The sequence below is a fragment of the Streptomyces asiaticus genome, assembly GCF_018138715.1.
Lineage (GTDB): Bacteria > Actinomycetota > Actinomycetes > Streptomycetales > Streptomycetaceae > Streptomyces > Streptomyces asiaticus.
Genome location: NZ_JAGSHX010000006.1, coordinates 9830823 through 9946165 on the forward strand (window position 1 = coordinate 9830823; position 115343 = coordinate 9946165).

General features: G+C 71.4%; 61 protein-coding genes and 11 pseudogenes (2 of these 72 cut by a window edge). 42 read left to right on the forward strand and 30 right to left on the reverse strand.

Translation table 11 applies throughout. The features are described from left to right. Positions 1-700, reverse strand: partial view of an SAM-dependent methyltransferase gene (locus tag KHP12_RS49200; RefSeq protein WP_211834756.1) — the 5' portion only. Its footprint begins 200 nt before the window's first position; 700 of the gene's 900 nt are visible here — the first part of the coding sequence; its start codon is at positions 698-700; its stop codon lies off the left edge, out of view. 432 nt (positions 701-1132) lie between these two features. Here KHP12_RS49200 and KHP12_RS49205 point away from each other — a divergent pair, with 432 nt between their 5' ends. The 7 genes from KHP12_RS49205 (at position 1133) to KHP12_RS52135 (ending at position 5849) form a co-directional block, all read left to right on the forward strand. Beyond that, a complete protein-coding gene (locus tag KHP12_RS49205; protein WP_211834757.1) occupies positions 1133-1438 on the forward strand; it encodes a hypothetical protein in 306 nt (101 codons plus the stop codon). Between the two features lies 1 nt (position 1439). Further along, positions 1440-2138 carry an alpha/beta fold hydrolase gene (locus KHP12_RS49210; RefSeq protein WP_211834758.1) on the forward strand — a complete coding sequence of 233 codons (699 nt, stop codon included), beginning with the start codon at positions 1440-1442 and terminating at the stop codon, positions 2136-2138. A gap of 2 nt (positions 2139-2140) precedes the next feature. Then, a complete protein-coding gene (locus KHP12_RS49215) occupies positions 2141-2758 on the forward strand; it encodes a hypothetical protein (RefSeq protein ID WP_211834759.1) in 618 nt (205 codons plus the stop codon). After that, positions 2722-3516: an SDR family NAD(P)-dependent oxidoreductase gene (locus KHP12_RS49220; RefSeq protein WP_086882157.1), complete on the forward strand. Its 795-nt coding sequence runs from the start codon at positions 2722-2724 to the stop codon at positions 3514-3516. Before KHP12_RS49215 ends, KHP12_RS49220 begins: the two co-directional genes overlap by 37 nt. A 181-nt stretch (positions 3517-3697) precedes the next feature. Further along, positions 3698-4393: an alpha/beta fold hydrolase gene (locus KHP12_RS49225; protein WP_086882156.1), complete on the forward strand. Its 696-nt coding sequence runs from the start codon at positions 3698-3700 to the stop codon at positions 4391-4393. A gap of 668 nt (positions 4394-5061) precedes the next feature. Continuing rightward, entirely contained in the window at positions 5062-5517 is a 456-nt protein-coding gene (locus KHP12_RS49230; RefSeq protein ID WP_086882154.1) for a MarR family winged helix-turn-helix transcriptional regulator, read from the forward strand. A 65-nt stretch (positions 5518-5582) separates the two neighbouring features. After that, on the forward strand, positions 5583-5849 hold the full coding sequence (locus tag KHP12_RS52135) for a hypothetical protein (RefSeq protein WP_246643308.1): 267 nt from the start codon (positions 5583-5585) through the stop codon (positions 5847-5849). Positions 5850-5873: 24 nt separating this feature from the next. Here the strand turns inward: KHP12_RS52135 and KHP12_RS52140 are convergent. From KHP12_RS52140 to KHP12_RS49245, 4 genes and pseudogenes are all read right to left on the reverse strand, one after another. Continuing rightward, positions 5874-5990: pseudogene (locus KHP12_RS52140) on the reverse strand (hypothetical protein); the annotation flags it as partial. Beyond that, positions 5954-6478, reverse strand: coding sequence for a DUF7134 domain-containing protein (locus tag KHP12_RS52145; RefSeq protein WP_244202837.1), 525 nt, complete (start codon positions 6476-6478; stop codon positions 5954-5956). The pseudogene KHP12_RS52140 and the gene KHP12_RS52145, both read right to left, overlap by 37 nt. Before the next feature lie 199 nt (positions 6479-6677). Then, positions 6678-7514 (reverse strand): ABC transporter permease, encoded by an 837-nt coding sequence (locus tag KHP12_RS49240; RefSeq protein WP_211834760.1) that lies wholly within the window; start codon positions 7512-7514, stop codon positions 6678-6680. After that, positions 7511-7837: pseudogene (locus KHP12_RS49245) on the reverse strand (DUF8746 domain-containing protein); the annotation flags it as partial. The pseudogene KHP12_RS49245 and the gene KHP12_RS49240, both read right to left, overlap by 4 nt. A gap of 444 nt (positions 7838-8281) precedes the next feature. Between KHP12_RS49245 and KHP12_RS49250 the strand changes: the two are divergent. Together KHP12_RS49250 and KHP12_RS52670 are read left to right on the forward strand one after the other, a co-directional pair. After that, positions 8282-10685 (forward strand): annotated as a pseudogene (locus tag KHP12_RS49250) (MMPL family transporter). A gap of 219 nt (positions 10686-10904) precedes the next feature. After that, complete coding sequence (locus tag KHP12_RS52670) at positions 10905-11036, forward strand: hypothetical protein (protein WP_276328641.1); 132 nt, start codon at positions 10905-10907, stop codon at positions 11034-11036. Positions 11037-11308: 272 nt separating this feature from the next. On the opposite strand, the pseudogene KHP12_RS52150 reads toward KHP12_RS52670, so the two are convergent. The 3 genes and pseudogenes from KHP12_RS52150 to KHP12_RS49260 form a co-directional block, all read right to left on the reverse strand. After that, positions 11309-11824: pseudogene (locus KHP12_RS52150) on the reverse strand (DNA glycosylase AlkZ-like family protein); the annotation flags it as partial. Positions 11825-11831: 7 nt separating this feature from the next. Then, positions 11832-12863 (reverse strand): aldo/keto reductase, encoded by a 1032-nt coding sequence (locus KHP12_RS49255; RefSeq protein ID WP_167442523.1) that lies wholly within the window; start codon positions 12861-12863, stop codon positions 11832-11834. A 95-nt stretch (positions 12864-12958) separates the two neighbouring features. Continuing rightward, positions 12959-13381 (reverse strand): VOC family protein, encoded by a 423-nt coding sequence (locus tag KHP12_RS49260; protein ID WP_086882151.1) that lies wholly within the window; start codon positions 13379-13381, stop codon positions 12959-12961. A 179-nt stretch (positions 13382-13560) separates the two neighbouring features. On the opposite strand from KHP12_RS49260, the pseudogene KHP12_RS49265 reads away from it, so the two are divergent. Continuing rightward, a pseudogene (locus KHP12_RS49265) lies at positions 13561-13677 on the forward strand (HTH domain-containing protein); the annotation flags it as partial. A gap of 101 nt (positions 13678-13778) precedes the next feature. Here KHP12_RS49265 and KHP12_RS49270 read toward each other — a convergent pair. The 5 genes from KHP12_RS49270 to KHP12_RS49290 all read right to left on the reverse strand — a co-directional run bounded on the left by KHP12_RS49270 (position 13779) and on the right by KHP12_RS49290 (position 17750). Continuing rightward, the gene (locus tag KHP12_RS49270; protein ID WP_208652907.1) at positions 13779-14561 is read right to left on the reverse strand and encodes an IS630 family transposase; all 783 of its coding nucleotides are present in this window, start codon (positions 14559-14561) and stop codon (positions 13779-13781) included. Continuing rightward, positions 14450-14896 (reverse strand): helix-turn-helix domain-containing protein, encoded by a 447-nt coding sequence (locus tag KHP12_RS49275; RefSeq protein WP_208652908.1) that lies wholly within the window; start codon positions 14894-14896, stop codon positions 14450-14452. Before KHP12_RS49275 ends, KHP12_RS49270 begins: the two co-directional genes overlap by 112 nt. Positions 14897-15689: 793 nt before the next feature. Beyond that, entirely contained in the window at positions 15690-16589 is a 900-nt protein-coding gene (locus KHP12_RS49280; RefSeq protein ID WP_211834761.1) for an amidohydrolase family protein, read from the reverse strand. A gap of 60 nt (positions 16590-16649) precedes the next feature. Further along, positions 16650-16817: a hypothetical protein gene (locus KHP12_RS49285; protein ID WP_167442723.1), complete on the reverse strand. Its 168-nt coding sequence runs from the start codon at positions 16815-16817 to the stop codon at positions 16650-16652. A gap of 36 nt (positions 16818-16853) precedes the next feature. Continuing rightward, positions 16854-17750, reverse strand: coding sequence for an SDR family oxidoreductase (locus KHP12_RS49290; protein ID WP_086885096.1), 897 nt, complete (start codon positions 17748-17750; stop codon positions 16854-16856). Positions 17751-17935: 185 nt separating this feature from the next. On the opposite strand from KHP12_RS49290, the gene KHP12_RS49295 reads away from it, so the two are divergent. Then, complete coding sequence (locus tag KHP12_RS49295; RefSeq protein ID WP_086885095.1) at positions 17936-18853, forward strand: LysR family transcriptional regulator; 918 nt, start codon at positions 17936-17938, stop codon at positions 18851-18853. A 96-nt stretch (positions 18854-18949) separates the two neighbouring features. Beyond that, positions 18950-19201 (forward strand): annotated as a pseudogene (locus KHP12_RS52155) (MazG C-terminal domain-containing protein); the annotation flags it as partial. A 3-nt stretch (positions 19202-19204) separates the two neighbouring features. On the opposite strand, the gene KHP12_RS49305 reads toward KHP12_RS52155, so the two are convergent. From KHP12_RS49305 to KHP12_RS49315, 4 genes and pseudogenes are all read right to left on the reverse strand, one after another. Next, positions 19205-19366 (reverse strand): hypothetical protein, encoded by a 162-nt coding sequence (locus KHP12_RS49305; protein ID WP_244203295.1) that lies wholly within the window; start codon positions 19364-19366, stop codon positions 19205-19207. 194 nt (positions 19367-19560) lie between these two features. Next, a pseudogene (locus KHP12_RS53890) lies at positions 19561-19917 on the reverse strand (IS630 family transposase); the annotation flags it as partial. Between the two features lie 479 nt (positions 19918-20396). Further along, the gene (locus tag KHP12_RS49310) at positions 20397-21623 is read right to left on the reverse strand and encodes a cytochrome P450 (protein WP_086885093.1); all 1227 of its coding nucleotides are present in this window, start codon (positions 21621-21623) and stop codon (positions 20397-20399) included. A 177-nt stretch (positions 21624-21800) separates the two neighbouring features. Further along, the gene (locus KHP12_RS49315; RefSeq protein ID WP_086885092.1) at positions 21801-22445 is read right to left on the reverse strand and encodes an SDR family oxidoreductase; all 645 of its coding nucleotides are present in this window, start codon (positions 22443-22445) and stop codon (positions 21801-21803) included. A 178-nt stretch (positions 22446-22623) separates the two neighbouring features. On the opposite strand from KHP12_RS49315, the gene KHP12_RS49320 reads away from it, so the two are divergent. The 12 genes and pseudogenes from KHP12_RS49320 (at position 22624) to KHP12_RS49395 (ending at position 74420) form a co-directional block, all read left to right on the forward strand. Beyond that, the gene (locus tag KHP12_RS49320) at positions 22624-23052 is read left to right on the forward strand and encodes a MarR family winged helix-turn-helix transcriptional regulator (protein WP_086885091.1); all 429 of its coding nucleotides are present in this window, start codon (positions 22624-22626) and stop codon (positions 23050-23052) included. Positions 23053-23439: 387 nt separating this feature from the next. Further along, the gene (locus KHP12_RS49325; protein WP_086885090.1) at positions 23440-25086 is read left to right on the forward strand and encodes a GMC family oxidoreductase; all 1647 of its coding nucleotides are present in this window, start codon (positions 23440-23442) and stop codon (positions 25084-25086) included. A 29-nt stretch (positions 25087-25115) separates the two neighbouring features. Beyond that, positions 25116-27071, forward strand: coding sequence for an oxidoreductase (locus tag KHP12_RS49330; RefSeq protein WP_086885089.1), 1956 nt, complete (start codon positions 25116-25118; stop codon positions 27069-27071). Positions 27072-27177: 106 nt separating this feature from the next. Beyond that, the gene (locus KHP12_RS49335; RefSeq protein WP_211834762.1) at positions 27178-28206 is read left to right on the forward strand and encodes an NADP-dependent oxidoreductase; all 1029 of its coding nucleotides are present in this window, start codon (positions 27178-27180) and stop codon (positions 28204-28206) included. Positions 28207-28545: 339 nt separating this feature from the next. Further along, positions 28546-30651: an FAD-dependent monooxygenase gene (locus tag KHP12_RS49340; protein WP_086885087.1), complete on the forward strand. Its 2106-nt coding sequence runs from the start codon at positions 28546-28548 to the stop codon at positions 30649-30651. Positions 30652-30953: 302 nt separating this feature from the next. Beyond that, a complete protein-coding gene (locus KHP12_RS49345) occupies positions 30954-39074 on the forward strand; it encodes a type I polyketide synthase (protein WP_211834763.1) in 8121 nt (2706 codons plus the stop codon). Between the two features lie 21 nt (positions 39075-39095). Beyond that, positions 39096-47273 (forward strand): annotated as a pseudogene (locus tag KHP12_RS52160) (SDR family NAD(P)-dependent oxidoreductase); the annotation flags it as partial. Positions 47274-47652: 379 nt separating this feature from the next. Next, positions 47653-53898 carry a type I polyketide synthase gene (locus tag KHP12_RS49375; protein WP_372455337.1) on the forward strand — a complete coding sequence of 2082 codons (6246 nt, stop codon included), beginning with the start codon at positions 47653-47655 and terminating at the stop codon, positions 53896-53898. Further along, on the forward strand, positions 53895-61259 hold the full coding sequence (locus tag KHP12_RS49380) for a type I polyketide synthase (protein ID WP_211834765.1): 7365 nt from the start codon (positions 53895-53897) through the stop codon (positions 61257-61259). Before KHP12_RS49375 ends, KHP12_RS49380 begins: the two co-directional genes overlap by 4 nt. Positions 61260-61485: 226 nt before the next feature. Then, on the forward strand, positions 61486-62688 hold the full coding sequence (locus KHP12_RS49385; RefSeq protein ID WP_037966346.1) for a cytochrome P450: 1203 nt from the start codon (positions 61486-61488) through the stop codon (positions 62686-62688). A 90-nt stretch (positions 62689-62778) separates the two neighbouring features. Beyond that, positions 62779-67923, forward strand: a pseudogene (locus tag KHP12_RS49390) (type I polyketide synthase); the annotation flags it as partial. Between the two features lie 47 nt (positions 67924-67970). Next, positions 67971-74420: a type I polyketide synthase gene (locus KHP12_RS49395; RefSeq protein ID WP_211834767.1), complete on the forward strand. Its 6450-nt coding sequence runs from the start codon at positions 67971-67973 to the stop codon at positions 74418-74420. 203 nt (positions 74421-74623) lie between these two features. Here the strand turns inward: KHP12_RS49395 and KHP12_RS49400 are convergent. Beyond that, positions 74624-75520: pseudogene (locus KHP12_RS49400) on the reverse strand (RNA-guided endonuclease InsQ/TnpB family protein); the annotation flags it as partial. A gap of 155 nt (positions 75521-75675) precedes the next feature. On the opposite strand from KHP12_RS49400, the gene KHP12_RS49405 reads away from it, so the two are divergent. Further along, complete coding sequence (locus tag KHP12_RS49405; protein ID WP_211834769.1) at positions 75676-86784, forward strand: type I polyketide synthase; 11109 nt, start codon at positions 75676-75678, stop codon at positions 86782-86784. A gap of 236 nt (positions 86785-87020) precedes the next feature. Continuing rightward, entirely contained in the window at positions 87021-87935 is a 915-nt protein-coding gene (locus KHP12_RS49410; protein ID WP_246644176.1) for a LysR family transcriptional regulator, read from the forward strand. Here KHP12_RS49410 and KHP12_RS49415 read toward each other — a convergent pair. The 5 genes from KHP12_RS49415 to KHP12_RS49435 form a co-directional block, all read right to left on the reverse strand. Continuing rightward, positions 87925-88599 (reverse strand): O-methyltransferase, encoded by a 675-nt coding sequence (locus tag KHP12_RS49415; RefSeq protein ID WP_037951834.1) that lies wholly within the window; start codon positions 88597-88599, stop codon positions 87925-87927. The genes KHP12_RS49410 and KHP12_RS49415 overlap by 11 nt on opposite strands. Before the next feature lie 66 nt (positions 88600-88665). Next, entirely contained in the window at positions 88666-89736 is a 1071-nt protein-coding gene (locus KHP12_RS49420; protein ID WP_086883806.1) for an HAD-IIIC family phosphatase, read from the reverse strand. Between the two features lie 14 nt (positions 89737-89750). Continuing rightward, positions 89751-90860, reverse strand: a complete 1110-nt coding sequence (locus KHP12_RS49425) for an acyl-CoA dehydrogenase family protein (protein ID WP_086883807.1) — start codon at positions 90858-90860, stop codon at positions 89751-89753. Next, a complete protein-coding gene (locus KHP12_RS49430; RefSeq protein ID WP_086883808.1) occupies positions 90853-91131 on the reverse strand; it encodes an acyl carrier protein in 279 nt (92 codons plus the stop codon). The genes KHP12_RS49425 and KHP12_RS49430 overlap by 8 nt, the downstream gene beginning before the upstream one ends. Then, a complete protein-coding gene (locus KHP12_RS49435) occupies positions 91128-91994 on the reverse strand; it encodes a 3-hydroxyacyl-CoA dehydrogenase family protein (RefSeq protein ID WP_276328656.1) in 867 nt (288 codons plus the stop codon). Before KHP12_RS49435 ends, KHP12_RS49430 begins: the two co-directional genes overlap by 4 nt. 188 nt (positions 91995-92182) lie before the next feature. Here KHP12_RS49435 and KHP12_RS49440 point away from each other — a divergent pair, with 188 nt between their 5' ends. From KHP12_RS49440 to KHP12_RS49450, 3 genes are read left to right on the forward strand one after another with little or no spacing between them, the layout of a single operon-like run. After that, complete coding sequence (locus KHP12_RS49440; RefSeq protein ID WP_086883810.1) at positions 92183-92830, forward strand: hypothetical protein; 648 nt, start codon at positions 92183-92185, stop codon at positions 92828-92830. Positions 92831-92835: 5 nt separating this feature from the next. Then, complete coding sequence (locus KHP12_RS49445) at positions 92836-93702, forward strand: helix-turn-helix transcriptional regulator (protein ID WP_211834772.1); 867 nt, start codon at positions 92836-92838, stop codon at positions 93700-93702. A gap of 44 nt (positions 93703-93746) precedes the next feature. Next, the gene (locus KHP12_RS49450) at positions 93747-94730 is read left to right on the forward strand and encodes a quinone oxidoreductase family protein (protein ID WP_086883812.1); all 984 of its coding nucleotides are present in this window, start codon (positions 93747-93749) and stop codon (positions 94728-94730) included. A gap of 156 nt (positions 94731-94886) precedes the next feature. Here KHP12_RS49450 and KHP12_RS49455 read toward each other — a convergent pair whose 3' ends face one another. Beyond that, positions 94887-95567: a TetR/AcrR family transcriptional regulator gene (locus KHP12_RS49455; protein ID WP_086883813.1), complete on the reverse strand. Its 681-nt coding sequence runs from the start codon at positions 95565-95567 to the stop codon at positions 94887-94889. 102 nt (positions 95568-95669) lie between these two features. Between KHP12_RS49455 and KHP12_RS49460 the strand changes: the two genes are divergently transcribed. The 8 genes from KHP12_RS49460 (at position 95670) to KHP12_RS49495 (ending at position 107581) form a co-directional block, all read left to right on the forward strand. Beyond that, positions 95670-97292, forward strand: coding sequence for an acyl-CoA carboxylase subunit beta (locus tag KHP12_RS49460; RefSeq protein ID WP_086883814.1), 1623 nt, complete (start codon positions 95670-95672; stop codon positions 97290-97292). A gap of 167 nt (positions 97293-97459) precedes the next feature. Beyond that, a complete protein-coding gene (locus KHP12_RS49465; RefSeq protein ID WP_086883817.1) occupies positions 97460-99214 on the forward strand; it encodes an acetyl/propionyl/methylcrotonyl-CoA carboxylase subunit alpha in 1755 nt (584 codons plus the stop codon). Positions 99215-99344: 130 nt separating this feature from the next. After that, positions 99345-99779: a Zn-ribbon domain-containing OB-fold protein gene (locus tag KHP12_RS49470; RefSeq protein WP_086883815.1), complete on the forward strand. Its 435-nt coding sequence runs from the start codon at positions 99345-99347 to the stop codon at positions 99777-99779. 77 nt (positions 99780-99856) lie between these two features. After that, positions 99857-100828, forward strand: coding sequence for a cyclase family protein (locus KHP12_RS49475; protein ID WP_086883816.1), 972 nt, complete (start codon positions 99857-99859; stop codon positions 100826-100828). A 67-nt stretch (positions 100829-100895) separates the two neighbouring features. Further along, on the forward strand, positions 100896-103664 hold the full coding sequence (locus KHP12_RS49480) for a SpoIIE family protein phosphatase (protein WP_210608862.1): 2769 nt from the start codon (positions 100896-100898) through the stop codon (positions 103662-103664). 186 nt (positions 103665-103850) lie between these two features. Beyond that, positions 103851-105386: a sugar ABC transporter ATP-binding protein gene (locus KHP12_RS49485; protein WP_086885009.1), complete on the forward strand. Its 1536-nt coding sequence runs from the start codon at positions 103851-103853 to the stop codon at positions 105384-105386. A 7-nt stretch (positions 105387-105393) separates the two neighbouring features. Then, on the forward strand, positions 105394-106440 hold the full coding sequence (locus KHP12_RS49490; protein WP_211834774.1) for an ABC transporter permease: 1047 nt from the start codon (positions 105394-105396) through the stop codon (positions 106438-106440). A 1-nt stretch (position 106441) separates the two neighbouring features. Next, complete coding sequence (locus KHP12_RS49495) at positions 106442-107581, forward strand: substrate-binding domain-containing protein (RefSeq protein WP_167442526.1); 1140 nt, start codon at positions 106442-106444, stop codon at positions 107579-107581. A gap of 58 nt (positions 107582-107639) precedes the next feature. Here KHP12_RS49495 and KHP12_RS49500 read toward each other — a convergent pair whose 3' ends face one another. From KHP12_RS49500 to KHP12_RS49515, 4 genes are all read right to left on the reverse strand, one after another. Further along, positions 107640-108638, reverse strand: a complete 999-nt coding sequence (locus tag KHP12_RS49500) for a sugar phosphate isomerase/epimerase family protein (protein WP_086884534.1) — start codon at positions 108636-108638, stop codon at positions 107640-107642. A gap of 23 nt (positions 108639-108661) precedes the next feature. Next, complete coding sequence (locus KHP12_RS49505; protein ID WP_086884533.1) at positions 108662-109858, reverse strand: Gfo/Idh/MocA family protein; 1197 nt, start codon at positions 109856-109858, stop codon at positions 108662-108664. 51 nt (positions 109859-109909) lie between these two features. After that, positions 109910-110767, reverse strand: a complete 858-nt coding sequence (locus tag KHP12_RS49510; RefSeq protein WP_086884532.1) for a sugar phosphate isomerase/epimerase family protein — start codon at positions 110765-110767, stop codon at positions 109910-109912. A 73-nt stretch (positions 110768-110840) separates the two neighbouring features. Beyond that, entirely contained in the window at positions 110841-111869 is a 1029-nt protein-coding gene (locus KHP12_RS49515; protein WP_211834776.1) for a sugar ABC transporter substrate-binding protein, read from the reverse strand. Positions 111870-112082: 213 nt separating this feature from the next. Here KHP12_RS49515 and KHP12_RS49520 point away from each other — a divergent pair, with 213 nt between their 5' ends. Then, complete coding sequence (locus KHP12_RS49520) at positions 112083-113114, forward strand: LacI family DNA-binding transcriptional regulator (protein WP_086884531.1); 1032 nt, start codon at positions 112083-112085, stop codon at positions 113112-113114. A 48-nt stretch (positions 113115-113162) separates the two neighbouring features. Here the strand turns inward: KHP12_RS49520 and KHP12_RS53110 are convergent, their stop codons facing one another. Beyond that, positions 113163-113438, reverse strand: coding sequence for a DapH/DapD/GlmU-related protein (locus KHP12_RS53110; protein ID WP_308036231.1), 276 nt, complete (start codon positions 113436-113438; stop codon positions 113163-113165). Here KHP12_RS53110 and KHP12_RS52175 point away from each other — a divergent pair. The 4 genes and pseudogenes from KHP12_RS52175 to KHP12_RS53745 all read left to right on the forward strand — a co-directional run. After that, positions 113385-113528 (forward strand): annotated as a pseudogene (locus tag KHP12_RS52175) (LysR family transcriptional regulator); the annotation flags it as partial. The gene KHP12_RS53110 and the pseudogene KHP12_RS52175 sit on opposite strands and share 54 nt — an antisense overlap. Continuing rightward, complete coding sequence (locus tag KHP12_RS53925) at positions 113479-113790, forward strand: zinc finger domain-containing protein (RefSeq protein ID WP_472911733.1); 312 nt, start codon at positions 113479-113481, stop codon at positions 113788-113790. The pseudogene KHP12_RS52175 and the gene KHP12_RS53925, both read left to right, overlap by 50 nt. A 473-nt stretch (positions 113791-114263) precedes the next feature. Then, positions 114264-114644, forward strand: a complete 381-nt coding sequence (locus tag KHP12_RS49530) for a BlaI/MecI/CopY family transcriptional regulator (protein WP_086884862.1) — start codon at positions 114264-114266, stop codon at positions 114642-114644. A gap of 10 nt (positions 114645-114654) precedes the next feature. Further along, positions 114655-115182 (forward strand): M48 family metalloprotease, encoded by a 528-nt coding sequence (locus tag KHP12_RS53745; protein WP_143678354.1) that lies wholly within the window; start codon positions 114655-114657, stop codon positions 115180-115182. On the opposite strand, the gene KHP12_RS49540 is transcribed toward KHP12_RS53745, so the two are convergent. Further along, on the reverse strand, positions 115141-115343 hold the 3' portion of the coding sequence (locus KHP12_RS49540; protein WP_143678353.1) for a sensor histidine kinase. Its footprint extends 1201 nt past the window's final position; only the last 203 of its 1404 coding nucleotides appear in the window; its start codon lies beyond the right edge, outside the window — the gene reads right to left on this strand; the stop codon is at positions 115141-115143. The two genes, KHP12_RS53745 and KHP12_RS49540, sit on opposite strands and share 42 nt — an antisense overlap.

The following is a 115343-nucleotide window of genomic DNA, read 5'->3' on the forward strand; positions in this document are numbered from 1 at the left end:
CCAGACCGGTGAAGAAGTCCGCCACGGCGGCCTTGTCGCGGAACCGCACCGGCGTTCCGGCCCGGTGGTAGATGTCGGTGACCTTCTGCCAGGTCTGGGGATCGAAGTCCGGTGTGCAGTGGCTGAGCGCGAGGGCGCTGCCCGAGGGCAGCGCGCCCATCAGGCGGCGGACGATCCCGTGCGCGTCCTGGGCGTCGGTGACGAAGTGCATGAGCGCGTTGAGGCTGAGGGCCACGGGCTTGGTCAGGTCCAGCGTCTCGATGAGCCCGGGGGACCGGAGGATGATGTCAGGTTCGTTGACATCCGCCCTGATGTAGGCGGTGCGACCTTCCGCGGAGCTGTTGAGCAGGGTCTGCGCGTGGACGAGGACGATCGGGTCGTTGTCCGCGTAGACGATCCGGGCGTCGGGTGCCACGGACTGCGCCACCTCATGCAGATTGGGCTTGGTCGGGATGCCGGTACCGATGTCGAGCCACTGCCGGATGCCGTGGTCCCGGGCGAGTACGCGCGTGGCGCGGTGCATGAACGCACGGTTCTCCCTGGCGCAGACGAAGATGCCGGGGTACGAGGCCGCGACCCTGCCGGCTGCCTCCCGGTCTGCCTCGTAGTTGTCCTTCCCGCCGAGGTAGAAGTCGTACATGCGGGCGGAGTGCGCTTGGTCCGTGCGCAGGTTGAAGGCATTGGGCAGTTCGTGAGTCATACGGGCTCCGGGGTGGGGGGTGTGTGCCCTTGACCGCCAAGCGGCCCGGTCAGGTTAGGCGCTTCCCGGAGGCATATGCGCGAGAGTCGGCCAACCGCGGGCAGGATCAGCTCGGTTGTGGCCTCGGGGACGCCGCGGCCGGTCGTGAGGTGACGCCCTGTCGGCCGCCCCGCCTGAGAAGATCGACAGAATTTCCGCGATGTTCCCCGAGCCAGCTCATCGGCGACAACGCGTTCATGCGCGGCGAGACCTGGGTGGGCGACCGCCGCATCGCCACCCTCGGCTCGGTCCTCGCCGTCGTACGCGAAGGGCTCGCCGCCGCCACCGGCTCATGACCCTCCGCACGCTCCCCCCAGGCTTTTGCCAGCCGCCCCCGTCCCGTCCCCGCCAGATCCGGGCGAGGATCTCGATCGCCCGCAGCGAGTCCGCCTCGTGGGGAACGTACGCCGCCACACCCGGCCGGACGACATCGCCGACGACCTCGCGCCGCCCGCCGCGCTCCGGCTCACCGCTCCCGGGGCCCCGGGAGCCGGTGGCGGCATCGACCTCACCCCGCATCTGGGGGAGGTCTGCGGAGCGCTCGGCGTGGTCCAACTGGCCGTGGCAGCGGCCTGGTTGGGCTCCCGACAGCGGTCCGGGCCGGGCGGGGCGCTGATCACCTGCGGCGACGGCGAGGACGGCTACGCCTCGGTGCGGCTCGACCCGTCGGACGTCCCCGCCCTCGCGGGAGGAGGCTGACATGGCGCAGCCGAACGGGGCGCGCCCGGGGCCCTCGCCCGACTGGTGGACAGCGGTGGCCGAGGTCCGTGGGGCGCGGGAGCGGCTGGCCGTGCTGGGGACGCCGTCCCCGGCACCGCACCCCGGCACTCTCGTGGTGGCCCTGGTGCACGGTCTCGAAGGCGGCTGGGCCGGATGGCGGCCGCTGGCCGGAGAGCTGGCGGGCCGCTGCCGGACCTACGTCCTCGACCTGCCGTGGCGCGCCGGCAACCGCTACCGCTGGCGGCACCACGGCACCCCCGCGCACTGGCTGCGCGAGGCGCTCGCCCTGGTGCCCGAGCCCGTCGACATCCTGATCGGCCACTCCTTCGGCGCCAATGCCGTCCTGGAACACCTGGCCGACCGGGACGGCGCGGCCCAGCCGCGCGCCGCGGTGCTCCTCGCCCCGTTCTTCCGCCCCGACACCCTCCGGGTGGACTGGCCCCTGCACGACGCGGCGCTGGCCGGGTTCCGGCAGATCATCGCCGACGGCGTACGCGTCGGACTGGGCAGCCGGGCCGGGGACCTGGACCCCGAGGTGCTCGCCGCCATGGCCGACGCCACGGTGGAGCGGATCGGCCCGGTCGGATTCCTCAGCCTGTTCCTCCAGCTCACCGGACGACCTCACCGCCCTCCCGGCGACCACCCCCTCGCCACGACCCTTCTCACCACAAAGGAATGACCATGACGGAGCTGCTGGACGGCACCCTCACCACCCCCGTGGACAGGCCCCGCTACGAGGGCGCCAACATCCGCACCTGGATCGGCTTCAAGCACTTCATGTATCTGACGGAGGAGGCGATCCTCCAGTACTTCCGCGAGCGCGGGGTGGGCGCGGAGACGCTCTACCACACCCACACCCACACCCACACCCACACCCACACCCACACCCCCGGCCTCGGCCACACCCCCGGCCTCGGCCTGGAGATCGTCGACCACTCGGTCAGCCTGCCCGCCACGCCCGGCATCGACGACGAGGTGACCGCCATCGTGGAGCCGGGCAAGCCCAAGCCCGGCCACGGCGCCCCGTTCAAGGTCCGGCTGGAGGCTGTCGTCCGCGGCGAAGGAGCACTTCAGTGCGCCGGTGCAGGACGAGCACCGGGATCCGTTGGAGTTCTGGGTGCCGTCCGGGAGTTCCCCGAATCCTCGCTCCTGGCCGAGAAGTCATCGGCGTCGAAGGAAGGAGAGGAGGTGGACCGTGCCCGAGAGACGGAGGGATGGGCGGCGAGCCGCCGCTGTCACAGGTGTGGTCTAGCGTGCGGAACATGGACCTGGAGCTTGCGGGACGACGGGCGATGGTGACGGGGAGCAGCGGGGGGATCGGCGCCGCGGTGGCCCGGCGGCTGGTCGACGAAGGGTGCGCCGTGCTGGTGCACGGTCGCGACCCCGCGCGTGTCGGTGAGGTCGCGGAGCGGCTTCGTGCCGTCGGCGGGGCGGTGGACATCGTGCTGGGGGACCTTGCCGATGAGGCCGCCGCCGAGACGGTGGCCGAGCGGGCCCGGGAGTGGGGCGTGCAGATATTGGTCAACAACGCCGGCCCATTCGCCGAGCACGACTGGGAAACCGCGGAGCCGGCGCTGTGGCTGGACGCGGTGAACGGGAACGTCGTGTCCGCGGTGCGGATGATCCGGGCCCTGGTGCCTCGGATGCGCGAGCGAGGATGGGGAAGGGTGGTCAATGTGGGCAGCCGGGCCGCGACGACTCCGTTGCCGAATATGGTCGAGTATTCGGCGGCGAAGGCGGCGGTGGTCAACATGACGACCAGCCTGGCCCGGCATCTGGCCGGATCCGGCATCACCGCGAACACGGTGAGCCCCGGTGTCATCGTCACGGACGGCATGCGGCAGATGTTCGAGGACGGAGCGGCCGCGCGAGGCTGGCCGGAGCAATGGACGGAGCTGGAACCGCTGGTGGTGGCGGAGTACGCCCCGAACCCGACGGGCAGGCTCGGCACCGCGGCGGATATCTCGGCAGCGGTCGCGTTTCTCGCCAGCCCGTCGGCCGGCTACATCAACGGAATCGATCTGCGCGTCGACGGGGGCATCGCGTTGGTGCCGTAAGGCCGACCGCCCAACGCATGATGCTCGTCCGCACACGTCAGCCGGCTCCACGGACCGACACTGCCCGTCCGGCAGCCAGGAATTTCTTCGCGGCGTTCACGTCACGGGGCCGGCCATCAGAACCCCTAGGAGGCCGATCTGAATTCAGTTAAAGTTGCCGTTATGATCTGGGAGGTCGCGTATGTCTTTCGCTCTCATTCACGGTGCCGGTTTCGGCGCGAACTGCTGGGACGAGTTGATTCCTTACTTGAGTGCGGAAGCGCTGGCAGTCGACCTTCCGGGTCGCGGGGCGAGGGCTGACGTCGCACTCGGCACGGTCACTCTCGCGGACTGCGCCGACGCCGTCCGCGAGGACATCGAGGCGAAGGACTTGCGGGACGTGGTGCTGGTCGGCCACTCCTTCGCGGGAGTCACCGTGCCGCTCGTCCTCGACCGCATACCCGAACGAATCCGTCAGGTCGTCCTCGTGTCGGCCGTCGTACCTCCCGACGGGTCCCGGGTGCTCGACCAGATTGATCCCGGCGTGCGTGAGCTGGTCGAGCAGTCCATCACCGCTGGGGTCTACCACCAGACCCGCGTGGGTGCTGTCGCGATGCTGTGCAACGACATGGACGAGGCGACCGCCGCGTCCGCTCTGAGCCGACTGGCCGACGATTCGGCCGCTCTGCTGAGCGAGCCCGTGAACCTGAGAGGCTACCGACGGGACATCCCGCGGACGTATGTGCACCTCACCCGGGACCAGTGTTACGTCGAGGAATTCCAGCAGCGATCCATCGCGCTGCTCCGGGCGGAGGTCATCGATCTCGACACTGGCCACATGGCGATGATCAGCGCTCCAGGGAAGCTCGCCGCCGTCCTCAACGCCGTTCACGGCTGAGTGAGCACCAGCCTGTTCGCCGCCTTCAACATCGCCGACGGCACTGCCATCGGTGAGCTGCACCGCCGCCACCGGGCCGCATCACACTGGCCTGCCGCGTCGGCGGGAAGTGGTTCGCGGTGGTCGGGGCGCAGGCCGTCGGTGGTCACGCCGGGGTGCAGCGGGTCCGTGGTGCGGGCGCACAGTTCATCGATGACGAGACGAAGCTGTTGGATGCCCTCCAGGTCGGGGGACGACCATACCCACTTATGCGGAGCACGCGCTCCACTTCATCGTGCTGGAGCGTCTCCATGGACAGGCCCCCGACTTGCCCGTCCCCGCGACATGACCCCGCGGCCCTGAGCCGGCACTCCACGGTGGTCGGCCGCGGGAGTCTGTTCCCGCGGCCGTCACTCGCACCACGCCACGCCCCGTCGCGGGGGTAGCCCCCGGTCATGGCACCAGCACGGCCTTGCTGAGACGAACGCGAACGCGTCATCCGCGGGCGGGGATCCGCAACCGACCCCCGCACGACGACGGCTCCGCCGAGCACACACACGAGACGGGCAACCTGGCAAGCTCGTCTCCACCTCGCGCAGGGCGTGGAGCAGGTGAGTCTGATTCCGCGACGAGGATGGCGCTCGCCTGGGAGCCCAGGGTACGGGCCGGGGTGTGTCAAACTTGTTGATATGCGTGAGTATGAAGATCAGCCGCTGGGCTTCCTGCTTTACCAGGTGATGGCTGCACTGCGTCCGCTCACGGCCGCGGAGCTCCAGCCGCTTGGCATCGGGTTGCCGGAGTTCGTGTGCATGCGGAACTTGTCCATGTTCCCCTCTCAGTCCAACGCTGAGCTGGCCCGCCATGCCGGTGTGTCGCCGCAGGCGATGAACAAGGTTGTGCGGGATCTCCAGGAGATGGGCGCGATCAAGCGGCCGGCTGCGGTGTCGTCGGGCAGGAGTCTGCCCGCCCGGCTGACGCCCAAGGGCAGGGCCCTGTTCAAGCGGGCCGAGGCAGCGGTGCGGGTCGCCGACGACCGTCTGATGACCCACCTCGCGTCCGGTGAGCGGGATGAGCTCAAGAAGCTGCTCCACGCGATCGATGCGCGCAACATCGGGGATGGGGCATCGACGGTCCGGCCGGACTGAAGCGTGGCGAAGCAGCGGCCAGGCGTCGCGAGTGCGGCGAGGCGCCGGCCTCCGGGTGCGGATGGGTGGAGTACGACGTCGACGGTCCAGCCGGGCCGGTCGTCGCGTGGGCCGATGAGGGTGTTCGTCAGGGCTTCTTGGACGATGCGGTAGATGGTCAGTTGCACGCTGCTGCTGAGTGTGGCGAGGTTGCCCATGGTGCGGTAGGTGACGTCCAGTCCCGCGGTGCGGACGCGGGCCAGGAGGGAGTGCAGGTCGCGGGTGCCGGGCTGCGGGCTGAGCGGCTGTTGGCCGTGCTGTTTCTCGCGCAGGACGCCCAGGACGCGCCGTAGTTCGTTCATGGCCTGGCGGCCGGTGTCGCCGAGGATGCGCAGGGCTTGTTGGGACTGCTCGCCTCTGTTGGCGGCGAGGGTGGCGGCGCCGTCGGCGACACTGATCATGACGGAGAGGTTGTGGCCGACGATGTCGTGCATCTCGCGGGCGACGCGGGAACGTATCGCGGCGACGGTGAGCTGTTCGTCTGGCGGGTGCGCAGCGTCAGCCCGACGGCGGCGGCCGCGGTGTCCGTCCCCAGGAGGATGAACAGGCCCTGCGGCCAGCTTTCATCCGGCAGGATGACGAAAACGGGAAGCATGACCTGCGCGATGGCCATGACGGTGGCCCGGCCCAGCAGCCGCAGGGAGTCGTGGCGGGCCATGGTGTACAGGGCGATGAGCGCGGTGAGGTCGGCCGACAGCCACAGGCCCAGCGCCCCCTGGGCGAGGGTGACCAGGGGGATCACGAAGTACACGGGGGCCGGGGCGCGGCCACGCCACCACAGCGGCACGATGAGCGCGGTGGAGACCACGTACGGGACGGCGGCCGGCGCCTGCAGGTGGCCACGGCCTTCGGTCTGCCCGAAGGGGGCGTCGTTGCTGCCGGAGAGGAAGTCGGTCAGGCCGATCATCGCGACGATCAGCACGACCGCGGTGTCGAGCAGCCAGGGATGCCGCTGGTTCAGTTGCCGCAGGCGGTGCTGGCGACGCAGCAGCCAGTCCAGCAGGGGATGTCCCCAGGCGGCCTCGGGCCCGGGGGCGGCGAGGGTGCCGCCCCCTGGGACCGGTCCGCGGTGATGGCCGCGCGGTGTGGACTCATGGGCCCGATTGGCCCCTTCCCCCTGCTCAGGCGTCGGTCCGTTTCAGCCGGACGGCGGCCGCGGCCAGGGCGAGGGTCACCCAGCCGGTGAAGACGGTGAGCCCGGCACCGGGTGAGAGGGCGTCGGGCGGTTGGTGCAGGGAGGACGCGGCCTCTCCGGCGTTGCTGGGGAAGTACGGGTTGAGCGTGTCGGCCAGCGAGCCGGGCAGCAGTGAGGCCAGGTTGGGCAGGATCAGCAGGACGCCGACCAGGGTGGCGATGCCCCCGGCGGGGGAGCGGAGCAGCGCCCCCAGGGCCACACCGAACACCGCCACGAGGGCCAGGTAGACCCCGGCACCGAGCAGGCTGCGCAGCACACCGTCATCCCCCAGCGACAGGGCGATCTTCTCGCCGTCCAGGCCGGCCGCGCCCAGCTGGAACGCCGCCAGCGCGCCGAGCGTGGGGAGGGCCAGTACCAGCGGCGCCACCACGGCGCTCTTGGCGAACAGCACCGGCAGCCGTTTGGGGACTGCGGTGAGCGTGGAGCGGATCATGCCCGTGCTGTACTCGCCCGCGAAGAGCAGCACTCCCAGCGAGCCCACGATCAGCGAGGCGAACGACGAGCCCATCAGGGTCAGGCTGACCGCGTCACTGGACTCTCCGGACGACATCGGGCCGTCGTCCGTCGGCGCGTCAGGGCTGTAGGTGGAGGCGGCGACTGTCCCGAAGACGAGCAGCACGACCACGGAGACGGTCAGGGTGATCCAGCTGGAGCGCAGCGACCAGAACTTGGCCCACTCCGAGCGCCGTACCCCACGGGAGGTCACTTTGCGCACCGTCGTCGCGGGGGCAGGCGCCACGGTAGGAGAGGCGGTAGTCATCATGCGGCCTTTCGGTCAGTGTCCGCATGGTCCGCGGGCGCGCTGTGGTACTCCACGGCGTCGCGGGTGAGGTCCATGAAGGCCGTCTCCAGGGAGGCGGACTGCGGGGTCAGCTCATACAGCGGCACCCCGTGAGCAGCGGCAATCATTCCGACCCCGTCGGCCGTCCGCGTGAAGTCGTCCAGCGTGGTGTCCGCGAGCAGCCGCCCCCGGCCGACGACGATCAAGTGGTCGGCGATCAGCGCCATCTCCTCGTCCACCCGGCGGCGCGTAATACCGTGCGTGTGCGCCAGCGCCATCAGATGGCTGCGCGCGCTGCGCCCCGGGTCGCCGTACCGCTTGGTCAGCTCCCGTGCTTCGATCATCAAGGTCGCCCCCTCCTCACTTCGATACCGGCCACGGAAAGGGCCGTAACCGCTGCTTTCGAAGCTACGGGCGGGGAAAACCGCGGGACGCGTCCCGTCTTTGAACCAGATTCGTTTCCGGTTGCCTCGTGGTGTCCGCGCTGATGCCGTGCCGGCCGGCGGCGTGTTCGTGTTGGTGGTGGTCGCTGAAGGTGGAGCAGCTGGGTAGCGGTGGGGAGTCGGGATACCGACGCCCCGCTGATCGTGGTTCCGGTCGTGGCGTTGTATGCCATCGCGGCGCTGGTGGCCGCGGGTGCGTCGCAACCTGTGGGGTATGGCGTGGCGGCGGTCTACATCCGCTGGGGTAGGTCGAGTGTCATCGGGAGACCGACGCCTCCGGGCCTGCCGCGCGGCACGATCAGTGGCATGAATCCGCCCACCTTTCCCGCATGGGTCGCTGCCGCGTTGGTCGGTGTGCTTGTCGGGGCTGCCGCCGGAATGCTGCTGGCCACCGCCGCCGGGGCGCTGTCCATGGAGATCGGCGGCGTACTGATCGCCCTGGTGATCGGCGTGCCCACGGTGTGCGGTGCCGTGGTGGCGTGTTTTTCACGCCAGGCAACTCCCGTTCGGATTCGAGGTAGTCACCCATGTCTCCCATTCGCGGCTCAGCCGCGTCCCTTGCCCCCGCCCGCACCGGGCCGGCCGGATAAGCCTCACGGTGGCCGGTTCGGTGCCCTGGCCGGTTGGGCGCAGTGTCACCGTTGGGCCGCCCTGCTGCTCTGGGTGGCCGTCCTGGCCGCCGTCACGCTGGGTTCCCAGGCCGCGGGGTCTGCGTACAAGAATGACTTCTCCCTGCCGGGGACCGATTCCCAGTCCGCCACCGATCTGTTCACCAAGCACGGTTCCGCCCAGGCCGGCGACACCGTCGAGATCGTGCTGAAAGACGGCCGGGGCATCGGCGGCGACACGACGGCCGTGGAGACGATGCTGGCCAAGGTGAAGGGATGCCGGGCGTCGCCGATGTGCGCAGCCCGTACGCCGATGCCTCCGCCGTCTCCAAGGACGGCACGATCGGCTACGCCACGGTGACCTTGGAGGGCAAGGCCGAGGCCGTGGCCAAGGAGGACATCACCAAGATCATCGACACCGCCGGGGATGTCCGGACCGGCGGTCTCCAGGTCGAGCTCGGCGGTGAGGCCGTACGCGGAGCCGAGGACAAGGGAAGCCCGACCGCGGAACTGGCCGGCATCGTGGCCGCCGTGGTCATCCTCGGGCTGCTCTTCGGCTCCGTGGTGGCGGCCGCCGTACCGTTGATCACCGCCCTGTTCGCGGTCGGCGGCGCACTCGGCCTGATCGTCATCGCCTCGCACGTCTTCACCATCGCCGACTTCACACCCCCCTCACGATGCTCGTCGGGCTCGGCGTCGGCGTCGACTACGCCCTGCTGATCTTCTATCGCTACCGGCACGAACTCACCGCCGGCGCCGACCCGGCAAAGGCCGGCCGCAAAGCTCTGGACGCCGCCGGCCGCACGGTCTTCTTCGCCGGCTGCACCGTGATCATCGCCCTGCTGGGCCTGGTCGCCCTCGGCCTCGGCTCGCTCCAGGGCGTGGCCCTGGCCCTGGCCCTGACCGTGCTGACCACCATGGCCGCCTCGCTGGTCCTGCTGCCCGCGCTGCTGGCACTCTTCGCCCAGCGCATCCAGCGCCACGTCCTGAAGCACGCGGCCAAGTCCGCGGCCAAGGGCAAGACCGAAGGCCGCCGCTGGCGGGCCCTGGCCGCAGCCGTGCAACGCCGTCCGCTGCCGGCACTGCTGATCGCCGTCCTCGCCCTGCTGGCCCTGTCCGCCCCGGCACTGAGCATGCGCCTGGGATTCGCCGACGCGGGCAACGACCCCAAGACCTCGACCTCCAAGAAGGCATATGACCTGCTCGCCGAAGGCTTCGGCCCGAGCTTCAACGGACCGCTGATCGTCCTGGCACAAGGCGACGAGGCCGCCGGCCAGACCGTCCAGTCCGCACTGGCCAAGGCCGAGGGCGTGGCCGCGGCCGGCCCCGCGATGCCCACCGAGGACGGCGCCCTGACCACCATGATCATCTACCCCAGGACGGCACCCCAGGCCAAGGGCACCGCCGACCTCGTACACCACCTGCGCGACGACGTGGCCCCGGGACTGGAGCGTGAGACCGGCGCCAAGATCCTGGTCGGCGGCGCCACCGCCGCCTCCCAGGACTTCGCGGACACGGTCGAGCAGCGGCTGCCCCTGTTCGTCGCAGTCGTCGTCGGGATGTCGTCACTGCTGCTGATGCTGGTCTTCCGGTCAGTGCTGATCCCCATCAAGGCAGCCCTGCTGAACCTGCTCTCGATCTCCGCCGCACTCGGCGCGATGACCCTGGTCTTCCAGGAAGGCCTGTTCGGAGTGCAGCCAGGTCCGATCGAAGCCTTCCTGCCCGTGCTGATCTTCGCGATCGTCTTCGGCCTGTCCATGGACTACGAGGTGTTCCTGATCTCACGGATCCATGAGGAGTGGGAACGTACCAAGGACCATTCCCTCGCCGTCCGGGAGGGACTGGCCTCCACCGGCAAGGTGATCACGGCAGCCGGGGCCATCATGATCGTGGTGTTCGGCGCCTTCATGCTCAGCACCGACCGGATGCTCCAGCAGTTCGGACTGGGCCTGGCCGTGGCGATCCTGGTGGACGCGCTGGTCATCCGCTGCCTGATCGTCCCCGCCATCATGCAACTGTTCGGCACATGGGCCTGGTGGCTGCCCGCCCCCCTCGCCCGACGCCTGCCCAAAGTGGCACTCGAGCGCCCCACGAACAGCTGACGACCCACACGGCGCAAACCCACCCCCCGACAGACCAACCCCCCACGACCGTCACACAGTCGATCCGATAGGGCGGTGAGGAACCCGCGCAAAGCGCTCGGCTGGACACCCAGCCGAGCGCCTGGCGTGGACGGACGTTGGACTCGGCGGTAACCACGCCACGTCGTGCTCGCCGAGCCGCCCTCCGTCGAGCCACCGCCGCCCGGTACATCCCCGGCGGTGACACCGTGGGTCCCCTCCGCCCGTACCCGACAGGCGCTGCGCGGCCAGGCGTTAGCCCGCCTCGACCGCCACGATCTGCCGACCGCCGATGTCGGATACTCGTTGGCCACCACGCGCACACTCCCGTGATGTCGGCGCTGGCCAGGACAGCGTCGATGGAGGTGGTGAGAGGCTCCTTCGATCCTTGTGGTCAAGAGGCATGGCCGAGTTATGGAACCCCACAGGCGGGCGGCACGGCAACGGCGGCTTCGGGATCGAACTGCGGCCCGGGCAGCGGGGGCTTGCTTGCATCAGTCACGAAAACTCCTTGACAGACAGTGAGGGCACCCTCGAAGGGAGCTCAGCTATCGTCCTGGAAGGCAGTTGCGGTCCACTGCGCGGTCGACTTTCGTCGTCATCGGCGGGGAGGAGGCGATGTCCCGTTCCCGCCAGGTGGCCAACGGCAGGTTGCGCACGCCGGCAGTTGGTGCCACAGACCGCGGGGCGGGAGCCGGGCCATGGGGATGAGGGCTGCGATGAGCAGCTCGCCCAGAACGCGGTGAGGCGGGCTGGGCCAGTGGTCTTCGAGGGCATTTACGAGCTCGCTCATGGTGCGGCTGCTGGTCGGCCATGGCCGCGCGGCCGGCGGTGGCGACCTCGTCCAAGTCGATGCCGACCAGTTCGCGCCGGTGGAGGAGGTGAACGGTGCGGCGCATCAGGGGGGTGCACCACCCTGCGGCCGGTCAGCGCTTCGTCCAGTTGCTCGGGCTTGAAGTCAATCAGGCGGGACCACAGCCCGATGAGAGGTTCCTGGGCTCTTGCGTTTGCAGGCCGCACAGGTGGGCCACCGCCTCTGGCGCAGATGTGTCACTGCGCGTGAGCAGGTGCTGGCGGGCGAGGGTGGTGCGGTTGAGGGCGCGGCTGTCGAGGACGGTCATGCCGTTCTCAGGCTGCGGCTCGCTCGTGGGGAGGGCGTCGGCGCAGGTCCGTGCGGTTGAGGGAGGGGGGTGTGTAGGAGATGTCCAGAGGGGCGATGTCGGTGCCGGGCGGGACGATTGCGTCGATCTTGTCGAGGATGTCGTCGCCCAGGGTGAGGGTGGCGCCGGCGAGCAGGTCGTCGAGCTGGTCCATGGTGCGTGGGCCGATGATGGCGGCGGCGACGTCGGGGTGGCTGGTGGCGAAGGCCATGGCCAGGTGGGGGAGGGAGTGGCCGGCCGCTTCGGCGAGAGTGAGCAGTTGCTCAACGGCATCAAGCTTGCGTTCGTCGGTGAGGTGCCGGGGGACCCACTGCATGCGGACGCCTGTGGGCCGCGGGGCGTTCTTGCGGTAGCGACCGGTGAGCAGTCCCGCGGACAGCGGACTCCACACCAGAACTCCCAGGCCGTAGCGGTGGCAGGTGGGCAGGACCTCGCGCTCGATGCCGCGGTTGAGTATGGAGTAGGTGGGCTGCTCGGTTCGCAGGCGGTGCAGGCCGCGCTGTTGGGACACCCACTGGGCTTCGACGATTTCCGAGGCCGGCAGGTTGGAGGAGCCGATCGCGCGGACCTTCCCGGCACGCACGAGGTCGGTGAGCGCGGAGAGAGTTTCCTCGATGTCGGTGTGCGGGTCGGGGTGGTGGATTTGGTAGAGGTCGATGTAGTCGGTCCGCAGCCGCTTCAGCGAGCCCTCGACCGCTTGGATGATCCAGCGCCGGGAGCTGCCGTTGCGGTTGGGGCTCTCGCCCATCGGGCCGTTGAACTTGGTCGCCAGCACGACCTCGTCGCGGCGTCCTTCGAGGGCCCGTCCGACGATCTCCTCGGTCTCGCTGTAACCGTAGACGTCGGCGGTGTCGATGAAATTGATGCCCGTGTCGAGTGCCCGGTGGATCATACGCGCGCAGTCGTCGTGATCCGGATTGCCCATCTTGCTGAACATCATGGTGCCCAGGCAGTAGGCGCTGACTTCGATGCCGGTCCGTCCCAGCTTTCGCATCCGCACGGTGCCCCGTTTCCTTCCGCTGTTGTAAGCGTTCGGTGCCCGCGCCGTCCGGGCGCAGCGGCCCGGACGGCGAAGGTATGGTCGGTTCGGCTGGCTCAGCCGTTGTACGGGGCGGTGATGTCCAGGACCCAGGTGACGCCGAAGCGGTCGGTGAGCATGCCGTACAGCGGCGCCCACTGCGCAGGCTCCAGCGGACGCACGATGGTCGAGCCCTCGGCGAGCTTGCCCCACAGGGCGGTGATCTCCTCGGCGTCGTCACCGCGTACGGAGACGAAGAACGGGTTGTCGCCCTGGTTCCAGGGCAGCTGCGAGGGCACGTCGTAGGCCATGACGTGGAAGCCGTTGTCGCCGGCCACCTCACCCCACATCACCCAGTCCGCCTCGCTCTCATTCTGCACAGCGCCCGCGTCCTTGTAGGTGACCACGACGGTACGTCCGCCGAAGACGGACCGGTAGAAGTCCAGCGCTTCCCGTGCCGTGCCCCGTAAGTTGAGGTGAGTGGTGGTCGTGACGGACATAACCTGCTCCTTGCCTCGATGTGGCGAATACGCCGCCGACTACCCAAACGCCAGCGGCGGCTGCCGTGACCAGGAGGACGCCTCCTGAACGGCTCGTGTGTGACTATGGCGGAGGGAGAGGACAGGTTGTGTCCTCTACTGCGGTGAGAGCGCATCTCATGCACAAGACGTCCTGACGGCTGCCCGCACTGCTCTCGCTGCTCCAAACGCACCGTGACGGGTCCGGCGAGGATCTCGCCGAGCGTCTCGACATCACCTCGCGCACCGTGCGCCGTGACATCGACTGCCTGCGCGAACACGATGACCAGGCCATCGCGCTGCAGACCGGCATCCGAACGGGGTGTCACATCACCACAGGGCAAAGGTCCTCTGATGCGGCACTAGTAGATTGTCGCGGCTAATTTTTGGGATAGAGGTGGCGCAGTTTGATGCGTGCGTCGTGGGTGGTGAACTGCCAGTTCACTTGACGTTGGTCGGTGTTGGTGGCGTTCTGCCAGGCTGAGAGTTCGGTGTTGAGGATGCCGAGGTCGCTGATCCGGCGGTCGAGGCATTGCCGGGTCAGCGCGGAGAGTTCGATCTCGGCGATGTTGAGCCATGACCCGTGCCTGGGCGTGTGGTGGATCTCGAGGCGTTGGGCCAGGGCGAATGCCTCTTGTGGTTCGAATGCCTCGTACAGCGAGGCGATGCTGTGGGTATTGAGGTTGTCCATCACCAGCACCACGGTCTCGGTGTCGGGGTAGTCCACGCTCAGTAACTGCTTGACCTGGCCGGCCCAGTCGGTCCGGGTCCGCCGGGACAGTGCCTGAACACGGCGCCACCCGCGCAGGGGTTCGGTCCACACGAAGATCGAGCACGTGCCGCAGCGGATGTACTCGCTGTCCTGGCGGGCGTCGTGACCGGGGCGGGCCGGGAGCGGGTCGCGGACATGATCGAGGAGCTGGTAGGGCTTCTCGTCCATGCACACCACCGGACGTGCCGGGTCGTAGGGCCGGGCATAGACGGCCAGCACGTCTTCCATCCGGGCCGCGAACTCCGCGTTCGCTCGTGGCGGGATGGTCCAGCACTTTCTCAGGTGAGGGCGCAGTTCCGTTTTTTTAAGACCCGCCCGATGGTGGAGTGGTCCAGATCGGGGATGTCCTCGGCCAGCGCGACGTGCTTCTCCAGCAGCCGCAGCGACCACCGGGTATGGCCCTGGGGTGGCTGTGAGCACGCCATCGCGATCAGCCTGGCTTCGACCTCGCCGGTCACCGGCGAGGGCACCGGCGGCAGGTCGCGCTTCTTCCGCGCGATCGTGGCGTGCACATCGCCACCGGTCTCGGCAAAACGCTTGGCGACCAGCCGCAACGTCTCACCGGAAACGCCGAGCCGGGCCGCGATCACCTCCTTGGAATCCACCTCACCCACCGAGGTGTCCAGCGCGAGCAGCACCCGGGCCCGCATGATCATCGAAGCTGGGCGAACACCCGTCGTGGTCACCCGCACCAACCCCTCGCGATCCTGCGCGGTCAACCTCACCGGCCGCTTCTTCTGCGAACCCATGACAACAGTCCCGTCTGACAGAGGGAAAGGAATCTGCCAGGCACTAACCTCCCAACCAGACATGCCACAACTAAGCAGCGACAATCTACTAGCCATGCGCCGGTATCGGTATCGGGGACGCAACCGCGGTATACGCCGCCCAAGAAACCGTGGTCGTCGGCTGCGCCCGCCGGCACAACCGCTACGCCCTCCCGAAGCGCCGCCTGGCCATCGACTCAAGGTCCGCAGGCCCGATGGCCTCCCGGGCGTTGTTTGAGCCAAGCACTGGCTGTTCCGGTCAATCCATGTCCATCTGCCAGTGGCGTGCGGCGCGGCGACCGGCGTAGCGTACCTTGCGGTTGTCAGCCCTCACCCACCCCTGCCATTCCTTATACGCCGAGCGTTCCTGGGTGCGTGCACAGCACGTCCATGGGGAGGCCATTCCGGTGACGGTGGCCCATCGGCAGCGGGTGCCGGTGTCCTGCCGGGGAGGGTGTGGCGGAAGGTCGCAGGGGCCGTGCCGGTGGTCGTGCAGGGGCAGGCCACCGTGCTCGCGGTGGCGTACCCACGATGGTTTCGTCTTGTCCGTGCGGGACATCTCGTTCCTCCGGAACCAGCCGCCCGGGGTCCCGGGCTCTCCGGGCGGGCGGCTAGTGCAACTGCGCCATCACGCTCACCTGTTCTGTGCCTGTGCCTGTGCCTGTGCCTGTGCCGAGCAACGTAAGCGTCGGCCTGCTTCTTCCAAGACTACGGCTCTCACTCCGCCGCCGACTGGTGACCGGCCGCGCCGTCAGCCGGTGGGGCTCGGCGTCGGTGACGATGCCGGTACGGTCGGCCAGCCCATGATCTTGCGAAGGGTGCCGCCGAACAGTGCGGTCTTCTCCGCTTCGGAGAACTCGTCGCGGTCGAGCAGGTAGTGCAGTCCCTGGGCGTATGAGTGGTAGCCGGGATACCTCGGCACTGGGTCGAAGCCGTGGAGGCGCCCGAAGACCCGATGCTGGTCCGTCCCCCACATGCAGCGGTCGACTCCGAAGGCGTCCAGTACCTGCCTGAGGTGCGGCCAGATATCGGGGTACGGGTACGGCGTGTCTGACAGGGTCGGTGCCCCGGACAGTTTGACGGAGACATTGGGAAGGTCGGCGAGCGCCAGGAGCTGCCCGAGGCAGCGCCACGGCGGATTGTCGGTCGGCATGAACGGCGGCTGGTTGAGTCCGAGGTGATCGATGATCAGTGGCAGAGTCGGGTACGCACGCGCCACCACCGCCACGTCGGGGAGATCGCCCGCGCCCAGGACGCACACCGGTACACCGTGTTTCTCGGCTGTGCTCAGCAAGCGATCGTAGGCGCCTGCCCGGAGACGCTCGACATTGCCGGGAGGCCAGGCTGTGGTGATGCGAAGACCCAGGACGCCCGGGTTCTCTCGCGCGCTCGCCACCTGGTCGGCAATGTCGGGCGCGCTCTCGTCGCATACCAGGACGGTTGCGAGTCGGTCGGGATGCCGGGCGGTCGCGGCCGCGCACCACTGGGCGGGGGCTACGTGCGGATCGCTGATGATGACGGCGGCATCCACGCCCGCGGCGTCCATCTGCCCGAGCAGAAGCTCGGTCTGCAGGTCCAAGAACGCCTCGTCGCCGTGCTTCCACTGCGACCAGGGCCGTGGTAGATGCAGATGCGCGTCGATGATTTCCATGGGGAGACTTCTCCTCGGGAGGTCTGATCGATACCAGGCACGCGATCGGGCCCGCGTTGTTCAGGTGAGTTCGGCCGGCGCCGGCGCGATGAGGGTGAGCTGATGGATGCCGGGCGTGAACTGGGTGCCGACGGGAAGGAGCAGCGCCCGTGCCCGGTCGCGGTCGTCGACCCAACCGACCGGCCCCGGCGTCCGCCGCGCCATGTCCACTACCGTGCTGGCTCCCATGGCGATCTTCCCTTTGAATCCGCCGCACGGTTTGCGTCAGCCGGTGAAGTAGTGGCCTGCGTCGAGGTCCGCGAGCAGCCCGGGACGAACCGGGTGCCAGTCCATCAGCTTTTGGGTGCTGGCACTGGAGGCCGGCGCGTCCATCGCGAAGATCGGACCGAGCCAGCCGAAGTGCTCGACGGCATGCTCCACCGGGATGGACGTGACCGGCAGGTTCAGGTGCTTGCCGATGCGCTCGGCGAGCCGGCGCACCGGGATGCCCTCATCGCCTACCGCGTGCAGCCGGCTGCCCGCGGGCGCGTGCTCCAAGGCCAGCCGGTACAGCAGCGCGGCGTCCAGCCGGTGCACGGCCGGCCACGCGTTGGCCCCGTCCCCCGGATACGCCGACACACCCCGCTCCCGGGCAATATCGATCAGCCGGGAGACGAAGCCGTGGTGGTCGCCCTCGCCGTGCACCGACCGTGGCAGCCGTACCACTGAGCCGCGCACGCCGCGGTCGGCGAACGCCAGCACCGCCTCCTCCGCACCACCTCGCGCCGCAGCGGGCGTCCCGGGCGCGGGGATGGTGTCCTCGGTCGCCATCCCGCCCGCCACGCCCGGGGTGCCGGAGCTGATCACAAAGGGGCGATCCGTGCCGGCCAGCGTCTGCGCGATGGTCTCGATGGCGCGCAGGTCCACCGCGACGGAGTTCTGGAACTGGGTGAAGTCATGGATGAACGCGGTGTGGATCACGCCGTCGGCCAACGCCGCACCGGCGCGCAGGCTGTCCAGGTCCTCCAGGGTGCCGCGGTGCACCTCGGCCCCCGTTGCGGTCAGCGTGGCAGCGGAGGGGTCCGATCGGGCCAGGCCAAGCACCTGGTGCCCGGCATCCAGCAGCTCCCGCACGACCGCGGCCCCGACGAAGCCGGTCGCACCGGTGACGAATACGCGCATGGTTGTCGGACTCCTTCGACCAGGTGACTGTCAGCCGGCTCCGCATAGGTGCCGGGCCGGTTCTCCCACCCTGCCCCCGGACGACCTTCCCGATCCAATGAAACCTCCGTATCGTGCAATACGGCTTGAGCATCACCCCAGTTCATTGCCCTGTGCATGACGTGGTCGAGGGCTACCCTGGAGACATGCCCGACCTGCCGCCGCCCGTAGACCTCGATCTGCGGCTGGTGCACAGCTTCACGGTCATCGCCGAACACCGGCATTTCGGCCGTGCCGCCGAAGCCCTGCACATCACCCAGCCGTCGCTGACCCGGCAGATCCACCGTCTGGAACAGCAACTCGGCGCCCGGCTACTGGACCGCACTCCGCGAGGCAGCCGCCTCACCGAGGCGGGCCAGGTGTTCCTGCCACAGGCCAAAGCGTTGCTGCGCGCCGCGGCTGGGGCCATCGCACGCGCCAAGGCCGCGGCCCAGCCCAGCCGCATCACCGTCGGCTACACCACCGGCCTGATCGTCACACCCGCCGTACGCGAGATGCGCCACCGCCATCCCGACGCCGATGTGCAGGCCCAGCACGTGGCCTTCCACGACGTCCGGGCCGCGCTGCTGGAACACCGGGTGGACGCGGTGGTCAGCCGGTTGCCGTTCCCCACCGATCAGTTACACGTCACGGTTCTCTACGACGAACCGCGCGTCGTGGTCGTGCCGCTGGACCACAGGTTGGCAGGCAAGGAATACGTCACCCTCGACGACATCGCCGACGAACCCCTGCCCCGACTGCGTGAGTCCGATCCGGCGTGGAGCGCCTACTGGCGCATCGATCCCCGCCCCAACGGCCGCCCCGCGCCCGACGGTCCCCTCATCGACGCCATCGAGGACAAGTTCGAACTCGTCGCCGCCGGGCAGGCCGTGGCCATCTTCGTCGGCCACAACATCCAGGCCCTGCGTCCCGACCTCACCTCGATTCCGCTCGACGGCGTCGATCCGGCCCAGGTCGTACTGGCCACTCGCGCCGACGACCACAGTCGCCTGGTCGCCGCGTTCCGTAAGTACGCCCGGACCCACCTCAGCAGACCGGACTCAGCCGACCCCACCCGGTCGTGACGCGTGTTCCTGGGGTCGTTCGGGGAAGCCGTCGGCCGCGCCATCGCCATCGAAGAAGGCATCAGCGCCTTGGTCATCTCCTAGGCCGGCCGCCACCCGTACTTCGAAGACGTCAGCCGCGTCGACCAGGAACTGCTCACCACCATCGACCACATGACCGCTCACCTGGAGGTCAGCGTGGTGCGCACGGCCGACTGGGAGAGAGCCATCATGACGGGCTACGCGGTCTGGCGACAGCTGCACAAGCACGGCGGCGGCCGCCTCGAACTCGACCTGATCACGCAGACGCTGGCCTTGTCCAGCCCTGATTCGCTCTGTCCGGCCGGCTCAACGACCAGCCACGGGTGAGTGTCAGGCCCACTCCAGGGCGAGGTGTCCGTGGGCGTGGTAGGAGCGGAAGAGAGCCAGCTTGGCCTCCCATGCTTCCTCCCCGGGCTCCCACACCATGCCTTCCTCGTCCAGGAGCTCGCGACGCCAGGTGTCGAGAAAAAAGTCGCGCGGGAACAGCCTCACTCGTAGGGCTGCGCAATTCCTGTACGTCCTCGCGTATCGACGACGGCGCCTTCAGGCTGAAGAGACCGGACCAGGTGACTGTTGATTCGCGGTTCGCAGGAGTGCGCCGGTTGATTGGCGCAGCTCTGCTACGTCGTCCCGTTCCTCTTACTTACTCAGGTTGAACTTGCAGAGTCCGGCGGTCTGATCGCGTCGTCGCGTCCGCGCACCCGCACCACCGGCCGGGCTCCGCGCGGTGCCCAGGTGTGTCCCTTCGGCGGCCTCAGCCCCTGGCCTGCCTCGTCCTCGAAGCAGATGTGGGCGCGCAGGTCCGCCGCGCTCCCTTTACCTGCGGCCACACCTCGGCCTTCCATACCTCGATCGCCTCGTCGTCGCGTTCGATCCTCCCGCTCCCGCCGCCAACCTCGCACCGACCGCGATGCCACCCGAAGCTCCCTCGCGACGGCCTCGGTCCTCTCACCACGAGCGAACCACTCGGCCGCCTCGAGACGCACCCGCTCCCGCTTTTCCTGCTCCTTGGGCGTCAGCCCGCCACCATGCGCATACCGCATGACGACGTCGTACCGCAACGATCAAGAACCGTCGCGGGCCGCCGGACTCTGCGAGTTCAACCTGAGTAATACGGCAGCGACACTTCGTGACTGGGTGTGGGCGATCTCGTTGGCCGCTCGACGACGGAGCCAGCATGCTCAGCGCTGCACGCCATGCCGAAGATCTGGGCTTCGCTCACATTGCGATGGGCAACGGGCTCCTGGACAGCGGTTTCGGCCTCGATACGGATTCAGTCGTGGTCCTTGTTCTCGTGAGGCATGCCGGGCCGCCCAGGGCCCCCCGCACTCTGCGCCGGGCCCCTCCTCCGGCAGGAAAGGCGACGCCGATTGGGCGCCGGCCGAACGGCTCGGGGGCCGCCATCGCACACTGTCCCGGCGCTTCGTCTCTCGGCCCGGCAAGCTCCACACGCACCTCTCAACTCGTTGATGATGGGAGAGGGCCGGAAGGTGCCGTCGTGTCGGCTGCGGGGGACTGGGGGTCACCAGGTGACGGGCAGTTCGTGCACGCCGTAGATCAGCGCGTCGTGCTTGAAGGGGATCTTCTCGAGCGGCGCTGCGACCTCCAATGTGGGGATGCGGCGGTACAGGGTGCCGAAGACGACCTGGAGCTCGATCCGGGCCAGCGTTTGACCGAGGCACTGGTGCGCCCCATGGCCGAAGGCGACGTGGCGGCGGGCGTCACGGCGGAGGTCCAGGCGGTCGGGGTCGGGGAATTTCTCCGGGTCGCGGTTGGCCATGTCGTAGGACATGAACAGGCCCTCGCCGGCCCGGACCAGTTGCCCGCCGATCTCGATGTCCTCCCGCGCCACCCGAGGACGGTCCTGGACGACGGTCAGATAGCGCAGCAGTTCTTCCACGGCCGCCGCGATGAACGTCGGGTCGTCGGACTCTCGCAGCAGGGCGAGTTGCTCGGGGTGTTCCATGAGGGCGAGCGTGCCGAGCGCGATCATGTTGGCGGAGGTCTCGTGCCCGGCGAGCAGCAGCAAGACGCCCATCTGGGCGGCGTCCTGCCGGGTCAGCTCGCCCGCCTGGACCCTGGGCACAAGACCGGAGAGCAGGTCGTCGGCGGGGTGGGCCAGCTTCTGCCCCATCAGGTCGCCGAGGTAGTCGGTCAGCCTGGCCAGGGCGGACGTCCGGTCCTCGGGGGACGTCGACCGCCTGGCTATGATGTGGGTGTTCTCTCCGAAGAAATCGTGGTCGGAGTAGGGGATACCGAGCAGCTCGCAGATCACCAGCGACGGCACGGGCAGCGCGAACACTTCCACCAGGTCGACCGGGGTGGGCCCGGCGAGCATGTCGTCGATCAGGCCGTCCACGATCCTCTGCACGGAGGGCCGCAGCTTCTCCACCTTCTTCGCCGTGAACGGCGCGGTCACCATGCGTCGCAGCCGAGCGTGTTCGGGGTTGTCCATCACGATGAAGCTGAGGGCGTCCTCGCCGTCGCTGGGAACGGTCTGCGGGTATCCGGGCCGAGTGTTGTCGGCACTGATCTTCGGATCGAGGGACAGGGCACGCAGATCGGCATAGCCGGTCACCAGCCAGGGGGTACTGCCGCCCACGGTGCGAACCCTGGTGAGGGGCCCTTTCCGCTGCATCGCTTTGAGCGCCGGGGGCGGGTCGAATGGGCAGCCCGTCGCCCTGGGCATCGGGTATGCAGGGGCCGACGCGGTCGCCTCGGTCGGGCTTCCGGCCAGGGGGTCGGACATGTCGCTCCTTGATGGTGGGGAGTACTCCAGCGGGCGGGTCGGTGAGCCGGAGCGCGGGAACGTGCTGCTGCGCTGTGAAGCCGCACAGGCCACGACTTCCACGGACTCAGCGACTCTGTGCCTGACCAGCGAAGACGCCGTCATCAGGCGCGGAAGGACAACAGCTGCCAGGGCACCTCAGAAGAGGCCACCGCTTGCGTGGATGCTCTGGCCGTTGACCCATGCGCCTTCGTCCGAGACCAGGAACGCGACCACCGCTGCGATGTCGGCCGGCTCGCCCAGGCGGCCGAGGGGCGTCTGGCTACGGATGGATGCGGCCACGTCAGCCGGCATCTGAGCTTGCAGGGCATCGGTGCGGGTAGCTCCGGGCAACACGCTGTTCACCGTGATTCCGCGCGGTCCGAGCTCGTGTGCCGCCGCCCGGGCCAGTTGCTCAGCTGCCGCTTTACTCGCGGCGTAGAGGCCCGCGCCAGGATGCGCCACGACGGTCGCACCGCTGGAGATCACGACGACCCGCCCACCGTGGCGCAAGTGGAGTACGGCCTCCTTCAGGGCTCTGAAGACGGGCCGGGTGTTGATGGCGAAGTGCAGTTCCAAGTCCTCGTCCGTGGCTTCCGCCAGGGTTGTGGGGCGCGCCATCCCGGTGTTGCTGACGAGGACATCCAGCCCGCCGTACTCCGTAACGGCCGTCTTGACCAGAGAGCTCAGTTGCGTTGCGTCGCGCACATCGGCTTGCACTGCGGTGGCCTGTCCGCCCGCACGCTCGACGGCGGCCACGGCATCTTTCGCCGCGACCGCGTCCGAGTGGTAGTTGACGATCACCCGCGCTCCATCCGCCCCAACCGTTCGGCGACAGCGCGCCCGATCCCCCGGGACGCTCCCGTCACGACTGCGATCTTGCTGTTCATGCGTATGCCCGAGCCCTTCAAAAGGGGGTGATGCCGATAGGCGAGATGCTCTCCTAAATTGTCGATGACGTCAATCATCTAGACTGTCTCTCATGACCTCGCATGCCCTTGCTGCCGCCGTAACTGCGCTGCACCGCGAGGCCGCCGCCCTCTACGCGCTCATCGGGCGCGAGTTCGGCCTGACCACTCAGCAGGCCCAGCTGCTGTGCGTCCTGACGTCCGATCGGCCGTCCTTCAGTGAACTGGCCACCACTCTCGGCTGCGACAGGACCAATGTCACCGGCATGATCGACCGGCTGGAGAGGCGGGGGCTGCTGACGAGAGAGCGCGACAGCGAGGACCGCAGGGTGAATCGCGTAGCGGCCACCCAGGAGGGCGAACAGCTGATTGTGCGCCTGCGGGAGCGCTTCGCCGAATCGGTCGCCGACCGGTTCAGCCGTCTCACACCCGAGGAGCATGACCGCCTCGCCGCCCTGGCAACCGCACTCACCCCCGGAACAGCGCCGAACTCGAAACGCTGAGCTCTTTCGGCGTGGCCACTGGGGAGGACGTCGGCGGCGAAGGTCCACCGTGGTCGCTGTCGGTGGTCAGTCGGCTTGCGCGGGCCGACACGTTTTCCGCGCGGGGCGCGTGGTGGTCGCACGCGTCATGTCAATGTCCGTCACGAGCCTTGCCGCTCTTCCGCTCGGGGCAGTACGCTCTCCGCAGAATTGAAGTTAGTTCAATCTCTGTTTTGTCTGCGCGATCCGGCGCCCGGGTCGCCGTGGGACGACGACCCTTACGGCTGTCCGACCCGACCGACCACGCGCAGCGTCGCACCAAGGGGAGCCGCGCATGTCCACCCAGTTGACGGATCCTTCGCTCGACGAGGTGACGATGTCCAGCGCGTGGAGGGAGGTGGGGGCACCATGACGCCGACAGTGGAGGCCGACTGGGTGGTCGTCGGTGGTGGCAGTGCCGGGAGCGTGCTGGCGGCGCGTCTGAGCGAGGATCCGGCCAGCGAGGTCGTGCTGCTGGAGGCGGGGCGCGACTGGCGGTCCGCCGACGCTCCACCGCAGTTGCGCAGCATGAACGGCTGGCGGGCGTTGGACGAGACGGCCTGCGCGGAGTTCCAGTGGCCGGGTCTTACGTCACGGCGCAGCCGCGCCCAGGCGCCGCGGCCGCATGTGCGCGGACGGGGCCTCGGCGGATCGTCGTCGGTCAACGGCATGATCGCCTTCCGGGCCATGCCGGACGACTACGACCGGTGGGCGGCGTACGGCTGTCCCGGCTGGTCGTACGCGGACATGCTGCCGTACCTGCGACGCATGGAGAGCGACGCGGACTTCGGCGACCGCCCTCACCACGGCGATCACGGACCCATACCGGTGCAGCGGCTCGGCCGCGAGGACTGGGGCCCTGCCGATCACGCGCTCGCCGAGGCCGCGCTGGGACATGGCCATGCCTGGTGCGACGACCACAACGGGCCGGCGGGGACCGGCGTCTCGCCGTACGCCATCAGCTCCCGCGACGGTGCGCGGGTCACGACCAACGACGGTTACCTCGAGCCGGCCCGACAGCGCCCCAACCTGAGGGTGTTCGGCTGCGCGACGGTGGACACGGTGCTCGTCGAGGGCGGCAGGGCCGTGGGGGTGCGGCTGCGCCGGGGGAACGACTGGACGGAAGTCCGTGCCCAGCACGTTGTCCTCTGCGCCGGAGCGGTGCACTCTCCGGCGATCCTGCTGCGGTCCGGTATCGGGCCGGACGGCCCGGTGGCGGCGCTCCCGGTCGGTGAGGGGATGCAGGAACATCCTCTGGCGCTGTTCTGGCTGTACGCCCGGCCCGGGAAGCATCCCGCTGTCGATGCCCGGCAGACCAACTGCTGTCTGCGCTACTCCTCCGGACTGGAGGGAACGGGTGAGAACGACATGATGATCGCCTCGGTCAATCAGACGCTCGCCCTGCCGGACCCCGGCGACTCGCATCTCGTCGCGGAAGGCACCGGCGGAACCTGGGGCGGCGCAGGCGGCGGCCACACCGCGGGCGGTCCCGGCCTGCTCTGTCTCTGGGCGAACCAGCAGTTCTCGCGCGGCGTGCTGCGCCTGGCCTCCGCGGATCCCGACGTGCATCCGGTGATGGACCAGGATCTGCTGAGCCACCCCGCGGACCTCGTCCGGATGCGTGACGGCGTCAAACACTGCGTGGAGTTGCTGCGCAGCGGACCGTTCGACACCGCCTTCGAACACATTGCCATCGACATCGCCGGCCGGGGCCTCGACGCGCTGTCCGACGACGCGACGGTCGACCGTTGGCTGATGGAGACCATCGGCGACACCGGCCACATCTGCGGAACCTGCCGCATGGGCGCGCCCGACGACCCCCGTGCGGTGGTCGATCCGTCCGGCCGCGTCATCGGCGTCGACGGACTCTGGGTCGCCGACGCCTCCGTGTTCCCGGAAGTGCCGCGGGCCAACACGAACCTGCCGACCATCGCAGCCGCGGAACGGCTGTCGGACCTCATCCGCGGACGCCTCGCCGGTCCCATCGCGGGCGAGAGCGCCGTCACCCCGGCGTAGTCACGATCATGACCGATGCCGGAGGGCCCATGACCGCCTCACCTCTTCCCTTGGCCGCCGCGCCGCTGGTCATCGGCTCGTCGACGCTGCGGAACCGGCTGGTCGCCACGGCTCACGCCAGCGGTTTCATACGGGACGGACTGCCGGTTGGCGGCGACGCCGAGTACTGGGGCCGTCTGGCGGCCGGTGGGGCGGCGTTGCTGGTCTGCGGCGGTACGACGGTCGCGCCGGAGTCCGCGCCGCGGCAGGGAAACATCCTTCAGCTCCACCGTCCGGAGGCGGTAGGTCCGCTGCGGGAGCGGGTGGAGGCCATGCACGCCGAAGGCGCTGTCGCCGTCTGCCAGCTTGTTCATCTTGGCCGGGAGACGCTCGGCGCGCAGTCGTACTACGCCCCGGTCGCTCCCTCGGCCGTGCGCTCTCCCCGTGAGCCGACGGCGCCGCGTGCTCTGGTCGGCAGCGAGATCGACGAGGTGGTGGAGGCGTTCCGGGTATCGTCCGCCCACGCCTTGGAGGCGGGGTTCGACGGCATCGAATTGCACGCCGCGCACGGCTATCTGCTGGAGCAGTTCCTCTCGCCGCGCACGAACCCGCGCGGTGACGGGCTCGAGGTACTGGAGCGGGTGATCGCCGCGATTCGCGGGATGTCGGCGGACGCGTTGCTGGGCATCCGTTTCAGCGTCGACGCCTCGGAGGACGTGGCGCTGACGCCGGACGAGCTTGCTGCGCTGCTGCCGACCGTGGATCCGCTGGTCGACTACGTCAACGTCACCGTCGGGGTGCGGGCCACGTACGTCCGTGACATGGCCACCGAACGCCCTCCGGTCCTGGACGATCTGGCGCGTCTGCGGCCACTTGTCACCCGGCCGCTCGTGGCGTCCCATGCCTTCCGCACCGCGGCCTCGATCGGCGACGCCCTGGCGGCCGGAGCCGACCTGGTGGGGATGGCGCGCGCACTCATCGCCGACCCGGACCTGCCGCACAAGGTGCTCACGGGACGTGCGACGGAGGTCCGGCCCTGCGTGGCCTGCAACGAGGACTGCCGGACGTTCGACCCAGTGCTGCTGTGCGTGGTCAACCCGGACCTCGCGCCGCACGGCGAACCGCGTCGGCCTGCCGCACCGCTGGTGGGCGCGTGGGATCCGGCACGCGCCACCGGAGAGCGCGTCGCCGTCGTGGGGGCGGGACCCGCGGGCCTGGAGTGCGCGCTGAGTCTCGCCCACGCCGGGGTGGCGGACGTCGTCCTCTACGAAGCCGCCGACCGGCTGGGCGGACAGCTCGCCACGGCGGCTCTGGCGCCCCACCGCGCCGGTTGGGCCGCGCTGCTCGGCTTCTACGAACGGGGGCTGTCCGCCGCGAGTGTCGACGTACGTCTGGGGCAGACCGCGGAGCCGGGCGCCGAACTCGAAGGATTCGACGCCGTGGTGCTGGCCACGGGCGCGGTGGAGACATCGCCGCTGCTGGAAGCCGGTGCCATGACCTCGTCGGTCGCGCTGGCGCGGGGAGTTCCGTCGCTGGCCGGTGCCGCGCATGTGGTCGTGGCCGACGACGGGTTCGGCTGGTGGCCGGGGTGCGATGTCGCAGAACTGGCCGTAGCCGCAGGAGTTCCCCGCATCACATTCGTCACGCCGGGAACGGCCTTCGCCGGGGCGATCCCGCCCGAGAGCCGCGTCCAGTTGCTGGAACGTCTGTTCGGCACCTGCGAACTTGAGATCCTGCCGCTGTGCACGGCGACCGGCATCAGCCCCGACGGCGTCACCGTCGCCCACCGCACCTCCGGAGGGACCACCACCGTGCCCGCGGACCGGGTCGTCGTGGTGGGGGAGCGCCGTCCGCGCGGCGCCCTGGACTGCGCCGTCCCCCTGGTGCTGACGGTTGGCGACGCCGTGGTTCCGCGACGTGTGGCGCACGCGATCGCCGAGGGGCGGGAGGCGGCCGTCAGAATCGCCACCGCTGTACGACACCGTATGCCGCACAGACGCGCTTGACCATTGCGCCCGATCCAGCCAAACTGATATTGGTTCAACATGGCTCAACCTACGCGCATGGACGAACTGGACTACACCTCATGACGCCCGTCACGGTGGTACCGGCATGAGGCGGACCGGACGGGAGATCCGGGTCAGGACGTACCCGGCCGGCAGCGTCAGCCAGGACGACTTCGAGGTGGTCGAGGTCGCTGTGCCCCGGCCCGGGCCGGGGCAGGTGCTCGTACGCAACACCTGGACATCGGTGGACCCCGGCCTTCGGCTGCGGCTACGTCCCGACGCGCCCTCCGGCTATTTCACCGCCTTCGCTCTCGGCCGCGCCATGGACGGCATCATGACAGTGGGGGAGGTGGTGGAGTCCCGGGCCGAGGGCTTCGCCCCGGGCGACGCGGTGTGGCACGCCCAGGGCTGGCGCGAGTACGCCGTCGTGGACGCGGGTGCCGAGCAGCTCGGCGGACTCGGCACTCTGACACGCCTGGACGTCGATGAATGCGAGCCGCAGTGGTATCTCGGCCCGCTGGGCGGTATGGGTTTGACGGCCTACGCCGGTCTGTACGTCGTTGACGCGCTACGAGGTGGGGAAACGGTCTGGGTCTCGGCGGCTGCGGGGGCGGTGGGCAGCTTGGCCGTGCAGATCGCACGGCTCATGGGCAACCGGGTAGTCGCCAGCGCGGGCACCGACGACAAGGTCGACTGGCTGCGCGACCGCTTGGGCGCCGACGCCTTCAACTACCGGGCGGGGAACATCGAGGCGAGGCTGGGCGACATCGCGCCCGACGGAATCGACGTCTATTTCGACTCCGTCGGGGGGACCCACCTCGAGGCCGCCCTGTCGCAGCTGAGGAGGGGTGGGCGCGTAGCGATGTGTGGCTCGATCTCGGAGTACGAGTCCGGCTCGGCCGGGCCGCGGAACCTGTTCCTCGCGGTGTCCAAGGACCTGACCCTTCGTGGGTTTCGCGGGAGCAGCAACCTGCATCTCATGGGGCAGATGCGGCGCCGGATGACCGAGTGGCTTCGCAGCGGCGAGCTGGATTATCGCGAGACGGTTTTCGCGGGTCTGGAGTCGGCTCCGCATGCGCTGACGGAGATGATCGCCGGCCGAACGGCTGGAAAGACGCTCGTCAGCCTCGGCTGACTCGATGAATGAGGTGTGCTGTGCCAGCGGTGGATGAAGGCATCAGGGACAAGGTCGTGATGCGTCGCTGAAGGTTGTAGGCGGCCTGGCCACACGGACGGCATGCGGCAGATGTTCGAGGACGGAGCGGCCGCGCGAGGCTGGCCGGAGCAATGGACGGAGGGCATCGCGTCGGTGCCGCAGTGGGCATCCAGGCAGTCGAACGGCGTGACCGCCGATTATTCTCGGCGCCGCTCCGGAAAGACTGTCCTTTTCACCAGCGCCAACTCCAGTTAATTCGGCGAGGGTTCCCAATATCCTGCCGCACACCCCCAGCTGTCTGAGAAGGACTCCTCGGTCATGAACACCACCCCCCGCATCGCGATCGTCGGCGGTGGCCCAGGCGGCCTCACCCTCGCGCGCATTCTTCAGGCCAACGGAATCGACGCGGTCGTGTACGAACGCGAGTCCGCCGACGCCGCCCACGGCCAGGGCGGCGCCCTCTACCTGCACCCCGAATACGGCCTGCACGCACTGCGCGAGGCGGGGCTGGAGAACGACTTCTGGGCCCAGGCCCGCCCCAGGGGTCTGGATATGAAGATCCTCGGGAAGGACGCCACGGTCCGTCCCCAGGACGTCACCCCCGAAGGGGACACGGGCCGGCCGGAGATCGATCGCCACGCCCTGCGCGCCATGCTCCTCGACGGTCTGGCCCCCGGCAGCGTTCGCTGGGGCCACAGCCTCGCCACCGTCACCGCCCTGGGGGGTGGCCGCCACGAGCTCCACTTCGAGGGCGGTGCGGTGGAGAGCTGCGACCTGCTCGTCGGAGCGGACGGCATCTGGTCCCGCGTCCGCCCGACGCTCACCGAGGCCGAGCCGGTGTACGCCGGGATCAGCTGCATCGAGATCGGTGTTCCCGAGGCCCACCGCACCCAGCCGGCGCTGGCCGCAGTCGTGGGCAGCGGCAACATGTTCGCGCTCCAGGAGGACAAGGGCATGATGGCGCAGCGCGCCGCCGATGGCCGCCTGCGCATCCACATCGCCTTCCGTGTTCCCGAGGACTGGCTGACCACGAACGGCATTCCCTGCGACCGGCCCGAGCGGGCACGCGCCGCGATCCTGGAACACTTCACCGACTGGGCCCCGCAACTGACGGACCTCGTCCGGCACTGCGATGACACGATGGTGCCCCGTCGCCTCTACGGCCTTCCCACCGGCACCAGTTGGCCCACCACACCGGGCCGCACCCTGCTCGGTGACGCCGCCCACGGCATGGTGTCGTTCTGCTGGGGCGTCAATCTCGCCATGCGGGATGCCGCCGACCTTGCCCGAGCCGTCATCGGGGCCGGTGACGACCTTACGGCTGCGATCGCCGGGTACGAGAAGACGATGCGTGAGCGTGCGGCGGCCATGGCCAAGGAGCTGGAGGAAATCCCCGATGAGGGGACCGATCCGCACGGAGTGCGGAATCTCGGCGACTTCTTCCGGCGGATGGCCGCCCATGGGCGGCGGGGGAGCCGGCCGGTGTCCTCGGCCGAGCGGAGCCTGCCGCCCGTCGTGGCGGATCGGCCCGCCAGGATCGACCTGAACCTTCTGGTCCCGCTGAGTGCGCTCCTTTCGGAGCGGAGTGTCACCAGGGCCGCCGAGCGGGTCTCCGTGAGCCAGCCCGCGATGAGCACGGCACTCGCGAAGCTGCGGCGGCACTACAACGATCCGCTGCTGGTCAGGGCCGGGCAGGCGATGGTCCTCACACCGCTCGCGGAGTCACTGGTCGACCCGGTCAAGGAGCTTCTGGGCGGGATGTACGGGGTCCTGGACCGCACGGAGGAGTTCGATCCGGCCACCAGCACCCGGACCTTCAACCTGGTCGCCGACGACTACGTGGCCATAGTGATGCTGCGTCCGTTGCTCAGCAAGCTCAGCGAGGTGGCCCCGGATGTGCGGGTGAGCGTCACCGGGGTGCACACCGGCATGTTCGACCGGTTACGCCGTGGACAGTCCGATCTGCTGATCTGGCCGCCGAACGTGCTGGCCGGCGAGCTGACGTCGTTCTCCCGCGGCGATCTCCCCCCGGACGAGCTGGTCGCCGTCGTCGACGGTGACCATCCCGATGTGGGCCCGAGCATGAGCCGGGAGGAACTGGCCGAGCTGCCCGGTATCGGGATCGGCTCGCAGGCCACGCCGATGTCGGAGTTCACCTTCGGCGAAGGCGGCCTGTCCGGCCGGACGGTGGCGATGAGCGACACCTTTGTCGGCGCGGCCTGCCTTGTGTCCGGCACCCGGATGGTCGCGGTGATTCCCCGGCGGCTCTTCGAGCGGCTGGGGCATGCGATGGGCCTGCGTGCCGTGCCCCTGGAGCCGGTGGGGGAGCTGACGGAGGCGATGTACTGGGATCCCAGGCACACCGCGGATCCGGCGCACCGGTGGCTGCGCGAGCGTATCCAGGAGATGGCGGCACGGTTGTGACCCCATGCTCCATGTACCCGGATATGGACTGTGTGTGTGATACGTCCGATATCCCTGGCGCGGATGGCCGTGATCGATGCCAGTTGCCTTCCGGGCGATCAGTGAGCTGATTAGCGTCTCGGGTCAAGGCAGCGAAAACCTGTCGCTGCCACTGACTCGGCGATGGATCTGGTTTCGCCCAGCGGCATTCCGCTCGCATGGGAAGCATTTTCCGGACGAAACCCTCTCGCCGCTTGTCCTGATCTCGCCGGGAGGAAAGGTTGGCCGGGTCCGTCGCGCCTTCCACGGGCGCTCATGCGTCGGTGCCGATCGCGATCACGGGTATCGCCTGCCGTCTCCCCGGTGGCCGGAACCCGGAGGAATTCTGGCGGCTGCTCCGTGCCGGGCAGGATGCGGTCGACGGGACCGCGCACGGGCGCTGGAGTGCCGAAGAGGCCGTCGAATCAGGCGGCTTCCTCTCCGAAGTGGGCCACTTCGACGCCGAGTTCGCCGGAGTCACCGCGGCCGAGGCGGCAGCGATGGATCCACAGCAGCGGCTCGCGCTCGAACTGGCCTGGGAGGCGATGGAGTCCGCACGGTTCGTGGCGGACCCCCTTCGCGACCGCCGCTCGGGTGTCTACCTGGGGGTGTCGTCCGACGACTGGTCCGCCCTCACCCGTGCCCGCCGCACGGCGGAGGACCGCTACACCCTGACCGGCACCCACCGTTCCATGATCGCCAACCGGGTGTCGCATCTGCTGCGGCTGGGCGGCCCGAGCATCACCGTCGACTCGGGGCAGTCCTCCTCCCTCGTGGCGGTGCATCTGGCCTGTGACAGCATCCGCCGCGGTGAGGTCGACCACGCCTTCGTCGGCGGGATCAACCTCAACCTCGCCCCGGCCTCGGCGCGAGCGGTCGACGCGCTCGGCGTCCTCTCCCCGGACGGCCGCTGCTACACCTTCGACGAACGCGCGAACGGCTATGTGCGCGGCGAGGGCGGCGTCATGATCGTGCTCAGGCCGCTCGCCGACGCGCTGCTGGACGGGAACCGTGTGCACGGCGTGATCCTCGGCAGCGCCGTCAACAACGACGGTGCCGGTCAGGCGAATCTGACCACACCGGACCGCGCGATACAGATCGATGTGCTGCGCGCCGCCTACCGGGCCGCGGGCGTCGAACCCGGTGCCGTGCAGTACGTCGAGCTGCACGGCACCGGGACCAGGGCCGGTGACCCGGTCGAGGCAGCCGCGCTGGGAGCCGCGCTCGGCTCCGGACGGCCGGAGGGGACGCCCTTACGGGTCGGCTCGGTGAAGACCAACATCGGTCACCTCGAAGGCGCGGCCGGAATCGCCGGGCTGCTCAAGGTGGTACTGGCCCTCACCCACCGCCGGCTGCCCGCGAGCCTGAACTTCGCCCGGCCCAATCCGGCGATCCCGCTGTCCGAGCTGAACCTGCGGGTGCAGACCGAGACCACCGCATGGCCGGACGAGGACCGGACGCTGCTGGCGGGGGTCAGCTCCTTCGGTATCGGGGGGACCAACTGCCACGTCGTGCTCGCCGAGCCGCCCTCAGCCGAACCGCCGCCACCCGCTGAATCCCCGGTGGTGACGCCGTGGGTCCTGTCCGCCCACAGCCGACAGGCGCTGCGCGGCCAGGCGGAACGCCTCCTCGACCACCTGGACCACCACGATCCGTCGCCCGCCGACGTCGGACACTCACTGGCCACCACGCGCACGCTCCTCGAACACCGCGCCGTGGTCTTCGACCGGGAGGAGCTGGCGGCACTCCGGGACCAGCGGCCGGGCCCGGTGCTCGGAACGGCGCGGGAACCGGGGCGGACCGTCTTCGTGTTCCCCGGTCAGGGCTCCCAGTGGTCCGGTATGGGACTGGCACTGCTGGAGGAGTCCGCGGTGTTCGCCGCGCGGATGCGCGAGTGCGCACGGGCGCTCTCCCGGTTCGTCGACTGGGACCTGTTCGACGTCCTGCGCGAACCGATGACCGGCGACGACGTCGTACAACCGGCCACCTTCGCGGTCATGGTGTCGCTAGCCGAACTGTGGCGATCCCACGGAGTGCGGCCGGACGCGGTCATCGGGCATTCACAGGGCGAGATCGCCGCCGCTGTCGTCGCCGGAGCGCTCGGCCTCGAGGACGCCGCACGAGTCGTGGTGTCGCGCAGCAGGGTTGTCGAGGCGATCAAGGACCGGGGCCGGATGGGGCTGGTCGCCCTCCCCGCGGCCGAGGTCGAGCCGTTGCTGCCGCGGGGTGTCACGATCGGTGCGGTCAACGGCCCACGTTCGGTCGTGGTGTCCGGCGACACCGAGCCGGTGCGGGAGCTCCTGGACTCCCTGTCGGCCCGGGGGGTGTGGGTGCGCACGGTGCCGATCGAGTACGCCTCGCACTCCCCGCACGTGGCGGACATCCGGTCGGCACTGCTCGCTGAGCTGGCCGCCGTCCGCCCCACCCGCGCCGTGGTTCCGATGCTCTCCACCGTCACCGGGGACTGGGCCGACGGCACCGGACTCGACGCCGGCTACTGGTATCGCAACCTGCGGGAGACCGTGCGGTTCGAAGCCGGTGTGCGGGCGCTGGAAGCCGAGGGCTTCACCGGGTTCATCGAGTGCAGCCCGCATCCGGCCCTGGTCATGCCGGTCCAGGAGACCGCCGGGCCCGAGGCCGTTGTCGTGGGTTCGCTGCGCCGTGACGACGGCGGCATCGGGCGCTTCCTGCGGTCGGCCGCCGAGGCCCATGTGCGGGGAATGGAGGTGGACTGGCGGCCCGCCTTCCCGCACGGCAGGCCGGTGGACCTGCCCACCTACGCGTTCCAGCGCAGCAGGTACTGGCTCGGCGAGCCGACGGATGAGTCCGCGAATGAGTCGGCTCACGAGTCCGCCGCGGGGACACAGCGGCCGTCGCGGCAGACCGCGGAGCAGCGACGTGCCGCCGCGTTGCACCTGGTGCGCGAGCACGGGGCCGTTCTGCTCGACCGGGACGATCCGCGGTCGCTGGCCGTGACGGAGACATTCCGTGACCTGGGCTTCGACTCGCTGACCTCCGTCGAACTGCGCAACCGGCTCGTCGCGGCGACCGGCGTACCGCTCTCGTCCGCCGTGCTGTACGACCATCCGACCCCCGCGGCGCTGGCCGAACACCTCGCCGACCGGCTGGGCGGTGAGCGTCCCCGGGCCGTCCGTACGGCGGTCGCCACCGTCCCGACGGCGACGGACGACCCCATCGCCGTCGTCGCCATGAGCTGCCGGCTGCCCGGCTCGGTGAGCTCGCCCGAGGACCTGTGGGACCTGGTGGTACGGGAACGCGACGCCATCAGCGGGTTCCCCGCCGACAGAGGCTGGGAGGTCGCCCCCGGCGGCACCGCCACCCGGCAGGGTGGATTCATCGACGGCATCGACCAGTTCGACCCGGCCTTCTTCGGCATCTCCCCGCGCGAGGCGACGGCGATGGACCCGCAGCAGCGCCTCCTGCTGGAGGGCACATGGGAGGCGCTCGAACGGGCCGGAATCGTTCCCGAGAGCCTGCGCGCCACCCCGACCGGGGTGTTCGTCGGCGCGACGGCCCAGGACTACGGGCCGCGCCTGCACGAAACCGCGCACGGTGCCGAGGGGTTCCTGCTCACCGGCACCAGCCCGAGCGTGCTGTCCGGTCGCGTGGCCTACACACTCGGTCTGCGGGGACCCGCCGTCACCGTGGACACCGCGTGCTCGTCCTCGCTGGTGGCCGTGCATCTCGCCGTACGGTCGCTGCAACAGGGGGAGTGCTCGCTCGCCCTGGCCGGCGGGGTGACCGTGATGTCGTCCCCGGGCATGTTCGTGGAGTTCAGCCGCCAGGGCGGTCTCTCACCGGACGGCCGCTGCAAGGCGTTCTCCGCTGCGGCCGACGGCACCGGCTGGGCCGAGGGGCTGGGTGTGCTCGTGCTGGAGCGCCTGTCCGACGCCCGGCGCAACGGCCATGACGTTCTCGCGCTGATCCGCGGCACCGCCGTCAACCAGGACGGTGCCTCCAACGGACTCACGGCGCCCAGCGGGCCGGCCCAGGAGGAGGTCATCCGCCAGGCCATGGCCCGGGCCCGGCTGGCGCCGGACGATGTCGACGTGGTCGAGGCGCACGGCACGGGCACCGTACTGGGCGATCCGATCGAGGCGCACGCCATTCTCGCCACCTACGGCCAGGACCGGGAACATCCCCTGCTGCTCGGCTCGCTCAAGTCGAACATCGGCCATACGCAGGCCGCCGCCGGGATCGCCGGGGTCATCAAGATGGTGCAGGCCATGCGGCACGGCATCGCGCCGAAGACCCTGCACATCACCGACCCGACCACGCATGTGGACTGGTCGGCGGGGACGGTGCGCCCACTGACCGAGGCCGTACCGTGGCCGTCGCGCGGCCGCCCGCGCCGCGCCGCCGTCTCCTCGTTCGGCATCTCCGGGACCAACGCCCACCTCGTCATCGAGGGCTTCCCCGCGCCCGATCCGGACCGGAGGCCCGACAGCGGCAGCACTATGCCACTGCTGCTGTCCGGGCACACCGGGCAGGCGGTGGTCGACCAGGCACGGCGACTGGCCGTGGCGCTGGCCGGGGCCGCCCCGGACGACGTCGCCTTCTCGCTGGCCACCACCCGGCAGCACCGGCAGCATCGCGCGGTTGTCGTCGGCGGGGACCGCGACACGCTCCTCGCGGAGCTGGGCTCCCTCGAGGCCCACGACGTGTGCACGGCATCGGCCGGCGCACTCGCCTTCCTCTTCACCGGCCAGGGAAGCCAGCGCGGCCGGATGGCGGCCGAACTCCATGCGCGGTACCCGGTGTTCGCCGAGACGTTCGAGCGCGTGTGCGCCGGATTCGACGAGCACCTCGAAGCCGGGCTGAAGTCCGTGGTGTTCGGCGGATCGGAGCTGCTCGACCGGACCGATTACACCCAGGCGGCGCTGTTCGCCATCGAGGTCTCCCTGTTCCGGCTGGTCGAGAGCTGGGGGCTGCGGCCCGACTACCTCGTGGGGCACTCCATCGGTGAGCTCGCCGCCGCGCATGTGGCCGGTGTGCTCGGCCTGGCGGACGCCGTGACGCTGGTGGCCGCGCGCGGCAAGCTGATGCACGCGCTTCCCGGCGCGGGCTGTATGGCCGCGATCGCCGCGACCGAGCAGGAGGTGCTGGCCCAGCTGCCGGGGGCGGACGGACACGTGGAGATCGCCGCCGTCAACGGGCCGCGGGCCGTGGTGATCGCCGGGGACGAGCGGGCCGTCACCGGGCAGCTGCGCCACTGGGAGCGGCACGGTCGCCGCACCCGAAGGCTGCGGGTCGGCCACGCCTTCCACTCCACGCACATGGAGCCCATGCTCGCCGACTTCCGCGCGGTCGCGGAGAAGCTGACCTTCCACGAACCGGCGATCCCCATCGTGTCCAATGTGACCGGCCGGGTGGCCGCCGACGGCGAGCTGTGCTCCCCGGAGTACTGGGTGCGGCAGGTGCGCGCGGCCGTGCGGTTCGGCGACGGCGTGCGGTGGCTGTACGACCACGGCGTCACGGAATTCCTGGAGCTCGGGCCGGATGCCGTGCTGACGACGCTCGGGCCGGAGTGCGTCGACGGGGACGCGCGGTTCGTGCCCGCGTTGCGCCGTGACCGCCCGGAGGCGGCCACCCTCACCGAGGCGGTGGCAAGGCTGTACGCACACGGTGTCGCCCTGGACTGGGCAGCCGTGTTCGACGGCACCCCGGCACGCCGTACGCAGTTGCCCACCTATCCGTTCCAGCGCAGGCGCTACTGGCTGGACCGGACTCCCGGCGCGGGCTCCTCGCCCAGCGCGATCGGGCTGCGCCCGGCCGGACATCCCCTGCTCGGCGCGCGGATCGCGCAACCCGACGGCGACGCCGTGGAGTTCACCGGTGTGCTGTCCACGCATACGCATCCGTGGCTGGCCGACCACGTCGTGGGTGGCACCGTGCTCGTCCCGGCCACCGCCTTCCTCGAGATGGCCGTGCACGCGGGTGCCCTGACGGGCTGTCGTACCGTCGAGGAGCTGCTGATGCCGGCGCCACTCGCCCTGCTGTCGCACGAGAGCGTCGAACTCCGGGTGGGTGTGCGGGAGAAGGACGCCGACGGGCGACGTGCGCTGAGCGTGCACTCCAGGCCGTCGGACGGCGATGCCGAGTGGACACTGCACGCGACCGCCACCCTCGTCCCCGCGCCGCCCGCCCCCCAGCCGGTCCCCGGCCCCTGGCCGCCGGTGTCCGCGGTCGAGTTGTCCACGCGGGACCTCTACAGCGGCCTGGCCCGGTGCGGGCTGGAGTACGGTCCGCGGTTCCGGCACGTACGTCGTGCCTGGCGCGCCGACGACGAGGTGATCACCGAGATCGAACTGGACGCGGACCTCGCGGGGCGGGCGGGCGAGTTCGCACTGCATCCGGCGCTGCTCGACGCGTGTCTGCACGGTGCCGGTGCGCTCGGCCTCTTCGACGGCGGGAAACTGCCGTTCTCCTGGCAGCGGACGGTCGTCCACGCCACCGGCGCCGCCGCCGTCCGGGTCCACATCCGGCGCACCGGCGAGGACACGGTGGCGCTGAGGATCACCGACACCGCCGGGGGAGCGGTCGCCGACGTCGAGACGCTGAGTGTCCGCACCGCCGCCCCCGTGGCGCACGGCGAGCCGTTCCTGACGGTTGACTGGGCGCCGGTCGCTCCGGCGGCCGAGACGTACCGCGTCGCCGTACCGGACGACGGCGATCTCTCCCGGTGCGGGGAGGAGCGTCCGGACCTCGTGGTGGTGCCGGTGGCCTCGGAGGCGGATCCGGCACTGCCCGGCGCCGCCCACGCGACGGCCGCCGGTGTGCTGGAGCTGGTGCGCTCGTGGATCACTGACGAGCGGTTCGCCTCGGCTCGGCTGGTGCTGGTGACGCGGTCGGCGGTGGCCACCCGGGACGGCGAGGAGGTTCCGGGCCTGGCGCAGTCCCCGGTGTGGGGTCTGGTGCGTACCGCGCAGCGTGAGCACCCCGGCCGGTTCGTCCTGCTCGACCTGGACGTCGGTGTCGAAGCCGCGCGGGACGTCCTGGACGTGCTGCCTCGGGACGAGCCACAGTTGGCGGTGCGCGCGGGCACACTCCTCGCCCCTCGGCTCACACGCGGACCCGGCCCCGCCACTTCCCGCGGATGGAACCCCGAGGGCACCGTGCTGATCACCGGCGCGTCCGGAGGGCTCGGCCGGCTGGTCGCCCAGCGGCTGCTCACCGAGCACGGCATGCGCCACCTGGTGCTGGCCGGCCGGCGGCCGGTGGATCTGGAGGGGTTCGGCCCCGGGGTCAGCTGGCGGCTCTGCGATGTCACCGACCGCGACGCGGTGGCCGGGCTGCTGGGCTCGATCCCGGCAGAGCATCCGCTCACCGCGGTGGTGCACGCGGCGGGCGTCCTGGACGACACCGTGATCTCCGGGCTGACCACCGAGCGGCTGTCATCGGTACTGCGGCCGAAGGTGGACGGGGCCTGGCACCTCCATGAGCTGACCCGCCACCTTGCCCTCGACGGGTTCGTGCTGTTCTCCTCGGCGTCCGGCGTCCTCGGTGCCGCCGGACAGGCGAACTACGCCGCCGGCAATACGTTCCTGGACGCCCTGGCCCAGCACCGCGCGGCCCACGGGCTGCCCGCCACCTCGCTCGCATGGGCCCCTTGGGAGCACACGGGCATGGCCGCCGAGCTGTCCCGTACCGACCTCGACCGGCTGGCGGACATCGGCATGCCGACGCTGTCCGCCGGGGACGGCTTGGCGCTGTTCGACGCCGCGCTGCGACGGGACACCCCGTTGCTGGTGGCGGTGGGCCGGAAGGCCGGACGACCGCGGTCGGTGTCCGACGACCCGGGGCCACTGTCACACGGCCCGGTTCCGGTGGCGTCCAGGACACGGCCCGAGCTGGACGCCTCACCGCTCGACCTGGTGCGGCGGGAACTGGCCGGCTGCCTCGGCCAGGACCCCGACGAGGCGATCGACCTCGACCGCGGCTTCCGGGAACTGGGTGTGGACTCACTGATCGCGGTCGACCTGCGCAACCGGCTCAACCGGGTCACAGGACTCACCCTGACCCCCACGGTCGTCTTCGACCACCCCACTCCGCATCGGCTGGCCGCCCTGATCGCCCAGAAGATGGAGCCCGCCGCACCGGAGCCGGTGGACGAGGAGGCGTTGCGCAGGGCCGTGGCCACGCTGCCGGTGGCACGTTTGCGCACCGCGGGACTGCTGGAGCCCCTTCTCACGCTGGTGGCCGAGACCTCCGGCCGGGCCGCGCCCCCGGACGGCATCGACGGACCGGGCGGTCCCGCCGGGCCGGACGCCGCCGACGAGCCGGGCGGCCTCGATGAACTGGACGGCTTCGATGAACTGGACGGCCTCGACGAGCTGGACGCGGACGACCTGGTCAGGCTCGCCCGTCGCAGCCTGGAATCCTGAGCGAGCCGGGAGACGACACCGATGAGCGAATCATCCGCCGCCGCGGTCACCGACGCGTTGCGCGACAGCCTCCGCGAGGTCCAGCGGTTGCGCAGGAAGAACCACGAACTCACCGCCGCCGCGCGTGAGCCCCTGGCGATCGTGGGAATGAGCTGCCGCTACCCCGGTGGCGTCCGCTCACCCGAGGACCTGTGGGACCTGGTCGAGCGGGGAGGCGACGCGGTCACCGAGTTCCCGGTCGACCGGGGCTGGCGGCTGACCGAACTCTTCGACCCGGACCCGTCGCACCCCGGCACGTCCTACTGCGACCAGGGCGGGTTCCTGCACGACGCGGCCGGGTTCGACGCCGACTTCTTCGGGATCGGCCCGCGTGAGGCGCTCGCCATGGACCCGCAGCAGCGGCTGCTGCTGGAGGCGTCCTGGGAGGCGCTGGAGCGCGCCGGGCTCGTCCCGGGCACACTGCGCGGCAGCCGCACCGGAATCTTCGCCGGAGTGATGTACCACGACTACGGACCGCCGCTGGAACACACCGCGGGCGCGGTCGACGGGCACCGGCTGACCGGCACCACCGCCAGCGTGCTGTCCGGCCGCGTCGCCTACACGCTCGGCCTCGAGGGGCCGGCGGTCACCGTGGACACCGCGTGCTCCTCGTCGATGGTGGCGATGCACCTGGCCGCGCAGTCACTACGCGCAGGTGAGTGCTCGCTGGCGCTGGCCGCCGGTGTCACCGTCATGGCCACGCCCGGCACCTTCGTGGAGTTCTCCCGGCAGCGGGCCCTGTCCCCGGACGGCCGGTGCAAGTCCTTCGCCGAGGCGGCGGACGGCACGGGCTGGTCCGAGGGGGTCGGGGTGCTGGTGCTGGAGCGGCTGTCGGACGCGCGTCGCCACGGCCACCGGGTACTGGCCCTGGTCCGGTCGACGGCGGTCAACCAGGACGGCGCGAGCAGTGGCCTCACCGCCCCCAACGGCCCGTCACAGGAGCGGGTGATCCGCGCCGCCCTGGCGAGCGCCGGCCTGTCCCCGGCCGATGTGCACGCCCTCGAGGCACACGGCACCGGCACCAGGCTGGGTGACCCCATCGAGGCCCAGGCCGTGCTGGCCACCTACGGACAGCACCGTGAGTACCCCCTGCTGCTCGGCTCGCTGAAGTCCAACATCGGCCACTCCCAGGCCGCGGCCGGGGTCGGTGGCGTCATCAAGATGGTGCTGGCCCTCCAGCACGGCCGGCTGCCGAGAACGCTGCACGTCGACCGACCCACACCGCTGGTGGACTGGGGCAGCGGCGCGGTCCGGCTGCTCACCGAGCCCGCGCCCTGGCCGGACACCCAAGGCCCGCGCCGCGCCGCGGTGTCCTCGTTCGGCATCAGCGGCACCAACGCCCACACCATCATCGAACAGGCACCCCCGGCCGAACCGGCGGAGCCCGCGCCCGGCACCGCACCGCTGACCCTGACCAGCGTGCCGCTGGTGGTGTCCGGACGTACCCCGGAGGCGCTGCGGGCGCAGTCCGGCCGGCTGTCGACGGCGTTGACCGATGACGCGGACCTCACCGTGTTCGGCGCCTCACTCGCCCTCACCAGGACCGCGTTCGAACACCGCGCCGTACTGCTCGGCCGGTCGGCGCCGGAGCTCCGCGCGGAGCTGGCCGCACTGGCCAGCGACGAGCCCGGCGCCACCGCCACGCGCGCCCCGGCGGGCCCGCGCAAGGTCGTGTTCGTCTTCCCGGGGCAGGGCCCGCAGTGGGCGGGGATGGCGGTGGACCTGCTGAGCACCTCGCCGGTCTTCGCCCGGGCGATGGCCGACTGCGAGCGCGCCCTGGCCCCCCATGTGGACTTCTCTCTCGTCGACGTGGTGTGTTCCGGGGAGTTCGACCGTACCGAGGTCCTCCAGCCGGTCCTGTTCGCGGTGATGGTCTCGCTGGCGGCGCTGTGGAAGTCCGTCGGGGTGGTGCCGGACGCGGTGATCGGCCACTCACAGGGGGAGATGGCGGCCGCGGTCGTCGCGGGGGCGCTGTCCCTGGAGGACGCCGCCCGCGCGGTCGCGCTGCGCAGCAAGGCCATCGCCGAGGGCCTGTCCGGCCGCGGCGGCATGCTCTCGGTCAACCTGCCCCTGGACGAGGTCCGGTCCCGTCTGGAGGGCCTGGAGCGGGTGAGCGTGGCCGCGCTCAACGGCCCCACGTCCACCGTGGTCGCGGGCGATCTCCCCGCGCTCGCCCGGCTGGAGTCCGCCCTGTCGGAGGAGGGCGTCTGGTCGCGGCGGGTACCCATCGACTACCCGTCGCACTCGGCCCACGTCGAGACGATCCGGGAGCGGGTGGCGGAGCTGCTCGCCCCGGTCCGGCCCACCGCCACGTCCACGGCGTTCATGTCCACCGTGACCGGGGACTGGATCGACCCGGCCGAGCTGACCGGGGAGTACTGGTACCGCAACCTTCGCACCCCCATTCAGTTCGAGCCGGCCGTCCGGGCGCTGCTGACCGCCGGCTTCGACACCTTCGTGGAGTGCAGCCCGCACCCGGTGCTGCTGGTCGGCATTCAGGAGACCGTGGACGACGCAGGTGCCGGGGCGGCGGTCCAGGGCACTCTCCGGCGCGAGCGGAACGAGTCCGACTCCTTCCTCGGCTCGCTGTCCGCCCTGCACGCGCACGGCGTCGCGGTCGACTGGGCCACGGTGTTCGCCGGGGCCGGACACGGACCCGTCGAGCTGCCGACGTACGCCTTCCAGCACCGCCCCTACTGGCTGCCGAGCGGCGGCCCGGCGGATGTGCGGACCGCGGGCATGACGGCCGTGGACCACCCGCTGCTGGGCGCCGCGGTACGCCTGGCGGACCGGGGTGACACCGTGTTCACCGGTGTGTTGTCCGCCGGCGCGCATCCGTGGCTGGCCGATCCCGCCGGTGTGGATGCCGCACTGCTGGAACTGGTGGTGCACACCGCGACCGAGGCCGGTTTGGACCGGGTCGACGTGCTGCGCCAGGTGGCCCCGCCACGGCTGCCCGACTCCGGCGTCCTCCGAGTGCAGGTGCGCGTGGGCGCCGACGGCACCATCGACGTGTTCTCGCAGCCGGACGAGGAGACCCCGTGGACCCGCAACGCGACGGCGAGCGCCGTCGTCGCGCCCCCGGACACCGGGGCCGGTCTCACCCGGTGGCCACCGGCCGACGCCGAAGAGGTGAGCCCGCCGGACGGCTCGTCCCCCCTGCTGGAGCGGGTCTGGCGCGCCGGGGGAGAGCTGTTCGCGGAGGCCGGTCCGGAGCGGGGGAGCGAGGCGGAACCGTACGGTCTGCACCCGGGGCTCGTCGGTGCGGCGCTGAGCCTGGTGGCCGCCGAGGACGAGGCCCCCGTCCAGTGGCACGGCATACGTCTGCACGCCGCCGGTGCCGCATCGGTCCGCGTCCATCTGCGGCCGCTCGGTGGGCACACCTACGCGCTGCGGATCACGGACGGTACCGGTCAGCCGGTGTACACCGCCGAGTCCGTGACGCTCGCAGCGGTGGACACGGCCCGGCGCCACGTGCCGCTCCACCGACTGGAGTGGACGGCCGCGCGGCTGCCCGTCGCGGAAGTGGGCCGCTGGGCCCTGGACGGTGCGGACGAACACGGGCTCCGCGCCGTCCACGCCGGTATCGGGCAACTGCCTGCGGCGGACGGGCAGGCGGACGTGGTGCTCGCCGCTTTCGGTCCCGGCCACGAAGAGCCCCGCCACGAAGAGCCCCGCCACGGAGAGCCCCGCCACGAAGAGCCCGGCCACGATGACGAGGACATCGCCGCCCGGGCACAGGAGGCCACCTCGCGGGCGCTGAACCTCCTCCAGACGTGGCTCGCCGAGGAACACCCCGCCGGCGCGCGGCTGGTCTTCCTCACCCGCCGGGCCGTGTACGGCGGCACCGAGCTCCGGGACACCGCCCAGGCCGTGGTGTGGGGGCTGGTACGCACGGCCCAGACCGAACACCCGGACCAGTTCGTCCTCGTCGACCTCGACGGCACCGAGGCGTCGCTGCGCGCCCTGCCGGGCGCGCTCGCCTCGGGCGAGCCGCAGATCGTCGTCACCGAGGGGAACGCCCGCGTACCACGGCTCGTGGCCACGCCCGCCGTGGACGGCACCCCGCCGGCCCTCACCGGCACCGCGCTGATCACGGGCGGAACCGGCGCGTTGGGATCGCTCGTCGCACGCCACCTCGTCGCCGAACACGGGGTACGCCACCTGCTGTTGACCGGCCGTCGTGGTGAGGCCGCAGAGGGTGCCGCCGGGCTGCGCGCCGAGCTGGAGTCCATGGGCGCCGAGGTCACCATCGCGGCCTGCGACGCCGCCGACCGCGACGCACTCGCCGCACTGCTCGCCTCCCTGCCCGCCGACCGGCCGCTGACGGCCGTCGTGCACGCCGCCGGAATCGTCGACGACGCCGTCATCACCTCGATGACGGACGACCAGGTGGCACGGGTGTACCGCCCGAAGGTGCGGGCCGCGGTCAACCTCCACGAGCTCGTCAGGGGTGCGGACCTGAAGGTCTTCGCCCTGTTCTCCTCGTACTCCGGCCTCGTGGGCAACGCCGGACAGGGCGCCTACGCGGCGGCCAACGCCTTCCTCGACGCACTCGCGCAGACCCGGCGCGCACAGGGCCTTCCGGGCGTGTCGATGGCGTGGGGCCTGTGGGCCGAGCGCGGCGGTGTGACCGCCCACCTCGCCGAGGGGGACCTCGCACGACTCGCCCGCGCGGGAATCGACCCGTTGACCGCGGACCACGGACTGGCCCTGTTCGACACCGCGCTCCGCGCCGGCCACCCGGTGACGGCTCCGGTGCGCCTGAACCTCTCCGCACTGCGCGCACAGGCAGCCGCCCGCACCCTGCCCGCCCTGCTGCGCGGACTGGTCAGGGCCCCGGCACGCCGGGCCTCCGACACCTCGGCCCAGCGGCCCTCCGCGCTGGCGGAACGGGTGCGGGAACGCCCCGAGTCCGAGCGGCCGCGGCTGCTGCTCGACCTGGTCCGTGACGAGGTGCTCACCGTGCTCGGGCACACCGAGTCCGGCTCGCCTGACCTGACCCGCCCCTTCCGCGACCTGGGGTTCGACTCGCTGGGCGCCGTCGAGCTGCGCAATCGCCTCGGTGCGCGCACCGGGCTGCGGCTGCCCACCACCGTGGTCTTCGACCACCCCAGCCCGGCGGCGCTCGCCGACTACCTGCTGGCCGAACTGCTGGGCGTGGCAGCCGAGTCGGCCGAGCGGCCGACGTCCGTGGCCGCGGCCGGCGACCCGATCGCGATCGTGTCAATGGCCTGCCGTTTCCCCGGCGGAGTGTCCTCCCCCGAGGACCTGTGGCGGCTGCTCGACGAGGCCCGTGACGTGCTGTCGCCCTTCCCCGGGAACCGGGGCTGGGACCTGGACCGCCTGTACGACGACGACCCGGACCGGGTGGGCACCAGCTACGCCCGCACCGGCGGCTTCCTGCCCGACGCCGACCGCTTCGACGCGGCGTTCTTCGGCATCTCCCCGCGTGAGGCGCTGGGCATGGACCCGCAGCAGCGGCTCGTTCTGGAGTCCGCGTGGGAGCTGTTCGAACGGGCGGGCATCAACCCCGAGGCCCAGCGCGGCAGCCGCTGCGGGGTGTTCATGGGCACCAACGGCCAGGACTACGGCGCGGGGATCGGCCCCGGGGCCTTGGACGCCGAGGGCTACCTGCTCACCGGAACCGCGGCGAGCGTGCTGTCCGGGCGGCTGTCCTACACCCTGGGCCTCGAGGGGCCCGCGGTCACGATGGACACCGCCTGCTCCTCCGCGCTGGTCGCCCTGGACGCGGCGGCCAAGGCGCTGCGCGCCCGGGAGTGCACGCTCGCGGTGGCGGGCGGCGTCACCGTGATGTCCACCCCGAATGCCTTCGTCGAGTTCTCCCGGCAGCGCGGACTCGCCCCCGACGGGCGCTGCAAGGCGTTCGCCGCGGCGGCGGACGGCACGGGCTGGTCCGAGGGGATCGGCCTGCTGCTGCTGGAGCGGCTCTCCGACGCCAGGAAGAACGGCCACCAGGTGCTGGCCGTGGTCCGGGGGACGGCCGTCAACCAGGACGGCGCCTCCAACGGGCTGACCGCGCCGAACGGGACCGCACAGCAGCGCGTCATCCGGCAGGCCCTCGCCGACGCCCGGCTGGCCCCCTCCGAGGTGGACATGGTCGAGGCACACGGCACCGGGACGGCGCTCGGCGATCCGATCGAGGCCGGGGCGCTGCTGGCCACCTACGGCCAGGACCGCGCGCGGCCCCTGCTGCTGGGCTCGGTGAAGTCCAACCTGGGCCACACCCAGGCCGCCGCGGGCGCCGCCGGGGTGATCAAGGCGGTGCTGGCGATGCGGCACGGTGTCGTCCCCCGGACGCTGCACATCGATGAGCCCACTCCGCATGTGGACTGGTCGGCGGGCGCGGTGTCCCTGGTGACCGAGCCGACGCCATGGCCGTCGGCCGGCCGGCCCCGGCGGGCCGGAGTCTCCTCGTTCGGGATCAGCGGCACCAACGCCCACGTCATCCTCGAACAGGCCCCGGCCGAGACCGCGCCCCCGCCGTCGCCTCCCACCGTGTCCACCCCCGTGGTGCCGTGGGTGCTCTCCGCCCGTGGCGCGGCGTCCCTGCGGGCCCAGGCCGCCCGTCTGCACTCCTGGCTGACGGACCGCCCGGACCACCACCCGGCCGATGTCGCCTGGTCACTGGCGACCGGCCGGTCGCTGATGGCACACCGTGCGGTGCTGGTCGGCGACAGTCGCGAAGAGCTGCTGGTCGAACTGGCCCACCTCGCCGACGGCGAGCTCACCGGCGGCACCGGCCGGGCCCGGCCACAGCGGCTCGCCATCGTGTTCTCCGGACAGGGCAGCCAGCGGCCCGGTATGGGACGCGAGCTGTACCGTACGTTCCCGCGGTACGCGGCCGCGTTCGACGCGGTGTGTGCCGAGTTCGACCGCCACCTCGCACTGCCGCTGCGTCATGTGGTCCTCGACGCCGACGACGAGGTCCTCGACCGCACCGAGTACACCCAACCGGCCCTGTTCGCGATGGAAACGGCCATGTTCCGCCTCGTGGAGCACTGGGGAGTCACTCCCGATCTGCTCCTGGGGCACTCCATCGGCGAACTCACCGCGGCACACGTCGCAGGCGTCCTGTCCCTGCCCGACGCCTGCGCGCTGGTCGCCGCGCGGGGGCGGCTCATCCAGGCCCGGCCCGCGGTCGGGGCGATGGCCGCGATCGAGGCATCCGAGGAGGAGATCGTGTCCGACCTCGGCCCCGGCGTCGAACTCGCCGCCGTCAACGGGCCGTCCGCCGTGGTGATCTCCGGGGACGCCGCCGAGGTCGACCGGGTACGCGGGCAGTGGCGCTCGGCCGGACGCAAGACGCGCAGGCTGCGGGTCAGCCACGCGTTCCACTCCGCTCACCTGGACGGCATGCTGGACGAGTTCCGCACCGTCGCCGAGGGCATCGGCTACCGGGTGCCGGCCGTTCCCGTGGTGTCCAACCTGACCGGCAAGGTCGCGAGCGACGAGGAGCTGTGCTCCCCGGAGTACTGGGTGCGGCATGTGCGCGGTTGCGTCCGTTTCGCCGACGGGGTGCGCTCGGCCGAGGCCGACGGCGTCACCGCCATCCTGGAGCTCGGACCCGACAGCATCGCCGCCGGCATGGCCGAGGACAGCGTGTCCGATCCCGGCTCGACGGTCGTCGTGTCCGCCCTGCGCCGTCACCGCGACGAGGTGTCCGCGCTCACCGGAGCGCTCGCCGAACTCTCCGTGCGGGGCGTCACCGTCGCATGGTCCTCGGTCCTGGCCGGCCGCGGCGGCGGGCGCGTCGATCTGCCCACCTACGCCTTCCAGCGCGAGCGCTACTGGCCTGCGCAGAAAGCCGCGGGTCCGGCCGCCGCCACGGAGTACACCACGGACCTCCCGGAGCCACCTGACAACGAGCCATATGAGGTTCTGGAGCCCCCTCTCGCCGAACGGCTGGCCCCCCTGACCCGGGCCGAGCGGGCCGGTCTGCTGCTGTCGGTCGTCCGCCAGGACGTCGCGACGGTGCTGGGCCACCGCACGGTCGCCGAGGTGGAGCCGACCGTGTCGTTCGCCGAGCTGGGCATGGACTCCCTGGCCGCGGTCCGGCTGCGGAACATGCTGGCCATGCGCGCCGGCACCGAACTGCCCACCGCCATCACCTTCGACCACCCCAGCGCGGCGGCGCTCGCGGAGTACCTGGACGGCATCGTCCTGCCCGACGACCGGCAGCGGATCGACGCGGTGTTCCGCGGACTCGACGACGTCGAGTCGGTGCTGCCCGCCGTACGCGCCGACCGTGCGGCGCGCTCCCGGCTCGCCGCCCGGCTGCGGAGCCTCAGCAGTCGGCTCGACGACGACCCCGGCGAGCCGGACGAGGTGGACGGCGTCCCCGACGAGGAGCTGTTCCGGCTGATCGACGAGGAATTCGAGCTGTGAACGTGTCCCTGGGCGACGGGCCGGATGCCCGTGGCCGCGCTACCCGGGCGCCCGCCTTCGACGCCGCGCCGTCCGATGTGATTGACGAGGAGTTGGGTGTCCGATGAGTGAGCAGAAGCTCCGTGACTACTTGAACCGGGTCACCGCCGACCTCAAGCGCACCCGCCGGTCACTGCGCCGCTACGAGGCCATGGCCACCGAGCCGATCGCCATCGTCGGCATGGCCTGCCGCTACCCGGGCGGCGTGCGCACCCCCGAGCAGCTGTGGGAGCTCGCCGTGTCCGAGGTGGACGCGATCACCGAGTTCCCCACCGACCGCGGCTGGGACCTGGCCTCGGTGCGGGACCGCGTGGCCACCGAGGCCAGCGGGTTCCTGCGGGACATCGACCGGTTCGACGCCGAGTTCTTCGGGATCAGCCCCCGGGAGGCGGTCGCCATGGACCCCCAGCAGCGGCTGCTGCTGGAGACGTCCTGGGAGGCGGTCGAGCGCGCGGGCATCGCCCCGGACTCCCTGCGGGGCAGTGACACCGGCGTGTTCGTGGGCACCTGCGCCCAGGACTACCAGGAACTGCTGCGGGACACCGTCGACCAGGTCGAGGGCTACGTCGGCACCGGCAGCGCCGCCAGCGTCATGTCCGGCCGGATCTCCTACACGCTCGGGCTCGAAGGCCCCTCCCTGACGGTGGACACGGCGTGCTCGGCATCCCTTGTCGCGCTCCACTCGGCGGTACGTGCGCTCCGCGCCCGGGAGTGCTCGCTGGCGCTGGCCGGAGGCGTGGTCGTGATGACCACGCTCTCGCCCTTCCTGGAGTTCACCAAACAGGGCGGTCTCGCCCCGGACGGCCGGTGCAAGTCGTTCTCCGACGACGCGGACGGCACGGCGTGGTCGGAGGGGGTGGGAATGCTCGCCCTGCAACGGCTGTCCGACGCCCAGCGCGACGGCCACGAGGTGCTGGCCGTGATCCGCGGCTCCGCCATGAACTCCGACGGCGCCTCCAACGGTCTGAGCGCGCCGAACGGCACCGCACAGCAGCAGGTCATCTGGAGCGCGCTGGAGAACGCGGGGCTCGCGCCCGCCGACGTGGACGCCGTGGAGGCGCACGGCACCGGCACCCGGCTGGGTGATCCGATCGAGGCCGGGGCGCTGCTGGCCACCTACGGCCAGGATCGCGAACGCCCCCTGCTGCTGGGCTCGTTGAAGTCGAACATCGGCCACTCCCAGGCGGCGGCCGGGGTCGGCGGCGTGATCAAGATGGTGGCGGCGCTGCGCGCGGGAGTGCTGCCCGGTCTGCTCCACTTCTCGGCGCCGTCCTCGCGTATCGACTGGGCCTCGGGCGCGGTCTCCCCGCTGGCGCACACGACCGACTGGCCGGAGACCGGCAGGCCGCGGCGTGCCGGAGTGTCGTCCTTCGGGGTGTCCGGCACCAACGCGCACATCATCCTCGAGCAGGCGCCGGAGCCCGAGACGCCCGAGCGGCGACCGCTCCCGCGGGACGAGCGGGTGGTGTGGCAGCTGTCCGGCAGGAGCCTGCCCGCGCTGCGCGCCCAGGCACGGGCGCTGGTGGCCCACCTGGAGTCCCGGCCGGGCCTCGCCCCGGCCGACCTGGCCTACTCCCTGGTGACCACACGCACCCGGTTCGAGCACGGCGCGAGCGTGGTCGGGGACCGGAAGGCCGCGTGCACCGCCTTCGAAGCCATGGCCCGTGGTGAGGAACCGGGTTCCCTCACGCTGTCCGCCGCCCGGGTCACCGACTCCCGTCCGGTGTGGGTGTTTCCGGGGCAGGGGGCGCAGTGGGTGGGGATGGCGGTGGAGTTGTGGGAGTCGTCGCCGGTGTTCGCCGAGGCGATGGGTCAGTGTGCGGTGGCGTTGGCGCCCTTTGTGGATTGGTCGTTGGTGGATGTGCTGGGTGATGAGGTGGCGTTGGGGCGGGTGGATGTGGTGCAGCCGGTGTTGTGGGCGGTGATGGTGTCGTTGGCGGCGGTGTGGCGTTCGTTCGGTGTGGTGCCCGCGGCGGTGGTGGGGCATTCGCAGGGGGAGATCGCGGCGGCGTGTGTGGCCGGGGTGTTGTCGTTGGAGGACGCGGCGCGGGTGGTGTGTGTGCGGTCGAGGCTGATCGCGCAGGAGCTGGCCGGGGGCGGGGGCATGGTGTCGCTGCCGCTTCCTCTGGCCGAGGTGGAGGACCTGATCGCGTCATATGGCGATGGTCTGGTGGTGGCTGCGGTGAACGGTCCGGAGTCGGTGGTGGTCTCGGGGGCGTCCGAGGCGGTGGCGGCTCTGGTGGAGCGGGAGCCGCGGGCCCGGCGGATCGCGGTGGACTACGCGTCCCACTCCCCGATGGTGGAGGGGATCCGGGACGCGGTCCTGGCAGGGCTGTCATCGGTGCGGCCGGTCGCCTCCGAGGTGCCGTTCTATTCGTCGGTGACGGGTGGCCGGGTGGATGGTGCCGAACTGGGCGCCCAGTACTGGTACACCAACCTGCGCGAGCGGGTGGACTTCCATGGCGCGGTGTCGGGGCTGGTGGCGGGCGGGTTCCGGGTCTTCCTGGAGATGAGTCCGCACCCGGTGCTGACCACGTCGATCGAGGAGACGGCGGAGACCGTGGCGCTCGGCACTCTGCGACGTGGCGAGGGAACACTCGACCGGATCCGCCTCTCGCTCGCCCTGGCGCACCAGCACGGGATCCCCGTGGACTGGAGTGCCGTCTTCCCCGACGCCACTCGCGTGGAACTGCCCACGTACGCCTTCCAGTACCAGCGGTACTGGCCTCGTGCCGATACGGCAGGGGTGGACGTCACCGCGGCGGGCCTGAGCGTTCCGGAGCATCCGCTGCTCGGGGCGGGGATCGAGCTGCCCGGTGACGACGGCCACCTGTTCACCGCCCGTCTGTCGCTCGCGACCCACCCCTGGCTGGCCGACCACGCCGTGGCCGGGACGGTGCTGCTGCCGGGAACCGCCCTGCTGGAGATGGTCATCCACGCGGGCGACGAGGCCGGTTGCCACCGGGTCGACGAACTCGTACTGGAGAAGCCGCTCGTCCTGCCGGAACAGGGGAGTGTCCAGCTACAGATCCGTGTGGACCGGCCCGCCGCCGACCACCGCAGGACCGTGCGGCTCTTCGCCCGCGGTGGAGGCAACTGGACGCAACACGCCTCCGGCACCCTGTCCTCGGGTGAGCACGAGGGCGGCGACCCCGTACCCGCGATCACGTCCTGGCCGCCCCCGGGCGCGGACGAGATCGAGCCGGCGGGGGTGTACGACGCTCTCGCCGAGCAGGGATACGGCTACGGTCCGGCGTTCCGGGGCCTGAGCGCCGCATGGCTGACCGAGGACGGCGTCTGCGCCGAGGTGGCGCTTCCCGAGCACGAGCGGGCCGACGCGGGCGCCTTCGGTCTGCACCCCGCGCTGCTGGACGCCGTTCTGCACGCCACCAGCCTGCTGGGCAGCACCGGTGTGCTTCCGTTCGCCTGGAGCGGGGTGCGCCTCCACGCGAGCGGGGCCACCTCCCTGCGAGCCCGGCTGCGCGGCATCGGCCCGGACACCGTCGAGCTGACCGTCGTCGACCCCGCGGGCGCACCGGTGCTGACCGCAGAGTCCCTGGTGCTGCGCCGGTACACCGCCGTGGACTCCGCCATCGACGCCCCGCTGTACCGGCTCGCCTGGCGGCCCGTGCCCGCCGACCCGGACCACGCCCGTACCGTTGTCGAGCTCGACCCGCGGACCTGGGCACTGCCCGATACGAGCGCGGGCGTCGACGCGGCCGTGGTCCGCCTCGGCCCGGTGGGCGAGGACATGCTGCCCGCCACCTACCAGCTCACGGCACGGGTGCTCGACCTGCTGCGGGCATGGCTGGCCGAGCCACGGCTCGAGGAGGTCTCGCTGGTCTTCGTGACCGAGGGCGGCGTGGCCGTCGGTGACGAGGACGTCGTGCCCGCGGTGGCGGCCGCCCGCGGCCTGATCCGGTCCGCGCAGACCGAGAACACGGGCCGGTTCGTCCTGGTGGACACGGACGGCCCGGGCGTGTCGGACGAGCTGATCTCGCGCGCGCTGGCGAGCGGAGAACCCCAGCTCGCGGTGCGCGACGGCGGCCTGCTCGCGGCCCGGCTGACCGAGCCCGGCACGCTGAGGCCACCGGCCGGCCCGTCATGGCGCCTGGAGACCACGCGCAAGGGCAGCCTCGACGACCTCGCCCTGATCCCGTGGACCCGCGCCGAGGAACCGCTCGGACCTCGGGAGGTCCGGGTCGACGTACGGGCCGCCGGGGTGAACTTCCGCGATGTCTTCGACGCGCTGGGCATGAACCGGCGTGCGGCGACCCCGCTGGGCGCCGAGGTGTCCGGTGTCGTGCTGGAGACCGGCCCGGATGTGACCGGTCTGCTCCCCGGCGACCGCGTGTTCGGTCTGACCGTCGGCGCCTTCGGGCCGCTGACCGTCACCGATCACCGGCTGCTCGCGCCGATGCCCGACGACTGGACCTTCGCGCAGGCGGCGTCGGTGCCCGTCGTGTTCCTCACCGCCTACTACGGGCTGCTCGACCTGTCCGAGGTGCGCGCGGGACAGTCCCTGCTGGTGCACGCGGGCGCCGGCGGCGTCGGCATGGCGGCCATCCAGCTCGCCCGGCACTGGGGTCTCGAGGTCTTCGCCACCGCCAGTGAACCCAAGCAGCACATGCTGCGCCGGCTGGGCGTTCCCGATGACCACATCGCCTCCTCGCGCACCCTCGACTTCGAGCGGCGCTTCCTGGAGGTCACCGATGGCCGGGGCGTCGATGTCGTACTGAACTCGCTGGCCGGCGAGTTCGTGGACGCCTCGCTGCGGCTGCTGCCCAGGGGCGGGCGGTTCGCCGAGATGGGCAAGACCGACATCCGCACCGAGGTGCCGGCCGGGATCGGCTACCGCGCCTTCGACCTGGCGGAGCTGGAGCCCGACGCCGTACAGGAGCGGCTCACGGCCCTGCTCGACCTGTTCCATGACGGTGTGCTGAAGCCCCTTCCGGTGTCCACGTGGGACGTCCGGCGCGGACGTGAGGCGTTCCGGTACATCAGCCGTGCCCAGCACATCGGCAAGGTCGTGCTGACCATGCCGCGGCGCTGGAACCCGCGGGGCACCGTCCTGATCACCGGCGGCACCGGCGGCCTGGCCGCGTCACTGGCCCGCCACCTGGTGACCACGCGGGGCGTACGGCAGCTGCTGCTCGTCAGCCGGAGCGGACCGGACGCGCCCGGCGCGGCCCGGCTGGTCGAGGAGCTGGCCGAGCACGGGGCCCAGGTTCTGGTGCGCGCCTGTGACGTCGGCGACCGTACGGAGCTGGCGGACCTTCTCGCCACCATTCCCGCCCAGCACCCGCTGACGGCCGTCGTGCACGCGGCCGGGGTGCTCGACGACGGCGTGATCCAGTCGATGACCCCCGAACGGCTGGCCACCAGCCTGCGCTCCAAGGCCGACGGCGCCTGGCATCTGCACGAGCTGACCCGGGACCTCGACCTCGCCGCGTTCGTGCTCTACTCCTCGGCCGCCGCCGTGATGGGCAGCGCGGGCCAGGCCAACTACGCCGCCGCCAACGCCTTCCTCGACGCACTCGCCGCCCATCGCGGGGCCGCGGGCCTGCCCGCCACATCGATCGCGTGGAGCCTGTGGGCCGAGGCGAGCGGCATGACGGGCGCGCTGACCGCACGGGACATCGACCGGATTGCCCGCTCCGGGCTGCCCGCGCTGTCCACCGACGAGGCGCTGGCCATGTTCGACGCGGCGGTGGCACAGGACGAGCCCGCGGTCGCCGGAATGCGCCTGGACCTGGCGACCCTGCGGGCCGCCGCGTCCGCACCGCACATCCTGTGGGCGCTGACCGGCACGACCGGCCGCAGGCACGCCGACACCGGAGAAGGCGCCCTCGGCGACCGACTCGCCCGGATGAGTCCGGCGGACCGCGTCACCGAGCTGATCAGGCTGGTGCGGACACAAGCCGCCGCGGTGCTCGGCCACCCCGACGACGGGTCACTGGAGGCCGACCGCCCGTTCAAGTCGCTCGGCTTCGACTCGCTGACCGCCGTGGAACTGCGCAACCGGATCGGCACCCAACTCGGCCTGCGGCTGGCCGCCACCATCGTCTTCGAGCACTCCTCGCCCACCGCCCTGGCCGAGCACCTGTCCTCCCGCATCGGCGGCGACCGGCCCCAGGAGATTCCGGTGCTCGCCGAACTGGCCCGGCTGGAGGACGCCTTCGCCCGGTTCGACGGCGACCCGGGGGTCCGGGAACAGGTGATGCGCAGGCTGTCCGCACTGCTCGTGACCGACACCGAGACCCAGGACACCGATCTCGGCGAAGCCACCGACGAGGAAATGTTCGAGCTGCTCGGTAAGGAGTTCGGTATCTCATGACCAGCACAGAGGCCAAGCTGCGGCACTTCCTCAAGGAGACCACCGAGGACCTCCGGCGCACTCGCCGCCAACTGGACAAGCTCCTGGCCACGCGCAGCGAACCCATCGCGATCGTCGGCATGGCCTGCCGGTACCCCGGCGGTGTGCGCAGCCCCGAGCAGTTGTGGGAACTCGTCGAGTCCGGCGGTGACGCGATCACCGACTTCCCCACCGACCGGGACTGGGGCGAGGTGCCGTCGAGTACTCGCTCCGGCGGATTCCTGCCCGACGCGGCCGAGTTCGACCCGGCGTTCTTCGGGATGTCCCCGAGGGAGGCGCTGGCCACCGATCCGCAGCAGCGGGTGCTGCTGGAGCTGGCCTGGGAGGCGCTGGAGCGCGCCGGGATCGTGCCCGGCACCCTGCGCCACAGCCGGACCGGGGTGTTCGTCGGCGCGCTGCACCAGGACTACCAGTCGGTACTCGACCAGGTGCCCGATCTGCCTCCCGGGTTCTCCGCGACGGGCAACGCGTGCAGCGTGATGTCCGGCCGTATCGCCTACACCCTGGGCCTGGAAGGCCCGGCGGTCACCATCGACACGGCGTGCTCCTCGTCGCTGGTCGCTCTGCACCAGGCCACGCTGGCGCTGCGGTCGGGAGACTGCTCCCTGGCCCTGGCGGGCGGGGTGACCGTGATGTCCACCCCGTCGGCCTTCATCGACTTCACCCAGCAGGAAGGTCTGGCCCCCGACGGCCGGTGCAAGTCGTTCTCCGACGACGCCGACGGCACCAGCTTCTCCGAGGGCGCGGGGCTGCTCGTCCTGGAGCGGCTGTCGGACGCCGAACGCAACGGACACCAGGTGCTGGCGCTGCTGCGGGGCTCGGCGGTCAACTCCGACGGCGCGTCCAACGGCCTCACCGCCCCCAATGGCTCCGCTCAGCGCCGCGTGCTCAGCAGCGCGCTGGACAACGCCGGTCTGCGTCCGTCCGACGTGGATGTGGTCGAGGCGCACGGCACCGGGACCAGGCTGGGTGATCCGATCGAGGCCGGGGCGCTGCTGGCCACCTACGGTCAGGACCGGGAACGCCCCCTGCTGCTGGGCTCGTTGAAGTCGAACATCGGCCACACCCAGGCGGCGGCCGGGGTCGGCGGCGTGATCAAGATGGTGGGCGCGCTGCGGCACGGGATCGTCCCGGCGACGCTGCACGTGGGCCGGGCGAGCTCCCGCGTGGACTGGGCGGACGGTGCCGTCGAACTGGCCACGGCCGCGCGGCCGTGGCCGGAGACCGACCGGCCACGGCGCGCCGGAGTCTCGTCGTTCGGCATCTCGGGCACCAACGCGCACGTGATCGTCGAGCAGGCCGCGCCGCAGCCGCGGGTCTCACGGCAGTCCCAGGCCGAGTCCCCGGAAGAGGGGCAGCCGAGCCCGTGGGTGCTGTCCGGCCAGGACGCGTCCGCGCTGCGCGAGCAGGCGAGGCTGCTCGACGCGCATCTGAGGGGCCGCACACTGTCCGCCCGGGACATCGGCGGCGCACTGGCTCTCTCGCGCACACACTTCGCACGACGGGCCCTGGTCACCAGCCCCGAGGGCCTGCGCGCCCTGGCCGAGGGTGAACCGTCGGCGGACGTGGTGCGGGGAACGGCGCTGTCGGCAACCGGCCCCGTGTGGGTGTTTCCGGGGCAGGGGGCGCAGTGGGTGGGGATGGCGGTGGAGTTGTTGGGGTCGTCGCCGGTGTTCGCCGAGGCGATGGGTGAGTGTGCGGGGGCGTTGGCGCCGTTCGTGGACTGGTCGTTGGTGGATGTGCTGGGTGATGAGGTGGCGTTGGGGCGGGTGGATGTGGTGCAGCCGGTGTTGTGGGCGGTGATGGTGTCGTTGGCGCGGTTGTGGCGTTCGTTTGGTGTGGTGCCTGGTGCGGTGGTGGGTCATTCGCAGGGGGAGATCGCGGCGGCGTGTGTGGCGGGGGTGTTGTCGTTGGAGGACGCGGCGCGGGTGGTGTGTGTGCGGTCGAGGTTGATCGCTCAGAGGCTTGCGGGGCGTGGCGGGATGGTGTCGCTGCCGCTTCCTCTGGGTGAGGTGGAGGCTTTGATCGCGTCGTATGGCGATGGTCTGGTGGTGGCTGCGGTGAATGGTCCGGAGTCGGTGGTGGTGTCGGGGGCGTCGGAGGCGGTGGCGGCTTTGGTGGAGCGGGAGCCGCGGGCCCGGCGGATCGCGGTGGACTACGCCTCCCACTCCCCGGCGGTCCAGGACCTTCGCGAGGAGTTGCTGACGGCCCTGGGGCCGATCGCCCCTGCCGTGGGTACGGTCCCGGTCCACAGCTCGGTGACGGGTGGACCGATCGACGGGTCGGCCATGGACGCGGAGTACTGGTACACCAACCTCCGCGAGCCGGTGAAGTTCCAGGGAGCGGTGTCGGCCCTGCTGGGGGCGGGCCGCCAGGTGTTCCTGGAGATGAGCCCGCACCCCGTACTCACGATGAGCGTCGAGCGGACCGCGGAAGCCGCCGGAGTGACGGTCGCCGCCCTGGGCACCCTGCGGCGTGGCGAAGGTGGTCTCGGCCAGTTCGTCCGTGCGCTGGGCACCGCCCATGTGCATGGAGTACCGGTCGACTGGAGTGCCGTCTTCCCCGACACCACTCGGGTGGACCTGCCCACGTACGCCTTCCAGCGCAGTCGCTTCTGGCCCACGGATCCTGTCGGCACCGTCGATGACACCCCGGTGGCCGAAGGCCCCCAGGACATGCTGGACCTGGTCCGCGGGCATGTCGCCGCCGTGCTCGGACATCGACGGGCCGCCGATGTCCCGGCCGACCGTGCCTTCTCCGACCTCGGACTCGACTCGCTGACCGCGACCCAGCTGCGCACGGCCCTCAGCGACGCGACCGGCCTCGACCTGCCGATCAGCCTCGCCTTCGACTACCCCACACCGGCCGCGGTCGCCGCGTTCCTGACCGGGGTCACCGACACCCCGGTCCGGCGTACGGTCGCCGCGGATGACGGCGATCCGGTGGTCATCGTCGGCATGGCATGCCGCTACCCCGGTGGCGTCGCCGACCCCGAAGGGCTGTGGCGTCTCGTCGTCGGCGAGCGGGACGTCGTGTCCGCGTTCCCGACCGATCGCGGCTGGGATCTCGACCAGCTGATGCTGACCAGTGCGACCACGCAGGGCGGGTTCCTGCACGACGCGGCCGGGTTCGACGCCGAGTTCTTCGGCATCAGCCCGCGTGAGGCGCTTGCCATGGACCCCCAGCAGCGGGTGCTGCTGGAGACGGCGTGGGAGGCGGTGGAGCGGACCGGGATCGACCCGAGCACCTTGCGCGGCAGCGCGACGGGCGTGTTCGTGGGCGCGTCTCAGCAGGAGTACCTGGGGGCGGCCGACGGGGAGAACGCGGAACTCGGCGGCCTGGTCCTCACCGGCAAGATGTCCGCCGTACTGTCCGGCCGCATCGCGTACACGCTGGACCTGAAGGGACCCGCGGTCACGGTGGACACCGCGTGTTCGTCGTCGCTGGTGGCGCTGCACATGGCCGCCCAATCCGTGCGCAGCGGGGAGAGCACCCTCGCCCTGGCGGGCGGTGTCGCCGTGATGGCGACGCCGTTCGCCTACGAGGAGTTCACCCATCAGGGCGGCCTGGCCGCGGACGGCCGGTGCAAGGCGTTCTCGGCGGAGGCGGACGGGACCGGCTGGGCCGAGGGCGCCGGGCTCGTGGTGCTGGAACGGCTGTCCGCCGCCACGCGCAACGGACACCGCGTGCTCGCCGTGTTGCGTGGTTCGGCGGTCAACCAGGACGGCGCGTCCAACGGTCTGTCCGCCCCCAACGGGGTGGCACAGCAACGGGTGATCCGGCAGGCGCTGGCGAACGCGCGCCTGCGCCCGCAGGACATCGACATGGTCGAGGCACACGGCACCGGCACGGTGCTCGGCGACCCCATCGAGGCCAACGCTCTGATCGCCACATACGGCCAGGACCGTGAACAGCCGCTGTGGCTGGGCTCGATGAAGTCGAACATCGGCCATGCCGCCGCGGCGGCGGGCATCGGAGGCGTGATCAAGACGGTGTCCGCCCTGGCGCACCGGCTCATGCCCCGCACCCTGCACGTGACCGAACCTGCGCCCACCGTGGACTGGCCGGCCGGAGTCCGGGTGCTGACCGAGACGCTGGCGTGGCCGGAGACCGACAGGCCGCGACGTGCTGGGGTGTCCTCGTTCGGCGTGTCCGGCACCAACGCGCACCTCATCCTCGAACAGGGGCCCGACCGCCCTGACGAGGCGTCTGCCCTCGACAGGGGGCCGACCGGGGTGCCCTGGCCGCTCTCCGGCCGTACCCCCGAGGCCCTGCGGGCGCAGGCGGCGCGGCTGGCCGAGTACCTCCGTGACCGTCCCGGTCTGCGTCCGGTTGATGTGGGCCTGTCGCTCACGACCTCGCGCACCGCTCTCGCCTGCCGCGCCGTGGCCTTCGGCCCGGACGACCTCGACCGGATCGCCACCCAGGACCAGGGCATGCGCACCCCCGACTCCCGTCCGGTGTGGGTGTTTCCGGGGCAGGGGGCGCAGTGGGTGGGGATGGCGGTGGAGTTGTTGGGGGCGTCGCCGGTGTTCGCCGAGGCGATGGGTGAGTGTGCGGTGGCGTTGGGGCCGTTTGTGGAGTGGTCGTTGGTGGATGTGTTGGGTGATGCGGTGGCGTTGGGGCGGGTTGATGTGGTGCAGCCGGTGTTGTGGGCGGTGATGGTGTCGTTGGCGGCGGTGTGGCGTTCGTTTGGTGTGGTGCCTGCGGCGGTGGTGGGGCATTCGCAGGGGGAGATCGCGGCGGCGTGTGTGGCGGGGGTGTTGTCGTTGGAGGATGCGGCGCGGGTGGTGTGTGTGCGGTCGAGGCTGATCGCGCAGGAGCTGGCCGGGGGCGGGGGCATGGTGTCGCTGCCGCTTCCTTTGGGTGAGGTGGAGGCTTTGATCGCGTCGTATGGCGATGGTCTGGTGGTGGCTGCGGTGAATGGTCCGGAGTCGGTGGTGGTCTCGGGGGCGTCGGAGGCGGTGGCGGCTTTGGTGGAGCGGGAGCCGCGGGCCCGGCGGATCGCGGTGGACTACGCCTCGCATTCGCCCGCGGTCCAGGACCTTCGCGAGGAGTTGCTGACGGCCCTGGGGCCGATCGCCCCTGCCGTGGGTACGGTCCCGGTCCACAGCTCGGTCACGGGTGGACCGATCGACGGGTCGGCCATGGACGCGGAGTACTGGTACACCAACCTCCGCGAGCCGGTGGACTTCCATGGTGCGGTGTCGGGGATGGTGGCGGGCGGGTTCCGGGTCTTCCTGGAGATGAGTCCGCACCCGGTGCTGACCACGTCGATCGAGGAGACGGCGGACACTGTGGCGCTGGGCACCCTGCGACGTGGCGAGGGAACACTCGACCGCGTGCACCGGGCGCTGGGGGAGGCGTTCGCACACGGCGTGTCCGTGGACTGGCGGCCCGCCTACCCCGGCGCCCGCGTGGTCGACCTGCCCACGTACGCCTTCCAGCACCAGCACTTCTGGGTCACCTCACCCCGTGACCGCACCTCCGTCACGGACCGCTGGCGCCACCGGATCGACTGGTCCCCGCTGCCCGAGCCCCCGGCCGTAGCCGAACCGGGACGCTGGCTCGTGCTCGGCGCCACCGGCACCGCATGGACCGACTCGGTCGTGCGGGCGCTCGGCGACCAGGCCGTCCAGGTGTCGGCGGAGGCACCGCGCGCGGAGCTCGCCGAGCGGCTGCGCGCCCAACCGCCCGCCGACGGAGTCCTCCTCACGCCCGGGACTCCCGTGGATGCCGCGGCCATGCTTCAGGCCCTCGACGACGCCGGACTGGCCACGCCGACCTGGATCGCCACCCGCGCGGCGGTGGCCGTCGGCTCCGCCGACCCCCAGCCGTGGGCCGACCAGGCGGGAGTGTGGGGGCTGGGCCGGGTCGCCGCCTGGGAGTACCCCGCGCACTGGGGCGGCCTGGTCGATCTCCCCGAGGACCTGGACGAGGCGGTGGCCGCCAGGCTGCGGTCCCTGCTCACGGAGGAGAAGGCCGAGAACCAGGTGGCGATCCGGTCCACCGGGCTGTACGGGCGCAGGCTCGTCCGCGCGGCTCCCGAGGCGCCCACCCGAGCCTGGACACCTGAGGGTACGGTCCTGATCACCGGTGGCACCGGCGGGCTCGGAGCGGAGCTCGCCCGCTGGGCGGCGGGCCGTGGCGCCGACCACCTCATCCTGCTCAGCCGCCGCGGGCCCGACGCGCCCGGTGCCGGGGAGCTGCGTGAGGCGTGCGAACAAGCCGGTGCCCGCGTCACGTTCGTCGCGGCGGACGTCGCCGATCGGGCGCGGATGGCCGCCGTGTTCGACGAGCACCCGGTCACCAGCGTCTTCCACCTGGCCGCAAGCCTCGACGACGGTGTGCTGGACACGCTCACTCCCGACGGCTTCGCCTCGGTCGCCAGGGCCAAGGTGCGCGGGGCCCAGGTGCTGGACGAACTGACGCGCGGTCGCGGCCTGTCCGCCTTCGTGCTGTTCTCCTCGATATCCGGGGTGTTCGGGGTGCCCGGTCTCGGCGCGTACGCGGCGGCGAACGCCATGCTCGACGCCCTCGCTGTGTCCCGCCGGGCGGCCGGTGAACAGGCCCTGGCCGTGGCCTGGGGCGCATGGGCGGGCGAGGGCCTGGCCACACACGTGGTCGGCGACGAACGGCTGCGGCGCATGGGCCTGACCGCCATGCCCGCCAAGGCCGCGCTGGTCGCGTTGGAACACGCGCTCAACCGCGAGGACACCACCGTCGCCGTGTTCGACGCCGACTGGGACCGCGTGCCCGCCCACACCCGCGACGGCCTCGGCACCTTGCTGCACGAGCTGCCCGAGGCCCGCCGCCCGGCGGCCGTGTCCCGGCCCGACGCGGCCGATCTGCGCACCGTGCTCGCCGGGCTCGACGCGGCGCAGCGCACCGCGAAGCTGCGGGACCTCGTCCAAGCCGAGGTCGCGGACGCGCTCGGGCACGACGACGCGGTGGCCGTCGACCCGCGCCGTGCCTTCAGCGAACTCGGCTTCGACTCGCTCACGTCGGTACGGCTGCGCAACCGGCTCACCGAACTCACCGGTCTGAGCATGCCGGTGACTGTGGTGTTCGACTTCCCCACCGTGACCGAACTCGGCGAACACCTCGCCGGACGGCTCGGCGGTGACGGCCCCGACGCCGGGGAACTGCTGGCCCGACTGGAATCCCTGCTCGACGAGGCGGGGCCCGACGAACTGGGCACGCTGCTGGGCGGTATGGAGGCACTGCTCAGCGGCCGACGCCCGCCGGCACTCGCAACGGACCACTTCGCCTCGGCGAGCGACGAGGAGATGTTCACCTTCATCGACCAGGACTTCGCCTAGGGAGTGTCCGACGGATCTTGCCGCCTGCGGCGAGCTGCTCCCCTCCCCGCCCTTTCCCACAACTGGGGCTCCGCCCCAGACCCCAAAGTCCAGGGGCGAAGCCCCTGCCACGCGGCGGAGCCGCATATCGATACTGCGGGAAGGGGGCGGGGAGGGGACAGATCCGCCGGACACCCCGTAGGCCCGCCTCGCCTCGCTCATGCCCGATCCCAAGGAGACGCCCGCGATGACCGCTGTCGACAACCAGATCCACACCTACCCGTTCGGTCCGCAGCTCGGACTCGACGAGGACCCCGCCTACGAACAGGCCCGCCGTGCCGGGACGCTGACCAGGGTGCAGATGCCCTACGGCAGCCCGGGCTGGCTGGTCACCCGCTACGACGACATCAAGGTCGTGCTCTCCGACCCCCGGTTCAGCCGCACGGCCACCCTGGGGAAGGACATCGCGCGCAGTACGCCCGCGATCGAGACCGACATGTCCATCCTCTCCATGGACCCACCCGATCACACGAGGCTGCGCAGGCTGGTGGCGCAGGCGTTCACCATGCGCCAGGTCGAGCAGCTGCGCCCGGCGATCGACGAGATCATCAACGACCTGCTCGACCGGATCGAGGCGGACGGCACCACGGCGGACCTCGCCCAGGCACTGACCTGGCCCCTGCCGGTGCGGGTGATCTGCCGTCTGCTCGGTGTGCCCATCGGCGACCACGCGAGGTTCGCCCAGTGGACCGACGACATCATGTCGGTGGTCTCCACCGACCTCGAACTGATCGTCAAGGCCAGGGACGGCCTCATCGCCTACCTCGCCGAGCTCATCGCCGAGCGCCGGGCCGCCCCCGCCGACGACCTGCTGAGCAGGCTGATACAGGCCACGGATCAGGACCAGCGGCTCAGCGAGCAGGAACTCGTCGTCTTCGGAATGACCCTGCTGCTGGCCGGGCACGAGACCACGGCCAATCAGATCGGCAACTTCCTCTTCCTGCTGCTGAGCCGCCCCGAGCTGTGGCAGCGGCTGGTCGACGACCCGGGGCTGGTGCCCCAGGCGGTCGAGGAGCTCCTGCGGTACACCCCGCTCGCCACGGCGGGAAACTTCCCCCGGATGGCCATCGAGGACGTCGAGCTGGGCGGCACCCTTGTCCGGGCGGGAGACGTGGTGATCGTGCACGTGGCCGCGGGCAACCGGGACGAGACGGTCTTCGAGCACGCCGACCGTATCGACTTCGACCGCGACGCGCGGGCCCACATCGCCTTCGGCCACGGCGCCCACCACTGCCTGGGCCACCAACTGGCCAGGGCGGAACTCCAGATGGTGCTCACCACGCTGGTGCGGCGCTTCCCCCGGCTGCGCCTGGCCGTCCCCGCCGACGAGGTGCCGTGGCGGATCGAACGACTGGTGAACGGCGTCAGCGCGCTGCCGGTCACCTGGTGACCCGCGACCACGGCAACCCAACACAGCACACACGACCAAGGACTCGGGCGGATGGCTGACCACGACAAGCTTCGCGACTACCTGCGGCTGGCGACCTCGGAACTGCACACGCTGCGCACCCGGGTGCGCGAGCTGGAGTCCGCGACACCCGAACCACTCGCCATCGTGGGTATGGCCTGCCGGTATCCCGGCGGGGTCCGGACCCCCGAGAATCTGTGGGAGCTGGTGGCCGGCGAGGTGGACGCCACCTCGGACTTCCCCAGGGACCGCGGCTGGCGGCTCGACCCGGGGGACAGCCTGACCGAGCGCGGGGCGTTCCTCGACGGGGCGGGCGATTTCGACCCGGCGTTCTTCGGCGTCTCACCGCGCGAGGCGCGGGGGATGGACCCGCAGCAGCGACTCGTGCTGGAGGTCGCCTGGGAGGCGCTCGAAGACGCCCGCATCGTCCCGGAAACGCTGCACGGCAGGCCGACCGGGGTGTTCGTCGGCGCCTCCTACCAGGGCTACGACACGCTCGCCGACGATGCGTCGGAAGTCATGATCGGCAACGTGTCCAGTGTGATATCCGGGCGCGTCGCCTACACCCTCGGCCTGAACGGTCCCGCGCTCACCGTCGACACGGCCTGCTCGTCCTCGCTGGTGGCGTTGCATCTGGCGGGGGAGTCGCTGCGCCGCGGGGAGTGTGACCTCGCACTGGCCGGTGGTGTCGCGGTCCAGGCGGTCCCCGCGCTGTTCGTGGAGTTTTCGCGGCAGCGGGGGTTGGCGGTGGATGGTCGGTGTAAGTCGTTTGGGGAGGGTGCGGATGGGACGGGGTTTTCTGAGGGTGCGGGGTTGGTGGTGTTGGAGCGGTTGTCGGATGCGGTGGCTTCGGGGCGTCGGGTGTTGGCGGTGGTGCGGGGTTCTGCGGTGAATCAGGATGGGGCGTCGAATGGGTTGACGGCGCCGTCGGGGGTGGCGCAGGAGCGGGTGATTCGGGCGGCGTTGGTCTCGGGTGGGTTGTCGGTGGGGGATGTGGATGTGGTGGAGGGGCATGGGACGGGGACGGTGTTGGGGGATCCGATTGAGGCGGGTGCGTTGGTGGGGACGTATGGGCGGCGGGTGGGTGGTGAGCCGTTGTGGTTGGGGTCGGTGAAGTCGAATATTGGTCATGCGCAGGCGGCTGCTGGGGTGGCTGGTGTGATCAAGATGGTGATGGCGTTGCGGTGTGGGGTGTTGCCGCGGTCGTTGCATGTGGATGTGCCCTCTTCGAAGGTGGAGTGGGGTTCGGTGCGGGTGCTGACGGAGGCGCGTGCGTGGCCGGTGGTGGACCGTCCCCGCCGCGCCGCCGTCTCCTCCTTCGGGGTGTCCGGTACGAACGCGCACCTCATCCTGGAACAGGCCGAACCGGAACCCCTCCGGCGGGACCCGGTCGCCGCCGGAGTGCTGCCGTATCCCCTGTCCGCCCGCAACGACGCCGGGGTCCGGGAGCAGGCACGGCGGTTGCGTGCGCACCTGAAGCGCCACCCCGAGGCCGACCTCGGGGACGTGTCCCACTCGCTCGCCACGACGCGGACCATGTTCGCTCACCGCGCGGTACTGGTCGCCGCGGACCGCGATGAACTGGACGAACTCCTGGGCGCCTGCGCGGCCGACGAACCCCGTGGCGCGGTGGTCACCGGGAAGGCGATCTCCACGGGCCGACCCGTGTGGGTGTTTCCGGGGCAGGGGGCGCAGTGGGTGGGGATGGCGGTGGAGTTGTTGGGGTCGTCGCCGGTGTTCGCCGAGGCGATGGAGGAGTGTGCGGGGGCCATGGCGCCGTTCGTGGACTGGTCGTTGGCGGATGTGCTGGGTGATGAGAAGGCGCTGGCTCGGGTGGATGTGGTGCAGCCGGTGTTGTGGGCGGTGATGGTGTCGTTGGCGCGGTTGTGGCGTTCGTTTGGTGTGGTGCCTGGTGCGGTGGTGGGTCATTCGCAGGGGGAGATCGCGGCGGCGTGTGTGGCGGGGGTGTTGTCGTTGGAGGACGCGGCGCGGGTGGTGTGTGTGCGGTCGAGGTTGATCGCTCAGAGGCTTGCGGGGCGTGGCGGGATGGTGTCGCTGCCGCTTCCTCTGGGTGAGGTGGAGGCCCTGATCGCGTCGTATGGCGATGGTCTGGTGGTGGCTGCGGTGAATGGTCCGGAGTCGGTGGTGGTCTCGGGGGCGTCGGAGGCGGTGGCGGCTCTGGTGGAGCGGGAGCCGCGGGCCCGGCGGATCGCGGTGGACTACGCCTCCCACTCCCCGGCGGTCCAGGACCTTCGCGAGGAGTTGCTGACGGCCCTGGGGCCGATCGCCCCTGCTGTGGGTACGGTCCCGGTCCACAGCTCGGTGACGGGTGGCCCGATCGACGGGTCGGCCATGGACGCGGAGTACTGGTACACCAACCTCCGCGAGCCGGTGAAGTTCCAGGGAGCGGTGTCGGCCCTGCTGGCCGACGGCTTCGGCGCGTTCGTCGAGCCCAGTCCCCACCCGGTACTGACCACGGCCGTCGAACAGACCGCCGGGGACGCCGAGATCGCCGTCGTGGGCACACTGCGAAGGCAATCCGGTGGCATCGCGCAGATGCTGCGGGCCGCGGCGCAAGCGTGTGCCCTCGGAATCGACGTGGACTGGAGCGCGGCGCTTCCGGCCGGCGTCCGGCAGGTGGATCTCCCCACCTACCCGTTCGCCGATGAACGGTTCTGGCTGGACGGCGGCTCCGCCCGTGGTGAGGTGTCCGCGGTCGGCCTGGCACCGGTGGACCACGGCCTGCTCGGCGCGAAGGCCGACCTGGCGGCATCCGGTGAGCTCGTACTGTCCGGCTCGCTGTCGCTCGCCTCGCATCCATGGCTGGCCGACCACACCGTGCGCGGCTCGGTGATCCTGCCCGGTGCCGCCTTCGTCGAGCTGGTCGTCCGGGCGGGCGACGAGGTGGGCCGCCCGGCCGTCGAGGAACTCACCCTCCACGCGCCGCTGGTCATCCCGGCGGACGGGCGGGTGGATGTGCAGGTGACGGTCGCCACCGACGGTCACGTCCAGGTCCACTCCCGGACCGCCGGATCGGACTGGACCCACCACGCGAGCGCCGTCGTCACCGACGGGCCGGGCGAGGCGCCGGTCTGGCGGAGCTGGCCGCCGGAACCGGCGGAAGCGGTGGACATCGAACGGTTCTACGAGACCCTGGAGGACAACGGCCTGGACTACGGGCCGGCCTTCCGCGGTGTGCGGGCCATGTGGCGGTCGGCGGACGTGTACTACGCCGAAGTGGCGCTGCCGGACGAGGTGCCGGAGACCGCGTTCGTACTGCACCCCGCGCTGCTCGACTCCGCACTTCAGGTGATGGCCTTCGCGGCGGCCGAGCCCGGCCGCGTATCCCTTCCCTTCGCCTGGTCGGGGATCTCCGTACACGCCTCGGGGGCTCGGTCGTTGCGCGTGCGCGTCGCCGCGACGCGGGCCGGGGACATCTCGGTACTCGCCACCGATCCGGCGAACGCGCCGGTGGTCACCGTGGACCGGGTGCGCTCCCGCACGCTCAGCGCCGGCCGGCTCGACCCCCCGCTGGCCGGTCTGCTCTCCCGCCTGGAGTGGACACCCGTGGAACCCGGCCCGCCGGCCGTCGATCCGGGCCCCACCGTGAGGTACGAGTGCGAGGTGGCGGACTCGCCGATCGAGGTGGCGAACCAGGCGCTGGAGGCCGTCCAGGAGTGGCTGCGGCACGAGGGCCGGCCGGACTCCCGGCTGGTCGTGCTGACACGTGGCGCGGTCTCGACCGGACCCGACGACACGGTCTCCGCCCTCTGCCAGGCACCGGTGTGGGGGCTGGTGCGCTCGGCGCAGGCCGAACACCCCGGGCGGCTGGTCATCGTCGACATCGACGACGGGTCCGACGATGCCCTCTGCGCCGCTCTCGCGACCGGCGAGCCACAGCTCGCCCTGCGCCGCGGCGTGATCCTGGCCCCCCGGCTGATGAGTGCCCGGGGCGAAGAAGGTGACCTCCCGCGGATTCCGTCCGACGGAACGGTCCTGGTGACTGGTGGAACCAGCGGCCTCGGCGCCCTGGTGGCGCGCCATCTGGCCCTGCGGCACGGGGTCCGCCACCTCGTACTCGTCAGCCGGTCCGGACCGCGGGCCGACGGCGTGGCCGAGCTGATCGCCGAACTGGGAGAACTGGGCGCGCGGGCCGAGGCGGTCGCCTGCGACGTTGCCGACCGGGACCAGGTCCGCGCGGTGCTCGAGGGCATCGACGAGTTCCCGCTCGCCGGTGTCGTGCACGCCGCGGCCGTACTCGACGACGGTGCCATCACCTCGCTGACCCCCGACCGGCTGCGCACCGTCGCCGCACCGAAGATCCAGGGAGCGCTGCATCTGCACGAGCTCACCGAGGGCATGGACCTGCGGCTGTTCGCCTTGTTCTCCTCGGCGGCCGGAATCCTCGGCTCCCCGGGGCAGGCGAACTACGCGGCGGCCAACGCCTTCCTCGACGCACTGGCCACCCAGCGGCAGGCGGCCGGCCTCGCCGGGCACTCCCTCGCCTGGGGCCTGTGGGAGCAGACGACATCGCTGACCGCCCCGGTCAAGGCCACCCGCCCCGGGGGCACGGTCGGCGCCCTGTCCACGGCCGAGGGTCTCGCGCTGTTCGACCGTGCGCTGGCCGGAGCCCACCCGGTGGCCGTGCCGGTCAGGATGGCACCGGCCGCCCGTGGCCCGGTGCGACCGGCGGCCGCCGCCGTGGTCGCCGAGCCGGACTTCGCCGCGCGCGTGGCCGCGCTGGGCCCCGCCGAGCGCGGACGCGAACTGCTGAAGCTGGTGCGCGAGCAGGCCGCGGCGATCCTCGGGTTCGCCGGACGTGAGGAGATCGACCCGCGGCAACCGTTCCTGAAGTCCGGGTTCGACTCCCTCACGGCCGTCGAACTGCGCAACCGGCTCAACACCCTCACCGGTCTGCGGCTGCCGGCCACCACGACCTTCGACTTTCCGACCCCCGAGGCACTCGCCGGGAAACTGGCCGCGGAACTGGCCTCGGCCACCAGCCCCGAACAGGCGCTGCTGGCCGCCCTGGACCACCTCGAGTCGGTACTCGCCGCGCCGTCGACCGACGAGGCGCTGCGCACCGTCCTGGCCGACCGCGTGGCGAAGCTGCACGCGCGCGGCAACACCGAGGACCGGCATTCCGCCACGCGGCTGCGGGATGCCGGCGCCGACGAACTCTTCGACTTCATCCACAACGAGCTCGGCATGAAGTAGAGCCGTTCCCCGCCCCCTCAGACCCGTCTCACGGAGATCTCCCGCTTATGCCGAACGAGGATGAACTGCTCAACCACCTGCGCTGGGTCACGGCCGAACTGCACGAAGCCCGCAAGCGCCTGAAGGAGCACGAGGCGGCCGCGCGCGAGCCGCTCGCGATCGTGGGCATGGCCTGCCGGTATCCCGGCGGGATCAGCTCACCCGAGGAGCTGTGGCAGCTCGTCGCCGACGAGCGCGACGCCATCACACCGCTGCCCACCGACCGTGGCTGGACCCTGGACGGGCTCCTGGACGACGACCCCGCGAGCCGTGGCAAGTCCTACGCGGGACATGGTGGTTTCCTCACCGAGGGCGACTGGTTCGACGCCGAACACTTCGGCATCTCGCCCAGGGAGGCGCTGGCCACCGACCCGCAACACCGCGTGCTGCTGGAACTGGCGTGGGAGGCCCTGGAACGGTCGGGCATCGCCCCGGACTCGCTGCGCGGCAGCCGCACGGGCGTGTTCACCGGGGTCATGTACCACAACTACGTCGACCGCCTCACCAGCGTCCCCGACGAGCTGGAGGGATACCTCGGCACCGGCAACTCCGGTGGCGTCGCCTCCGGCCGCATCGCCTACACCCTGGGCCTCGAAGGGCCCGCCATGACCCTCGACACCACATGCTCGTCCTCGCTGGTGGCGTTGCATCTGGCGGGGGAGTCGCTGCGCCGCGGGGAGTGCGATCTCGCGCTCGCCGGCGGGGCGACGCAGATGTTCACGCCTGCCGCTTTCGTGGAGTTTTCGCGGCAGCGGGGGTTGGCGGTGGATGGTCGGTGTAAGTCGTTTGGGGAGGGTGCGGATGGGACGGGGTTTTCTGAGGGTGCGGGGTTGGTGGTGTTGGAGCGGTTGTCGGATGCGGTGGCTTCGGGGCGTCGGGTGTTGGCGGTGGTGCGGGGTTCTGCGGTGAATCAGGATGGGGCGTCGAATGGGTTGACGGCGCCGTCGGGGGTGGCGCAGGAGCGGGTGATTCGGGCGGCGTTGGTCTCGGGTGGGTTGTCGGTGGGGGATGTGGATGTGGTGGAGGGGCATGGGACGGGGACGGTGTTGGGGGATCCGATTGAGGCGGGTGCGTTGGTGGGGACGTATGGGCGGCGGGTGGGTGGTGAGCCGTTGTGGTTGGGGTCGGTGAAGTCGAATATTGGTCATGCGCAGGCGGCTGCTGGGGTGGCTGGTGTGATCAAGATGGTGATGGCGTTGCGGTGTGGGGTGTTGCCGCGGTCGTTGCATGTGGATGTGCCTTCTTCGAAGGTGGAGTGGGGTTCGGTGCGGGTGCTGACGGAGGCGCGTGCGTGGCCGGTGGTGGACCGTCCCCGCCGCGCCGCCGTCTCCTCCTTCGGGGCGTCGGGTACGAACGCGCACCTCATCCTGGAACAGGCCGAACCGGAACCCGCCGCGCGGCCCGAGGCACTGGGCTCCGGCACCATGCCGTCCCGGCCGGACAACGCCGTGGTGCCGCTGGTGCTCACCGCCAGCACCCCGGCGGCGCTGCGGGCGCAGGCCGAACGGCTGCTCGACGTCGTCGACCACGACCTGACCGACCTCGCCCGCGCGCTGAGCACCACCAGGGCGACACTGCGCACTCGCGCGGTGTCGGTGGTTGGCACCGTCGCCCAGGCGCGCGCCGCCCTGCGCGCCGTGGCCGACGGGCAGCCCAGCGCCGACGTCGTCACCGGCACCGCGCGTGCGGAAACCCACGACGTCGTGTTCGTGTTCCCGGGGCAGGGGTCGCAGTGGGTGGGCATGGCGGCGGAGTTGTGGGAGTCGTCGCCGGTGTTCGCCGAGGCGATGGAGGAGTGTGCGGGGGCCATGGCGCCGTTCGTGGACTGGTCGTTGGCGGATGTGCTGGGCGATGAGAAGGCGCTGGCTCGGGTGGATGTGGTGCAGCCGGTGCTGTTCGCGGTGATGGTGTCGCTGGCGCGGTTGTGGCGGTCGTTCGGGGTGGAGCCCGCGGCGGTGGTGGGGCATTCGCAGGGGGAGATCGCGGCGGCGTGTGTGGCGGGCGCCTTGTCGCTGGAGGACGCCGCGCGGGTGGTGTGTGTGCGGTCGAGGCTGATCGCCCAGGAGCTGGCCGGGCACGGCGGAATGATGTCGCTGCCACTGCCTCTCGCCGAGGTGGAGGACCTGATCGCGTCCCGGGACGCGGAGCTGTCGATCGCGGCGGTCAACGGCCCGCTCTCGGTGGTGGTATCCGGCGCGCCCGAGGACCTCGACGAGCTGATGTCCCACTGCGCACGGCAAGACGTACGGGCCCGGCGGATCGACGTGGACTACGCCTCCCACTCCGCGCAGGTCGACATCCTCGCCGACGAACTCCTGCGCGCCCTGGACACCATCACTCCCCGCCAGGCCACGGTGCCGTTCTTCTCCACGGTGACCGGGCGGTTCGAGCCCACCGCCGCGCTGGACGCCGAGTACTGGCTGCGGAACCTGCGCCACCCTGTCCGTCTCGACTCCGCGGTACGTGGCCTCGCCGATGCGGGCTTCGACACGTTCATCGAGGTCAGCAGCCATCCCGTGGTGCTGCCCGGTGTGCAGGACACACTCGCGGAGCTGGACGTTCCCGCGACGACGGTGGGTACGCTGCGCCGCCGGTCCGGTGGCATGGACCAGTTTCTGCGTGCGCTGTCCGCGGCGTTCGCCGGCGGCGCGGCGGTGGACTTCGGCCCGCTGTGGGCAGACCGCCCGCCCGCCTTCGTCGACCTGCCCACCTACGCCTTCCAGCGTGAGCGGTACTGGCTCACCGACGCCGGAGGAGGCGACGTGTCCACGGTCGGTCTGGCTGGTGCCGGACACGGTCTGCTCGGCGCTGTGCTGGAGGTCGCCGAGACCGGGGACACCGTGCTGACCGGCTCGTTGTCCGTCGACTCCCACCCCTGGCTGGTCGATCACACCGTGCTCGGCTCGGTGATGTTCCCGGGCGCGGGCTTCGTGGAGATGGTGCTCAGGGCGGCGGACGAGGCCGACTGCGGGCGCGTCGAGGAACTGACCCTGCACACACCGCTGGTGTTCGAGGGCCATGAGCGGGTCGACGTCCAGGTGGCCGTGGGAGGCGACCGCGCCGGGCGTCGTGAGGTGACGGTGCACTCGCACGCGGCAGGCAGCTCGACGGCATGGGTGCTGCACGCGACCGCCACCGTGGCCCGCGAACCCGTCCCGGCACCCCCGGGCTGGGAGGCATGGCCACCCCCGGGCGCCGTCGAGGCGGACCTGGGCGACTTCTACGACGCCCTCGCGGCGGACGGCCTCCGGTACGGGCCGATGTTCCAGGGCGTGCGACGGGTGTGGCGCGACGGAGAGGTGCGCTACGCGGAGATCGCCCTGCCGGAAGGGGCCACCCCCGAGGGCTTCGTACTCCATCCCGTCCTGCTGGACGCGGCATTGCAGGTGATGGCGCACGGCAGTCTGGCGGAGGGCGAGACGTTCCTGCCGTTCACCTGGTCGGACATCTCGGTCTCCGCCTCCGGCGCCCGCGCGCTGCGGATGCGGATGGAGCCCCGGGGCGACAGCGGTGTGTCGTTGCTGGCCACCGACTCCCTGGGCGTCCAGGTGCTGGCCATCGGCGAGGTCGTCACCATGAAGCTCCCCGCCGGCAGGCCGATGTCCACCCACCGCGGATCGACCGCGAAGCTGCTGCGCGTCGACTGGGTACCGGCGCCCGCGGACACCCGGGTACTGATGCCCGTGGACACCTCGCCCCCGCCGAGGACGGCCGTCCTTCCGGGGTGGCCGGAGCCCATGGAGCCCGCCCCGTCCCCCTTCGACGGCCTCGACGCCCACCCGTACACCGGACTGGACACGCTGGCGGCCGCGATGGGCACCGGCACCGCGCCCGATGTCGTTCTGCTGCCTCTCGTGCCGCGGTCCGGCGACGCGGTGGCCGACGGGTACGAGCTCACCGGACATGCCATGGCCGCCATCCAGTCGTGGCTGTCCGACGACACATTCGCCGACGCCACGCTCGCGTTCGTGACCAGGGGGGCGTTCCCGGCCGGTCAGCGCCGGGGACCCGATCCGGCCGCGGCCGCCGCCGCGGGGTTCATCCGTTCGGCGCAGAGCGAGCACCCGGGGCGCTTCCTGGTCATCGACCTCGATCCCGACGCCGATCCGCCGCTGCTGCCGCCCGCTGCCGTCATTCCCGGTGACGAACCCGTCGTCGCCGTGCGGGGCGACGGGCTGTTCGTGCCCCGCCTCGCGGAGCACGCCCCCCTTCCCGCCCTCACCGTGCCCGCGGACACCGAGGCGTGGAGCGTGGACCTGGACTCCGCGGACACCCTGGACGACCTGGGCATCGTGCCCGCGCCCGACGCGCTGGCACCGCTGACGGAGGGCCAGGTCCGGCTGTCCGTACGCGCGATGGGCGTCAACTTCCGGGAAGTCCTGGTCGCCCTCGATGTGGTGCCCGGTGGGGACCGGCCCGCGGGCGGCGAGGCGGCCGGTGTGGTCACCGAGGTCGGTCCTGGCGTCACCGGCTTCTCGGTCGGCGACCGGGTGATGGGGCTGGTCACCGGCGCCTACGCCGGGCCGGTCGCCGTGGCCGACCACCGCACGCTGGTGCCGCTGCCCACCGGCTGGACGTACGCCCAGGGAGCGGCGGCGCCGGTCGCCTTCCTCACCGCCTACTACGGGCTGACCGACCTCGGGGGCGTCCGGCCCGGTGACCGGGTACTGATCCACGCGGCGGCCGGCGGCGTCGGCATGGCCGCGGTGCGGATCGCACGGCACCTGGGGGCCGAGGTGTTCGCCACGGCCGGCCCGGCGAAGTGGTCCGAGGTGCGGGCCGCCGGGGTCAGCGCCTCCCACCTGGCGTCCTCGCGGACCACCCGGTTCGAGCACGCCTTCCGGGAGGTGCTCGGAGAGCACCGGATCGATGTCGTACTGAACTCGCTGACCGGCGAGTTCGTCGACGCCTCCCTGCGGCTGACCGCCGAGGGAGGCCGGTTCCTGGAGATGGGCAAGACCGACATCCGCGACGCCGACGAGATCGGCCTGCACCACCCCTCGGTGCGCTACCGGGCGTTCGACCTGGTCCTCGACGCCGGTGCCGACCGGATCCAGGCGATGCTGGCCGAACTGGCCGCCCTGATCGGGCAGGGCGCGCTGACCCCGCTGCCGGTCCGCGCGTGGGACGTCCGCCGCGCCGCGGAGGCGCTGCGGTACGTCAGCCAGGCGCGCCACGTCGGCAAGGTCGTCCTCACCGTGCCCCGGCCGTGGGATCCGGCGGGGACGGTGCTGCTTACCGGCGCGAGCGGCACGCTGGGCGGCGTTCTCGCCCGGCACCTGGTCGCCGAGCGCGGGGTCCGCCATCTGCTGCTGCTCAGCCGCCGGGGGAAGGAGGCGGAGACAGCCGCCGCGCTGGAGGCGGAGCTCACCGCCCTCGGCGCGTCCTCGGTGACCTTCGCGGCCTGCGACGTCGCCGACCGGGAGGCGGTGCGCGGCGTCCTGGCCGCGATACCGCCGCGGCGCCCCCTCACCGCCGTCGTGCACGCCGCCGGTGCCCTCAGCGACGGTCTGGTCGGCTCGCTCGGCCGGCCGGACGTCGACGCGGTGTTCCGCCCCAAGGCCGACGGCGCCGCGGTACTCGACGAGCTGACCCGGCCGCACGACCTCGCGGGCTTTGTGATGTTCTCCTCGGCGGCGGGCGTCACCGGAAACGCCGGCCAGGCGAACTACGCCGCCGCCAACGCGTTCCTCGACGCACTGGCCGAACACAGGGCCGCCGAGGGCCTGCCCGCGCAGTCGCTGGCCTGGGGACTCTGGGCGGACACCAGCGATCTGACCGCGACGCTCAGCGAGACCGGCCGGGCGAGAATCGCCCGCTCCGGTGTGCGCGCGCTGTCCGCCGCGGCCGCGCTTGACCTGTTCGACCAGGCAGTCTCCCGCGACGAGGCCCTGCTGCTGCCCATCGACGTCGACCCGTCCGGCGAGGCGGAACCGCCGCCGCTGTGGCGCAACCTGGTGCGCCGCCGGGTCCGCCGGGTGGTCGCCGCGACACCCGTCGCCGAGACCTCGACCGCCGGCCTGCTGGCCGATGTTCCCGCGGCCGAACGGGTGCAGGTGCTGACGGACCTGGTGCGCGCGCACACGGCCGCCGTTCTCGGGCACGACGCCGACCGGGTGGACCCGCTGCGGGCGTTCGGCGAGATCGGCTTCGACTCGCTCAGCGCGGTCGAACTGCGCAACCGCCTCAACGCGGCCACGGGGCTCCGGCTGCCCGCCACGACGGTGTTCAGCAACCCCAACCCCCAGGCGCTGGCCCGGAAGCTGGCCGCCGAACTGTTTCCCGAGGCCGACGCGCCTGGGACCGACGCGCCTCAGGCCGACGTGGCTTGGGAGCAGGCCGGGGAGGAGCGAATGCGCGACGGGGCGCTGACCGACGTGGACATCGACGGCCTCGGCGTGGAGGAGCTGATGTCCCTCGCGCTCGGCACGGCCGAACCGCACACCTCCGAAGGTTGACTTCCTCTCCCTCCTGAAGGAGGGGGATTCCTACGGCTCGCGCTGTGGGGTTTCTGCTTCATCGCCGACTGCGCCATCCGGGAGGACTCCCGTTGAGGTCTTACATCAGCTCCACAGACAGACACCGCCAGCCCGGCGGCCAGAAGGTTCTTCGCGGCGTTCACATCACGGTCGTGGACCATTCCACAGTCGCACGTCCAGGTGCGGCCGTTGAGCGGCAGCTTCCCGGCGAGGGTGCCGGTGCCGCAGTGGGAGCACAGCTTGGAGGAGGGGAAGAAGCGGTCAACCGCGATCGTTTGATTCTCGCGCACGAGTCGAGTGGTCAGCTTGTGCAGGTGGTCGCGCCGACGGTCGGTGATCCTGGCGTGGATCCTGGCGACCTTGCGGCGGGCCTTGGCCCGGTTCGCGCCGTCGCCCCGGGCCTTCTTCGCCAGGCGCCGCTGCGCGAGCGCCAGACGCCGGTGGTCGCGGCGCTCGTGCCGGGGGTTGGCGACCTTCTCCCCGGTGGACAGGGCGAGCAGGTGACTGAGGCCGACGTCGATACCGACCGCGTTCTCATTGGCCGGCAGTGGCTGGACGAGCGGGTCCTCGACGAGGAGGGACACAAACCAGCGTCCGGCCGGGTCCTGCGACACCGTCACCGTGGACGGCTTCGCGCTCTCCGGCAGGGGGCGGGACCACACGATGTCCAACGGTTCCGTCATCTTGGCGAGGGTCAGCTTCCCGTCGCGGAAGCGAAACGCGCTGGTGGTGTACTCCCCGCTCTTGCGGGAGTTCTCCCGCGACGTGAACCGCGGGTACTTCGCCCGCTTGCCGAACAAGTTCGTGAACGCGACTTGCAGGTGCCGCAGCGCCTGCTGGAGGGGAACCGACGACACCTCGTTGAGGTAGGCCAGCTCTTTGGTCTTCTTCCACTGTGTCAGCAGAGCCGATGTCTGGTTGTAGTTGACCCGCTCCTGTCGCGCCCATGCCTCCGTACGGGCCGCGAGGGCCATGTTGTAGACCTTCCGCACGCACCCGAACGTGCGCGACAGCTCGGCCGCCTGCGCATTGGTCGGAGAGAAGCGGTACCGATAGGCCCGCTTCACGTATGTGGTCATGGCTCACAAACCAGCGCATCAGCTTGCGACTTCCTGCGGGTTCAAGTGGGCGGACGCCGACCCGCCCTGACGGCGAACCAGCTTTCCCTGCCCTGCGCCGCAGGAGTCCGTTTCCTCCCTGGCCTGAAGGCCGGGGTATCCACGGAGGAATCACGATGACCGTCTCACCCGACCGCCTCGTCGACGCGCTGCGCTCATCGGTCAAGGAGGCCGAGCGACTGCGGGAGCACAACCGGGCCCTGACCGAAGCGGCCACGGAGCCGATCGCCGTGGTGGCGATGGCCTGCCGGCTGCCCGGCGGCGCCGACTCGCCGGAGAAGCTGTGGCAGCTGGTCGACTCCGGTGCGGACGTGCTCACGCCCCTGCCCCGGGACCGGAACTGGGACCTGGAATCCCTCAGCCCCTTCGTCACGGACGCCTACTTCGTCGACGACGTGGGCGGATTCGACGCGAACCTCTTCGGCATCTCCCCCCGCGAGGCGGCCGCGATGGACCCTCAGCAGCGGCTGCTGCTGGAGGCCGCCTGGGAGGTGTTCGAACGCGCCGGGTTCGCGCCCGACGCGCTGCGGGACAGCGGCACGGGCGTATTCGTCGGCGCGGGACCGGGCGACTATCTGATCCGCCTCCTGGACAACCCGGACGCCGCGGAGGGCTATGTCGCCACCGGTACCGCGCCGAGCGTCACCTCCGGACGGATCGCCTACACTTTCGGCCTGCTCGGGCCCGCCGTCACCGTCGACACCGCCTGCTCCTCCGGGCTGGTCGCCCTGCACCTGGCCACCCAGGCGCTGCGTAAAGGCGACTGCTCGAAGGCGCTGGTCGCCGGGGTCTCGGTGATGTCCGCGCCATACGGCTTCGTCGAAATCGCCAAGCAGGGCGGCCTGGCCGCCGACGGACGCTGCAAGGCGTTCGCCGACGCCGCCGACGGCACCAACTTCGGTGAGGGCGTCGCCGCGGTGCTCGTTGAGCGGCTGTCCGACGCCCGGCGGCTCGGACATCCGGTACTCGCCGTGGTGCGCGGGTCCGCGATCAACCAGGACGGCGCCTCCAACGGGCTGTCCGCGCCCAACGGCGCCGCGCAGGAGGAGGTGATCCGGCAGGCACTCGCCGACGCGGGGATCCGCGCCGACGAGGTCGACGCCGTCGAGGCGCACGGCACCGGCACAACCCTGGGCGACCCGATCGAGGCGGACGCCCTGCTGGCCACCTACGGCCGGAACCGCGAGCACCCCCTGTGGCTGGGCTCGGTGAAGTCCAACGTCGGGCACACCCAGTCGGCCGCCGGCCTGGTCGGCCTGATCAAAATGGTGCAGGCGCTGCGTGCGGGCCGGCTGCCGAAGACCCTGCATGCCGACCGGCCGTCCCGGCACGTCGACTGGTCCACCGGACCGGTGCGCCTGCTGCGCGAGGCCCGGCCGTGGCCCGCCGCCGACCGCCCGCGCCGGGCCGGTATCTCCTCGTTCGGGATCAGCGGGACCAACGCGCACGTCATCGTCGAGAGCGTTCCCGTGCCCGAGGAGCGGCCCCGCACCGAGCTCTCCGGCCCGGTGCCGCTCATCCTGTCCGGCCGGACCGACAGCGCCCTGCGGGCCCAGGCGGCCCGGCTGCGCGCGCATCTGCTGGAGCGCGAGGAGCCGCTCGCCGATGTCGCGTTCACGCTGGCGACCACGCGCGCGCGGTTTCCGCACCGGGCCGTGCTGCCAGTGCTCGACCGGGCCGAGGCCCTCGAGTCGCTGCACGCCGTGGCCCTGGGAGAGCGGGCGCTCGGAACCGGCCGGCCGCCCCGCCGGGAGCGGGTCGCTTTCGTCTTCCCCGGACACGGCTCCCAGTGGACCGCGATGGGCGCGCGGCTGTGGGACGAGTCACCGGTGTTCGCCGAGGCCATGCGGGAGTGTGAGAAGGCGCTGTCCGCATACGTCGACTGGCCCCTGCGGGAGGCGCTGTCCGACGAGCGGGCGCTGGCCCGGGCCGAGGTCGTACAGCCGGCGCTGTGGGCGGTCATGGTCTCGCTCGCCGCGCTGTGGCGCTCGTTCGGTGTCGAGCCCGCCGCGGTGATCGGCCATTCCCAGGGCGAGATCGCCGCCGCCTGTGTCAGCGGTGGTCTGTCCCTTGAGGACGGCGCCCGTGTCGTGGCGCTGCGCAGCCGTCTCATCCACGAGCGGCTGTCCGGGCGCGGGGCGATGATGACGGTGATGGCCTCGCCGGACCGCGTGCGCGAACTGCTGGCGGACGACGGGACGGACGCCGTGTCCATCGCGGCCGTCAACGGCCCGCAGAACGTGACCATCTCCGGTGACCCGGCGGCGCTGGACGCCGTCGAGCGCCGGCTGTCCGCCGCCGGGATCATGCGCTGGCGGCTCGCCGGGGTGGACTTCGCCGCCCACTCACCCCATGTCGACGGGATCGAGGCCGATCTGCTGGAGGCGCTGGCTCCGGTCCGGCCCCGCCCGGGGAAGGTGCCGTTCTACTCCACGGTGACCACCTCCCGCCTGGACACGGAGGAGCTGGACGCCGGGTACTGGTGCCGCAACCTGCGGCGGACGGTGAACTTCGCCGACACGGTGGACGTCCTCGTGGCGGACGGACACGGGCTCATGGTCGAGGTCAGCCCGCACCCGGTACTCGCGCACATCACCGCCGCGGGCCCGGTGCTGGACACCCTGCGCCGCGACGACGGCGGACTGCACCGGATGCTGGCCTCGCTGGCCGCCGCCGACCTGCACGGCCTGCCGGTGGACTGGACAGCGGCGCTGCCCGGGGCCCGCGCCGTGGACCTGCCGACGTACGCGTTCCAGCGCGAGCGCTACTGGGTGGCCCCCGCGGAGCGGACGACCGGGGACCCCGCACCGGCGGCGAGCCCCCTCGACCGGTTGCGCTACCGGACCGACTGGACCCCGCTGCGGCTGTCCGCCGATCCGGTGCTGGCCGGCACCTGGCTGGTCGTCACGGACCGGGCCGACGCCTGGTCCGACAGCGTCCTCGACGCGCTGCGGCGGTACGGCGCCGAGGTGGCCGTCCGGGCACCGGGCGAACTCGACCTCGCCGCCCTCCCCGAGCCGGCCGGTGTCCTGGCGCTGCTGGCCCACGACGAGGACCCCGAGCCGGACCACCCCGCCGTCCCCGGGGGCTTCGCCCGGACCGTGCGGCTGGTGCGGCAGTTGGGCACGGCGGGCGTCGAAGCGCCGCTGTGGTGTGTGACCAGGGACGCGGCACGATCCCCGGCGCAGGCGATGACCTGGGGATTCGGAAGGGTGGCCGGGTTCGAGCGGCCGCGCGCGTGGGGCGGTCTCATCGACCTGCCGCAGCCGTTGGACGACACCGGCCAACGCCGGATCGCCGCCGTGCTGCTGGGCGACAGCCACGAGGACCAGGTCCGCATCGACCGCGACGGAGCGTTCGGACGGCGGATCGTGCGCGCCCCCGCGCCCCCGGAGGGCGGAGGAGACTGGCAGGTCCGCTCCACTGCCCTGGTGACCGGTGGCACCGGCGGACTCGGCAGCCATGTCGTGCGCTGGCTGGCGGCCGAGGGCGCGGAGCACGTGATCGTGGTGAACAGGCGCGGCACGGACGCTCCCGGCGCGCGCGAACTGGCCGCGGACCTCGCCGGCTCGGGGACGCGACTCAGCATCGTCCCCTGCGACCTGTCGGACCGCGCCGCCCTCGCCCGGGTGATCGACTCCATCGACCCGGCGGCACCTCTGCGCACCGTGGTGCACACCGCCGCCGTACTGGACGACGCCGCGATCGACGCCCTGACCATGGAGCAGTTCGACCGGGTCTTCGCGGTCAAGGCACGGGGCGCGGCCCATCTGCACGAGCTCACCCGTGACCTGGACCTCGACGCGTTCGTGCTGTTCTCCTCGCTCGCCGGCACGGTCGGCGCCGCGGGTCAGGGCACCTACGCACCGGCCAACGCCTACCTGGACGCGCTGGCCGAACAGCGGCGTGCCGAGGGGCTGCCGGCCACGTCGATCGGCTGGGGGGTGTGGGCCGGGGACGGGATGGGCGACGGCCCCCTCGGGGAGGCCGCGCGACGGCACGGAGTACCGGGAATGTCCCCGCGGGACGCGACAGCGGCGATGCGGACGGCGGTGGAACACGGCGACACCGCGATCGTGCTCGCCGACATCGAGTGGGACCGCTATCACACGGCGGTCACCGCGTCCCGGCCGAACCCGGCGCTCTCGCAGATCCCCGAGGTCAGGTCGCTGCTCACCACCGAGACCGCTCCGGCGGAGGCCACCGATCCGCTCGCGGTCGTACGCGCCCAGACCGCGGCGGTCCTCGGCTACGCCTCCGGGGCCCAGGTCGAGCCGTACCGGCCGTTCAACGAACTGGGATTCGACTCGGTGACCGCCGTCGAGTTCCGCAACCGCCTCAACGCCGTGACGGGGCTGTCCCTGGTGACCACTGTGGTCTACGACCACCCGACGCCCGCCGCGCTCGCCGACCACGTGCGCGGCGAGCTCGGCGGCGGCAGCCCGGACGGGACCCCGGCGCACCCGGTGGCCGGCCCGGACCTCACCACCGACCCCGTCGTCATCGTCGGAATGGCCTGCCGCCTCCCCGGCGGCGTCACCTCGCCCGACGAGCTGTGGGACCTGCTCGCCGAGGAGCGCACCACGGTGGGGCCCCCGCCGCCCGAGCGGGGGTGGGACCTCGCCGCCCTGCCCGCGGACTGTGTGACCACGGCCTCCTACCTGGACGACATCGCGGCCTTCGACGCGGAGTTCTTCGGGATCTCGCCCAGGGAGGCCATGGCCATGGACCCGCAGCAGCGGCTGGTCCTGGAGACCTCGTGGGAGGCGCTCGAGCACGGCGGCATCGCGCCCGGCAGCCTGGCCGGCAGCCGCACCGGTGTGTTCCTCGGCAGCACCGGCCAGGACTACTACGCGCTCCTGACCGGGGCCGCGGCCGACAGCGCCGCCGGACACGCGGGCACGGGCAGCGCGGGCTCGGTGCTCTCCGGCCGGGTCGCGTACGCGCTCGGACTCGAGGGACCCGCCGTCACCGTCGACACGGCGTGCTCCTCCGGTCTTGTCGCCCTGCACCTGGCCGCGCAGTCCCTGCGGAACGGCGAGTGCGCCACGGCGCTCGTGGGAGGGGTGACGGTCATGACCACCCCCACGGGCCTCGTCGAGTTCTCCCGCCAGGGCGGGCTGGCCCCCGACGGGCTGTGCAAGGCGTTCTCCGACTCCGCCGACGGCACCGGATTCGCCGAGGGCGCGGGCATGCTCGTGCTCCAGCGGCTGTCCGACGCCCGTGCCGCGGGTCGCCGCGTATGGGCCGTGGTGCGTGGTTCGGCGATCAATCAGGACGGCCTGTCCAACGGCCTTTCGGCGCCCAACGGCCGTGCCCAGCGGGAGGTCATCCGCCAGGCCCTGGCGAACGCGCGCCTGTCCGCTGGGGCCGTCGACGTGGTCGAGGCGCACGGCACCGGGACACCACTCGGCGACCCGATCGAGGCCCACGCCCTGCTGGCGGCCTACGGGCAGGACCGGGCACGGCCGCTGCTCATCGGGACACTGAAGTCCAACATCGGCCACACCCAGGCCGCCGCCGGTGTCGCGGGCGTGATCAAGACGGCGCTGGCCCTGCACCACGGCACGGTGCCCGCGACCCTGCACGCCGGCACGGCGTCGTCCCATGTGGACTGGACGGCGGGCAGCGTCGAGCTGGCCCGCGACAGGACCCCGTGGCCCGACACCGGCGCACCGCGCCGGGCCGGGGTCTCCGCGTTCGGCATCTCGGGCACCAACGCGCACGTCGTGCTGGAGGCGGACACCCCGCCGCCCGACGAGCCGCGGACGACCGGGGAGAAGGCGCTGATTCCGCTGGCCGTGTCCGGCCGGGGGCCGGAAGCCCTCGCGGAGCAGGCGAGGCGGCTGTCCGCGCTGCTGGACGGCGGGACCGATCCGGTGGACATCGGCTGGTCCCTGGTCACCACGCGCTCGCCGCAATCCCACCGGGCCGTGGCCCTCGGCCGGGACCGCGCCGAGCTGGCCGCCGGACTCACCGCCCTGGCGAGCGGCACCTCCACACCATCGGTGGTCTCCGCCGTGGCCGCCGGCCAGGACCCGCGCCCCGTCTTCGTCTTCCCCGGCCAGGGCTCCAGCTGGGCCGGGATGGGACGCGCGCTGATCGAGTCCTCGCCCGTGTTCGCGGCCTCGATGGCCGAGTGCGCGCGGGCGATGGCCGCCGAGGCCGACTGGGACCTGCTGGAGGTGCTCGGCCAGGAGGACATGCTGCGGCGGGCCGACGTCGTCCAGCCCGCCCTGTTCGCGGTCATGGTGTCGCTGGCCCGGCTGTGGGAGTCCTACGGCGTCACCCCGGCCGCCGTGGTCGGGCACTCCCTCGGCGAGTACGCCGCCGCGTGCGTGGCGGGCGCGCTGACCGTCGAACAGGCGGCGGTCGCGGTCGTGCGACGCGGCCGGGTGATCGCCGACCGGCTGTCCGGCGACCATGGAGTGCTGTCCGTTCCGCTCGCCGCCGAACACGTCCGCTTCGACGGCGTCGAGATCGCCGCGTTCAACGGGCCCTCGTCCACGGTGGTCGCCGGGGCCAACAGCGCACTCGAGCGCGTGCTGGAAGCCGTGCCCACGGCCAAACGGGTGCCGATGGACTACGCCTCGCACACCTCCGCCGTCGAGACGGCCGAGGACGCGCTGCTCGCGGAGCTGGCCGGACTGAGCCCGAAGGGCGCCGACGTCCCGTTCTACTCCACGGTCACCGGGGGGAGGCTGGACACCGCGGCCCTCGACGCGTCCTACTGGTACCGCAATCTGCGCAACCCGGTGCTGTTCGAGACGGCCGGCCGTCGGCTGATCGAGGACGGGCACACGGTGTTCATCGAGATGAGCCCGCGCCCGCTGCTGGCGGCGGCCCTGCACCAGACGGCGGAAGCGCTGGACCAGCAGGTGCACACCGTCGCGTCGCTGCGCCGCGACGACGGCGACATGGACCGCTTCCTGCGCTCGCTCGCCGACGCGCACACCCGCGGCGTGGCGGTGGACTGGAGCCCCGCGCTGCCCGGTGGCAGGACTGTCGCGCTGCCGACGTACGCCTTCCAGCGCAAGCGGTTCTGGCCGACGGCCCGGCCACCGCGGCGCCCCGGCCAGACACATCCGCTGCTGGGCCCCGCCGAAGAGCTCGCGGGCTCCTCGGACGTGGTGTTCACCAGCACCCTCTCCACCCGGACCCACCCATGGCTTGCCGACCATGTGGTGCGGGACTCGGTGCTGCTGCCGGGCACCGCGTTCCTGGAGATGGCGGTCCGGGCCGCCGACGAGACCGGCTGCCATGCAGTCGCCGAACTCGTCCTGGAGGCGCCGCTCGTACTGACCGGCGGCGACATCCGGATCCAGCTGACGGTGCACGGCCCCGACGCGTCGGGGGACCGGCCGTTCTCCGTGCACAGCCGGGGCGAGCACGACTGGGCGCGACACGCCACCGGCCGCCTCTCGGCGGTGGCGTCGCCGGTTCCTCCGGCCACACCGGTGTTGCCGCCCGACGCCGAACCGCTCGCACTGGACGACTTCTACGGTGAACTCGACGGCGCCGGCTACCGGTACGGCGAGTCGTTCCGCGGCATGCGCGCGGCCTGGCGGTCGGGTGACGAGCTGTTCGCCGAGGTCGCCCTGGCCGACGCGGTCCCCACCGACGGGTTCCAGCTGCATCCCGCGCTGCTGGACGCGGCCTGCCAGGCGATGACGCTGGCCGGCGGGGACGAGCCGGGGCTGCCGTTCCTGTGGTCCGACGCCGAACTGCACGCACACGGAGCGCGGGAGCTGTTCGTCCGCCTCGCCCCGGCCGGGCCCGACGCGATGTCGATCACCGCCGTCGACCACGAGGGAACGCTCGTGTTCCGCGCGGGCCGGCTGCTCACCCGGCCGTTCGCCCGGCCCGGCACGGGCGCCGTGCCCGCGGACTCGCTGTTCACCGTCGACTGGGTCCCGCTTCCGGAGCCGGGACCCGCCGCCGACCGGGAGTGGGCGGTGCTCGACGGCCCCGAGGCCGACCACGGGCTCGGCCTTCCCGCGTTCACCGAGCCGTCCGCCGTGCCCCCGGGTAGGTCGATCGTGCTGACGGCCGCGGACGCGTCCGCACCGCACCGGATCCTGGCCGCCGTGCAGGCCGTGATCGCCGCCGACCGTCCCGAACCGCTCATGGTGCTGACGCATCACGCGGTGGCCGTGGTCCCCTCGGACGAGCCGGTGCCCGACCGGGCGGCGGTGTGGGGGCTGCTGCGCACCGCGCAGTCCGAGCACCCCGGCCGGTTCGTGCTGCTCGACAGCGACCGGCCGGTGACCACGGCCGACCTCCGCGACGCCCTGGCGACCGGGGAACCGCAGGTCGCCCTGCGGGGAGGCGACCGGTACGCGCCACGGCTGAACCGGTGGCCGGCCGCGCTGGAGCCGCCCGCCGGTGAGGAGTGGAACCTCACCGCCTCGCCGACCGGCAGCCTGGACGATCTCGCGCTGACCCCCCGTACGGTCGAAGCGCTGACCGACGGACAGGTCCGGATCGCCGTCCGGGCCGTCGGGGTCAACTTCAAGGACGTGCTGATCACCCTTGGCATGGTGCCCGGCGACCTGACCCGGCTCGGGGTGGAGGCCGCGGGAGTCGTGCTCGACGTCGGTCCCGGCGTGCGCTCCCTGCGCCCCGGCGACCGGGTGTTCGGCCTCGCCGACGCCGCGTTCGGCTCGGCGGCCGTCACCGACCAGCGGCTGCTGGCGCGGATACCCCACGGCTGGAGCTTCGCCCGGGCCGCGAGCGTGCCCGCCGTCTTCCTCACCGCCTACTACGCACTGCGCGATCTGCTCGGCATCCAGCCGGGGCAGCGGATCCTGGTGCACTCGGGCGCGGGTGGTGTCGGAATGGCGGCGATCCAGCTCGCCAGGGTGTGGGGCGCCGAGGTGTTCGCCACCGCGAGCGAGCCCAAACAGGATGCCGTCGCCGGACTCGGGGTCGCCCGGGACCACATCGCCTCCTCCCGGACGCTCGACTTCGAGCGGGCCTTCACCGAGGTCACCGGCGGCAAGGGAGTGGACGCCGTGCTGAACTCGCTCGCGGGCGAATTCGTGGACGCCTCACTGCGGCTGCTGCGCCCTGGCGGCCGGTTCGCGGAGATGGGCAGGACCGACATCCGCGAGGACGGCCCCGCCGGCGTGGAGTATCTGCCCTTCGACCTGTCGGACGCGGGGGAGGAGCGGATCGGCGAGATGCTGGCCGAACTGCTCACCCTGTTCGACACCGGGAAGCTGGAGACCCTGCCGGTCACCACATGGGACATACGCCGGGCGCCCAGCGCGTTCCGGTATCTGAGCCAGGCCCGGCACGTGGGCAAGGTGGTGCTGACCGTCGGCCGGGACCTCGACCCGGACGGCACCGTGCTGCTCACCGGTGGCACCGGCGGACTCGGCGCGTCGCTGGCCCGGCATCTCGTCACGACACGCGGCGTGCGCAGCCTGGTCCTGGTGAGCCGCACCGGGATCGACGCACCCGGGGCTCGCGAACTGCGGGACGAACTGACCGGGGCCGGCGCCTCGGTCACCGTGGCCGCCTGCGACATCGCCGACCGCGCGGCACTGGGCCGGGTCCTCGACGCCGTCCCGGCGGCGCACCCGCTCACGGCCGTGGTGCACGCCGCGGGGGTGCTGGACGACGCGACCATCGGCGAACTCGACGCCGGCCGGCTGGAGACGGTGCTGCGGCCCAAGGCCCAGGGCGCGCGCCTGCTGCACGAGCTGACCCAGGACCTGGACCTCAGCGCGTTCGTGCTGTTCTCCTCCGCCGCGGGGGTGTTCGGCGCGGCGGGGCAGGGCAACTACGCCGCCGCCAACGCCGTGCTCGACGCCCTCGCCCAGCACCGCGGGGCGCGGGGCCTGCCCGCCGTGTCGATCGACTGGGGGCTGTGGGACCTCCCCAGCGCGATGACCGAGGGCCTTGACCACGCGCGCTTCGCGCGGTCGGGCCTGATGCCGCTGGCCGAGGAGCAGGGCCATGCGATCTTCGACCACGTGGCCGCCGGCGGGGACGCCCAGGTCGTCGCCGCCCGGCTGGACCTGACGGTCTTCCGCGACCTGCCGGACCCGCCCCGGCTGATGGCCGGGCTGGTGCGCGGACCGCGCAAGACGGCGGGCACCGTCGCCGCGAGGCCGGCGCGTACCGAGGAGGGGCTGCTGGAGACGGTGCGCGCCACGGCGGCCGACGTACTCGGTTACGCGGGCACCGAGGAGGTCGACCCGGCAGGTCTGTTCGCGGAGCTCGGCCTGGACTCGCTGACCGCCGTCGAACTGCGCAACCGCCTCGCCTCGGCCACCTCGCTCAGGCTGCCCACCTCGATCGCCTTCGACCATCCGACTCCGGCCCGGCTCGCCCGGCACCTCCTGACCCAGCTGAGCGTCGAACCCGCCGCGGCGACGGCGCCCGCGCCACCGCCGTCCGACCTGGTCGCCGACCTGTGCGCGGCGGCGTTCGAGGCGGGCGACGGGAAGCGGGCGTTCGACCTGCTGCGTACCGTCGCCCGTAACCGCCCGACCTTCCGCACCGAACCGGGCACACCGGCCTTCACCCCGCTGGGGTCGGGCGCCGAGGCCCCCCGGCTGGTCTGTCTGACCCCCTTGGTGCCGCTGGCGGGGGCTTACACCTATGCCCGGTTCGCCGCCGGGTTCCGGGGCAGCCGCACGGTCGACGTCCTGGCCACCCCGGGCTTCCTCGACGGCGAGCCACTGGCGGAGTCGGGGGAGGTCCTGGCCCGGGTGCAGACCGAGCGGGTCCTCGCCAGGACCGGGGACGACCCGTTCGTCCTGGTGGGATATTCCTCGGGAGGGCTGCTCGCCCTGGCGATGGCCGCTTTGCTGAGCGAACGCGGCGCACCGCTGCGGTCGGTCGTGCTGCTGGACACGTATCTGCCCCCGCCGGACCGGATGGACGAGTTCGTCGCCGCGCTGATGCGCGGCATGACGGACCGCCGCGACGTCGTGCGGGGCCTGACCGGTACCGGGCTTTCGGCGATGGCGTGGAACTGCGATCTCTTCGCGGAATGGTCCGCGGCGCCGCTGCCGGTGCCGGTGCTGTCCGTACGGGCCGACGTTCCGCTGCCGGCCGGTGACGGCTCAGCGCCGGTCGTCACGCGCGCGGATGTCCGCACCACGTGCGGCGATCACTTCACCCTGCTGGAGGAGCACGCTTCGCGGACGAGTGCCCTGGTGGCCGAGTGGCTGGCCGGGGACGGGCACGGGGACGAGCACATGGCGCCGTAAGGCCGACGCGTCGCCCGGCCCGGCCGGTACACGCCGGTGGCGGAACTGCCCGGGGCAGTTCCGCCACCGGCGAATCCTGGGTAAATGCCTGGCGTTTGCTCGTTCGCCGACGCTATGCCCACGGTGAACCGGAAGATGTGGAAGAGGCCGTTCCCCGGGTGTCCGCGGGTGTGAGCCTCCCCCTGCCGGGCGCCAGGCCGGCGGGCATGACCGACCCCCGGGAAAGCGGCGTGCGCATGTCGGATGACCTCGGCAATATCGATCTCAACATTCTCATCGCCCTGGACGCTCTGCTGGCCGAGCGCAGCGTGACACGGGCGGCGGAGCGGGTCTTCGTGGGACAGCCGGCGATGAGCGCCTCGCTCGCCCGGCTGAGGAGCCACTTCGGAGATCCGCTGCTCGTCAGACAGGGGCGGGGGATGACGCTGACCCCGCTGGCCGAGTCGCTGGTGCGGCCGACGCAGGAGGCACTGGAGGCGGTTCAGGCCGTCATGGGCGCGAGCAAGACCTTCGATCCCGCCACCGGCCCTCCTCGCACCTTCACCGTGATCGCCAGCGACTACGCCCAGACGGTGCTGATCCGGCCCATTCTGCGCAAGGTGGAGGCGGAATCGCTGAACATCCGCGTCAACGTCTTCCCCGCGCAGGCCGACTTCATCGACCAGCTCCGCCGGGGCCAGTGCGATCTGCTGATCTGGCCGACCAGCCTTGCCCAGAATCTGTCCGGCTTCTTCAGCGAGACGCTGTTCACCGACGAGTTCGTGGTGGCCGTCGACGAGAACCACCCCGGAGTGGGGGACACCATCACCGTCGATGAGCTGCGGCGGCTGCCGTTCCTCGGGATCAACGGGCCGATGACGTCGATCGTGGAGTCCCACTTCGACCGCCTGGGCGCCGGGCTCCGGGTCGCCGCCGACGTAGGGGGTTTCGCCATGGCCCCCCATCTTGTGCCCGGGACCCGTCTGGTCACCGTGTTCCAGGGACTCCTCGCGGATGAGGCCACGAGGTCGGGGCTCAGGACGATGCCGCTACCGGTCCCCATGACCACGCTGACCGAGGCCATGTACTGGCATCCCCACAACAACCATGACGCCGCCCACCGCTGGTTCCGTCACGAGCTCCTGGAGGTCGCCGCCGGACTCAGGCTGTGACCCGGCGCTTGCGGATCAGGGTGATGCCGTCCGCCATGGGGATCAGGGACATCTCCACGCGAGGATCGTCGCGGACCAGCGCGTTGAACGCGCGGACCCCTTCGGTGTCGGCGTCCCGCGCCTCGGGATCGACGACCCGGCCGAAGAACAGGGTGTTGTCCACCACGATGAGGCCGGTGTCGCCGACGAGGGTCAGCGACCGCTCGTAGTAGTCCGGAAGGCCCCGTTTGTCGGCATCGATGAACACGAGGTCGAACGAGCCGGCCCCCCGCTCGTCGATGAGGGCCTCGAGGGTGGTTGCCGCGTCACCGACGCGGACCTCGATCCGGTCCTCGACACCGGCCCGACGCCAGTAGTCGGCGCCGATGCGGGCCCAGCGGTCGGTGATGTCGCAGGTGACCAGCGTTCCGCCGGGTGCGAGCGCGCGTGCCAGGCACAGCGTGCTGTACCCGGTGAAGGTGCCGATCTCGAGGATCCCGCGCGCCGGGGTGAGACCCGCCAGCAGCGTCAGCAGCTGGCCCTCCTCGGGCATGACCTGCATCGCGCTGCCCGCGGGCAGTTGGGACGTCTGCTCGCGCAGCTCCGCGAGGACGGTGTCCTCGCGGAGGGAGAACTCCCGGACGTAACCCGAGAGCGCGGCCGAGAGCTCCAGCTGGTCCGCCATGCTGTGTCATCTCCTCGTCGGAACGGGCTGGGGCTGTGCCGCTGTCCGCCTGGGCGCGCTCCCGCGCTATGCCAGGCGGGGGGCGTGCAGCTCCATCGTGGGTGGGGGGTCATGGGGTTCGGGAAGCAGGTGGAGGCGCTCCACACCCGGCTCCCGCGGCGGGGCGAGTCCGGCCCGGCAATCGCACGGCTCGCCGGTGAAGCCGGCGAAGCGGTAGGCGACCTCCATCATCCGGTTGCGCTCGGTAGGCCGGAAGTCGGCGATCAGGTGCACGCCCGCGCGCGCGGCCTCGCCGGCCAGCCAGCCGAGGATCACCGAGCCGGCGCCGAACGACACCACGCGGCAGGACGTGGCCAGGAGCTTCAGATGCCAGACGGACGCGTGCTTCTCCAGCAGTTGCAGACCGACCGCGCCGTGCGGCCCGAACCGGTCGGTGAGCGTGGTCACCAGTACCTCGTGGTGCGGGTCGGCCAGCAGCGCGCGCAGGGCGGCGATGGAGTAGTGCACACCCGTGGCGTTCATCTGGCTGGTGCGCAGGGTCAGCTCCTCGACCCGGGAGAGCTCCTCCTCGGTGGCGCGCTGAATGCGCATCACCAGGCCGAGGGAGCGCAGGAAGTCCTCGCTCGGCCCGGTGAACTCCGCCTCGGCCGACTTCCGCTGGAATCCGGCCTGGTACATCTGCCGGCGGCGGGCCGCGTCCACGGTCACGGTGGGCGGGTTGAACTCCGGCAGGTCGGCGAGGCCGGACAGCTGCTCGGGGGTGTACGCGCGGACCTCCGGCAGATGGAACTGGACCTCCGCCCGCTCCGCCGGCTGGTCGTCGACGAAGGCGATCGTGCCGAGTGCGAAGCCGAGCTCGGCGGCGATCTCACGCACCGAGTCCGACTTCGGGCCCCAGCCGATGCGCGGCAGGAGGAAGTACTCGGCCACGCCCAGCGCTTCGAGCCGCTGCCACGCCTGGTCGTGGTCGTTCTTGCTGGCCACCGACTGGAGGATGCCGCGGCTGTCCAGTTCGGCGATGAGCTTTTCGACCGGGGCGGGCAGCGTCACCTCGCCGTCCTCCAGGAGCGTGCCCTGCCACAGGGTGTTGTCCAGGTCCCACACCAGGCACTTCACGATGGTGGCTGGTTCCGTCACTGCTTCTCCTCGTCTCAGCTCGCTGCCATCGACACCGCGTGGTCGGCGAGGATCAGCTGGCAGATCTCCGTACTGCCCTCGATGAGCTCCATGAGCTTCGCGTCGCGGTACGCGCGCTCGACCACATGACCCTCGTGCGCCGCGGCCGATCCCAGGACCTGCACCGCCGTGGCGGCACCCTGCGCGGCCTGCGCCGCGCTCACCTGCTTGGCGAGAACGGTGGCGATGACCATGTCGGGAGAGCCGCTGTCCCAGCCGCGGCTGGCGTGCTCGCACACCCGGGTGGCGATCTGCTCGGCGGTCAGCAGATTCGCCAGATGGCGGCCGACGAGCTGGTGCCGGGCGAGTGGTTCACCGAACTGCCTGCGGTCGCGGGCGTGGCGGCGGGCGGCGTCGAGACAGGCCCGCAGGATGCCCACGCAGCCCCACGCGACCGAGATCCGCCCGTACGCCAGCGCCGTCGTCACCAGCAGCATCAGCGGCTGTCCACCGCCGAGTACCGCGTCGGCGGGCAGCCGCACCTCGTCGAGGTGTACATCCGCGTGGCCCGCCGCCCGGCAGCCGGACGGCAGCGGCACCCGGCGTACGGTGACGCCCGGAGCCGAGATGGGAACCACCACGGCCGCCGCACCGGAGCCGTAGCGGCCGACGACGACGATCACATCGGCGTAGTGGGCGGCGGTGGTCCACACCTTCCGCCCGCGGACGACGACCGCGTCCCCGTCCGGTTCGATGGTCGTGGTCATCGCCGACAGATCGCTGCCGGCCTCCGCCTCGCTGAACGCGACGGCGGCGAGCCGGCCACCGGCCAGCTCCGGCAGATACATCGCGTGCTGCCGCGGGCCGCCCAAGCGCTGGATGGCCCACGCGGCCATGCCCTGCGACGTCATCACGCTCCGCAGCGAGCTGCACCGGCTGCCGACATACGCCGTGAACTCGCCGTTCGCCGCGCTGGTCGCGCCAAGGCCGCCGAAGTCCGCCGGCACCCCCGCGCACAGCAGACCGCGGGCCGCCAGCCTCCGCAGCACCTCATCGGGGATCTCACCGGACCGATCCCACTCCGCGGCCCGGTCGCCGACGAGGTCGTCGACGAGCTCGCGCGCCCCGGCGAGCGGCTCAGGCATCGGCGGGCTGCCCGGCGTCGCGCAACCGCAGCACAAGGGCGGTCATGGCCGCCACGGTGCGGAAGTTGTCCCGCTTGAGGTCGTCCCCCAGGATCTGCACCGAGAACGCCTGCTCCAGGTGGACGACGAGCTCCATCGCGAACATCGACGACACCAGCCCGGAGGCGAAGAGGTCCTGGTCGGCGGGGACTTCCGCGTTCACCCGCCCCGAGACGAACCCCGTGATCCCCTGCTCGATCCCCTCAGCGGTGATGGCCTGCTCCGCGCTCATGAAAGCACCCCTTCGTAGTCATAGAAACCGCGCCCCGTCTTGCGGCCCAAATCGCCGTGGCGCACCTTCTCCCGCAGCAGGTCACAGGGGGCGAAGGCGGGATTTCCGGTCCGCTCGGCAAGCAGCCGGAGAGCGTCCGCGAGATTGTCGAGCCCGATCAGATCGGCGGTGCGCAGCGGCCCGGTCGGATGACCGAGGCACCCTTGCATCAGCCGGTCCACGGACTCGACGCTCGCGGTGCCCTCGGCCACGATTCTCGCCGCCTCGTTGATCATGGGGTGCAGCAGCCTGCTGGTGACGAACCCCGGCGCGTCGTGCACCACGACCGCCTTCTTCCCCAATCGCCCGAGCAGGGAGAACACCGCGGCCACGGTGTCCTCGGCGGTCCGCGGGCCGCGGATCACCTCCACCATCTCGATGAGATAGGCCGGATTCATGAAGTGCACCCCGGCCAGCTCCGCGGGCCGCCGCACCGACTTCGCCAGCTCGTCGATGGGAATCCCCGACGTGTTGGTGATCAGCGTGGTCCCGGGGGCGACCACACCGGAGACCTCCGCCAGCATCCGCGCCTTGAGCGAGGAGTCCTCGGTGATCGCCTCGATCACCGCGGTGGCATCCGCCGCGGCCTCGCCGGACAGCGTCGTCGTCAGCGTTCCGGTCGCCCGGGAGCCCGGGAAGGCGCCCATGAACCGCCCGTGCCGCAGTTGCTGGGCGATTTCCGCCTCGGCGGCGCGCAACACCTCGTCCGAGACGTCGACGAGGACGACGTCCACCCCACGGCCCAGTGCCAGTGCGGTGATGCCGCACCCCATTACCCCTGCGCCGAAAACGGCGATCGTGTCCGAGCGCGGATTCGCCGTCACTCTGCCTCCGTGATTCGTCCCGTTCGGTGTGCCATGACGCTAGTCGGCTGATCGAACAGCCCGGAAGGCAACTGGTATCGATCAAGGGCATCGGCGCCAGGGATACCGGACCTATCGAGTAAACCGCCCAGCGCGCACATACCGGGCCTCTCGGAGCTCGTCCGGAAGGCTCCTCTAGGATCTTCGGCATGGCGAAGCGCGCGGTCCATCGGCGGGCCCGGAAGATATTGGGCGAGGAACCCGTGGCCCTGGTCTGGTGCGAGATCCACAAGACCATTCCCACGCCGCCCGAAGAGGTGCACCGCGCCGCGGGCAGGGGGCGGCTGAAGCCGGGTCACCACTGGCTGCTGTACGTCGGTGCCGTGGTGTTCTTCTTCATCGTCGTCCCGATGATGCTGCTCGACAAGCTGGGCACGGGTCGACGTGACCGGCCGAACGCCCGCTCCTCCGGCTCCGGCTCCGGCCGTGATCGTGATCGTGATCGCGGGCAGGATCCGGCGAACGGCGTCTTCGACGGCGACTGGAGCCTGACGGCGGGCCAGTTGCTGCTGCACTGGTACGGGCACTCACCCAACCCCAAACGCCTGGTGATGCTGGCCCGCGATCGCGTCTGTGTCGCCACGTCCCCTCGGCGTCGGCTGTCGCCCACCAAGGCCGACGACTTCCGGATCGTCGCGGAGTTCCCCCTCGATCAGGCCCGCGTCGAGGCCGAGGCGGGCCAGCCGCGTGGATTCGCCACGTTCCGGCTCCGCTTTGCCGACGGCTCCTGGCTGGAAGCAGGACGGCTGGGCGAACCCGAGGACGCGGACCACTTCCTTCGCACCATCAACGGCTGACCGTCATGACCACCTCTGATTCGCCCCTGTCCCGCGACGACCGGCGCACCGAGCTGCGGGAGTTTCTGCGCAGCCGCCGGGCCCGGGTCTCCCCGGCCAATGTCGGCATGCCGGACGGCGGCCGGCGGCGCACACCGGGGCTGCGGCGCGAGGAGGTCGCGGTGCTGGCAGGCGTCGGAGTGTCCTGGTACACGTGGCTGGAGCAGGGGCGCGACATCAAGGTGTCCGAGCAGGTCCTCGACACGATCGCCCGGGCGCTGCTGCTGGGCTCCGCCGAGCGTGCCCACCTCTACCGCCTGGCAGGACTCAATCCGCCGCAGACCCCCTCCGCGCCCTCGGCGGCGCCCTCACCCGAGGTGCGGCGATTGCTGGACGCCTGGTCACCGCGGCCCGGCTATGTCCGCGACCGCCACTGGAATTTCACTGCCGTCAACGACGCGGCACGCGTGGTGTTCGGCTACGGCGACAGCGACCACAACTGCCTGGTCTCCTTCTTCACCAACGCCCGCTACCGGGTGCTGCACCGGAACTGGGCCGAGACCGCGACCGATGTGGCCGCCGCCTTCCGGGCCGACGCGGCGCGCTACCCGGACGATCCGGAGTTCGGCCGCATCGCCGCCGATCTGGCCGCGGACAGCCCCGAATTCGCCGAGCTGTGGGCGCGTCACGATGTGGCCGAGCACACCAGCGCGGTGAAGGCGGTCGATCACCCCGACGCCGGGACAATGATCTTCGATGCCACCCTGCTGCCGCTGCCCGAGCACCCCGGGCACCACCTGATCCTGCACAACCCACGTCCCGGCACCGACACCCAGCAGCGGCTGGAGGCGCTGCTGCGGCAGCACAGCCTGGTGGTGCCACACCCAGGATGAGTGGACACTGCCCGCGTTGCCGCCGTGCCCGCAGGATCGTGGACATGAGCAACAGCAGCAGGCAGATGAAGGCAGTGACCATCCCCGAGTTCGGCGACGCCGAGGTGCTCCGCGTCGCCACCGTTCCCGTCCCCGAGCCCGGGCCGGGCCAAGTCGCCATCGATGTGGCGTACGCGGGCGCCAACTTCGCCGAGGTCCTCTACCGGCGCGGCGTGGTCGACGTGCCGCTTCCCTTTGTGCCCGGTATCGAGGTGTCGGGGCGGATCCGGGCGGTCGGTGAGGGCGTCGAGGACCTGACCGCCGGGCAGCCGGTGGCCGCGCTCTCGATCGTCGACAGCGGTGGTTACGCCGAGGTGGTGGTCACCTCGGCGGACCTGGTCGTGCCGCTGGACGGCCTCGGTATCGGGATGGACGTCGCCGCGGCGCTGCCGTCGAACAGCACTACCGCGTTCCTCGTGCTCGACCGGGTGGCCCGGATCGAGCCCGGAGAACGCGTTCTGGTCTATGCGGCGGCCGGCGGCGTGGGAAGCCAACTCGGCCAGGCCGCCCGCCTGCTGGGCGCGGGCCATGTGGTCGGCACCGTCGGCAGTGCGGCCAAGATCGAGACCGCCAGGCGCTTCGGCTACCACGAGGTGATCACACGGGACCGGATCGCCGACGCGGGCGCGTTCGACATCGTGGTCGACATGGTCGGCGGCCCGGCGCGCCGTGCGGGTCTTGACCGGCTGGCCCCGATGGGGCGCCTGGTGGTGATGGGCAACGCCTCCGGCGCCGAGGACATCGGTGTCCCGGCCAACGAACTGTGGTTCACCAACAGGACCGTCTCCGGCTTCAACCTGGCCGCCTTCTCCGCCGCCTTCCCCGCGGAGACACGCCGGGCGCTGCGCCGCGCGGTGGCGGCCGTGGCGACGGGAGATCTGCGGACGCGGGTCGAAACCCTGCCGCTGGAACAGGCCGCCGAGGCCCACCGCCGCATCGAATCGGGCACGACCACGGGCAAGCTGGTGCTCGAGGTCGCGGCGCTGTGACCTACGGCCTTCCGGTGCATCGCACGAGACGTCGGGACCAGACGCCGGGACGCGGGTGCCCGACGGGAAGGCGGGCGGGCAGGCCGCGCAGCAGTGTGTCGAGGAAGAGGTCGAAGCGGGGCGTGCCCGCCGTTTGAAGGCGATGCCGGTGCGCGCTCAAGGGCTGTCCTCGATGAGGCGTCGCAGCGAGGGGAGCAAGGTATCGAGGTCCTGGCTGGTCCGGAACGCGACGAGGGTGGTGCCGTCATCGTCCCTCTCCCCGGGGGACTGAGGCGTCGGGAAGAGAGCGAGGACTTCGCGCATCGCCTCGTCGACCTCCGCGACGGGGTCGGCGGACTCGCCCCGGAGCCATCGGCGCAGTACGTGGTTGTGGGCCGCCACCACTGCCGCCGCCATGAGCTCGGCCCGAAGCGAGGCCGCCTCGGTGGGGTCTCCCATCCAGTCCGCGATGAACTCGCGGAACAGTCGCTGGTAGCGCGCCACGCTGGCGATCTCCCGGTCCCGCAGGGCGGAAACCTTGCTGGTGAGCGCGTACCTGCGGCGCGCGAGGTCGCCCTCATCGATGTAGTGCAGCAGCACCAGGCGTACGGCGTCGGATACGGCGACCAGGGCGGTGCTGTCACTGGAGGTCGCCAGGCGGTCCCTGATCAGCTCCAGCAGCCGGTCATGATCGGGGAAGATGACCGCTTCCTTCGACCGGTAGTGCCGGAAGAACGTCGTACGGCCCACTCCGGCCCGTTCGGCGATGTCATCGACGGTGGTCCGCTCGTATCCGCGTTCGTCGAAGAGAACGAACGCGGCGTCCGCGAGCCGGATCCGCGCGGCTGGCTTGCTCATGACCGCTCATCCTTCCTTGTCTCAGTGCTCGGAGACCACTTGCCCCACCGTGCGGTACTGAGTACCGTTCATAAGACATTGAGTACCACAGGAGGTTCCGGCGTGGATCCCGTTACGCAGAGTGAGTCCCGCCCGCGGCTCCACACCACCGCGGGCAAGCTCGCGGATCTCCAGCGCCGTATCGAGGAAGCGACGCACGCCGGTTCCGCGCGCGCCGTCGAGAAGCAGCACGCCAAGGGCAAGCTGACGGCCCGTGAGCGGATCGAGCTGCTGCTCGACGAGGGCTCCTTCATGGAGCTCGACGAGTTCGCCCGGCACCGCTCCACCAACTTCGGCCTGGACGGCAACCGCCCCTACGGCGACGGCGTCGTCACCGGGTACGGCACGGTCGACGGCCGACCGGTGGCCGTGTTCTCCCAGGACTTCACCGTCTTCGGCGGCGCGCTGGGCGAGGTCTACGGCCAGAAGATCGTCAAGGTGATGGACTTCGCGCTGAGGACCGGCTGCCCGGTCATCGGCATCAACGACTCCGGCGGCGCCCGCATCCAGGAGGGTGTGGCCTCCCTCGGCGCCTACGGCGAGATCTTCCGCCGCAACACCCACGCGAGCGGTGTCATCCCGCAGATCAGCCTGGTCGTGGGCCCCTGTGCGGGGGGAGCCGTGTACTCCCCGGCGATCACCGACTTCACGGTCATGGTCGACCAGACCTCGCACATGTTCATCACCGGCCCGGACGTCATCAAGACCGTCACCGGTGAGGACGTCGGCTTCGAGGAGCTGGGCGGCGCCCGCACCCACAACGCCACCTCCGGTGTGGCCCATCACATGGCCGGCGACGAGAAGGACGCCATCGAGTACGTCAAACAGCTGCTGTCGTACCTGCCCTCCAACAACCTCTCCGCGGCGCCGGTCTTCCCCGAGGAGGCGGACCTCGCCGTCACGGACGAGGACCTGGAGCTGGACACCCTCGTGCCCGACAGCGCGAACCAGCCGTACGACATGCACAGGGTGATCGAGCACATCCTCGACGACACCGAGTTCTTCGAGACGCAGCCGCTGTTCGCGCCGAACATCGTCACCGGCTTCGGGCGGGTCGAGGGCCACCCGGTGGGCATCCTGGCCAACCAGCCGATGCGGTCCGCCGGCTGCCTGGACATCAAGGCGAGCGAGAAGGGCGCGCGCTTCGTACGCACCTGCGACGCCTTCAACATCCCGGTCATCACCTTCGTCGATGTGCCGGGCTTCCTGCCGGGCGTGGGCCAGGAGCACGACGGCATCATCCGCCGCGGCGCCAAGCTGATCTACGCCTACGCGGAGGCGACGGTCCCGCTGATCACGGTGATCACCCGCAAGGCCTTCGGCGGCGCCTATGACGTCATGGGCTCCAAACACCTGGGCGCCGACCTCAACCTGGCCTGGCCGACCGCCCAGATCGCCGTGATGGGTGCCCAGGGCGCGGTCAACATCCTGCACCGCCGCACCCTCGCCGAGGCGGAGGCCGAGGCCAAGGCCGGGACCGGCGGCCACGTGGAGGCGACCCGGGCGCGGCTCATCCAGGAATACGAGGACACCCTCCTCAACCCCTATGTCGCGGCCGAGCGCGGTTACGTCGACGCGGTGATCATGCCGTCCGAGACCCGTCGGCACATCGTGCGCGGCCTGCGTCAGCTGAGCACCAAGCGCGAGTCACTGCCGCCCAAGAAGCACGGCAACATCCCCCTCTAGTCCGGACCGCTCCCACTGGCCTCGTCGAACGAGCAGACCCCGACTCTTGGAGAAAGCAGCATGAACGACCTGTTGGAACGAACGGAGCGGGCCGGTGCCGTTGTGGCACCGCACGCGCGCGTGGTGCACCGGCCGACCGCGGCCGGGAACGAGCTGGAGTCGGCATGCTGACGAAGGTGCTGATCGCCAACCGTGGCGAGATCGCCGTCCGCGTGGCCCGGGCCTGCCGGGACGCCGGGATCGCGAGCGTGGCCGTCTACGCGGACCCGGACCGGGACGCTCTGCACGTCCGCGCCGCGGACGAGGCGTTCGCCCTGGGCGGTGACACCCCGGCGACCAGCTACCTGGTGATCGACCATATCCTGAACGCGGCACGCGAGTCCGGCGCGGACGCCGTCCACCCCGGCTACGGATTCCTCTCCGAGAACGCCGAGTTCGCCCAGGCCGTCCTGGACGCGGGCCTGATCTGGATCGGCCCCCCGCCGCACGCCATCCGCGATCTCGGTGACAAGGTCGCCGCCCGGCATATCGCCCAGCGCGCGGGTGCTCCGCTGGTGGCCGGGACCCCCGATCCCGTCTCGGGGGCGGAGGAGGTCGTGGCCTTCGCCGAACAGCACGGTCTTCCGATCGCCATCAAGGCCGCCTTCGGCGGCGGCGGCCGTGGTCTGAAGGTCGCCCGCACGATGGAAGAGGTCCCCGAGCTCTACGACTCCGCCGTCCGTGAGGCCGTGGCCGCCTTCGGGCGTGGGGAGTGCTTCGTCGAGCGCTACCTGGACAAGCCCCGGCATGTGGAGACCCAGTGCCTGGCCGACACCCACGGCAACGTGGTCGTGGTCTCCACCCGCGACTGCTCCCTCCAGCGCCGCCATCAGAAGCTGGTCGAGGAGGCCCCGGCGCCGTTCCTGTCCGAGGAGCAGAACGCCCAGCTCTACGCCGCCTCCAAGGCCATCCTCAAGGAGGCGGGCTATGTCGGGGCGGGGACGGTGGAGTTCCTGGTGGGGATGGACGGCACGATCTCGTTCCTGGAGGTCAACACCCGGCTCCAGGTGGAGCACCCGGTCACCGAGGAGGTCACCGGCATCGACCTGGTCCGCGAGATGTTCCGTATCGCGGATGGTGAGGCCATCGGGTACGACGATCCGCCGATGCGGGGGCACTCGTTCGAGTTCCGGATCAACGGTGAGGACCCGGGCCGCAACTTCCTGCCCGCCCCGGGCACGGTGACCTCCTTCGTGCCGCCCGCCGGGCCCGGTGTGCGGCTGGACGCGGGCGTGGAGTCCGGCAGCGTGATCGGCCCCGCGTGGGACTCGCTGCTGGCCAAGCTGATCGTCACCGGCGCCACGCGGAAGCAGGCCCTGGAGCGGGCGGCCCGTGCCCTGGCCGAGTTCCAGGTCGAGGGGATGGCCACGGCGATCCCGTTCCACCAGGCGGTGGTGAAGGACCCGGCGTTCACCAGCGAGCCGTTCACCATCCACACCCGCTGGATCGAGACCGAGTTCAACAACGAGATCAAGCCCTTTGCCGCCCCCTCGGACGCGGAGACGGACGAGGAGCCGGGCCGTGAGACGGTGGTCGTCGAGGTCGGCGGCAAGCGCCTGGAGGTCTCCCTGCCGTCCTCGCTGGGCCTGTCGCCGTCCCGCACCGGCCACGCCGCGGGCGCCCGCCCCAAGCGGCGCGCGGCCAGGAAGTCGGGCCCGGTCGCCTCGGGTGACACCCTCGCGTCCCCGATGCAGGGCACGATCGTCAAGGTGGCCGTCGAGGAGGGCCAGGAGGTCAAGGAGGGAGACCTGGTCGTCGTCCTGGAGGCGATGAAGATGGAGCAGCCGCTGAACGCGCACAAGTCCGGCACCATCAAGGGCCTGTCCGCCGAGATCGGCGCCTCCCTCACCTCCGGCGCCGCGATCTGCGAGATCAAGGACTGACGAACGCATCAGCCGGTCCTCGCGAGGTACACCGCTGAATGCCCTGATCTGCCACATCCGTGACCAGGGCCGCCCTCGTTCCCTTCACAGGCCGTTCCACCGCACCAGGCGGCGGCCAGGAGAATTCGCCATGTCCCATACAGTGATCGAAACCGCAGGCAACGGCCCCCTCGCAGGGGACGGCGTCCCGACTGCCGCGCCGCGGATTGACCCGGACCAGCGCGGCGGCCTCATCCCGGCAGGGGGGATCCGGGACGGGGTGCTGTACTTCCAGCGCTGCCGCTGGTGCCATACCGCAACCTTCCGCCGGCTGCTGTGCCCTGTCTGCGGCTCCACCGACATGGCCGAGGAACGCAGTGATGGTACCGGCGTCATCCATCACGTCACCGTCGTCGGCCGCAGCGCGGGCAGGCCCCGCGCCATGGCCATCATCGACATGCGCGAAGGGTTCCGCATCCGCGCCAGGGTCAGCGCCGTGCCGCTGGCCAGGGCGTGTGTCGGAGCTCAGGTGCGGCTGGGGTTCGGGCCGCAGCCACAGGAGATCGCCTTTCAGCTCTGCGACTGAAGTCCGGTGACCGACTAGAATCTGATCACGCAGTCGTCCCGCTGACGTCGTTCCGGACCCCGCGGGGGTGAGTACGGATGACCGGTAGCCCGGGTGATGATCCAAACCCCATGGCGCCGACCGGTGCGGGCAACGGCCCCGCCGTCTCCCGCCGGGAGTTCGACGCGATCTTCGAGGCGGTCCGTACGTGGGGCCGCTGGGATCCGGCCGATCGGGGCGCCTGGAACCGGGTGACCCCGGGCCATGTACAGCGGGCCACCGCCCGGGTGCGGTCCGGGACGGTCGTTCCGCTGGGTCTGCCCTGGAACACGCGGTCCGCACCGGACAACCGCGGGCCCGCCCTGCACCACATGACGGACCTCGGCGATGTGGAGGCCCCGGAGCCCTCCGTCCACAAGGACTTCATCGCCGTCGACCACCACGGCAAGGGCGTCACCCACCTCGATGCCCTGTGCCACGTCGCCTATCGGGGGCAGCTCTACGGCGGGCGGACGGCACGCGAGGCCATCGACGCGTCGGGCGCCCACCACGGCGCGGTCACCGCGCTCGGCCCCCTCGTCACGAAGGGTGTGCTGCTCGACCTCCCCGCCGTCCTGGGATCCCCCTGGCTGGAGCCGGGGCAGGCGGTCCACGCCGAGGACATCGCCGCGGCCGAGGAGGCGCTGGATGTGAGGATCGGCGACGGTGACGCGGTACTGCTGCGCTCCGGGCGCTTCCGTCGCCGTGCGGAACTCGGCCCCTGGGACGCCGACGCGGCCAGCGCCGGGCTGCATGTGGATGCCGTACCGCTGCTGGCCGAGCGCGGTATCGCACTGCTCGGCGGCGACGGTGACAGCGACGTACGTCCCTCGCCGGTCCCGGGTGTGCACTCTCCCGTCCATGCGCTCGCTCTGGCCGCGATGGGGGTGCCGTTGCTGGACAACCTCGATCTCGAAGCGCTCTCCTCCGCCACCGCCGAGGCGGGCCGATATGAGTTCCTCCTGGTCGTGGCGGCCCTGAACATCCCGGGGGGGACCGGCTCGCCGGTCAACCCGATCGCGGTTCTGTGACCTGCCGCCTTCTTCACCGCGTTATTGTCGAAAAGGGGATATTTTGGACTCATAGTCCGGGAGAGGCGTGATCCAGCGCGGTGCGGAACCGATTCTGGTGGGGCTCGCGAGAGGCGACATCGGGCCCGCATATCCGCGTGAGCGGTTCCTGGAGGGGGAGGCGGTCCAGGGCGGCGTCCAGGGAGGCGTGCGCAACCTCATCCTGAACTCATGGCAGCGCTGCCGGTCCCTGGGCCTGCCGCTGGGCGGAATGGAGCTGCCCTACCGGGCGGACGTCGATCCGGAGAGCAGGCTGGTCCGGGCGGCCGGTCCGGTGCTCGACCGGCTGCGGGCCAGGTTCATGGGCAGCCAGATGAACATCTCGCTCGCCGACGGAAGCGGGATGGTGCTGCTGCGCCGCTTCGGCGACGAGTCGTGGGCCAGAACCCTCCCGGACATCCAGCGGGTACCGGGCTTCGTTTTCGCCGAGCGGTTCGCCGGTACCAACGGCATCGGCCTCGCGCTCATGGAGAGGCAACTCATCCAAGTCTACGGCGCCGAGCACTTCGCCGAGCGCGGCCAGGCGAACGGCTGTCGCGCCATACCCGTTCATGACCCGTTCAGCGGGCGCGTCGAAGGCATCCTGTGCCTCGGCTATCCGCGCGACGCCTCGCATCCCGCGCTGGACGAGGTGGTGCGCAAGGCGGCTCAGGCCATCGAATGGCGTCTGCTGGAGGAGAGTTCGGCGCGAGAGCGCGCCCTGTTGCGTGCGTACCTGGGGGCGGGCCGGGGGCGGATGGGGGAGCCGTCGGGAGGCGAGCAGGCCATCGGGGTGGACACGCTCGTCGAGCGGCTGCACGACCATGACCGGATGGTGATCAAGGAGAAGGCCGCCGAACTGCTCTCCCACGCACAGCGGGCGGCCACCGCCGTGTCCCTGTCCGACGGACGGCGGGTCACCCTGATCAGCCGCCCCACGACGAGCGCGTCCGGAGTGGAGGGCATCGCCGTCGAGGCCGTCTTCCACGACGGCGCGCCCACCCTCCCGCGCCGTCCCGACATCCCGCACCTCGCCGCGCCGGGCCGGGGCGGTCCGGCCGCCGAGCGGACGACCGGCACGGTCGGTACCGCGGACGACCGGGCCAGAGGGCTGGTGCTGGTGGGCGAGCCGGAGGTGGGGAAGTACGCCCTGGCTGCGCGACGCCGCATGGAGCTGCTGTCCGAGGCCAGTGCGCGCATCGGCACCACCTTGGATGTGCACCGCACCGCCCGGGAACTCGCCGAGACGGCCGTCCCCCAGCTGGCGGACTTCGTCACGATCGACCTGCCCGACGCCGTACTGCGCGGCGAGGAACCCCTCGACCCCCGTAACGGCCTGCGCCGCGCGGTGGTGCACGGCATCCACGACGACTGCCCCTTCTATCCGGTCGCCAAGCGGATCGACTATCGTCCGACCACCCCTCAGCTGCGGTGCGTGAACACCGGGATGGCGATTCTGGAACCGGACCTGGAGGCCGCGGCGGGCTGGCTCGCCCAGGACCCCGAGCACACCGGGCGGCTGCTGGCCCACGTCCGCTCCCTCATCGCCGTACCCCTGATCGCACGGGGTGTCGTCCTGGGCATCGCCAGCTTCTACCGCTCGCTCGACCCCGCGCCCTTCGGGGACGACGACCGTTCGCTGGCCCAGGAACTGGCGTCCCGCGCCGCCCTCTCCATGGACAACGCCCGGCGCTACACCCGCGAGCACAACATGGTCCTGGCCCTCCAGCGCAGCCTGCTTCCCCACGGCGTGCCCGACCAGAACGCCGCCGAGGTGGCCCATCGCTATCTGCCCGCCGAGTCGCGGGTGGGCGGGGACTGGTACGACGTCATCGCCCTGCCCGGCACCCGCTTCGGCCTCGTCGTCGGCGATGTCGCCGGTCATGGCCTGCACTCCGCCGCCACCATGGGTCGGCTGCGCACCGCCGCACGCAGCTTCGCCGAACTCGACTTCCCTCCGGACGAGGTCCTCACCCACCTGGACAACCTCGTGGTGCGCCTCGACCGGGAGGAACACGGCGAGGGGGCGGCCGACGGATTCGGCATCATAGGCGCGACCTGTCTGTACGCCATCTACGACCCTACTTCGCAGCGGTGCACCATGGCCCGCGCCGGCCACCCGCCACCGGCGCTGGTCAGCCCGGACGGCAGCGTGTCGTTTCCCGACCTGCCCGCCGGCCCCCCGCTCGGCCTGGGCGGATTTCCCTTCGAAACCGCCGAGATCGAGGCCCCCGAGAACAGTCAGCTGGTCCTCTACACCGACGGGCTCATCGAGGACCGGCACCGCGACATCGACGTGGCCCTCGACCAGCTCCGCGATGCCCTGGGCCACCCGGAGCGTACGCCCGAGGACACCTGCCAGGCGGTCCTGGACGCCGTGGCCCCCGCCCATCCCGGCGACGACATCGCCTTGCTCGTCGCCCGCACCCATGCCCTCGCCCCCCACCGGATCGCCACCTGGGACCTGCCCGCCGACCCGGCCGTCGTCAGCGAGGTCCGTGCCGCCGCCGCCCGACGGCTCACCGACTGGGGCCTGGAAGAGGTCTCGTTCGTGGTGGAGCTGGTCCTCAGCGAGCTGGTCGCCAATGCCATCCGCCACGGCACCGGGCCCCTGCGGGTGCGGCTGCTCCATGACCGCACCCTGATCTGCGAGGTCTCGGACACCAGCAGCACCGCGCCGCATCTGCGCCGGGCCGCCACCACCGACGAGGGCGGCCGTGGGCTGTTCCTCGTCGCGCAACTGGCCCAGGCGTGGGGGACGCGCCACACCCCGGACGGCAAGGTCATCTGGGCCGAGTGCACCCTCGGTCCACCCTGAGCCGGCCGGCTCAGGGACGGCGGCCGGGCACCGGGCGGACAGACGAATGTCCCGCCGATCAATGCCTGATCAACTGACCCGTTGGAGTAACAGAGCCCCGGAAGACCGCTGGATTCCGGAGATATACCGGTCGCCCCCGCTACTGTCGTGGGTGATTTCGCGACAGTTCGCCAGGCCGACCCGGAGATGTCCGTGCATGACGCCACGTCGGTGAACGCATCCCCGGCCGCCCGACCGGACCCCCTCGTCCGCATCCGGGGTCTCAGCAAGCGGTTCGGCGGGACCCTCGCGCTGGACCGCGTCGACCTCGATCTCCACGGCGGCAGTGTGCTCGCCCTCCTCGGCCCCAACGGCGCCGGAAAGTCCACCCTCATCAAGGTGCTCGCGGGAGTCCACCCCGCCGACGGGGGAGAGGTGACGGTGGCCGGGCACCCACTGGGGACCGAGGCCGCCGCTTCGGGCATGTCCTTCACCCACCAGGACCTCGGCCTCGTGGAGTGGATGACGGTCGCCGAGAACATCGCCCTGGCCACCGGGTATCCACGCCGCGGCGGACTGATCTCCTGGCGGCGGACCACGGAGCGCGGCACGGAGGTCCTGCGGACCGTCGCCGGGCACCTTCCGGCCGACGCCACGGTCGCCGACCTCGCCCCCGCCGAGCGTTCCCTGGTCGCCGTCGCCCGTGCCCTCGCCACGAACGCACGGCTCATCGTGCTCGACGAGCCGACCGCCAGCCTTCCCGCCGCGGACTGCGCCCGGCTCTTCGACGTCCTGCACACCCTGCGCGACCGGGGGCACGGCATTCTCTACGTCACCCATCGCCTGGACGAGGTGTACGAGGTCGCCGACGCCTTCGCGGTGCTGCGCGACGGCCGCCTGGTCAGCCGGGGCCCGCTGGCGGACCACAGCCCCACCCGGCTGGTGCGGGACATCGTCGGCGACCAGCCGACCGGCTACCGGCCCGGCACCGCCTCCGCCGGCGGCCCGGCCGTGCTGACCCTCGACGGCGTTCGGACGGCACACGCCGGACCCGTCGACCTCGAACTGCGCGCCGGGGAGATCCTCGGTCTGGTGGGTCTCACCGGCGCCGGGCACATGGAACTCGGCCGCGCCCTCGCCGGCGCCCGGCCGGTCCTCGACGGGCGGGCCCTGCTCGACGGCCGGCCGTACCACCCCCGTACGGTCGCCGCCGCCGTCCGCTCCGGCGTCGGCCTGGTGACCGGCAACCGAGTGCAGGAGGGCTGCGCCGCCGAGCTGACTGTACGGGAGAACCTCCTGGCCAACCCCCGTGCGGGCGGTCTGCCGGCACTGCGCCGGCTCAGCCCCCGCCGCGAGCGCGCCGAGGCCGCCGCCTTGATCGAACGGTTCGCGGTGCGCCCCCGCGACACCGAGGCCCCGATCGCCACCCTGTCCGGAGGCAACCAGCAGAAGGTCATGCTCGGCCGGTGGCTCCGGGTGGGCCTGCGGCTGCTGATTCTCGAGGAGCCGACCGCGAGCGTGGACATCGGGGCCAAGGCCGCGATCTACCGCCTCCTCGACGAGGCGCTGGCCACCGGCCTCGCGGTACTGCTCATCTCCACCGACTCCGAGGAGGTCGCGGGCGTGTGCCGACGCGCCCTGGTGTTCGTCCGGGGCACCGTGACGGCCGAGCTGAGCGGCTCGTCGCTCACCGCCGCGGGACTCACCCGGGCCGTCTCGGCGATGCCGGCCCCCCGGACATGAGGGACCGATGACGAGCCCTCCTCCGCCACGGTCCCGGACGGGCCCACTCGGCAGACCGGGCCGGGGGCGCGGCCGGGGCCGGGCGGGCGGGCATCTGATCGGCACCTACGGCCTGCTGGCCCTCACCGCCCTGCTGTTCCTGATCTTCTCCGTGACCCTGCCGCGGACCTTTCCCACCCTGGACACCATCTCCTCGATCCTGACCACCCAGTCGATCCCGGCCATCCTCGCGCTCGGTGTGACGGTCCCCATCGCGACCGGCAATTTCGACCTCTCCATCGGCTACGGGCTCGGCCTGGCACATGTCCTGGTGATGCGGCTCATCGTGAACGAGGGGTGGCCCTGGCCGTTCGCCTGCCTCGCGGTGATCACCGGATCCACCGTCGTCGGCGTACTCAACGGTGTCATCGCCGAGTTCGGCCGGATCGACTCCTTCATCGCCACGCTCGGCACCGGCAGCATGCTGTACGCCTGCACTGGCTGGATCACCGGCGGCGGCAGGATCGTCCCCGGTCCGCAGGGGCTGCCGGCCGCCTTCACCGACCTCTACGACTCCACCTTCCTCGGACTTCCGGTGCCCGCCTTCTATGTGCTCGCCCTCGCGGTCGCCCTCTGGCTCCTGCTGGAGCGGCTGCCACTCGGCCGGTACCTGTACGTCATCGGCTCCAACCCGCGCGCCGCCGACCTCGTCGGCATCCCCACCCGTACGTACGCCGTCTGCGCCTTCGCGGTATCGGGGCTGGTCGTCGGCTGCGCCGGGGTGCTGCTCGCGGCCCAGCAGCAGATCGGCAACCCGAGCGTCGGCATCGACTACCTGCTCCCCGCCTTCGCCGGGGCGCTGCTCGGCTCCACCGCGATCAAACCGGGCCGCCCGAACGCCCTGGGCACCCTCGTCGCCGTGGCGGTCCTCGCCATCGGACTCGCCGGTATCGGCCAGCTCGGTGCCCAGTTCTGGGCCACCCCGCTGTTCAACGGCGGCACGCTGCTCATCGTCGTCGGCCTGGCCGGCTACTCCGCCCGCCGCCGGCTGCGCACCGGGGTCGGAGAAGCCTGACGTGCACCGCGACCGCGCCATCCCGCTCACGGCCGTCGTGCTGCTGGCGGCGACCGCCCTCGTCGGCTGCGAACGCGGCTCGTCGGCCGGTCCCGGAGAGTCCACCGCGGGCCCGAGCGGCTGCCCCGCGACCCTCGCCCGGGCCAAGGCCGCCGTCAAACGGGCCGAGCGGACCGATGTCCCCTGGAACGGCCCGACGAGCGGCCCCACGGCGGTGCGCGGCAAGACCATCGCCTATGTGGCGCAGACCATGACCAACCCGGGCGTCGCGGGCGTGGCGCAGGGCGTCCGGGAGGCGGCGAAGGTCATGGGCTGGAAGGTCCGGGTGATCGACGGAGGGGGCACCCCCGTGGGCATCCAGGCGGCGCTGAGCGAGGCGATCACCCTCGAGCCCTCGGGCATCGTCATCGGCGGCTTCGACCCCAGGGCGACCGCCCGGCAGGTCGCCCAGGCCAACGCCGCGGGCATTCCGCTCGTCGGCTGGCACGCGGTCGGTTCCCCCGGCCCCAGCAAGCGTCCCGAGCTCTTCACCAACATCACCACCGAGGTCGAGGAGGTGGCCGGGGTCAGCGCGGACTGGGTGATCGCACGGTCCGACGGCCGTGCCCGGGTCGTCGTGTTCACCGACGACTCGATCCCCTTCGCCAGGAAAAAGGCCGCACTGATCAGAAGGGGGCTGGCCAGGTGCCCGGGGGTGCGGCTGCTGGCCTACGCGAACATTCCGATCCCGGACGCCGGCAGCCGCACCCCTCAGGAGGTCTCCTCCCTCCTCTCGCGCTTCCCGACCACATGGGACTACTCCATCGCCATCAACGACCTGTACTTCGCGGACGCCGCCCCCGCCCTCCGGGCGGCCGGCAAACGGGGCACCGGCCCGCCCTTCAACATCGGCGCGGGTGACGGCGACCCCTCCGCCTTCCAGCGCGTCAACAGCGGGCAGTACCAGGCGGCCACCGTTCCCGAACCGCTGTCCCAACAGGGCTGGCAGGTGATCGACGAGTTCAACCGGGCCTTCTCCGGCCGGGCCCCCAGCGGGTACGTCGCCCCCGTCCACATCGTCACGGCCGCCAACAGCGGAGGGGCCACGAGCTGGAATCCGCCCGGCTATCGACGGGCGTACCGCAAGATCTGGGGCGAGTGACGCGCGAGGCCCCGCTTCCGCCGGCCGGCGGAAGCGGGGGCTCACGGGTGCGGGTGGTTCAGAGGGCGTCCGCGGCGCTACGGAGGTTCTTGGCGGCCAGGGCCAGACCCTCGGTCTGGGAGTAGGCGGCGTCCTCGTGTTCGATGTTGACGGCCATGTCGGGGTTCACCTCGGCGAGGGCGCGCAGGAACTCCGTCCAGAACGGCACGTCGTTGCCGAGGCCGACGGCGACGAACTTCCACGCCGGGTTCTCGGGCCAGGCGTTGCACCAGAAGCCGTAGCCGGTGGGGACCTTGCCGGGGGCGTCGGCGGGGACACGGGTGAAGGACGTGTCCAGGACGCCGCGGATGTCGGCGCCGGGGCAGAACGTGGCGTCCTTCGCGGCGGCGTGGAAGACCAGCGGGCCGAGCCACTTGACGGAGGCGACGATGTCCATGCCCTGCCACATCAGATGGGAGGGGTCCATCTCGGCGCCGATGTTGGTCGCGCCGGTCTCGTCCACGAGTCGCTTCAGGGTGACCGGGGAGAAGACGACGTTGTGCGGGTGCATCTCGATGGCGACCCGGACGTCGTTCTCCCGGGCGAGCGCGTCGATCTCCCTCCAGAACTCGACGGCCTCGCCCCACTGGTAGTCCAGGACGTCCATGTAGACGCCGTCCCAGGGGTTGACGACCCAGGAGGGGTACGTGGCGTCGGGGTCGGAGCCCGGGGTGCCGGACATGGTGACCACGTGCCTGACGCCGAGCAGGCCCGCGAGACGGATGGTGCGGCGCAGGTCGTCGGCGTGTTTCGGGCCGACACCGGGGAGGGGGTTGAGCGGGTTCCCGTTGCAGTTGAGGCCGGTCAGTTCCATCCCCCGGTCGGCGAAGGCCGCCAGGTACTCCTCGCGTGCGGTGGCCGAGGACAGCAGCAGGTCGACCGGGCAGTGCGGGGCGGGGATGAAACCGCCGGTGTTGACCTCGACCGAGGTCAGACCGTTCTCCTTCAGGATGTCCAGGGTCTCGGAGAGGGCGCGGTCGTGCAGACAGGCGGTGTAGGCGCCGAGCTTGAGGGCCATGGATACTGCTCCTTACGGGCGTTTCAGACGGCGGGCGGAACGTCGACGGCGGTGCCGCCCTGACGCGAGGACTCGACGACGGCCTGAATGATCTCCATCGTCCGCAGGGCGTCGGCGAACGTGGCGCAGGACGGCAGCGGTTCGGCCACCCCCGCGACCTGGTCGAGGAAGGCTCGGGCCTGGTAGGTGAACATCTCGGCGTTGCCGCCGCCCACACCCGGCGCCTCCATTGGGTAACCACCCTTGAAGTAGGGCAGGTTCGGGCCGGCGATGATCTGGCGGGCGCCGCTCGGGCGGGCGTCGGGCTGTGCGCCGTCGAAGAGGTACTCGGCCGGGCGGTGCTGGTCGAACGCGGCCCGGCCGCCCACGCCCAGGACGTCGAAGGAGAGCCCGTTGGGCAGTCCGAAGGCGGTGCGCGAGACCGAGAAGGTGCCGACCAGACCGGACTCGAAGCGGGCGGTGAAGGACGCGGTGTCCTCGTTCTCGACCGCGCCGAGCTCGTCCGAGACCGGCGCGGCGTTATGGCCGACGACCGCGCCCAGCGGCAGGGGCCGCTGGGGGATCTGCGTCGACAGCGAGGCACCGGAGACCGTGGTGATGGGGCCCGCGATGTACTCGGCGGTGTCGATCACATGCGCACCGACGTCCCCGAGCGCACCGGAACCGGGCCCGCCCTTGAACCGCCAGCTCAGCGGCCCCTTCGGGTCGGTCGCGTAGTCGCACCAGTACCGGCCGCTGAACAGCGTCAGATCGCCCAGTTCATCGCGCAGGACATGATCGCGGATCGCGGCGATGGCGGGCGAGCGGCGGAAGGTGTACCCGACGGCGGTCACCACATCGGTGCCGCGCTCCAACTCGGCCATCGCACGGGCGTCCTCGAGCGTTCCCGCCAGCGGCTTCTCGCACAGCACATGCTTGCCCGCCGCGACCAGCGCCTCGGCGATCGGGCGGTGCAGATCGTTTCCCACGACGATGCTGACGGCGTCGATGGTCGGGTCCTCGGCGACGGCCTCCCAGCTCGGCAGCGCCTTCTCATAGCCGTAGCGGCGGGCGGCGTCCTCGCCGAGCGCGCTGTTGGCGTCGGCTATCGCGGCCAGCCGGACCGGCGACAGACCCGCGTCGAAGACGGTGTTGACGCCGCGATAGCCGGCGGCGTGGGCTCGGCCGGCCATCCCGGCTCCGATCACCGCGACGGAGAGGGGTCGGGCGGACGTGGTCATGGCGGCTGCCTTTCGAAGGTGGGGGTGCGGTCGGTCAGGGGGTGCGGCCGGTCAGGAATGGGCGGCCAGATATTCGTCGATCTTCTTCCGCATGAAGGCGGAGGACTCCCTGGCCCGTTCCTCCCAGGCGAAGACGCAGGCGGTCAGGGTGGAGTCGAAGCCGTGTGCGCGCAGTTCGCGGAAGAGCTCGTCGAAGTCCACCTCGCCCTGGCCGATGTCGAGGTGCTGATGGATCCGGGCCGGGGTGCCGGGCGGGTTGAGGATGTAGCGGTTGCCCGAGGACGCGGTGTGGTCGAAGGAGTCCGCGAGGTGGACATGGGTGAGGAGGTCGCCCGCGTACTCGATGAGGCCGGGCGCGTCGTCGCCGATGTGGAAGGTGTGCGGGGCGCAGTAGAGGAAGCCGACGTGGGAGTGGTTGATGCCCCGGATCAGGTTGATCGCGTCGTAGCCGTTCTCGATGAAGTCGTCCGGGTGGGGTTCCAGCGCGAGCTTGATGCCCTCGCGCTCGAACACCGGGAGCAGTTCCTCCATCGAGCGCCAGAACTGCGCCTCGCTGCGGTCCGGGTCCTCGGGGCGGCCGTTGAACTCCGAGATCATGCTGTCCACTCCGAGGTCCGCACAGATCTGGATCGAGCGCTTCCAGTACCGGACCGCGGCCTGCCGTGCGTCCTCGTCCGGGCCGGACCAGCGGAACAGGGGCAGCAGGGAGGAGATTCCCACTCCGGCCGTGTCCAGCGCCTTGCGGAACTTCCCCACGGTGGCGTCGTCGACACGGGGGTGGCGGAAGAAGGGGATGAAGTCCTCCCGGGGGGAGAGTTCGATCCACTCGTAGCCCAACTCGGCCACCACCGAGGGCAGTTCGAGGAGCGGAACGTCGCGGATCATAAACGGGTCGAGGGCGATCTTCATGGGGAATCCCTTCGGGCCGGGGGAAGATGGGCGGAGTGGGTTATGCGCGTCACCGGTTGGTGGGTCATGCGCGTCACCGGTTGCCCTTCGCGGCGAACTTCGCGATCGTGTCGACGTTGGACTTGTCGACGAAGGCCGGTCCGGTCAGCACCGGCTGCTCACCGCCGCCGCTGAAGTTGCCGTTGGTCCTGTGGAGCCACAGCGAGTCGATCGCCAGATAGCCCTGTAGATACGGTTGCTGGTCGACGGCGAACTGGATGTCGCCCTTCTCGACGGCGGAGACGAGTTCCTTGTTGAGGTCGAAGGTGGCGACCTTCGCCTTGCCGCCGCCCTCGGACACGGCCTGTACGGCGGTGAGCGCGATGGGGGCGCCGAGCGTGATCACCTCGTCGATGGAGCCGTCCTGCTTGAGCTTGGCGTTGATCGTGGACTTCACGGACGGCATGTCGGTGCCGTTGACGTAGAGGATCTCCGTCTTGCCGTGGAAGGTCTTCTTCACGCCGGCGCAGCGCTCTTCGAGGTTGACATCGCCCTGGGCCTGGATGACACAGAGGGCGTGCTTGGCGCCGGTGCCGTTGAGCTTGGTGCCGAGTGCCTGGCCGGAGACGGACTCGTCCTGGCCGAAGAACGACAGCAGGCCCTGCTCCTTCCAGACGCTCAGCCCGGCGTTGAGGCCGACGACCGGGATGCCCGCCTTCTCGGCCTTGGCGACCACCGCCTTCAGGGCGTCGGGCTTGGCGAGGGTGACGGCGATGCCGTCGCCCTTCTGGTTGATCGCGTTCTGCACCAGGTTGGCCTGGTCGCCCGCGTTCTCGTCGCCGGAGTAGATGAGCTTGACGTTGTCCTTGGCGGCGGCGGTCTGGGCGCCCTTGCGGACGGTGTCCCAGAAGGTGTCGCCGGCGGGCGCGTGGGTGACCAGCGCGATCGTCATCCGGGGGGTGCCGGCCTTGCCCGCGGGGACGCCGGCCTCCTCCTCCTGGGCCTTTTTCCCGCCCGAACTGCTGGAGCAGCCCGCGAGGGTCAGGGCGGCCGCGACGGCGACGGCCACGACGCGCGGGGATCCGGCGGATCTCGGGGGACGGGGGAGAGATATGCGGCTCATGCTGCGTGCACCTCGCTGTGCGTCGGGGAGGGGAGGGTGGATCACCAAGCTGCCGGTCGGGCGGACGCCACGACGGCTCCGATCGGCGCAGCCTTTGTTGGAACGACAGGACAATTTAAAGCGCTTTAAGTCCTGGTACTATCGACCGTGTCGCGCGAGGGTGTCAAGGGTGTCGCACAAGGAGATTCGCGCCGGGGAGGCGGGGAGGCACAGATGGAGGACGGTGGTTCCGGACGTCACCAGGAGGGCGCGCCCAAGCGCCCCAGGCTGGAGGACGTGGCCGCGCGGGTGGGCCTGTCCACGGCATCGGTCTCCCTGGTACTACGGGGGGTGCCCGGCCCGAGCGAACGGACCCGGCAGCGCGTCCTGAAGGCGGCCGCCGACCTCGGCTATCAGGCGGACCGCACCGCCAGCACACTGGCCAGCAGACGCAGCCGCCTGCTCGGCGTCATGGTCGACATCCACAGCCCCTTCCACGCCGAACTGGTCGAGCACCTGCACACCGCGGCCGAGGAGGTCGGCTACGACCTGGTCCTGAGCACCCTCACCCGCACCCGCGACGAACGGACCGCGGTGGACACCCTGCTGGCCTTCCGCAGCGAGGCGCTGATCCTGCTCGGCCCCACCGCACCCGCGGACGCGCTCGCCGTGCTCGACAACAAGGCGCCCGTGATCGTCGTCGGCCGCCGGATCGCGGACACCGCCCTGGACGTCGTGCGCACCGCTGACGACGACGGCGTGCGTCAGACCATCGATCACCTGGTCGGACTCGATCATCGCGAGATCGTCCACGTGGACGGCGGTAAGGGCGTCATCGCCACCGACCGCCGCCGTGGCTACCGCACCGCCATGCGCCGCCACGGCCTCGGCGACCACATCCGTGTGCTCGCCGGAGACAACACCGAAGCGGCCGGCGAACGCGCCGCCCGCCACCTCCTCGACGGTGGCCGACTGCCCACCGCGGTGGTCGCGTACAACGACCAGTGCGCCATCGGCGTCCTGACGGCCCTCGCGCGCGCCGGAGTCGCCGTCCCGGGCGAGGTGTCCGTGGCCGGCTATGACGACGACACGCTCTCCCGGCTGAGCTGCTTCAACCTGACCACCGTCAGCCAGAGCGCCCGGGAGCAGGCCCGGCACGCGGTGACCGCCGCCGTGGAACGCCTCGACCAGGACCGCACCGAGCCCCGCGAGGTCGTCCTCACCCCGCGCCTCGTCGTGCGCGGCACCACGGCCGGGCGCGGATAGGGGGACGCGGCGCTCGACGCGGTCGTCTGCCGCGTTCACGCGCCGGGCTCAGTCGTTCCATTGTTTGCGCGCGAACGCGGCCGATCCGGTCACCAGGGTGTTGGCGGGAACGTCCCTGGTGACGACGGCTCCGGCGCCGACCACGGCACCGCGTCCGACCGTGACGCCGGGAAGAACCGTCACCGCCGCGCCGAGCCATGCGCCGGCTTCGATCGTGATGGGTGCCCGGGTGATGAATTCGCTCCGCTCGGAGGCCGGGAGAGGGTCAAAGACCCGACCCCGCTCTACCCCCACTCGCTGATCTGGCGCACCCACAACCCCCACCCCTCCCTGGCCGCCCTGCGCCGCCACCTCACGGCCGCGTATCCCGGCCGCCCCAACAGCGGCGCGTGCGCTTTGTCTTCACTGCGGTAGTGGCACTGGCGAATCCCGTGCACAGTCCGACTGTCCGAAGTGTGACGCGCAGCCCGGCTCGCCCTGCCGCCCGCGCGGTGCCGCGGTCGCCTCCGACTACCACACCCACCGCTTGGCTTCTGCGTTCACATCGTCCGCGACGATTTCTGGGACAACTGGACCGGAGTTCGTACGACTGGCTCCTACAGCATCACTGGTCCTACGACCACGTATAAGCAATGGGACAACGTCAACTCCCGTGGCTGCATCGTCGGCACCATGAACGTCGAAGGGCAGGGCCACTTCGACACGCTCTACGGCTCGCCCGGAAGCGGCCCAACTCACAGAGAACCCTGGCGCGTCCGGGAAAAGCCAGGACGAGGTGAAACGCACTCTGCCGCAGCTGCTCGACCGCACCACAGATACCGCCTGACGCTTCGCGGAGAAACGGATCGAGCACGCGCTCAAGTGGGAAGGCCTTCGGACCCGGAGGTCGAACTGGTCGAAGAGCACGGCGCGGACGTGGACGTGGCCGCGCTGTGGGCGGCGGTGAAGGAGGTCGCGCCCGGGACCGCCATGCGCTCAGCCTTGGCCCGGTACAACACAGCCAGGCCGTTCCTCGCGCTGCTGGGCGAGTCGACGGCACTGTCGGCGACGGGAGGCGCCCGGGTGCTATCCGTGTTCCGCACTTCTGTTTCGCCCCCTGCAATCGGTGGACTACGTGGTGGCAGACGACCGTCTGCGAAAATGAACGTCATGAGTGAGCAGCACGGCGACCGCCGACCGGCTGGGGAGCTGGAAGCCAGTGTCCTGGCGGCGCTGTGGGCTGTGGGTCGGCCCCTCACTCCGGGAGAGGTCCGGGAAACCCTCGACGCGGACTTGGCACGTACGACAGCGACGACCATCCTGACCCGGCTCCGCGAAAAGGGGATGGTCGACCGCGCTCGCCAGGGACGCGGATACGCCTACACCCCCATCGCCGACAGCTCCGGCCTCCATGCCCGCCGCATGCATGCCGAGCTCGAACGTGGCGAAGACCGCAGCAGTATCTTGGCCCGGTTCGTCTCCGACCTCAGCCCCGAGGACGAAGGGATACTCCGCGCGCTGCTGGCCGGCGACGAGGAGACCTGCGAGTGATCTAAGCAGTATGGCTCCCCCTGCTGATACCTGTGATCGCCGCACCCGCCGCACCCGCCGCACCCGCCGCACGGCACACGGCCGACCACCTCGTCCCGCGGCCGCTGCCTGGCTCCTCGTCTCCTGCGCAGCGCCGCTCGCCTGCTCCAGCACGGCCGCCCTGGGCGCGCCGGCCTTGCTCGGCCTCCTGCGGCTGAACCCGATCGCCTCAGTCGCCGACTTGTCCCCGGGATCGCTGGACCAGCACGCCTCGCTGGCCCCGTGGACGGCGCCGGTGCCCATGGCCCTGCTGATCGCCGGACTCGACGTCGTCGTCAGCTCCGCCATGCTGCGCACATTGCACCCGGGCGAACGCGAGGCGCTGTTCGCACACGAACGAGCCCACCTCTCCGGACAACACCGCCGCTTCCTCGCCGCGGGCCGGCTGACCCCCATGCCGCACCCCGCGCTCCGCGGCCTGGGTGCTCGTGGGCGCGTGCTGGTGAGTTGGAGATTGTCATGGGCCGGGCGGATCAGCCGGAGGGGGTGCGGCCGGTAGGCGGATGACCAGGCGCGCCCCGCCGAGGCCGCCGGTGTCCGGGGCGGGGTCCTGGTCGGCGTGGACGGTGCCGCCGTGCACGGTGATGACCTTGCTGACGATGGCGAGGCCGAGGCCCGAGCCCCCGGCCTCGCGGGACCGTGCTTCGTCGAGGCGGGTGA

Excerpts from the sequence above, each read along its gene's own strand:
- KHP12_RS49500 (WP_086884534.1), bottom strand. The coding sequence starts at position 108,638 with ATGGCCCTCAAGCTCGGCGCCTACACCGCCTGTCTGCACGACCGCGCC.
- KHP12_RS49510 (WP_086884532.1), bottom strand. The coding sequence starts at position 110,767 with ATGAAGATCGCCCTCGACCCGTTTATGATCCGCGACGTTCCGCTCCTC.
- KHP12_RS49310 (WP_086885093.1), bottom strand. The coding sequence starts at position 21,623 with ATGTCCGACCCCCTGGCCGGAAGCCCGACCGAGGCGACCGCGTCGGCC.
- KHP12_RS49430 (WP_086883808.1), bottom strand. The coding sequence starts at position 91,131 with ATGAGCGCGGAGCAGGCCATCACCGCTGAGGGGATCGAGCAGGGGATC.
- KHP12_RS49490 (WP_211834774.1), top strand. The coding sequence starts at position 105,394 with ATGACGAGCCCTCCTCCGCCACGGTCCCGGACGGGCCCACTCGGCAGA.
- KHP12_RS49395 (WP_211834767.1), top strand. The coding sequence starts at position 67,971 with ATGCCGAACGAGGATGAACTGCTCAACCACCTGCGCTGGGTCACGGCC.
- KHP12_RS49410 (WP_246644176.1), top strand. The coding sequence starts at position 87,021 with ATGTCGGATGACCTCGGCAATATCGATCTCAACATTCTCATCGCCCTG.
- KHP12_RS49285 (WP_167442723.1), bottom strand. The coding sequence starts at position 16,817 with ATGGGAGCCAGCACGGTAGTGGACATGGCGCGGCGGACGCCGGGGCCG.
- KHP12_RS49225 (WP_086882156.1), top strand. The coding sequence starts at position 3,698 with ATGTCTTTCGCTCTCATTCACGGTGCCGGTTTCGGCGCGAACTGCTGG.
- KHP12_RS49450 (WP_086883812.1), top strand. The coding sequence starts at position 93,747 with ATGAGCAACAGCAGCAGGCAGATGAAGGCAGTGACCATCCCCGAGTTC.
- KHP12_RS49445 (WP_211834772.1), top strand. The coding sequence starts at position 92,836 with ATGACCACCTCTGATTCGCCCCTGTCCCGCGACGACCGGCGCACCGAG.
- KHP12_RS49405 (WP_211834769.1), top strand. The coding sequence starts at position 75,676 with ATGACCGTCTCACCCGACCGCCTCGTCGACGCGCTGCGCTCATCGGTC.
- KHP12_RS49325 (WP_086885090.1), top strand. The coding sequence starts at position 23,440 with ATGACGCCGACAGTGGAGGCCGACTGGGTGGTCGTCGGTGGTGGCAGT.
- KHP12_RS49505 (WP_086884533.1), bottom strand. The coding sequence starts at position 109,858 with ATGACCACGTCCGCCCGACCCCTCTCCGTCGCGGTGATCGGAGCCGGG.
- KHP12_RS49485 (WP_086885009.1), top strand. The coding sequence starts at position 103,851 with ATGTCCGTGCATGACGCCACGTCGGTGAACGCATCCCCGGCCGCCCGA.
- KHP12_RS49455 (WP_086883813.1), bottom strand. The coding sequence starts at position 95,567 with ATGAGCAAGCCAGCCGCGCGGATCCGGCTCGCGGACGCCGCGTTCGTT.
- KHP12_RS49415 (WP_037951834.1), bottom strand. The coding sequence starts at position 88,599 with ATGGCGGACCAGCTGGAGCTCTCGGCCGCGCTCTCGGGTTACGTCCGG.
- KHP12_RS53745 (WP_143678354.1), top strand. The coding sequence starts at position 114,655 with ATGGCTCCCCCTGCTGATACCTGTGATCGCCGCACCCGCCGCACCCGC.
- KHP12_RS49330 (WP_086885089.1), top strand. The coding sequence starts at position 25,116 with ATGACCGCCTCACCTCTTCCCTTGGCCGCCGCGCCGCTGGTCATCGGC.
- KHP12_RS49280 (WP_211834761.1), bottom strand. The coding sequence starts at position 16,589 with ATGGAAATCATCGACGCGCATCTGCATCTACCACGGCCCTGGTCGCAG.
- KHP12_RS49320 (WP_086885091.1), top strand. The coding sequence starts at position 22,624 with ATGACCTCGCATGCCCTTGCTGCCGCCGTAACTGCGCTGCACCGCGAG.
- KHP12_RS49380 (WP_211834765.1), top strand. The coding sequence starts at position 53,895 with ATGACCAGCACAGAGGCCAAGCTGCGGCACTTCCTCAAGGAGACCACC.
- KHP12_RS49220 (WP_086882157.1), top strand. The coding sequence starts at position 2,722 with ATGGACCTGGAGCTTGCGGGACGACGGGCGATGGTGACGGGGAGCAGC.
- KHP12_RS49425 (WP_086883807.1), bottom strand. The coding sequence starts at position 90,860 with ATGCCTGAGCCGCTCGCCGGGGCGCGCGAGCTCGTCGACGACCTCGTC.
- KHP12_RS49440 (WP_086883810.1), top strand. The coding sequence starts at position 92,183 with ATGGCGAAGCGCGCGGTCCATCGGCGGGCCCGGAAGATATTGGGCGAG.
- KHP12_RS49385 (WP_037966346.1), top strand. The coding sequence starts at position 61,486 with ATGACCGCTGTCGACAACCAGATCCACACCTACCCGTTCGGTCCGCAG.
- KHP12_RS49515 (WP_211834776.1), bottom strand. The coding sequence starts at position 111,869 with ATGAGCCGCATATCTCTCCCCCGTCCCCCGAGATCCGCCGGATCCCCG.
- KHP12_RS49210 (WP_211834758.1), top strand. The coding sequence starts at position 1,440 with ATGGCGCAGCCGAACGGGGCGCGCCCGGGGCCCTCGCCCGACTGGTGG.
- KHP12_RS49470 (WP_086883815.1), top strand. The coding sequence starts at position 99,345 with ATGTCCCATACAGTGATCGAAACCGCAGGCAACGGCCCCCTCGCAGGG.
- KHP12_RS49530 (WP_086884862.1), top strand. The coding sequence starts at position 114,264 with ATGAGTGAGCAGCACGGCGACCGCCGACCGGCTGGGGAGCTGGAAGCC.
- KHP12_RS49290 (WP_086885096.1), bottom strand. The coding sequence starts at position 17,750 with ATGCGCGTATTCGTCACCGGTGCGACCGGCTTCGTCGGGGCCGCGGTC.
- KHP12_RS49240 (WP_211834760.1), bottom strand. The coding sequence starts at position 7,514 with ATGATGACTACCGCCTCTCCTACCGTGGCGCCTGCCCCCGCGACGACG.
- KHP12_RS49475 (WP_086883816.1), top strand. The coding sequence starts at position 99,857 with ATGACCGGTAGCCCGGGTGATGATCCAAACCCCATGGCGCCGACCGGT.
- KHP12_RS49520 (WP_086884531.1), top strand. The coding sequence starts at position 112,083 with ATGGAGGACGGTGGTTCCGGACGTCACCAGGAGGGCGCGCCCAAGCGC.
- KHP12_RS49335 (WP_211834762.1), top strand. The coding sequence starts at position 27,178 with ATGAGGCGGACCGGACGGGAGATCCGGGTCAGGACGTACCCGGCCGGC.
- KHP12_RS49340 (WP_086885087.1), top strand. The coding sequence starts at position 28,546 with ATGAACACCACCCCCCGCATCGCGATCGTCGGCGGTGGCCCAGGCGGC.
- KHP12_RS49215 (WP_211834759.1), top strand. The coding sequence starts at position 2,141 with ATGACGGAGCTGCTGGACGGCACCCTCACCACCCCCGTGGACAGGCCC.
- KHP12_RS49295 (WP_086885095.1), top strand. The coding sequence starts at position 17,936 with ATGCCCGACCTGCCGCCGCCCGTAGACCTCGATCTGCGGCTGGTGCAC.
- KHP12_RS49260 (WP_086882151.1), bottom strand. The coding sequence starts at position 13,381 with ATGTCCGTCACGACCACCACTCACCTCAACTTACGGGGCACGGCACGG.
- KHP12_RS49230 (WP_086882154.1), top strand. The coding sequence starts at position 5,062 with ATGCGTGAGTATGAAGATCAGCCGCTGGGCTTCCTGCTTTACCAGGTG.